This is a genomic window from Streptomyces fructofermentans (assembly GCF_014651055.1).
GTDB lineage: Bacteria > Actinomycetota > Actinomycetes > Streptomycetales > Streptomycetaceae > Streptomyces > Streptomyces fructofermentans.
On the sequence record NZ_BMWD01000007.1, the window covers coordinates 115344 to 228469 of the forward strand.

General features: G+C 72.9%; 104 protein-coding genes and 4 pseudogenes (1 of these 108 only partly in view). 45 read left to right on the plus strand and 63 right to left on the minus strand.

Annotated features, from left to right (window positions below):
• Positions 1 to 226, plus strand: partial view of a ribonuclease H family protein gene (locus tag IE265_RS12320; RefSeq protein WP_190035692.1) — the final stretch only. It extends 506 nt beyond the left edge of the window; 226 of the gene's 732 nt are visible here — the last part of the coding sequence; its start codon lies off the left edge, out of view; the stop codon is at positions 224 to 226.
• A gap of 182 nt (positions 227 to 408) precedes the next feature.
• Complete coding sequence (locus IE265_RS12325) at positions 409 to 603, plus strand: antitoxin (protein WP_190035517.1); 195 nt, start codon at positions 409 to 411, stop codon at positions 601 to 603.
• A gap of 124 nt (positions 604 to 727) precedes the next feature.
• Here the strand turns inward: IE265_RS12325 and IE265_RS12330 are convergent, their stop codons facing one another.
• The 4 genes from IE265_RS12330 to IE265_RS12345 all read right to left on the minus strand — a co-directional run bounded on the left by IE265_RS12330 (position 728) and on the right by IE265_RS12345 (position 4216).
• Positions 728 to 1663 carry an alpha/beta hydrolase gene (locus tag IE265_RS12330; protein ID WP_190035518.1) on the minus strand — a complete coding sequence of 312 codons (936 nt, stop codon included), beginning with the start codon at positions 1661 to 1663 and terminating at the stop codon, positions 728 to 730.
• A 136-nt stretch (positions 1664 to 1799) separates the two neighbouring features.
• On the minus strand, positions 1800 to 2900 hold the full coding sequence (locus tag IE265_RS12335) for a winged helix DNA-binding domain-containing protein (protein WP_190035519.1): 1101 nt from the start codon (positions 2898 to 2900) through the stop codon (positions 1800 to 1802).
• Positions 2901 to 2973: 73 nt separating this feature from the next.
• Complete coding sequence (locus IE265_RS12340; protein WP_190035520.1) at positions 2974 to 3582, minus strand: DinB family protein; 609 nt, start codon at positions 3580 to 3582, stop codon at positions 2974 to 2976.
• A 259-nt stretch (positions 3583 to 3841) separates the two neighbouring features.
• Positions 3842 to 4216 carry a hypothetical protein gene (locus tag IE265_RS12345; RefSeq protein ID WP_190035521.1) on the minus strand — a complete coding sequence of 125 codons (375 nt, stop codon included), beginning with the start codon at positions 4214 to 4216 and terminating at the stop codon, positions 3842 to 3844.
• A gap of 480 nt (positions 4217 to 4696) precedes the next feature.
• On the opposite strand from IE265_RS12345, the gene IE265_RS38320 reads away from it, so the two are divergent.
• The 3 genes from IE265_RS38320 to IE265_RS12360 are packed head-to-tail and all read left to right on the plus strand — an operon-like array spanning position 4697 to position 6487.
• On the plus strand, positions 4697 to 5128 hold the full coding sequence (locus tag IE265_RS38320) for an ATP-binding protein (RefSeq protein WP_229916141.1): 432 nt from the start codon (positions 4697 to 4699) through the stop codon (positions 5126 to 5128).
• Positions 5129 to 5174: 46 nt separating this feature from the next.
• Positions 5175 to 5741 (plus strand): ECF RNA polymerase sigma factor SigK, encoded by a 567-nt coding sequence (gene sigK, locus IE265_RS12355; RefSeq protein ID WP_190035523.1) that lies wholly within the window; start codon positions 5175 to 5177, stop codon positions 5739 to 5741.
• Entirely contained in the window at positions 5738 to 6487 is a 750-nt protein-coding gene (locus IE265_RS12360) for an anti-sigma factor (protein WP_190035524.1), read from the plus strand. Before sigK ends, IE265_RS12360 begins: the two co-directional genes overlap by 4 nt.
• 233 nt (positions 6488 to 6720) lie before the next feature.
• Here the strand turns inward: IE265_RS12360 and IE265_RS12365 are convergent, their stop codons facing one another.
• The 5 genes from IE265_RS12365 to IE265_RS12385 all read right to left on the minus strand — a co-directional run bounded on the left by IE265_RS12365 (position 6721) and on the right by IE265_RS12385 (position 11016).
• Positions 6721 to 7170 (minus strand): spore-associated protein, encoded by a 450-nt coding sequence (locus tag IE265_RS12365; RefSeq protein WP_190035525.1) that lies wholly within the window; start codon positions 7168 to 7170, stop codon positions 6721 to 6723.
• Positions 7171 to 7304: 134 nt separating this feature from the next.
• A complete protein-coding gene (locus IE265_RS12370; protein WP_190035526.1) occupies positions 7305 to 8363 on the minus strand; it encodes an ABC-2 membrane transporter-related protein in 1059 nt (352 codons plus the stop codon).
• Positions 8360 to 9286 (minus strand): ABC transporter ATP-binding protein, encoded by a 927-nt coding sequence (locus IE265_RS12375; protein ID WP_229916161.1) that lies wholly within the window; start codon positions 9284 to 9286, stop codon positions 8360 to 8362. Before IE265_RS12375 ends, IE265_RS12370 begins: the two co-directional genes overlap by 4 nt.
• A gap of 47 nt (positions 9287 to 9333) precedes the next feature.
• A complete protein-coding gene (locus tag IE265_RS12380) occupies positions 9334 to 9822 on the minus strand; it encodes a GntR family transcriptional regulator (RefSeq protein ID WP_190035527.1) in 489 nt (162 codons plus the stop codon).
• A 378-nt stretch (positions 9823 to 10200) separates the two neighbouring features.
• Positions 10201 to 11016: a YwqG family protein gene (locus tag IE265_RS12385; RefSeq protein WP_229916142.1), complete on the minus strand. Its 816-nt coding sequence runs from the start codon at positions 11014 to 11016 to the stop codon at positions 10201 to 10203.
• A 378-nt stretch (positions 11017 to 11394) separates the two neighbouring features.
• Here IE265_RS12385 and IE265_RS12390 point away from each other — a divergent pair, with 378 nt between their 5' ends.
• Complete coding sequence (locus IE265_RS12390) at positions 11395 to 11919, plus strand: serine hydrolase family protein (RefSeq protein WP_190035528.1); 525 nt, start codon at positions 11395 to 11397, stop codon at positions 11917 to 11919.
• Between the two features lie 110 nt (positions 11920 to 12029).
• On the opposite strand, the gene IE265_RS12395 is transcribed toward IE265_RS12390, so the two are convergent.
• Both IE265_RS12395 and IE265_RS12400 read right to left on the minus strand, forming a co-directional pair.
• Complete coding sequence (locus IE265_RS12395; protein WP_190035529.1) at positions 12030 to 13892, minus strand: HEAT repeat domain-containing protein; 1863 nt, start codon at positions 13890 to 13892, stop codon at positions 12030 to 12032.
• A gap of 13 nt (positions 13893 to 13905) precedes the next feature.
• Positions 13906 to 14572: pseudogene (locus IE265_RS12400) on the minus strand (hypothetical protein).
• Between the two features lie 191 nt (positions 14573 to 14763).
• Between IE265_RS12400 and IE265_RS12405 the strand changes: the two are divergent.
• Together IE265_RS12405 and IE265_RS12410 are read left to right on the plus strand one after the other, a co-directional pair.
• Complete coding sequence (locus IE265_RS12405; RefSeq protein ID WP_229916143.1) at positions 14764 to 15297, plus strand: GNAT family N-acetyltransferase; 534 nt, start codon at positions 14764 to 14766, stop codon at positions 15295 to 15297.
• Between the two features lie 175 nt (positions 15298 to 15472).
• Positions 15473 to 16594 carry a helix-turn-helix transcriptional regulator gene (locus IE265_RS12410; RefSeq protein WP_190035531.1) on the plus strand — a complete coding sequence of 374 codons (1122 nt, stop codon included), beginning with the start codon at positions 15473 to 15475 and terminating at the stop codon, positions 16592 to 16594.
• A 231-nt stretch (positions 16595 to 16825) separates the two neighbouring features.
• Here the strand turns inward: IE265_RS12410 and IE265_RS12415 are convergent, their stop codons facing one another.
• Together IE265_RS12415 and IE265_RS12420 are read right to left on the minus strand one after the other, a co-directional pair.
• On the minus strand, positions 16826 to 17239 hold the full coding sequence (locus tag IE265_RS12415) for a GntR family transcriptional regulator (protein ID WP_190035532.1): 414 nt from the start codon (positions 17237 to 17239) through the stop codon (positions 16826 to 16828).
• Complete coding sequence (locus IE265_RS12420) at positions 17232 to 18023, minus strand: hypothetical protein (protein ID WP_190035533.1); 792 nt, start codon at positions 18021 to 18023, stop codon at positions 17232 to 17234. Before IE265_RS12420 ends, IE265_RS12415 begins: the two co-directional genes overlap by 8 nt.
• A 173-nt stretch (positions 18024 to 18196) precedes the next feature.
• On the opposite strand from IE265_RS12420, the gene IE265_RS12425 reads away from it, so the two are divergent.
• Entirely contained in the window at positions 18197 to 18775 is a 579-nt protein-coding gene (locus tag IE265_RS12425; protein ID WP_190035534.1) for a TetR/AcrR family transcriptional regulator, read from the plus strand.
• Entirely contained in the window at positions 18772 to 20208 is a 1437-nt protein-coding gene (locus IE265_RS12430; protein ID WP_190035535.1) for an MFS transporter, read from the plus strand. Before IE265_RS12425 ends, IE265_RS12430 begins: the two co-directional genes overlap by 4 nt.
• Positions 20209 to 20265: 57 nt before the next feature.
• On the opposite strand, the gene IE265_RS12435 is transcribed toward IE265_RS12430, so the two are convergent.
• On the minus strand, positions 20266 to 21570 hold the full coding sequence (locus tag IE265_RS12435) for a damage-control phosphatase ARMT1 family protein (protein WP_190035536.1): 1305 nt from the start codon (positions 21568 to 21570) through the stop codon (positions 20266 to 20268).
• Between the two features lie 240 nt (positions 21571 to 21810).
• Between IE265_RS12435 and IE265_RS12440 the strand changes: the two genes are divergently transcribed.
• A complete protein-coding gene (locus tag IE265_RS12440; protein WP_190035695.1) occupies positions 21811 to 22788 on the plus strand; it encodes a hydroxyacid dehydrogenase in 978 nt (325 codons plus the stop codon).
• Between the two features lie 135 nt (positions 22789 to 22923).
• On the opposite strand, the gene IE265_RS12445 is transcribed toward IE265_RS12440, so the two are convergent.
• Positions 22924 to 24345, minus strand: coding sequence for a S1 family peptidase (locus IE265_RS12445; protein ID WP_190035537.1), 1422 nt, complete (start codon positions 24343 to 24345; stop codon positions 22924 to 22926).
• 458 nt (positions 24346 to 24803) lie between these two features.
• Here IE265_RS12445 and IE265_RS12450 point away from each other — a divergent pair, with 458 nt between their 5' ends.
• On the plus strand, positions 24804 to 25781 hold the full coding sequence (locus IE265_RS12450; protein ID WP_190035696.1) for an alpha/beta fold hydrolase: 978 nt from the start codon (positions 24804 to 24806) through the stop codon (positions 25779 to 25781).
• A 31-nt stretch (positions 25782 to 25812) separates the two neighbouring features.
• Here IE265_RS12450 and IE265_RS12455 read toward each other — a convergent pair whose 3' ends face one another.
• From IE265_RS12455 to IE265_RS12465, 3 genes are all read right to left on the minus strand, one after another.
• On the minus strand, positions 25813 to 26343 hold the full coding sequence (locus tag IE265_RS12455) for a hypothetical protein (RefSeq protein ID WP_190035538.1): 531 nt from the start codon (positions 26341 to 26343) through the stop codon (positions 25813 to 25815).
• A 287-nt stretch (positions 26344 to 26630) separates the two neighbouring features.
• Positions 26631 to 27368, minus strand: a complete 738-nt coding sequence (locus IE265_RS12460; protein ID WP_229916144.1) for a class F sortase — start codon at positions 27366 to 27368, stop codon at positions 26631 to 26633.
• Complete coding sequence (locus IE265_RS12465) at positions 27358 to 28026, minus strand: hypothetical protein (RefSeq protein WP_229916145.1); 669 nt, start codon at positions 28024 to 28026, stop codon at positions 27358 to 27360. Before IE265_RS12465 ends, IE265_RS12460 begins: the two co-directional genes overlap by 11 nt.
• Before the next feature lie 162 nt (positions 28027 to 28188).
• On the opposite strand from IE265_RS12465, the gene IE265_RS12470 reads away from it, so the two are divergent.
• Complete coding sequence (locus IE265_RS12470; protein WP_190035540.1) at positions 28189 to 28596, plus strand: PPOX class F420-dependent oxidoreductase; 408 nt, start codon at positions 28189 to 28191, stop codon at positions 28594 to 28596.
• Between the two features lie 30 nt (positions 28597 to 28626).
• Here the strand turns inward: IE265_RS12470 and IE265_RS12475 are convergent, their stop codons facing one another.
• The gene (locus tag IE265_RS12475; RefSeq protein WP_190035541.1) at positions 28627 to 29121 is read right to left on the minus strand and encodes a GNAT family N-acetyltransferase; all 495 of its coding nucleotides are present in this window, start codon (positions 29119 to 29121) and stop codon (positions 28627 to 28629) included.
• A gap of 292 nt (positions 29122 to 29413) precedes the next feature.
• Between IE265_RS12475 and IE265_RS12480 the strand changes: the two genes are divergently transcribed.
• The 3 genes from IE265_RS12480 to IE265_RS12490 all read left to right on the plus strand — a co-directional run bounded on the left by IE265_RS12480 (position 29414) and on the right by IE265_RS12490 (position 31856).
• Positions 29414 to 29908: a VOC family protein gene (locus IE265_RS12480; RefSeq protein ID WP_190035542.1), complete on the plus strand. Its 495-nt coding sequence runs from the start codon at positions 29414 to 29416 to the stop codon at positions 29906 to 29908.
• Between the two features lie 425 nt (positions 29909 to 30333).
• Positions 30334 to 30606 carry a hypothetical protein gene (locus IE265_RS12485; RefSeq protein WP_190035543.1) on the plus strand — a complete coding sequence of 91 codons (273 nt, stop codon included), beginning with the start codon at positions 30334 to 30336 and terminating at the stop codon, positions 30604 to 30606.
• Positions 30607 to 30671: 65 nt separating this feature from the next.
• Positions 30672 to 31856 carry a N(5)-(carboxyethyl)ornithine synthase gene (locus IE265_RS12490; RefSeq protein ID WP_190035544.1) on the plus strand — a complete coding sequence of 395 codons (1185 nt, stop codon included), beginning with the start codon at positions 30672 to 30674 and terminating at the stop codon, positions 31854 to 31856.
• Positions 31857 to 31961: 105 nt separating this feature from the next.
• On the opposite strand, the gene IE265_RS12495 is transcribed toward IE265_RS12490, so the two are convergent.
• From IE265_RS12495 to modA, 3 genes are read right to left on the minus strand one after another with little or no spacing between them, the layout of a single operon-like run.
• Positions 31962 to 33050, minus strand: a complete 1089-nt coding sequence (locus IE265_RS12495) for an ABC transporter ATP-binding protein (protein WP_190035545.1) — start codon at positions 33048 to 33050, stop codon at positions 31962 to 31964.
• Positions 33047 to 33907, minus strand: coding sequence for a molybdate ABC transporter permease subunit (modB, locus tag IE265_RS12500; RefSeq protein WP_190035546.1), 861 nt, complete (start codon positions 33905 to 33907; stop codon positions 33047 to 33049). The genes IE265_RS12495 and modB overlap by 4 nt, the downstream gene beginning before the upstream one ends.
• Positions 33904 to 34734, minus strand: coding sequence for a molybdate ABC transporter substrate-binding protein (modA, locus tag IE265_RS12505; RefSeq protein WP_190035547.1), 831 nt, complete (start codon positions 34732 to 34734; stop codon positions 33904 to 33906). The genes modB and modA overlap by 4 nt, the downstream gene beginning before the upstream one ends.
• A 182-nt stretch (positions 34735 to 34916) precedes the next feature.
• Between modA and IE265_RS12510 the strand changes: the two genes are divergently transcribed.
• On the plus strand, positions 34917 to 35417 hold the full coding sequence (locus IE265_RS12510; protein ID WP_190035548.1) for a molybdopterin-binding protein: 501 nt from the start codon (positions 34917 to 34919) through the stop codon (positions 35415 to 35417).
• A 54-nt stretch (positions 35418 to 35471) separates the two neighbouring features.
• Here IE265_RS12510 and IE265_RS12515 read toward each other — a convergent pair whose 3' ends face one another.
• From IE265_RS12515 to IE265_RS12565, 11 genes are all read right to left on the minus strand, one after another.
• A complete protein-coding gene (locus tag IE265_RS12515; RefSeq protein ID WP_190035549.1) occupies positions 35472 to 35867 on the minus strand; it encodes a TOBE domain-containing protein in 396 nt (131 codons plus the stop codon).
• Between the two features lie 149 nt (positions 35868 to 36016).
• Positions 36017 to 37711: an ABC transporter ATP-binding protein gene (locus tag IE265_RS12520; protein WP_190035550.1), complete on the minus strand. Its 1695-nt coding sequence runs from the start codon at positions 37709 to 37711 to the stop codon at positions 36017 to 36019.
• Complete coding sequence (locus IE265_RS12525) at positions 37708 to 38565, minus strand: ABC transporter permease (protein ID WP_229916146.1); 858 nt, start codon at positions 38563 to 38565, stop codon at positions 37708 to 37710. Before IE265_RS12525 ends, IE265_RS12520 begins: the two co-directional genes overlap by 4 nt.
• On the minus strand, positions 38562 to 39515 hold the full coding sequence (locus IE265_RS12530) for an ABC transporter permease (RefSeq protein ID WP_190035551.1): 954 nt from the start codon (positions 39513 to 39515) through the stop codon (positions 38562 to 38564). The genes IE265_RS12525 and IE265_RS12530 overlap by 4 nt, the downstream gene beginning before the upstream one ends.
• A complete protein-coding gene (locus tag IE265_RS12535; RefSeq protein WP_190035552.1) occupies positions 39512 to 41086 on the minus strand; it encodes an ABC transporter substrate-binding protein in 1575 nt (524 codons plus the stop codon). Before IE265_RS12535 ends, IE265_RS12530 begins: the two co-directional genes overlap by 4 nt.
• 179 nt (positions 41087 to 41265) lie before the next feature.
• On the minus strand, positions 41266 to 42051 hold the full coding sequence (locus IE265_RS12540) for a class I SAM-dependent DNA methyltransferase (protein ID WP_190035553.1): 786 nt from the start codon (positions 42049 to 42051) through the stop codon (positions 41266 to 41268).
• Entirely contained in the window at positions 42048 to 43280 is a 1233-nt protein-coding gene (locus tag IE265_RS12545) for an MFS transporter (RefSeq protein WP_190035554.1), read from the minus strand. Before IE265_RS12545 ends, IE265_RS12540 begins: the two co-directional genes overlap by 4 nt.
• Entirely contained in the window at positions 43264 to 44310 is a 1047-nt protein-coding gene (locus tag IE265_RS12550; protein WP_190035555.1) for a mandelate racemase/muconate lactonizing enzyme family protein, read from the minus strand. Before IE265_RS12550 ends, IE265_RS12545 begins: the two co-directional genes overlap by 17 nt.
• Complete coding sequence (locus IE265_RS12555) at positions 44307 to 45392, minus strand: PLP-dependent cysteine synthase family protein (RefSeq protein WP_190035556.1); 1086 nt, start codon at positions 45390 to 45392, stop codon at positions 44307 to 44309. The genes IE265_RS12550 and IE265_RS12555 overlap by 4 nt, the downstream gene beginning before the upstream one ends.
• A complete protein-coding gene (locus IE265_RS12560; protein WP_190035557.1) occupies positions 45389 to 46258 on the minus strand; it encodes a Rossmann-like domain-containing protein in 870 nt (289 codons plus the stop codon). The genes IE265_RS12555 and IE265_RS12560 overlap by 4 nt, the downstream gene beginning before the upstream one ends.
• Positions 46255 to 47511: an ATP-grasp domain-containing protein gene (locus IE265_RS12565; RefSeq protein ID WP_190035558.1), complete on the minus strand. Its 1257-nt coding sequence runs from the start codon at positions 47509 to 47511 to the stop codon at positions 46255 to 46257. The genes IE265_RS12560 and IE265_RS12565 overlap by 4 nt, the downstream gene beginning before the upstream one ends.
• 309 nt (positions 47512 to 47820) lie before the next feature.
• On the opposite strand from IE265_RS12565, the gene IE265_RS12570 reads away from it, so the two are divergent.
• Together IE265_RS12570 and IE265_RS12575 are read left to right on the plus strand one after the other, a co-directional pair.
• On the plus strand, positions 47821 to 48567 hold the full coding sequence (locus tag IE265_RS12570; RefSeq protein WP_190035559.1) for an SAM-dependent methyltransferase: 747 nt from the start codon (positions 47821 to 47823) through the stop codon (positions 48565 to 48567).
• Between the two features lie 420 nt (positions 48568 to 48987).
• Positions 48988 to 49800 carry a peptidoglycan-binding domain-containing protein gene (locus IE265_RS12575; RefSeq protein WP_190035560.1) on the plus strand — a complete coding sequence of 271 codons (813 nt, stop codon included), beginning with the start codon at positions 48988 to 48990 and terminating at the stop codon, positions 49798 to 49800.
• A 3-nt stretch (positions 49801 to 49803) separates the two neighbouring features.
• Here the strand turns inward: IE265_RS12575 and IE265_RS12580 are convergent, their stop codons facing one another.
• From IE265_RS12580 to IE265_RS12595, 4 genes are all read right to left on the minus strand, one after another.
• Complete coding sequence (locus tag IE265_RS12580) at positions 49804 to 50673, minus strand: dienelactone hydrolase family protein (RefSeq protein WP_229916147.1); 870 nt, start codon at positions 50671 to 50673, stop codon at positions 49804 to 49806.
• Positions 50670 to 52814 carry a trypsin-like peptidase domain-containing protein gene (locus IE265_RS12585; protein WP_190035561.1) on the minus strand — a complete coding sequence of 715 codons (2145 nt, stop codon included), beginning with the start codon at positions 52812 to 52814 and terminating at the stop codon, positions 50670 to 50672. Before IE265_RS12585 ends, IE265_RS12580 begins: the two co-directional genes overlap by 4 nt.
• Before the next feature lie 446 nt (positions 52815 to 53260).
• Entirely contained in the window at positions 53261 to 53956 is a 696-nt protein-coding gene (locus IE265_RS12590; protein WP_190035562.1) for an alpha/beta fold hydrolase, read from the minus strand.
• Positions 53957 to 54182: 226 nt separating this feature from the next.
• Positions 54183 to 54782, minus strand: a complete 600-nt coding sequence (locus IE265_RS12595; RefSeq protein ID WP_190035563.1) for a DinB family protein — start codon at positions 54780 to 54782, stop codon at positions 54183 to 54185.
• Positions 54783 to 55431: 649 nt separating this feature from the next.
• On the opposite strand from IE265_RS12595, the gene IE265_RS12600 reads away from it, so the two are divergent.
• The 4 genes and pseudogenes from IE265_RS12600 to IE265_RS39485 all read left to right on the plus strand — a co-directional run.
• Positions 55432 to 55875, plus strand: coding sequence for a hypothetical protein (locus IE265_RS12600; RefSeq protein WP_190035564.1), 444 nt, complete (start codon positions 55432 to 55434; stop codon positions 55873 to 55875).
• Positions 55876 to 56463: 588 nt separating this feature from the next.
• Positions 56464 to 56826, plus strand: a complete 363-nt coding sequence (locus IE265_RS12605; protein ID WP_190035565.1) for a hypothetical protein — start codon at positions 56464 to 56466, stop codon at positions 56824 to 56826.
• Between the two features lie 76 nt (positions 56827 to 56902).
• Positions 56903 to 57370, plus strand: a pseudogene (locus tag IE265_RS38965) (SMI1/KNR4 family protein); the annotation flags it as partial.
• Positions 57371 to 57496: 126 nt separating this feature from the next.
• Positions 57497 to 57601 (plus strand): annotated as a pseudogene (locus IE265_RS39485) (Lsr2 family DNA-binding protein); the annotation flags it as partial.
• A gap of 125 nt (positions 57602 to 57726) precedes the next feature.
• Here IE265_RS39485 and IE265_RS12615 read toward each other — a convergent pair.
• The 4 genes and pseudogenes from IE265_RS12615 to IE265_RS12630 all read right to left on the minus strand — a co-directional run bounded on the left by IE265_RS12615 (position 57727) and on the right by IE265_RS12630 (position 64490).
• Positions 57727 to 59643 carry an FHA domain-containing protein gene (locus IE265_RS12615; protein WP_190035566.1) on the minus strand — a complete coding sequence of 639 codons (1917 nt, stop codon included), beginning with the start codon at positions 59641 to 59643 and terminating at the stop codon, positions 57727 to 57729.
• 1334 nt (positions 59644 to 60977) lie between these two features.
• Positions 60978 to 61880 (minus strand): annotated as a pseudogene (locus IE265_RS39490) (serine/threonine-protein kinase); the annotation flags it as partial.
• Positions 61881 to 62656: 776 nt separating this feature from the next.
• A complete protein-coding gene (locus IE265_RS12625; protein ID WP_229916149.1) occupies positions 62657 to 63067 on the minus strand; it encodes a PPOX class F420-dependent oxidoreductase in 411 nt (136 codons plus the stop codon).
• Between the two features lie 406 nt (positions 63068 to 63473).
• Positions 63474 to 64490 carry a LacI family DNA-binding transcriptional regulator gene (locus tag IE265_RS12630; RefSeq protein WP_190035567.1) on the minus strand — a complete coding sequence of 339 codons (1017 nt, stop codon included), beginning with the start codon at positions 64488 to 64490 and terminating at the stop codon, positions 63474 to 63476.
• Between the two features lie 283 nt (positions 64491 to 64773).
• On the opposite strand from IE265_RS12630, the gene IE265_RS12635 reads away from it, so the two are divergent.
• The 4 genes from IE265_RS12635 (at position 64774) to IE265_RS12650 (ending at position 69705) form a co-directional block, all read left to right on the plus strand.
• On the plus strand, positions 64774 to 66084 hold the full coding sequence (locus IE265_RS12635; protein WP_190035568.1) for an extracellular solute-binding protein: 1311 nt from the start codon (positions 64774 to 64776) through the stop codon (positions 66082 to 66084).
• A 110-nt stretch (positions 66085 to 66194) separates the two neighbouring features.
• A complete protein-coding gene (locus IE265_RS12640) occupies positions 66195 to 67190 on the plus strand; it encodes a carbohydrate ABC transporter permease (protein ID WP_190035569.1) in 996 nt (331 codons plus the stop codon).
• A gap of 13 nt (positions 67191 to 67203) precedes the next feature.
• Complete coding sequence (locus IE265_RS12645; protein ID WP_190035570.1) at positions 67204 to 68145, plus strand: carbohydrate ABC transporter permease; 942 nt, start codon at positions 67204 to 67206, stop codon at positions 68143 to 68145.
• A gap of 99 nt (positions 68146 to 68244) precedes the next feature.
• Positions 68245 to 69705 (plus strand): GH1 family beta-glucosidase, encoded by a 1461-nt coding sequence (locus IE265_RS12650; RefSeq protein WP_190035571.1) that lies wholly within the window; start codon positions 68245 to 68247, stop codon positions 69703 to 69705.
• A gap of 154 nt (positions 69706 to 69859) precedes the next feature.
• On the opposite strand, the gene IE265_RS12655 is transcribed toward IE265_RS12650, so the two are convergent.
• Entirely contained in the window at positions 69860 to 71101 is a 1242-nt protein-coding gene (locus IE265_RS12655; protein ID WP_190035572.1) for a serine hydrolase domain-containing protein, read from the minus strand.
• Positions 71102 to 71560: 459 nt separating this feature from the next.
• On the opposite strand from IE265_RS12655, the gene IE265_RS12660 reads away from it, so the two are divergent.
• Both IE265_RS12660 and IE265_RS12665 read left to right on the plus strand, forming a co-directional pair.
• Positions 71561 to 72172: a GOLPH3/VPS74 family protein gene (locus IE265_RS12660; RefSeq protein WP_190035573.1), complete on the plus strand. Its 612-nt coding sequence runs from the start codon at positions 71561 to 71563 to the stop codon at positions 72170 to 72172.
• A 241-nt stretch (positions 72173 to 72413) separates the two neighbouring features.
• The gene (locus IE265_RS12665) at positions 72414 to 72815 is read left to right on the plus strand and encodes a DUF6281 family protein (protein WP_190035574.1); all 402 of its coding nucleotides are present in this window, start codon (positions 72414 to 72416) and stop codon (positions 72813 to 72815) included.
• Positions 72816 to 72884: 69 nt separating this feature from the next.
• Here IE265_RS12665 and IE265_RS12670 read toward each other — a convergent pair whose 3' ends face one another.
• Complete coding sequence (locus IE265_RS12670) at positions 72885 to 73040, minus strand: hypothetical protein (RefSeq protein WP_190035575.1); 156 nt, start codon at positions 73038 to 73040, stop codon at positions 72885 to 72887.
• A 331-nt stretch (positions 73041 to 73371) separates the two neighbouring features.
• Between IE265_RS12670 and IE265_RS39115 the strand changes: the two genes are divergently transcribed.
• Positions 73372 to 74190: a DUF6624 domain-containing protein gene (locus IE265_RS39115; protein WP_308434784.1), complete on the plus strand. Its 819-nt coding sequence runs from the start codon at positions 73372 to 73374 to the stop codon at positions 74188 to 74190.
• A 57-nt stretch (positions 74191 to 74247) separates the two neighbouring features.
• Here IE265_RS39115 and IE265_RS12680 read toward each other — a convergent pair whose 3' ends face one another.
• From IE265_RS12680 to IE265_RS12700, 5 genes are all read right to left on the minus strand, one after another.
• Positions 74248 to 74598, minus strand: a complete 351-nt coding sequence (locus IE265_RS12680; RefSeq protein ID WP_190035576.1) for a hypothetical protein — start codon at positions 74596 to 74598, stop codon at positions 74248 to 74250.
• 276 nt (positions 74599 to 74874) lie between these two features.
• Complete coding sequence (locus IE265_RS12685; RefSeq protein WP_190035577.1) at positions 74875 to 77877, minus strand: helix-turn-helix transcriptional regulator; 3003 nt, start codon at positions 77875 to 77877, stop codon at positions 74875 to 74877.
• Positions 77878 to 77932: 55 nt separating this feature from the next.
• The gene (locus IE265_RS12690) at positions 77933 to 78283 is read right to left on the minus strand and encodes a UBP-type zinc finger domain-containing protein (protein WP_190035578.1); all 351 of its coding nucleotides are present in this window, start codon (positions 78281 to 78283) and stop codon (positions 77933 to 77935) included.
• Complete coding sequence (locus IE265_RS12695; protein ID WP_190035579.1) at positions 78280 to 79734, minus strand: ATP-binding protein; 1455 nt, start codon at positions 79732 to 79734, stop codon at positions 78280 to 78282. The genes IE265_RS12690 and IE265_RS12695 overlap by 4 nt, the downstream gene beginning before the upstream one ends.
• A complete protein-coding gene (locus IE265_RS12700) occupies positions 79731 to 81407 on the minus strand; it encodes an NAD(P)/FAD-dependent oxidoreductase (protein WP_190035580.1) in 1677 nt (558 codons plus the stop codon). The genes IE265_RS12695 and IE265_RS12700 overlap by 4 nt, the downstream gene beginning before the upstream one ends.
• A 180-nt stretch (positions 81408 to 81587) precedes the next feature.
• On the opposite strand from IE265_RS12700, the gene IE265_RS12705 reads away from it, so the two are divergent.
• Positions 81588 to 82409 (plus strand): DUF1206 domain-containing protein, encoded by an 822-nt coding sequence (locus IE265_RS12705; RefSeq protein WP_190035703.1) that lies wholly within the window; start codon positions 81588 to 81590, stop codon positions 82407 to 82409.
• Between the two features lie 619 nt (positions 82410 to 83028).
• On the opposite strand, the gene IE265_RS12710 is transcribed toward IE265_RS12705, so the two are convergent.
• From IE265_RS12710 to IE265_RS12720, 3 genes are all read right to left on the minus strand, one after another.
• Positions 83029 to 84177: a S1 family peptidase gene (locus IE265_RS12710; protein ID WP_190035704.1), complete on the minus strand. Its 1149-nt coding sequence runs from the start codon at positions 84175 to 84177 to the stop codon at positions 83029 to 83031.
• A gap of 245 nt (positions 84178 to 84422) precedes the next feature.
• Entirely contained in the window at positions 84423 to 87128 is a 2706-nt protein-coding gene (locus IE265_RS12715) for an NACHT domain-containing protein (protein WP_190035581.1), read from the minus strand.
• Between the two features lie 199 nt (positions 87129 to 87327).
• Entirely contained in the window at positions 87328 to 88707 is a 1380-nt protein-coding gene (locus IE265_RS12720) for a glycoside hydrolase family 10 protein (protein ID WP_190035582.1), read from the minus strand.
• A gap of 297 nt (positions 88708 to 89004) precedes the next feature.
• Between IE265_RS12720 and IE265_RS12725 the strand changes: the two genes are divergently transcribed.
• The 3 genes from IE265_RS12725 (at position 89005) to IE265_RS12735 (ending at position 92473) form a co-directional block, all read left to right on the plus strand.
• On the plus strand, positions 89005 to 89775 hold the full coding sequence (locus IE265_RS12725; RefSeq protein WP_190035583.1) for a L,D-transpeptidase family protein: 771 nt from the start codon (positions 89005 to 89007) through the stop codon (positions 89773 to 89775).
• A 119-nt stretch (positions 89776 to 89894) separates the two neighbouring features.
• Positions 89895 to 90593 carry a response regulator gene (locus IE265_RS12730; RefSeq protein WP_308434785.1) on the plus strand — a complete coding sequence of 233 codons (699 nt, stop codon included), beginning with the start codon at positions 89895 to 89897 and terminating at the stop codon, positions 90591 to 90593.
• Entirely contained in the window at positions 90590 to 92473 is a 1884-nt protein-coding gene (locus tag IE265_RS12735) for a sensor histidine kinase (RefSeq protein ID WP_190035584.1), read from the plus strand. The genes IE265_RS12730 and IE265_RS12735 overlap by 4 nt, the downstream gene beginning before the upstream one ends.
• 18 nt (positions 92474 to 92491) lie before the next feature.
• Here IE265_RS12735 and IE265_RS12740 read toward each other — a convergent pair whose 3' ends face one another.
• Entirely contained in the window at positions 92492 to 93637 is a 1146-nt protein-coding gene (locus IE265_RS12740; protein ID WP_190035585.1) for a hypothetical protein, read from the minus strand.
• A 248-nt stretch (positions 93638 to 93885) separates the two neighbouring features.
• Positions 93886 to 94107, minus strand: a complete 222-nt coding sequence (locus IE265_RS12745; protein WP_190035586.1) for a hypothetical protein — start codon at positions 94105 to 94107, stop codon at positions 93886 to 93888.
• A 115-nt stretch (positions 94108 to 94222) separates the two neighbouring features.
• Between IE265_RS12745 and IE265_RS12750 the strand changes: the two genes are divergently transcribed.
• From IE265_RS12750 to IE265_RS12760, 3 genes are all read left to right on the plus strand, one after another.
• Positions 94223 to 94627: a DUF3662 domain-containing protein gene (locus IE265_RS12750; RefSeq protein WP_190035587.1), complete on the plus strand. Its 405-nt coding sequence runs from the start codon at positions 94223 to 94225 to the stop codon at positions 94625 to 94627.
• 218 nt (positions 94628 to 94845) lie between these two features.
• Positions 94846 to 95703 carry an AAA family ATPase gene (locus tag IE265_RS12755; RefSeq protein ID WP_190035706.1) on the plus strand — a complete coding sequence of 286 codons (858 nt, stop codon included), beginning with the start codon at positions 94846 to 94848 and terminating at the stop codon, positions 95701 to 95703.
• Positions 95700 to 97070, plus strand: coding sequence for a vWA domain-containing protein (locus IE265_RS12760; RefSeq protein ID WP_190035588.1), 1371 nt, complete (start codon positions 95700 to 95702; stop codon positions 97068 to 97070). Before IE265_RS12755 ends, IE265_RS12760 begins: the two co-directional genes overlap by 4 nt.
• A gap of 20 nt (positions 97071 to 97090) precedes the next feature.
• Here the strand turns inward: IE265_RS12760 and IE265_RS12765 are convergent, their stop codons facing one another.
• Positions 97091 to 97318: a DUF4287 domain-containing protein gene (locus IE265_RS12765; RefSeq protein ID WP_190035589.1), complete on the minus strand. Its 228-nt coding sequence runs from the start codon at positions 97316 to 97318 to the stop codon at positions 97091 to 97093.
• A 181-nt stretch (positions 97319 to 97499) separates the two neighbouring features.
• Between IE265_RS12765 and IE265_RS12770 the strand changes: the two genes are divergently transcribed.
• Positions 97500 to 98297, plus strand: a complete 798-nt coding sequence (locus tag IE265_RS12770; RefSeq protein WP_190035590.1) for a VOC family protein — start codon at positions 97500 to 97502, stop codon at positions 98295 to 98297.
• A gap of 47 nt (positions 98298 to 98344) precedes the next feature.
• On the opposite strand, the gene IE265_RS12775 is transcribed toward IE265_RS12770, so the two are convergent.
• From IE265_RS12775 to IE265_RS12790, 4 genes are all read right to left on the minus strand, one after another.
• Positions 98345 to 99151, minus strand: coding sequence for an SAM-dependent methyltransferase (locus tag IE265_RS12775; RefSeq protein ID WP_190035591.1), 807 nt, complete (start codon positions 99149 to 99151; stop codon positions 98345 to 98347).
• 193 nt (positions 99152 to 99344) lie between these two features.
• Positions 99345 to 100388 (minus strand): LLM class flavin-dependent oxidoreductase, encoded by a 1044-nt coding sequence (locus IE265_RS12780; protein ID WP_190035592.1) that lies wholly within the window; start codon positions 100386 to 100388, stop codon positions 99345 to 99347.
• A gap of 133 nt (positions 100389 to 100521) precedes the next feature.
• The gene (locus IE265_RS12785) at positions 100522 to 101229 is read right to left on the minus strand and encodes an AAA family ATPase (protein WP_190035593.1); all 708 of its coding nucleotides are present in this window, start codon (positions 101227 to 101229) and stop codon (positions 100522 to 100524) included.
• A gap of 63 nt (positions 101230 to 101292) precedes the next feature.
• Positions 101293 to 101700: a DUF5997 family protein gene (locus IE265_RS12790; RefSeq protein WP_190035594.1), complete on the minus strand. Its 408-nt coding sequence runs from the start codon at positions 101698 to 101700 to the stop codon at positions 101293 to 101295.
• Positions 101701 to 101758: 58 nt separating this feature from the next.
• Here IE265_RS12790 and IE265_RS12795 point away from each other — a divergent pair, with 58 nt between their 5' ends.
• A complete protein-coding gene (locus IE265_RS12795; RefSeq protein ID WP_190035595.1) occupies positions 101759 to 102550 on the plus strand; it encodes a LysR family transcriptional regulator substrate-binding protein in 792 nt (263 codons plus the stop codon).
• A gap of 500 nt (positions 102551 to 103050) precedes the next feature.
• A complete protein-coding gene (locus IE265_RS12800; protein WP_190035596.1) occupies positions 103051 to 103614 on the plus strand; it encodes an HAD domain-containing protein in 564 nt (187 codons plus the stop codon).
• Positions 103615 to 103666: 52 nt separating this feature from the next.
• Here the strand turns inward: IE265_RS12800 and IE265_RS12805 are convergent, their stop codons facing one another.
• Complete coding sequence (locus IE265_RS12805) at positions 103667 to 103876, minus strand: heavy-metal-associated domain-containing protein (protein ID WP_190035597.1); 210 nt, start codon at positions 103874 to 103876, stop codon at positions 103667 to 103669.
• 374 nt (positions 103877 to 104250) lie between these two features.
• On the opposite strand from IE265_RS12805, the gene IE265_RS12810 reads away from it, so the two are divergent.
• From IE265_RS12810 to IE265_RS12820, 3 genes are all read left to right on the plus strand, one after another.
• Complete coding sequence (locus tag IE265_RS12810) at positions 104251 to 104862, plus strand: hypothetical protein (RefSeq protein ID WP_229916150.1); 612 nt, start codon at positions 104251 to 104253, stop codon at positions 104860 to 104862.
• A 10-nt stretch (positions 104863 to 104872) separates the two neighbouring features.
• Positions 104873 to 105703, plus strand: coding sequence for a fibronectin type III domain-containing protein (locus IE265_RS12815; protein ID WP_190035598.1), 831 nt, complete (start codon positions 104873 to 104875; stop codon positions 105701 to 105703).
• Between the two features lie 153 nt (positions 105704 to 105856).
• On the plus strand, positions 105857 to 106564 hold the full coding sequence (locus IE265_RS12820; RefSeq protein ID WP_190035599.1) for an NUDIX domain-containing protein: 708 nt from the start codon (positions 105857 to 105859) through the stop codon (positions 106562 to 106564).
• A 75-nt stretch (positions 106565 to 106639) separates the two neighbouring features.
• On the opposite strand, the gene IE265_RS12825 is transcribed toward IE265_RS12820, so the two are convergent.
• Complete coding sequence (locus IE265_RS12825) at positions 106640 to 107260, minus strand: L-threonylcarbamoyladenylate synthase (protein ID WP_190035600.1); 621 nt, start codon at positions 107258 to 107260, stop codon at positions 106640 to 106642.
• A 193-nt stretch (positions 107261 to 107453) separates the two neighbouring features.
• Positions 107454 to 108857: a Si-specific NAD(P)(+) transhydrogenase gene (sthA, locus tag IE265_RS12830; RefSeq protein ID WP_229916151.1), complete on the minus strand. Its 1404-nt coding sequence runs from the start codon at positions 108855 to 108857 to the stop codon at positions 107454 to 107456.
• Positions 108858 to 109139: 282 nt separating this feature from the next.
• On the opposite strand from sthA, the gene IE265_RS12835 reads away from it, so the two are divergent.
• Entirely contained in the window at positions 109140 to 109883 is a 744-nt protein-coding gene (locus IE265_RS12835; RefSeq protein WP_190035601.1) for a VOC family protein, read from the plus strand.
• 89 nt (positions 109884 to 109972) lie between these two features.
• Here IE265_RS12835 and IE265_RS12840 read toward each other — a convergent pair whose 3' ends face one another.
• A complete protein-coding gene (locus IE265_RS12840) occupies positions 109973 to 111127 on the minus strand; it encodes a Gfo/Idh/MocA family protein (RefSeq protein ID WP_190035602.1) in 1155 nt (384 codons plus the stop codon).
• A gap of 111 nt (positions 111128 to 111238) precedes the next feature.
• Here IE265_RS12840 and IE265_RS12845 point away from each other — a divergent pair, with 111 nt between their 5' ends.
• Complete coding sequence (locus tag IE265_RS12845; RefSeq protein WP_190035603.1) at positions 111239 to 112240, plus strand: LacI family DNA-binding transcriptional regulator; 1002 nt, start codon at positions 111239 to 111241, stop codon at positions 112238 to 112240.
• Between the two features lie 100 nt (positions 112241 to 112340).
• Here the strand turns inward: IE265_RS12845 and IE265_RS12850 are convergent, their stop codons facing one another.
• Positions 112341 to 113123 carry a serine/threonine kinase C-terminal domain-containing protein gene (locus tag IE265_RS12850; protein ID WP_190035604.1) on the minus strand — a complete coding sequence of 261 codons (783 nt, stop codon included), beginning with the start codon at positions 113121 to 113123 and terminating at the stop codon, positions 112341 to 112343.
• Between the last annotated feature and the right edge of the window lie 3 nt (positions 113124 to 113126).

Here is a 113126-nt window from a genome sequence, read left to right on the forward strand (position 1 = left end):
TGCCAAGAAGGCGGCCCCCTCGCGCGGGCGCGCCCCGTTCTCCGGCACCTCGTCCCCGGGTGCGAAGGCGTCACCGTCCGGGCCGTCCGCGAAAGCGGGCTCCTCGCGCACCCTCAAGGCCAAGTTCCCCGGCCGCTGCCGGTGCGGACGCTCGTACGCGGCGGGCGAGACCATCGCGAAGAACCCCGACGGCTGGGGTCACCCGGAGTGCCGTACGGAAGCGTAGGAACGGTACGGGAACCCGTCCCGAGCGGTCCGGAGGGGTCTCCCGACCGCCTGTGTGCGCCACGGGACCGCCGGTCGGGGTTCCCGTACCGCCCGTCGGAGCGCCGGTCCTGCCCGGATGCGAAACCCGCCACCTGCGGTGACCCTGGATACGTGGGGGTGAACCAGTCAGGAGGACGAGCCATGTCCGTCATGGACAAGATCAAGGGCATGCTGAAGGGCCACCCGGACCAGACCAGCAAGGGTGTCGACAAGGCCGGCGACTACGCCGACGGCAAGACCCAGGGCAAGTACAGCGGTCAGGTCGACACTGCTCAGGACCGGCTCAAGGACCAGTTCGGGGCGAACCCGAACCAGGACCGGCCGCCCCAGTCCTGACACCGAGGTCGCGGGCGGACGGCGGGAACCACCGGGCCTCCGCCACGGGCCGGTCCCTTCGGGGCCGGCCCGCTTCCGTGTGCGCGATCCCTTGCCGCCCCCGGCTGACGAGCCGCGGCCGGTGTCAGGCGGGTGCGGAGAGGCGGTCCGCGAGCCAGCACTCGATGTCGTGCCGTGCCGCCGCGGCCATGCCCGTCGAACGGGACGTGAATCCGTGCCGGGCCTCCGGGTAGATCCGCAGGTCGACCTCCCCGCCGGCCGCCGACAGACGCGCGGCCATGGCCATGTTGTCCTCCAGCAGGACGTCCGAGGTCCCGACGACCATCAGGACCGGAGGCAGGCCGCGCAGGTCGGCGTAGACGGGGGAGATGTCCGGCTCGGTGCGGTCGGCCGCATGGCCCGCGTACGCCTCGATGAAGAACTCGTCGGCGATGAGCCGGCCCGCGGGGGTCAGACCGCTCATGTCGTAGGTGCCGAACTGGAGCGCGGCCCCGGCGAACGCGCCGCTCACCCCGCGCTCGCGCAGCCGCAGCAGTGTCGTCACGGCCAGCGTCGCCCCCGCCGAGAACCCGCCGATCGTCAGCCGGGCCGTGCCGAAGCGGGCCGCGGCGTGCTCGACGAGCCACAGGGCCGCCGTCTCGCTGTCGTCGGGCGCGGCAGGCCAGGGATGCTCCGGGGCGAGCCGGTAGTCCACGCTCACGACGGTGACTCCGAGGGCGTCCGCGAGACGCCGGTTGCGGGCGTCGTCCCGCGCGGCCGACCCCATGTAGAAGCCGCCGCCGTGGATCTCCAGATGGACGCCGCGCGGCTCGCCGCCACCGGGAGTGAGAACGCGTACGGGTACGCGCCGGCCGGCTGCCTCGACGACCTCCTCCGAGACCGGCGGTCCGGCGGCGCCGGAGGAGGCCGGCGGGACCGCGTCCTGCTGGGCGCGTGCCTCCCTCAGCTCCTCCGGGGTGCTCGGTCCCCTCCGGCCGGCCGCCGCGGCGTTGGCCGCCCGGGTCTCCCCGACGTGCGCCGCGAGCCCCGATTCGACAAGGCCCTTCAACCCCCACTGCATGAGCGTCCCTCGATGTACGTGCCACGGACCTGCCCGGACGCGGCGCCTCGCCAACCAACGGTCGACGAGATTATCCACCCCTCCTCCGTCGTGAGCGGCGGCCGTCCGGGCGGCGCCGTCCGCGGCGCGGCTGGGTTCATGGCGCGGACGTGCCCACCCGTACCCCTCGGCTCTCGCCGTCCGAGAGGAACGCGGCGAGAGCCCGGGCCTCCTCGGCGACCGCGGCGCGCTCGGGCCGGGAGAAGGCGCGCAGCGGGGTGACGGTCACCGTGCCCGCTTCGACGTTCCAGGTCGCCGCGACCCTGCCGTCGAGCAGCACGACCCGCTCACCGGCGACCGAGAGCCCCTTGTGCTCGTCGTCGACGATCCGGCCGCGGTCCTGGTAGCCGAGGAGCGCGTTGTCGAACGCGGGCAGGAACCGCACCGGCGCGGGAGTGCCGGGGTCCGGGCGGGGAGCGTCCGGCAGGTCCAGCAGCTCCCGGCCGCGCTCGTCGCGGAAGGCGACCAGTTCCTCGCGCAGACCCGCCACCGCGGCGGGCAGTCCGGCCAGGCCCGACCACGCCCGCAGGTCGGCGGTCGCCGCCGGACCGAAGGCCCCCAGGTAGCGCCGCACCAGCGCCCGGCCGGCCGGGTCGGAGCCGTCAGCGGCGGGCGGGTCGATCTCCCGGCCGAGCCAGGAGGAGAGCAGGACGTTGCGCACGCCCGCCCGGGTGCGCCACAGACCGCGCGGCGGGACCTGGGCCATCGGGACGAGGGCCGCGACGACCATCTCGCCCAGGGGCCGGCGGCCCGGCGCGGGCCAGCGTTCGGCCAGCACCTCCACGAGTTCGGCCGCCGAGCGGGGTTCGCCGTCGGCCATCAACGCCCGTCCTGCCGCGGCGAGTTCGTCGAGGTCGACACCTTCGAGTTCTCGGCGGTCGGTCCCGAGGACCCGTTGGCGCAGCATGGCGTCGTGGCGGGACCGCCAGGCGACGACGTCGTCCGCCGTGACGAGGTGGACGGTGCGGCGCATCAGGTGCGTACGCACCAGGCTCCGCCCGCTCACCAGGTCGGAGAGGACAGCGGGGTCGAAGGCGCGCAGCCGGGACCAGAGCCCGACGAACGGCTCCTGCGGCTCCTGCGCCTGCAGCCCGCCGAGGTGCGCCACGGCGTCGGGGACCGGGAGATCGGCCCGGTCCAGGAGCAGTTGGCGGGCGAGCGTCGCGCGGTTGAGTGCTCTGTTGTCGAGGACGGTCACGCTGGTGCTGTTCCTTTCGAGCCGTGCACGGCTTGCGGGGTCTCCCCGCCCCGGGCGGGTCGGGCGGCCGACGTCAGCTCGACTTCTGCCCGTCGAGCGTCTCGCGCAGGATGTCGGCGTGTCCGGCGTGCTGCGCCGTCTCGGCGACGAGGTGCGCCAGCACCCGGCGCACACTCCGTACGGCTCCCGGCTCGTTCCAGGGCGCTTCGGGCAGCGGGTGGGTCGCCGACAGGTCGGCCAGGGCCGCGACGATCCGATCCGTCCGCGAGGCGATGTCCTCGTAGTGGCGCAGGACCCCGGCCAGGGTGTCGCCCGGCCGCATGCTGAAGGCGGCCCGGTGCTCCACGGCCCACCGGGGGAGCTCGCGGGCGGTGCCGGCCGCGAGGTCTCCCCAGGTGACGCCCTCGGGGAGGTCGTAGCGCATCGCCGAAGGGCCGTCGACGACGAAGCGCATCCAGCTCTCCTCCATGGACGCGACGTGCTTGATCAGGCCGCCGAGGCAGAGTTCGCTCGCGGTGGGGCGTACGGCCGCCTGCGCGTCGTCGAGCCCGCGTACCGTCCGGGTCAGGGCGGCACGGGCGTCCGCCAGGGCGGCGAGCAGGTCGGTCCGCTCGTCGTCGAGCACCGGGGAGGCGGCGGTCGCGGGGGAGGCCTCGGAGGAGGGGGAGTTCGTGGCGGTCACAGGGTTCGGCCCTTCGGGTCGCTCTCGTCGTGCGGAACGGGACCACCGTCGCACGGGTGGAGGACAGGGAGTGTCCGCTACTCCGGTCCTCCGGTCCTCCGCTACTCCGGTCCTCCGGTCCTCCCGCGCTCTCCGGAGGACACCGGGGTCTTCCGGCTCTTCCGCGGCGACGGCCGGAATCCCGCGGAACGGAGTCGTGACGCCTCCGTCCCGCGGGATTCCGGCCGCCTGCCCGGCGGTCACCTCTCACGGAGCCAGGTCAGTGGTGCCTGCAGTCCCAGTGGCCCTTGACCCACTTCTTCTCCCAGTGGGCGGGCTCGTAGACCCACTTGTAGGAGAAGTGGTGCTTCCAGTGACCCTGGTGCCAGTGGCCGTGCTTGTCGTGGTGGCCCTTGACCCAGGTCTTGTGGTGGACCTGCTTCTTCTCCCAGTGGCCCTTGACCCACTTCTTCTCCCAGTGGCCCTTCTGCCACTCGCACTTGCCGTGGTGGTCGCCGGTCACCACGGTCGCGGCGGTCGTCGGCGCGGGGGCCGCCGTCGCCGTGCCGGACATGCCGAACGCGGCTCCTCCGGCCAGCAGTCCCGTCGCCGCGGCTCCGGCCACCAGACGACGTATTCGCAGGGATGCGGTCATCGGACATCTCCCTCGGAAATGTTGAGCGATGAGCACGGTCGAGGCGGTGCGGGCTTCCTTCCCCGGTGGAACCGGGGCGGGTGCGATGCGCAAGGAGCACTGTTCTGTGCCTCGCCGTGCCGGTCGTGGGGGATTCGGAGCCGCGGGCCGGGCGGATGAGCGGTACGCCGAAAAAGGTGCGGACGGGGCGAAAAGCCGCGTCGTGTTCCTCGTCAGGCCGAACGGCGGGTGGGCCGGGCTCCGATGGCGGAGGGTCGGCAGTCCCCGGAGGGCGTCGCGCCGAGGCACCTTGAGCCACCGCAGGCAGCCCGCCGCTGCGCCGACTGCGGCAACTGGCGGCACTCCCAGGTGGCGCCTCGGCGGTCCGGTCGGGTGAAGTCCGCGCCTGGCCGAACGCGCCCCGCGGCATCCGGGCGCCCAGCGGCTACGAATTCCCAGCGACAGGAGAACCTCACGATTGAGCCGTTCAAGGGAGCGCTCATGTCCATCACCGCATCACCACCGAGGACAGCGCGGTACTCCGTCGCCCTGCCGCACACCCCGCACGCCCCCTCCCTCGCCCGCCGCGCCAGCGAGGAGTGGCTGCGCGACGCCGACCCGTTCGACCGCGTGACCGACGCGGTCCTGGTCGTGTCCGAACTGGTGACCAACGCGGTCCGCCACACCGGTGACGACTGCCGGCTGACCCTGACCGTCCGGGACGGCGAACTGGACATAGCCGTCGCCGACCACAGCGAGGAGTTCCCGGACATGCACCGGAACGGGGGCGGCGACGAGCACGGAGGCTTCGGCATGGACGTCATACGGAGGCTGGGAGGACGTATCAGACTGGTCCCCGCCCTCGGCGGCAAGACCGTCCACGTCCTGCTCGATCTGCACGGCGAGAACGACGGGCCGTCACCGGAGCGATGACACCGATGACCCCGTACCAGGACGGAAGGCGCGAGGGGAGCAGGGCGTGCTGCACGGTTCCGAGCCGAAGGCCGGGGTGGAGGAACTGCTCGCCCGCGTGGCCCACGGCGACCACGAGGCCTTCACCGGCGTCTATGACGCGTTGTCCGGCACGGTGATGGGTCTGGCCTGCCGGATCCTGCGGGACGCCGCGCAGGCGGAGGAGGTGACGCAGGACGTGATGACCGAGGTCTGGCGCACCGCGGGCCGCTACGACCCGAGGCGCGGAGCGGCGAAGTCCTGGGTGCTCACCCTCGCCCACCGGCGGGCCGTGGACCGGGTACGCGCCGCCCAGGCCGGCACCGAACGCGAGCACCGGGCCGGACTCCTCGGCCCGGAGCGGGAGTTCGACGAAGTGTTCGAAGCCGTCCAGGACCGCGACGAGCAGCGCCGCGTCTACCGCTGCCTCGCCTCCCTCGGCCGGCAGCACCGCGTACCCCTGATGCTCGCCTACTACCAGGGCCTGACGTACGTGGAGGTCGCGGACGCACTGTCCACCCCCGAAGGAACGGTGAAGTCGCGCATGCGCGCGGGGCTGCGGCAGTTGCGGGACTGTCTGGAGGTGGGCACATGACTCCCGAGGAGGACCCCCACCTGGCCGTCGGCGCGTACGTCCTGCACGCGCTCCCTCCCGCCGAACGGGCCGCGTTCGAGAACCACCTCGCCGGCTGCGGCCGGTGCCGCGACGAGGTCGCCGAACTCCGGGAGGTCGCCGACCGGTTGGCCTCCGCCGAGAGCGTCCCCGTGTCCGCGGAGGCGCGCGCCCGCACTCTCCGGGCCGTCGCCGGCACAGGGCAGGAACCGTCCCCGCGGCGGGCCCCGGGGCGCGCCCGCCGCGCGCTGGGCCTCGCACTCGCCGCGAGCGTCGCGGCCGCCGCAGCGCTCGGCGGAGTCGCCGTCCGGCAGCACGAGCGGGCCGACGAGGCGCACGACCGAGCTGTGCGGGCCGAACAGCGGGCCCTCACCGCCGACTCCGCGATCAGCGACGTCCTCACCGCCGCCGACGCCACCCTGCACACCGGCACGCTGACCGGAGGAGCCACGGCCGCCGTCGTGGTCTCCCGCAGCGAGGCACGCGCGGTCTTCGCCGCGCACGACCTTCCCGCCCTCCCCGAGGGGAAGGTCTACGAACTCTGGTACGCGGCCGAAGCGGGTGATCTGAGCCCGGCGGGCCTGCTGCCCGGCACCGGTGAGAGCGAAGCACGCGTCCTCGACGGATCTCCCGGCCGGGCGGTCGCCGTGGGCATCACCGTCGAACCCGCCGGCGGCTCGAAGCAGCCGACCACCGACCCCCTCGGCATCATCCCCATCTCCGCCTAGGCGGACACGGGCGCCCCAGGGTCCTCGTGGAAGGAGCATGGGGCGGTCCGCACGGACCCCGTCCGGACACGCGGGAGCCCTGGCAGGACAGGGTGCGCCTGCCAGGGCGGTACCGGGCCAGTGCGGGTTCCCGCGCGGCCGTCGGCACGCGGTGCCGGTCCGACGGCCGTTACCTCCCCGCGCCGGGCGCGGGGAGCGTGACACGGGACGGGGGTGGCCCGGGGAGAGGTGGATCAGCGGGTGTAGGTGACCCGCTGCTCCTTGAGAGCCGCGCAGTTGGAGCCGGACACCTGCACGTACACGTTGCTGATGTGGCCGCCCCAGTTCACGCAGTGACCCTTGCCGTACACGTACGCGGGTCCCGCGTACGACGTGAACCGGCCGTAGTCCTCGGCGGCCTCGTCGGTGTCGGGGACGTGGATCCAGGTGGACATGTCCACCGCGGTGCCCGGGTTCTTGCGGATGGTCACGACGCAGTTCTCGCCGTTCGACGAGTTGTACGTCAGGTAGACGGTGCCCAGCGAGCCGACGGGAACCGAGTTCACGGTCTTGTAGGCGCTTCCACAGACCTTCTGCGGCGTGGTGTTGGGCGCCGCGGAGGCCGTCGTCGCCAGAGCGGTGGTGCCTCCCACGGCCAGGGCGGTGAGGACGGCACCCGTCAGGACGGAACGGTTGAATCTCATATTTCCCCTTTGTGATCTTTGGAGATGTTTGCTCCTGCCCGGTGTGACCCACGAGACATCGGAAGGGTTGTGCGCTGCTGTCGAAAGTCGTACCAAGTCCGTTTCGCGGTACGGGTGTTCACCTGTATGCGCGGTCAGGCGCGGTGGCGTGCCCACCAGACGGCGAATGCGGTCACGGCCGCCGTGACGGCCAGGAGCAGCCCGGCCATGACCCACTGCATCGGCCAGAAATGGGAGGCGGGGTGGTACTGCGCCCACGCGCCCACGACGTCGTGCGCCTTGAGGCACTTCGCCGAGGCGGCGGTGAAGTCCCCGCAGGCGCCGGAGGTGAAGTGGTCGCCCGAGGAGGTGAGGTAGCCCGAGTCCAGATTCCAGGCGCTGTACGACTTGTTGGGCAGGTCCGTGGGCCACGCGTTCGGGATGAGATGGCCCAGCGGGATCGGCGAACCGAAGTAGTCGGCGGTGATCCGGTCGACGGTCACCTCCCGGACGGGCCACAGGAGGGGCCGCAGCACGTTGACCCCGACCCAGCCGACGACGGCGACCGCGCAGGTGACGGCCATCGCGGCCACCGGGCGGCGCAGCACCATCCCGATCGCCGCACCGGTGACCAGGGCGAGCAGCGACAGCGCGACGGGGACGACACCGACGTTGTTGAACGGTGACTCGTACCAGTACATGCCCTTCATCAGGGTGTCCGCCGGCTGCCACCACCATGTGTACAGCGCCGCCACGGCACTGGTACCGATGAGTGTGACGAGCGCGGGAACGCCGAGCTTGAACGCGATCCAGCGGGTGCGGCTGACCGACTGCGTGCACGACAGGGCGTAGGTGCCGTTCTCCAGTTCGCGGGAGAGCAGCGGGCCGCCGAGGAAGACGCCGATCACCAGGGGGACGAAGGAGACCAGCAGGCCGGTGTAGTGCATCACGTCGTAGAAGCGGCCGCGGAAGGCGTTCACCTCCTCGCACCGGGCCTCGGGGGACTCGTAGACGCAGCCGGCGAGGTTGTGCGCGTCGATGTCGGCGACCATCCCGGAGCGCCGCGTGACGACGAAGGCGGCGAACACGGCGAGCAGCACCAACCCGGTCCAGAAGGCGGACCGGTGCTGACGCCAGATCAGCCAGGTGAGCCCGGAGAGGTGGGGGCCGCGCCGGGTCCGTACGGTGGCGGGCAGTGGGCTGGTGGCACTCACGCGGCTTCCTCACTCGCTTCGACGCGTGCGCTGGCCGTCAGCAGGGGTGTGCTGTCGGGGGCGCGCAGGTAGGCGATCAGCAGTTCTTCCAGACCGGGCTCGTGGCGGGCCCACCGGCCCGTCACGGGGCCCTGGGGGCGGATCAGGGCGGAGAAGTGCTCGCCCACCGTCTTCGTCGACACGACGATGTGGGACGCGAGATCCGGCGGACCGTCCGTCTCCCGGTGGCGGCTCGACAGCAGGGTGTGGGCCGCGAGGATCGTGTCCACCTCGCCGGCAAGCCGCACCCGGCCCCCTGTGATCATGAGGAGGTAGTCGCACACCTGGTCCATCTCGGAGACCATGTGCGTCGACATCAGCACCGTGGTGCCGTGTTCGGCCACCTCGCTCATCAGGGCGGCGGTGATCTCGTGGCGTACCAGGGGGTCGAGGTCCGACATCGGCTCGTCCAGCAGCAGGAGCCGCGGCCTCTTGCCGAAGGCGAGAGCCAGCGCGACGCGGGTGCGCTGTCCGCCGGACAGGGTGCCGACCTTGGCCGTGAACGATATGTCGCCCTGGCGGACCAGCCGTTCCGCCGTGGCGTGGTCCCAGTCCGGGTTGAGTTCCCGGCCGGCCCGCAGCATCTCCGCCACGGTGAAACCGGGGTACAGCGGCTTGCGCTGCCCCATGAACGCGACGCGGCCGCGGCTGGCCGGCGTGCTCGGCGCGTCCCCGAACACACGGAGTCGGCCGCGGGTCGGTTCCAGCAGGTCGGCGGCGAGGGAGAGCAGGGTCGTCTTGCCCGCGCCGTTCGGCCCCACGAGGGCGCAGATCCGACCGGCGGGGAGCCGGAAGTCGCAGTCCCGCAACGCCCAGTGCTTGCGGAACCTGTGCCCCAGCCCTCGGGCTTCGAGCGCCGGCGCCCCGTCGTCCGCCGCGGCGATTCGTCCGGGTCCGTCGTCCGGACCAAATGGTCGGTGTGCCGGTTCGTTCACCCTGCGTCCTCCGTACTCGTGCGCTGTGTGTCGTTCGTCTCCCGGGGTGCCGCGACGCCCCGGACCGGTGCAGGAGCCCCGCGTTCCGGGCGGGGCGCCGGGGTTGGGCCGCCGTACCGCTCCTCCGTGAGAGCCGTGAACAGGGCGCTCACGTCGTCCTGGTCGAGTCCGGCCGCGTGCGCCCCGCGCAGCCACTCGCGCAGTTCCTCGCCCAGCGCGGAACCCGCGGCCGCCTCCGGCCGCGAGAGCGAGCGGACCACGAAGGTCCCCGCTCCCCGTCGCGACTCGACGAGCCCCTCCTGCTCCAGCTCCCGGTAGGCCTTGTGCACGGTGTTGGGATTGATCGCGGTGGCGGCCACGACCTCCCGTGCCGTGGGCAGCCGGCTCCCCACGGACAGCACGCCCATCCGCATCGCCTGCTTGGTCTGCCGGACGATCTGCATGTGAGCGGTCACGCCACTGCGACGGTCGATGCGGAACTGCATCCCGGGACACCTTCTACTAGTGAACTAGTGGAAGCAGTCTGGAGACTGATTCACACGATGTCAAACCACACCGTGTGATGACGTCCCGGTCGCCCGCCCCGGCGGGGTCGCGGGCGGCGCCGCCGCCTCGTCACGCGTGCCGTGCCGCGTGAAGTCGCGAAGATTCACCCATTTCATGCCGTATGGGCGCCTGTTCGTGGGCGCGATGGGAGCAGGGGCTGACGAGGGCGGCGGTTGGCGGGTGAGGCAGGCGGCGTGTAGGCGGGGTGACGGCGGGGCGGGCGAGGGTGAAGAGTGGAGGGGCGTGAAATCACACTGTTGTGATGTGCTCGGGGTCCGGTACGACCCCGCCAGGTCCGCCCGCCCCGGCGAGAGGGTTCAGCACTGCTGCTCGAAGCGCAGGGCGGCGTACTTCCGGGCGGCGATGTCCGTCCTGGTGCCCACGATCAGGTTCATGGTGAACACGTCGTGGTCGATCGCCTGCCCGGCCATCTGCGCGAGGAGTACGAGATCGCCCTCGTCCGGTGCCATGTCCCACGGGTCGGAGAACCCGCCGAGCTGCACGCCGACCCCAGGGCGGGTGCCACCGCAGAGCGCGTCCAGGACGGCTCTCTCGAAGTTGTCCAGCACGTCCTCCGCCGTGGTCCCTCCCGCGCCTTCCTGGCCGGCGACGCCCGCGTCGCCGGCCAGGAAGGCGCGGGTCGCAGGGGCCTCCCGCCAGTCGCTGCGGCAAGTCTGTCCCGTCAGGGGGTAGAGGCTGCGCGGCTCGTAGACGGTGGCCCGCACGGTGTCGCCGTCGAGCTCGTACGTCGCGGAGTGCTCGGTGGTGGGTACTCCCGCGGGGACGTGCAGCACGACGGACGAGTCCGGCTCGTACTCGATCTCGGTGAAGAACAACAGGTGTCCGTCGGCGGGCAGTTCGATGTCCAGGACCTCGCGGGGCAGCATGGCGCAGTCGACGCTCAGGACGAGCGGCCCGCCGTGCCGGGGCCGGTCCGTCCCGTCCGGCAGCGCGGGGAGCCCGCCGGTCCGTGCCGCCGGGCGGGCGTTCTCCCGTCGGGACAGGGGGACTTCGTCGTACGGCACGAGGTGGACGCACGGCCGGGACCGGGCGATGAACTCCTGGGCCACGGGACCGGGAACGCCGTGCTCGGCGGCCGTCGCGCGGACGAGCTGCTCGTCGATCGGTGTCATGGCCGCGATCGTGCCATCCGTCACTGACAGAGTCCTCCCCGCGTCCCGGGACGGCATCCCAGGCACCCGCGTCCTTCGCAGGTCAACAGGGGTGGGACGGTCCCACCGTTGCAGGTGCGGCGGCAACGCTGGCCCCGGGTCACGGGCGTCCCCGAAGCTCTGGGTGTCGCCCCGAACGAGGCGCGACGACCGCCCCGGAGGCACCACGCCACCGCGACAACTCGGCACGGCAGCAGGCTTTTTGCCCGATCGGGCACTCGGGCCCGCATGCCGTGGCATCGGACCGCGACCGGGGTGGCGACCACCACGGCAGGCGCACCCGGCCCGGAGCCGGACCTGCCGGAAGCAACCACACGGACCCAGAAGAGGGAAACCCACATGAGCAGCAAGTCCTCCACACCCCGTCGCCCGGGCCGCCGCGCGATGGTCGCCGCCGGCCTCGTACTGGCGGTCGGACTCGGGGTGTCGACCCAGGTGTCGGCGCAGGCGTCCGTCCAGGCCCCCGCGAAGGCGTCCGCCGCCGCGCAGCGGACGGTCAGCGGCACCACGGGACAGGCGGAGACCCGGGTCGCCGACTTCTACGGCGCGTACATCGACGCCAAGGGCGACTACGAGGCCCCGGACGCCACGCTGGCCAAGGCGCTCCGCAAGCACTACCTGACGACCGACTTCGCCGAGCGGCTGGCGCTCTGGGAGGAGCAGAACGGGGTGGACGGCGTCCTGCGCGCGCAGAACGTCCCGGCGAAGTGGACCGTGAGCGACAACGGCGCCGCGGGCAACGGCCGCGAGGTCGTCGTCACCCTCACCTACGGCAGCGGGGGGACGACGCAGAAGATCAAGCTCTTCGTGCTGGTGGAGCGGTACAACCGCATCGCGGACATCGCGACGACGACCGGCCGCTGACGGCGGAACCCCCTCCATGTCCGGCCCGCCTCGCTCGGGGCTGGCCGGACACGCCTTCAAGTCGTCGCGACTACAATGAATGTGACGAGCCCTCAGCAGCCACGATCGGCTCACGGACCGCTTCGGCACGTCCCGACCGGGCCGTGATCCGCACACGCGAGGGCCTGCTCGACCAGGCCGCGCAGCTCTTCGTCCTGGAGGACCATCGGGTATCCGCCGTCCGCGGACAGACGGCGTTCCGAATCGCGCACGACCGTCAGCGCGGCCCGGATCGCGGGGCTGATCCCGTCCATCCGGACCAGGGCCGGCAGGGCTTCCCGGAAGAAGCCGAAGCCGTCACCGCCGTCGGCGATCGGGAGGACGAACTCCTCCAGGACCCGCATGCTCGGTTCGGCCCGACCGGTGATCTCCCAGAGTGCGATCGCCGAGGTGAGCCGCGGCCAGTGCGTGGTCCGCTCCATCACGTCCCGGACGGAGTCCGCGTACGGTGCCGCGTCGCGGCCGAACCCGGCGAGGGACCCGATCGGCCCGTACCCCGGTGGCTCCGCCGTCCTGACCGCCTCGCCCACGGTCCTCAGAGCCGCCTCGCGGTCTCCGCTCCCGCACGGGGCCGTCCGGGGGAGACCGGGCGGGGCGGGCGGCGGAGCCTCCACGCCCCAGGCATCCAGTACCTCCAGGAAGACGCGGGCGGCGCGCCCCTGGACGCCGCCCCGCCCGATCGCCTCGCGCATCGCGGGCAGCAGGACGTCCGCACGCGCGCGCAGCGGGATCAGCACGTCCCTTGCCTCCGGCCGTCGCGGTTCACCGATGACATAGCCCCGGCCCTGCTCCTCCTCCTGTGCGTGGAGCTGCTCGATCAGCCCCGGCAGCGCGCGCGGGTCGTCGATCCGGGCCAGCGCCCATCGCGCGTACTCCCGGACCGTTCCGTCGAGGTACTCGTCCGCCGCGTCGTCGTCGAGCAGTTCGGCGAGCCGGTCCGCGTACGGGGCGGAGGCCCGGCCCAGCGCGGCCAGGATGTTCGCCGCCCGCAGCCGCACGGCACCGTCCGGGTCGGTCAACAGGCTTCCCGCGAGCGGCAGTAGGGCGGCCTCCGCCGAGCGCCGCTCGGTGAGGACGTGCCACGCCGCGTCCAGTGCCTCCCGGCACAGCGGCGCGTCGCCGGACACCTGGGCGCCCGAGGCCAGCCGCACGGCGAAGGCGAGTTCGGCGCCGGGCTCGTGCCGGAGCAGCCAGGACGTCGACCGGACCACGTCCTCGCGGGTCCAGTGTCCCTCGACGGCCGGGTCGTACCAGACCTCTTCGAAGCGTGGTCGCAGCGCGAGGTCGGAGAACACCTCGATCAGCCGGTCCAACCGCCGTACCGGCAGCCCCGGGTCGAGTCCCGCCGATGCGTGCACGGCCGCGACCCACAGCACCGGGTCGTCGCTTTCCGGCACCTCGGCGAGCACCGCTCGCGCCCGGTCCACCGCTCGTGTGCCGCCGGTCCCGGACGCGGCCGCCGCGCCGATGGCCAGCAGCAGGGGCACTCGTACCGCCGGGTCCGTCTCGGTCCGCCACCTGGCAAGCAGCCGCACCAGGCCGACCGGCATCGCGGTCGCCGCCCTCCGCACCGCCGGATCGGGGTCCCCGAGCAGCGCCCACGCCCCCGACCAGTCCTCGCCGGCCAGGGCGGGCGCCCACATCGAGGCCAGGACGTCGACGAGTTCGGTCCGCGCGCCCATGGCGGAGTCGGCTGCGAGGGCGATCACGAACGGCAGGGCGGCGGCCGCCGCGGGCGGTGTGTCGTCCCCGTCCCGGGTGACGAGCGAGTGGAGCGGGTGGCAGTGCTCCTCCTTCGCCTCCGGGCCCGCCGAGACGAGCCGGCGAAGCGCACGCGGCACGTCCTGGACCGGATCGGCCGGGCCGCCGGCCCCGAGCCGGTCCCACGCCACGGCGTTCAGCGCCTCCAGCAACTTTCCCGCTTCCACAACCACGTTCACCACCCGGTCAGATCCAGTGCAGACAGTGTGGGGTGCGCTCGGTGCGCTCGGTGCGCTCGGTGCGCTCGGTGCGGAAGAGGGCGTCGGCGAGAGCAGCCGCCCCGGGATGGTGGGCCCGTATGTGTCCGGCACGCACGAGGGTGCTCGGAGGTGGTGCCGCCGACGTGGACGGAGCCCAGGTCGTGTCCGAGCAGGAAACGGGCAGGCGCCGTCGAGACGGTGTCGCCGGCGGCCACGGTCTCGTCGACGGTCAAGGTCCCGCCGTCGCCGAGCGAGTGGCCGGCGTACCCGTCCGGGACGCAGTCGGCGTCCCGGTGGACGGCGACGTGGTGCGGTGCCCGTGAGACCGGGGGCTGCCCCGCGCGCAGGGCCCACCAGCGGTGCGGCCGGGCGAGCGCGCCGGGGCGCGCACGGCGGTACCCGTTGTGGACCTCCTTGCCGCAGTCGGCACGGCGCAGTACCTCGATCGAGCCCTTGCCCGGTCCGCCGTACGGGTCGGCCGTGCCGACGGGCCGTCCGTCCTCGGTCGGTGCGAGCAGACGGCGGTCGATCTCGAGCGCCGACCACCGGAGCCCGCCGACGTCGACCGGAGTCTCGGGGAAGGGCCCGAACGCCGAATGGACCGCGTCGACGAAGACATCAAGATCCTCATCGGTCGTGGAACGAATCTCCATCGCGGCCCTCGACTCCTCGGCCTACGGCACCACACGCGTGGTGTCCGGCCACAGTGCAGCCCCGACTCGTGCCGAGGGCAAGCGAATTACGGCTTCGCGACCTGCACGGGCCCCACTGGCCGCGCGGACCCAACCGACCCTGGCCCCACAGGTCCGGCCGATGGCACGATCACCACGTGGTCGGACACCCGGTGACCTTGCGCAGAATCGAGCTCGCGGACTGGCGGGCCGTCCATTCCTGGGCCTCCCTCGGCGAGGTCTGCCGCTTCCAGACCTGGGGGCCGAACACCGAGGAGCAGACGCGTGCGTTCGTGGAGACCGCCGTCGAGGCCTGGGCGCACTCGCCCAGGCAGCGGTTCGCCTACGCGGCTCGTGTCGAGGGACGTGTGGTCGGCATGGGGGAGCTGCGCGTCCGCGACCGGGGGCAGCGTCAGGGCGAGATCGTCTATGCCGTGCATCCCCGGGTCTGGGGACGGGGCGTCGGTACGGCCATCGGCGAGGAACTCCTCGTGCGAGGGTTCGAGGACCTCGGACTCCACCGCGTCCATGCCACCTGCGACCCGCGGAACCTCGGGTCGGCCCGGGTGCTCCGCAGACTCGGCATGACCTGGGAAGGGCGTCACCGGCACACCGCGCTGCTCCGGGACGGCTGGCGGGACTCCGAGGTGTTCAGCATCCTGGAGGACGAGTGGCGGGCGAGGAACGGCCCGGACGCCGACGGGTAGCCGGGCGGGCCCTGCCGGTCGAGCGGGGATGTCAGGCCGCGGGCCGGCGTGACCGGAGGGACGGCCTCCGGGGTGGTGCCCTCCACCTGCCGACTGGTCGGACGTGACCTTCGCGCGGGCGCTCCGGGCGGACCCCGGCGAGGCGCGGCGGCCGGCCGCCGGACACCATGGACCCATGCCCAAGACCTCGGCGCGCCTGCTGTCGCTGCTCTCCCTGCTCCAGTCGCGCCGGGACTGGTCGGGACACGCGCTGGCCGAACGGCTGGAGGTCAGCGCGCGTACCGTCCGCCGTGACGTCGACCGCCTGCGCGAACTCGGCTACCCGATCCACGCCGTGAAGGGGCCGGACGGCGGCTACCGCCTCGGCGCCGGTACGGAGTTGCCGCCCCTGCTGTTCGACGACGAGCAGGCCGTGGCCGTCACCGTCGCCCTCCGCACGGCGGCACTGACCGGGGCCGGCATCGGAGAAGCTGCCGAGCGCGCGCTGAGCACGGTCCGGCAGGTCATGCCCGCGAGGCTGCGCCACCGCGTGGACACTCTGCGGGTCACCGCCGTGGAGCGCCCGGGCCCCCGGCCGGACCCGCAGGTCGACCCGCGGCTCCTGCTGACGCTCGGCGCGGCCGTCCGCGCCCGCGAAGTACTGCGCTTCGACCATGCCTCCGTGCCTCGGCCTGCGGCAGACGGCACCTCCCCACGTCAGGAAGCCCCCGGCGCCCGGGACGTCCTTGGCACGCCCGGCACCCGGGAGGCCCCCGAACCCGCGAAGGCCCCGGAGGAGCCCCCCGTGCTGCCCGCGACCGGACCGCGCCGCGTCGAACCGCACCACCTGGTGACGCTGGGCGGCCGCTGGTACCTCGTCGCCTGGGACCTCGACCGCGACGACTGGCGCGTCTTCCGTGTGGACCGGATCACCCCGCGTACGCCGAACGGCCCGCGGTTCACCCCGCGCGAGGTGCCCGGCGGTGATGTCGCGGCCTTCGTCACCAGCCGGTTCCGGGGGTCGGACGGCACCGGCGGCTGGCCCTGCCGGGGCGAGGTGGTGCTCGATCTGCCGGCGGCCGTCGTCGCCGGCCACACCCGCGACGGGGTCGTGGAGGAACTCGGCCCCCACCGCTGCCGGCTCGCCCTGGGCGCCTGGTCGTGGCCCGCGCTCGCCGCCGCCATCGGCGCGTTCGACGCCGACATCCACGTCATCGGGCCACCCGAACTCAGGGCCGCTTTCGGGCAGTTGGCCCGTCGTTACGCCGGGGCCGCCGCGGAGGAACCCACGTCGCCGCCCCGCGCCTTCGACGCCTGAGCACGGCATGTCCCGGTCCGGCATGCCCGGTTGGCCTTCCCGGGCCCGCCGTGTGCGCCGCTCGGGTCGGCCCCAGGGCCTCCGGCTCACCCGTGACCCTTGCGCACGTCATCCCGGAGCGCCGGCCGGACGGATGAGCCGGAGCGGAAGGATGAGCCGGACCGGACGGATGAGCCCGGTCGGCCCGGTCGGTCCCACCTGCCCGGTCGGCCTCATCGGCCCCAGTGCGTCCTACCGGCCGTCCGCAGTGGTGCCGGGGGAGGCGGGCCCCGGGTCCAGGGCGTCGCGGACGGCGGTCAGGATGTCCTCCGTGTCCGCGCCGAGGGCCCGCGCGGCCGAGGTGAAGTCACGTGCGAGCGTGGCGAGTTGGTCCGTGTCGAGCGCGTGGGGCTCGGACGGGAGCGCTGCGACCCGGGTGCCCGCACCCCGCCGGGTGCGGATGAGCTCGGCGGCCTCCAACTCGCGGTAGGCGCGCGCCACCGTGCCGGGCGCCAGGTTGAGGTCGGCGGCGAGCTGGCGCACGGTCGGCAGGCGTTCGCCCTCCGTGAGCCAGCCGGTGAGGATCAGCGCGGCCAGTTGGGCGCGGATCTGCTCGTACGGCGGTACCTGGCTCGTGGTGTCGACGCGGACGGCGGGGTCACTCATCGTCGAACGACCCGTCGTCGGCGTGGTCGTCGACGGCCCGGGGCGCCGCGACGGTGACCAGGGACCAGCCGAAGGTGAACAGGCTCAGCAGCCCCAAGGGGCAGATCGCCACGATGGTGACCACTCCGGGCGGGCCCGCGCAGGCGCCGTCCGTCAGCGCGACGAAGATCATCAGTACGACGAGCAGGAGTTGGCTCGACACCAGGAGTCCCCAGGCTCCGGTAATCGCCCAGGCGCGGGTGTGGCGCTGCTGGTCGTCGCCCGGGCCGTGGGCGATACGGCGAAGGGCCCAGACGCAGACGGGGGTCGCGACCGCGAGGGCGGCGAACATCGGGCCGCTGTAGTAGAGGCCGGGCCACGGGCCGAGGGGTGTGGGCATCCCTCCGCAGGTGACGGTGAGGACGCGGCCCGCGCCGCCCGCCCGCCCCGGGCCGGAGGAGGCCGTGGTGGCGCCGATCACCAGCAGGGCGACCAGGGAGGTCGCCTGCAGGACGAGCAGGGGCGCCATGCGGGGCGGCACCTGGTCCCGCACCAGGCGCGGGGCCAGACTCGCGGTCCGTACCGCCTCCTGCGGGCGCAGGGTCAGTGCGTCGCCGAGCAGGACACCGCCCACCGCGCACAGGCCGAACGCGGTGATGGCGAACACGAGGGGCGTCGTGATGTCCCCGCTGCGCATCGTGACCAACTGCTGGGCGGCCACCATGCCGATACCCAGTCCGGACCAGCGCGCGTAGTGGTCGGCGTGCTCGAGGAACCGGGACTGGAGCGGAACGGTGTCGAGCATGTGGAGATCCCCCCAGATCATCTTGTATCAAGTGGTGGGTACAAGGTGCCCTGGCCGGGATCTTGTGTCAAGCCGTCGATACAAGGTTGCGCGCGAGGGATGCCCTCCGTTGCCGAGAGGGCCTTCGCATGCGCTGGTAGACACTGTCTACTACTGCCTGGTAGACAGTGTCCATGGATGAACAGGAGCAGGGGCTCAGAGCTCGACTGGTGTCCGTCGGCGTGGAGTTGGTGCACCAGGAGGGCGCGCAGGCCCTGACGCTGCGGGAGATCGCCCGCAGGGCGGGGGTCTCCCACGGCGCCCCGCGCCGATACTTCCCGACCCATCTGGAACTGCTCTCGGCGATCGCCCGGGAGGGCTTCGGCGAGCTGGGGGCCGAGGTCGAGGAGGCGGTGCGCGACGACACGGGCAGCCCACGCGACCGGATCGCCGCGCTGGCGGGGGTCTACGTCCGCTTCGCGCTCTCCCGCCGGGGCATGTACGAGCTGATGTTCCGCCACGACCTCCTGGAGAGCAACGGCCTGGGCCTGCGCGGGACCAGCCTGCCGCTCTTCGAGGGCCTCGTGGCGCTGGTGCGCGCGGCGCGCCCCGACGCCCGGGCACCCGAGGTGGCGGGCGCCCTCTGGGCCAACCTGCACGGCATCGCCCAGCTGTGGGGTTGGGGCAGCCTCCAGCTCGCGACGGGAGCCGGAGACGTGGACCCGCTCGTACGGGCCGCCCTGGACGCACACCTCGGTCCGGAGCCCCGGTGAACCCGGTTCGCGCCCGGCGGGTCACGCTCGCCGCCGGCATCGTCGGAGCCGTCCTGGTGGCCCTCGACGGGACCGTCCTGACGGTCGCCCAACCCGCCCTGCGCAGGGACTTCGACGCCTCGTTCGTCCAGGTGCAGTGGACCACCACCGGCTACCTCATCGCCGTGGCGAGCCTGCTCGTCCTCTCCGGGCGCCTCGGCGACCGCTACGGCCACAGCCGCGTGTTCGCGCTCGGCGTCCTCGGCTTCGGCCTCACCTCGGCGGCGGTCGGACTCGCCCCGGACATCGGCTGGGCCGTCGCGCTGCGCGTCGTCCAGGGAGTCTTCGGCGCACTGATGCAGCCGGCCACCCTGGGCATGCTGCGCGCCGCCTATCCGCCCGACAGGCTCGGCATGCCGATCGCCCTGCGCACCAGCGCCATCGGCGCCGCGGCCGCACTCGGCCCGCTCCTCGGCGGCGTGCTCGTCGCGGAGTTCGGCTGGCGGTCGGTCTTCTACGTGAACGTCGTCCCCGCCCTCGCGGCGGGTGCGTTCGTCCTCTCGGCGCGCCTGCCGTCCCGGACCACTGACGTGCGCCTCGACCTGCCGGGCGCCGGCCTGCTGGCCGTGACCCTGGTGTGCCTGGTCCACACGCTCGTCGCGCTCCCGGAATACGGCGTCACGGCGGCCTCCGTACTCGGACTCCTCGCCGCGACCGGCGCCTGCTGGGCCTTCGTCCGCCATGAGCGCCGTACGGCCGAACCGCTCGTCCCGCCGGGCGTGTTCCGCTCGACCGTGCTCACCTCCGCCCTCGGCACGCTGGTGGCGGTGTCGGCCGCGCTGTTCGGGACGCTGTTCCTCATCACGTACTACCTCCAGGACGTCCTGGGCCTGAACCCGCTGCACGGCAGCCTGCACGCGCTGCCGCTCGCCGTGGCGATGGTGGCCGGCGCGCCCGTGTGCGCCGTACTGCTCCGCCGGTACGGCCCGCGCGGGACCGTCACGACCGGGGCGCTCCTCGTCGCGCTCGCCGTGCTGCTGATGTCCCGCCTCGGCCCGGCGTCCGGCCCGGTGGGGATCGGAGGCTGCTTCCTCCTGCTGGGCGCCGGATTCGTCGCCGTCATGGTCACCGCGACGGCCGTCCTCGTACGGGAGGCGCCCGTGGAGTCGGCGGGAGTCACCGGAGGGCTCCAGCAGACCGCCATGAACGTGGGCCCGATGCTCGGGGTGGCCGTCGCGACGACCCTGGCCTCGTCCGACGGTTCGCGGAGGGCCGCCGCGCTGGTGGTCCTGGCCGTCGCGGCCCTGCTCGGGGCGCTGCTGGGCCGCCGGCTTCCCGCGAGGGGAAGCAGCGGGGGAGGAAGCGCCGGCGGCGGTGCCGGACGGGACCCGAGGCGGGGGAGCGCGGCCGGGGACCCCCACCGCGGTTCCGGTGCGCCCGCAGGACGCGGCTGACGCCCGGCCCGCGGCGTGCCGCGCCCCGGGTGCGGGGCCCGGCGGAACCCGGAACGGTCAGGCCCTGACCTGGATCAACGCGTGCGTCCCGCTCGTCCGCCACGCCGCCCCCGAACCCGCCGGGTCCTCGGCCGCCTCGGCGTGCAGGCGCTCCAGGGTCCCGGCCGGGAGTCCGGTCACGACGTCGCACTTCAGGGTCCGCAGCGCTGCGACCGGACCCGGGAAGTACGCGGTCACCTCGTCGAACGCGATCGTGGCGGGCCAGTGCCGATCGCCCACCAGACGACGGTAGTTGAGGTCACCCTTCATGATCGTCAGGGTGGCCGACGCGAAGTCGTCGCGGAGGTCGGCCGGCATCAGCCCGTAGCCGTGCGGCGCGCAGGAGAAGGGGTGCGCCCGCAGGACGAGCCGTCCCGCGCGCAGGGCCTGCCGCAGCCGCGCGCCCACCCGCGCCGCGGGCTCCGCCGCCCCGCTCAGCCGGTCGAGGCAGGCGAGGACGTCGGCGGTGGTCGCGTCGGAGACGTAGTAGGGGTACGGCTTGAGGTGCAGGACGACCGTGTCCGCCCGGCCCGAGCCCAGGAGGTGGTCGGCGAGCACGAGGTCGGGCAGCAGCTCGGGGCCCGCGTTGTCGGCGACGAGGCAGACCGTGCCGGGCGGTCCCGCGTCCAGGACGCCCCACAGCGCGGCCGAGTCGTCGACGACGAGCCCCGGAACCCGCTCGGCGAGTCCGCCCGACCCCGTGGACATCCGGAAACCGAGGTCCGCGCGGTTGCCCCAGAGCGAGGACAGGAGCAGGGTCCGGTCCCGCTCCGCGGCGGGCAGCCCGGGGAGCCGGTCGAGGGCCGACAGCTCGTCGTCGACCTTCGTACTCGTGAGTTCGGCCTCCTTGAACGGGGCGAAGGGGTCGATGCCCTGCCACGGCCCGGGCCCGAAGTGGCCGAGGGCGGCCAGCAGCCGCCGGTAGAAGTAGCTCTCGGCCCACAGGAACGGCACGTCCGCCCAGGGCCGCCCGTAGTGGGGCTCGTCCCGCCAGCGCTCGGCGCCCGGCTCGTCGTCGGCCAACCGCTCGACGACGCCCTCGGTGATCTCCTCCAGGAGCGCGTCCAGCGCGCGCTGAAGAGCCGGAGGATACGGAACGGCCCGCCGTACGCGCTCGATGAGGGCCGGGTGCCGTTCGTCCAGCACGCTCCGGGCGAACGAGCCCGGGGTACCTACCACGACGGGCGCGGACCCGTGCGCGGAGTCGGTGCCGTCCGCGCTCTCTGCGCTGCCGGCGCTTTCGGCGGAATCGGCACGCGCCGTACGGGCGGCGGCGGTGCCGGTGCTGTCGGAATGACCGGAGCGGGAGCTGGGGCGCGTCATGCCCTCAGTAAACCGCCCGCCCCGGCCGTACCGTGACCGTGTCGCACACCAGCCGCCCCGCTTCGCCCCGACGACCCGGGACCGCGCCCCGTACGCCGGTCGCGCTCCGCCCCGCAGCCCGCCCGCCGACCCGCCGGGGCGCTCCCGCTCCTCGGCGCCGCACGGTCCCCTCGTCAACCGCCGGAAGGAACAGCCGTGAACCACCCGACCGCCCCGCCGCTCCCGCGCACACTCCTCGCGATGTCCGCGCAGATCCACGGCATGCTCCGGACCGACCCCGCGTTCGACCGGCTGACGGAGGTCGCCACGGTCGACCCGGACCTGCTGGTCACCGACTTCGACTCGGCCGAGGCGGCCGTGCTCGCCGGAACGGAGGTCCTCTTCACCCACTGGGGCGCGCCGCGCCTGACCGAGGACGCCCTGCGGCGCATGCCCGGGCTGCGCGCGGTCGTGCACGCGGCCGGCTCCGTCAAGGCCCATGTCACCGACGCCGTGTGGCAGCGCGGCATCACCGTGTCCTCGGCCGCCGCGGCGAACGCCCTGCCCGTGGCGGAGTTCACCCTCGCCGCGATCCTCTTCGCCAACAAGCGGGTCCTCGACGTCGCGCACACCTACCGCACCGAGCGCGCGCCGATCGACCTCCTCACGTTCTACGGCGGATACGGCAACCACCGCCGCACCGTGGGCGTCGTGGGCGCCTCGCGCGTGGGCCGCCGGGTGATCGAGCTGCTCCGCCCGTTCGACCTGGACGTCCTGGTCCACGACCCGTTCCTGGCACCGAAGGACGCGGAGGCGCTCGGTGCGGAGCCCGCGGGGCTCGACGACCTGGCGCGGCGCAGTCACGTCGTGTCCGTCCACGCACCCGAACTGCCGGAGACCCGGCACATGTTCGACGACCGCCGGCTCGCGCTCATGCGGGACGGCGCGACGCTCGTCAACACCGCGCGCGGCTCTCTCGTCGACACCGGCGCGCTCACCCGTGAACTGGTGTCCGGTCGCCTCCACGCGGTCCTCGACGTCACGGACCCCGACGTCCTGCCCCCGGACTCACCGCTCCACGACCTGCCCAACGTGCTGCTCACCCCGCACATCGCCGGCTCGCTCGGCAACGAACTGGGCCGTATGACCGCGTGGGCGATCGACGAGGTCGACCGCTACGCGCGCGGACTGCCCTTCGCCCACCCGGTCGGACCGGACGAACTCTCCCGACTGGCCTGAGGGCGGGTACCGGGTTGCCGCGGACGGACGGCAGGGGCGTCCAGGTCCTGATCGCGGCCGTCCCGGACGGATCTCGACCCCGGCGGCCCGGGAGGCCGTGCCGGTCCCGGCACGTGGTCGGGCGGGGCGGGGGGATCAGCCCCAACTCTGCGAGTACTGGCTGCGATAGCGCTTGCGCCCGCGCTCCGAGCGGATGCGCAGGGCCACCAGCGCCAGCATGCTTCCCGCGATCAGGAACAGTCCCGGGCCGAGGTTCTTGTACTCGGCGACCTTGTCCAACGCGATGGTGACAGCGTCGGCGCGCTCCTCGGGAACGGTCTCCACCGAGCCCATCGCGCCGGGCAGGACGGCGCCACCGGGCTCCGCCGAGGACGAACCGGGCGGCACGGCACCGCCGTTGTCGGTGCTGCCCGCGCCGCCGCCACCGGCCGCCGGGGCGGAGGGCGTCGACCGGCCGGCCGAGGCGGGGTCAGCCGCCAGTTTCACTCCGAGCGTGTCCAGCGCCCGGGTCACCGGCTGGAAGAACGTCGTACCGCCCTTGGCGCAGTCGCCGCTGCCGCCCGAGGTGACGCCCAGGGCCAGTCCGTCGGCGAACATCGGGCCGCCGCTGTCGCCGGGCTCCGCGCACACCGTCGTCTCGATGAGCCCGGTGACGGTGCCCTGCGGGTAGTTCACCGTGGCGTTGAGTCCGGTCACGTCACCCGACTGCAGACCGGTCGTGCTGCCGCTGCGGAAGACCCGCTGGCCGACGGCGGGGTCCGCCGCGCCGGTGATCCGTACGCCCTGGCCGTTGCCGACGGCCACGATGTCGGCTCCCTTGAGCGCGGTCCCCGCGTCGTAGCGCACGAGCGAGAAGTCGCCGCCCGGGAACGAGCCCGAGACGGTGGCCCCCACCTGCCGTTCGCCCTGCTGGTCCGAGAACCACGTCGTGCCCACGGGGCCGCAGTGGCCCGCCGTCAGAATGAAGTCGGCCTGTCCGTTCGTCACGTTGAACCCGGCGGAGCACCGGCCGGAGCCCGCGAACATCGCGTCGGCCCCGTTCAGCCGGGGGGTGAACGTGCCGTCGACGCGCTCCATGCGCACCGTGGCGCCGATGCTCTTTGCCACCTCCGCCATCCGGTTCCACTCGGTGGCGGAGACAGTGCTGTCGGCGCGGACCACCACCTGGTTGGAGGTGTAGTCCATGGCCCACGAGGTGCCCGCCACACGGGGGGCGTCCTTGAGCGACTCGGTGGCCGAACGGAGGTCCCGCATCGTGTACTTCACGACCTTGGCGACCGCTCCGGCGTCGCGGACCTCGGCCGCGGCCTTCTCGTCGGTGACCGCGACCACGGGACGCCCCTCGGCGTCGATCCAGCTGCCCGCCGTGCGTGACGTGCCCAGCTCGGTGACCAGTTCCTGGCCCGTCGCGGCGGCCCGGGTCTCGGCGTTCGGGGCACTCGGTCCGCCCGGCGTCTCGCTCGCCACGGCGTGCGAGACCATCAGCCCCCCGCACACCAGTCCGCCGAGGGCGGCGAACCGCGCGATCCGCTGAACGTTCCGTCGTGCGTGCTTCATCCACGGCTCCCGTGCGACTGTCCTGACCCAGCGTCACCTCTGCGAGCGGCCCCGCGTGGGTGACGCCCTCCTTCAGTACGTGCGGTCCCACGGTCCGGTTCACCGGCCCGCCCGGCACTTCGGAGTCGGCCGGAACCCGCCGCCGGGTTCCGGCCGACATCGCCTGCCGCCGCCCGCCACCGGGCCCGCCCCCGCCCGCCCCGCCCGCCGCCGTCCGCGGCCCCATGCCCCGGCCCGTGCGGCCCCGGGTTGCCGGAACGGCAACAGCGCTCGCGCCGCGGCCACCCGGTCACGAGGATCGGAGGCAGCTTCCCGTACCAGCCCGGGCACCGGCCCGAGCACCGGTCCGGGCACCGCCCCGAAGAGCAGACCGAGTACCGGCCCGAAGGCCGGCCCGAGGAGGACACGTGACACAGGCAGCCGCCGGCCCGCGGACCCCGGAGAACGCACGGCACCGGATGGTGGACGTTCCCGGCGGCCGCGTCCACCTGGTCGAGCAGGGCACCGGACCGCTGGTCCTTCTCGTCCACGGATTCCCCGAACTGTGGCACTCCTGGCGTCACCAGCTCCCCGCGATCGCGGCGGCGGGCCACCGGGCCGTCGCCGTGGACGTCCGCGGATACGGGCGGTCCTCGGCGCCCGCCTCCGCCGAGGAGTACCGGATCGGCGCCCTCGTCGAGGACAACGTGGCGGTCGTGCGCGCGCTCGGCGAGGAGACCGCCGTGATCGTCGGGCACGACTGGGGCTCGACCATCGCGGCGGACTCGGCCCTGCTCAGGCCCGACGTGTTCACGGCGGTCGGTCTGTTCGGCGTGCCCTACGCGCCGCGGGGCGCGATCCGGCCGACCGACGCCTTCGCCCTGATGGGCGGCGACGAGGAGTTCTACGCCGCCTACTTCCAGGAGCCCGGCCGGGCGGAGGCGGAGATCGAGAAGGACGTACGGGGCTGGTTGGCGGGCTTCTACGCGACGCTCTCCGGGGACACCCGGCCGGTGTCGGGCGAGGGCGCGGCGTTCTTCGTCCCGGCGGGCGGCAGGATGGGCGACCGTTTCGTCCGGGCGCGTCCGACCTGGCTCGACGACGCGGAACTCGACTTCCTGGCAGCCGAGTTCGAACGGACCGGCCTCACCGGAGCGCTCAACCGCTACCGCAGCATGGACCGTGACTGGGAAGACCTCGCGGCATGGGAAGGAGCGCCGATCACCCAGCCGTCCCTGTTCGTGGCGGGCGCGCTCGACGCCTCCGTCGCCTGGCTGGCCGACGCCGTCGAGGCGTTCCCCGTCACCCTGCCGGGTCTGGTCGCCTCCCGTCTGATCGAGGGGAGCGGCCACTGGGTCCAGCAGGAGCGCCCCGACGAGGTGAACCGCGTACTGGTCTCATGGCTGCGCGCCCTGGAGGGGCGGACGCCGTCGACACCGCCCCGCTCCCCGCGCTGACCGATGGCACGGCAGCCGTCCCGGCGGGCCCTCAGAGCCGCGCCGAGTGCAGCGCCGTACGGGCCACGTCGACGAAGGACACGACCGACTCCCAGAAGGGGGCGAAGCAGTCGGCGAAGCGCTGACCCGCGTCCGTGTCGCCCGTGATCATCGCGTCGAGCGCCCGGTAGTGCTCGCTGGTCGAGCGGCGCAGCCGGTCGGCCGCCGCGGCGACCGCGGGCGGCCCCTCCAGGTCCGCCACCCAGACCCGCTGGCGCAGCACGGCGTACTCCCCGCGGAGCCGTACCCGCAGGTCCAGCAGGGCGGCGAGCCGCTCGTCGGCGTCGTCGATGCCGTGCGCGTCGGTGACCTTCCAGTAGAGGTCACCCATGCGCTGGGCCTGTTCGATGACGTCGACGTACGCGGAGCGGCGGGCCGCCCTGAGCCGGTCCGCCTGCACGGTGGCCGCGGCGGCGTCCGCCTGGATACGGGCGGCCCGCGCGGTGCCGTGGCTGGTCACCCAGCTCGCGAGCACCGCGGTCGCGGCGGTGAGAGCGGCCACCCACAGTGTGGCGTCACCCATTCGGTCTCGTGCCACCGAGTCCGGGCGGGCCGACCGTCAGGCCCCCAAACCGCCAAGTCCCCGTCGCTCCGGGGCCGTTCGTGTCCGTGGTCATCGTCGGAGTCTGGCACGGGAGGTGCCTGTGGCGGGCGCGTACGCCGGTGGACGATCTCCGCCGGACCGGGTCTGCGGGCCACCCCAGCAGCCCCACCGGCCTCACCCGGCCGACCGGCCTCACCCGGCCCGCCACCGCGCACGGCGGGCGCCGTGGGGCGGACGGACGGGGCGGGGGAGCCGGAGGCCTGGGCCTACGGGCGGCGCGGTGCCTCCCGGGTCGCCGTCAGATGGGCGAAGACGACGACGTTGCTGTGGTACCCGGTCCTGCGGTCGTACGCGCCGCCGCAGGTGATGAGCCGGAGCTCAGGCCGCGTCCGGATGCCGTACACCTCCGAATCGGGGAAGCGCGCCTTGTCGTAGGTGCGTACGGCGTCCACGGTGTAGACGGCGGTGCGGCCGTCCGCGCGCCGGGCCTCCACGAGCCGGCCCGGGGTCAGTGTGCGCAGTCCGGCGAAGACGGCCGGCCCGGTGCGGGTGTCCAGGTGGCCGACGACGACGGCGGTGCCCCGTTCGCCCGGCGTGGGGCCGCCCTCGTACCAGCCCACGAGTTTGGGATTGTCCACCGGTGGTGTGGTGAGCCGCCGGTCGCGGTCCAGCCGCACTCCGACGACCGGCGCCTCCAGGCCGAGCCGGGGGATGCGCAGGACCACGGCCCTGGAACGCGTGAGGGGCACGGGCGGGGTGGCCCGGGGGCGCGCGGGCGGCCGTTCGCGGACCTCGCGGCGGGGCCCGGGTTCGGTGGAGGCCGGGGGACCCGGGGACGCCTTGGCGTCCCCGGGCTCCCTCGTGGCGGCGGCGGGCCCGGGAGGCACGTCGTCGCCCGCCCACCAGACGGCGCCCCACACGAGCGAGGACGCCACCACGACGGTCCTCGTCAGGCGGTAGGCGCGCGTCCTGTACCAGGGCCTGGGCGCGCGCCTACGCGGCACCGTCGGGCCGGCGACGCAGCATCCGTACGTAGGCGAAGCCCGAGACCCCGATCAGTCCGATCGCCGCGGTGGCGCCGATCGCGGACACGCCCGGGGTCTCGGCGAGACCGCCACCGCCCGCGGGCGGGCCTCCGTTGGGCCCTCCGCCGTTCGGTCCTCCGCCGTTGGGCCCTCCGCCGTTGGGTCCGCCGGCGGGCGGCGCCTTGCAGTCGACCTTGAACACCTTCTGCTTGCCCGCCCCCAGGCCGCCCTCGATCTTCCAGGTCAGCTTGTACTGGCCGTCGGGCAGCGTCAGCAGCTCCGAGTTGCCCGCCCCGGTCGTGAGCGTCAGGTTGCCGTTGAGCGTCGCGCCGCCCCTCCTCGCGGGCTGCGGCTCGATGAGCCAGGTGACTCCCTGAACCGTGTCGAAGTTGAACGCGGCGAGATGGAACTTGCAGACCTTCGGGTCGTTGCGCTGGTCGGTGGGGGCCGTCGTCTCGGCGTGGATCTTCACGTCGCCGTTGTCCCCGGGGGCCGCGAAGGCGGTCGGCGCGGCGACCAGCGCGGTTCCCGCGAGGGCCAGTGCGGCGACGGCCGTCGCGCCGATGCGGGTCCGCGTGCCGGGGCGTACGGCCCCCGAGCCGGTGGGTGCGGGGCGGGAGTGAGGTGAGGCGGGCATACGTAGGTCCTCCGTGCGAAATGATTGTCGTACTAATGGGTTCTCGTGTGACTCTCTTTCACGATCAAGGACCGGACGCGCGGCGCATCGCTGACGAGCCGTCGGAAGATCGCCCGTACGGGCCAAGGGGCCCCTCGGCCGGCGGGGGCCTAGACTCACGGCGTGGACACAGCTTTGGAGCGGCTCGCGGCAGGCAAGTACCTACTGGTCACCAGCTACCGGAAGAACGGGACGCCCGTCGCCACGCCGGTATGGGTGGTGCGTGACGGCGAGGCGCTGGGCGTGTGGACCGTCACGGACTCCTGGAAGGTCAAGCGGATCCGCAACCGCGCCGATGTGCTCGTCGGGCCCTGCGACGTGCGCGGCAGGCCCACCGGGGACCAGGTCCCGGGCACCGCCGAGATCTGCGACGCGGACGCCACCGCGCGGTACCGGAAGCTGCTCGCCCGCAAGTACGGCGTCCTCGGCAGGATGACCCTGCTCGGCAGCCGGGTGCGGCGCGGGAGGACGGGGACGGTCGGCATCAGGGTGTCGCTGACTCCGCCGCCCGCGGGCGGGACCGACGCCTGAGGGGCCCGGGCCGCCGGAGGCGGTCGGCCGTCAGCGGCCGTCCCCCTCGGGGTCGCGCCCCGGCCGCAGCCATGCGTAGTCGACGGGCTGGCCGACATTCCAGAGCGCGGCCGACTCCCGGTCCACCGGGACGAACCCGGCGGCACGGTAGCAGGCCAGGGCCCGTTCGTTCGCGGGGTGCACCCGCATGAAGACGTCGGTGTGCCCGGCCGCGCGCGCCTCCTTCAGCAGTCCCGCGACGAGCAACCGCCCAAGTCCCGTGCCGCGGGCCCAGGGTGCCACGATGATCCGCGCGAGCTCGACCTCGTCCTCCTCGGCGTCGAACCACAACTCCCCGTAGGCGACGATCCGTTCGCCCTCCAGGAGCATCCGGGCCGTGACGTCCTCGGCCTGCGCCCACCCCGCGACGGTCCTCTCGTCCACGGGGAACTCCTTCGCCCCGCACCACATCACGGCCTCCTCCGCCGAGGCCGGCCAGCCCGCCACGGTCGCCGCGTGGACGGTGGTGAAGGGGAGAAGCTGCATGGTTCCGTCCCGTGGGGTCCAGGTGGAGGGCGGCCGGGGCGGGGCTCCCCGGCCGGGCTTCGGCAGGACCCCGGTCGGCCCCGCGACACCCGGCCGTGCGGGCCGTCCTCCCGTGCCGTCCCGCGCATTCTAGGTGCGGGGCCGCGCCGCACGCCCGCGCCGGGGCAGCCCGCCGTCCGGCCCGCTCGGCCGGGCGCGGCGGGCCTTGACCGCGGCAGGGCGGTGCCTAGAGTGGCAAGTCATTGAATGTCGAACCGCTTTCCCTTCCGTGCCACCCCACGAGGAGCCCGCGATGAGCGAGGACCTGAACGCGATCGAAGCCGAACGGGCGCGCATCCGGGACGCCTACCTGGCCCCCGGCCCGGACAGGGCGCCCAGCTCGGCCCGCGGAGTGCACCATGTGGCCCTCCTGTCCGCCGACGTCGAGCGCACCGTCCGCTTCTACCAGGAGCTCCTGGAGTTCCCGCTCACGGAGATGATCGAGAACCGCGACTACAAGGGCTCCACCCACTTCTTCTTCGACCTCGGGCACGGGAACCTGCTCGCCTTCTTCGACTTCCCCGGGCTCGACGTCGGCCCGTACGCGGAGGTCCTGGGCGGACTGCACCACCTCGCGATCTCCGTGGAGCCGTCGACCTGGCGGCGGCTGCGCGACAAGCTCACCGCCGCCGGAATCCCGTTCCAGGAGGAGAGCGGCGCCTCGATCTACCTCCGCGACCCCGACGGCACCCGCGTCGAACTGCTCGCGGACCCGCTCGGCGAGATGTACGGCTCCCACGTGCTCTGAGCGGGCAGGCAGGGCGACCGACGCCGCAGCGGCGGGGAACCAGCGGTGTCCGGTATCTGGCGCGTGGCGGACCCGGAGGGGAGTACGGTTGCCTCATCGAGCGCACCTCGCACGCCGTCATCCGTTTCGGCGTCGCCCTCGCGCAACGGCAGGCCGGCACACACCGGATCCGGCCGGGAATGAGCCGCATCATGCCGACTGGCTCGACCTCTCCCACCGTCCTTCGCGTCCCGTCCCGCGCGGCGCGTTAGCGGACGTCGTGGCGTCCGGGACGCACCCGGGAGCACTCCCGCGTCCCGCGCGCGTCCCCGGACCGATCACGGGGGCTCGGCACAGCACCGAACAGCTCGGCACGGCCCCGAACCGCCCGGCGATGCTCCGACCCGACCAGCACGGCACCGACCGACACAGAGGATGTGGGACGCATGTATTCGCAGGACTCGATCTCCGGTCGGCGCCGCGGGCGTCCCGAACCGACCCCGGAGGTGCTCTCGGGGCTGGCCTGCCTCATCTGCGGCACCGACTACCGCACCGGGCCCGACCCGGAGCCGGTGGTGGCGTCCCACAAGGACGACAAGCAGCTCCTCGCGTGCCGCGGCACGTGCGCACGCATGGCGAGCGGTTCCGTCGACGGCCTGGACGAGACACCCCTCCCGCTCGCCGAGCGCGTCCGCAGGCACGGGTCCGGCGGCTCCTGACGGGCCCCGGACAAGGCGCCACCAGCACGCCTGGTACCAACTGAACGAAATGATGAGGACGCGAAATGAGCCTTATGAGTCTCGGAGTGCTCGCTTCCTCCCGCAAGGAGAACGAGTTCCGTCTGCCCTTGCACCCCGCCCATATCGAGCGGATCGCCCCGGACGTACGCCAGAAGATGTTCCTCGAAGAGGGATACGGCCGACGGTTCGGCGTCAGCGACGACACGCTCGGCCCCCTTGTGGCGGGACTGCGCACTCGCGAGCAGCTCGTCGCCGAGTGCGATGTGCTGCTGCTGCCCAAGCCCATGTACGACGACGTCGCCGCGCTGCGGGAGGGCCAGGTGCTGTGGGGGTGGCCCCACTGCGTGCAGGACGCGGAGCTGACGCAGCTCGCCATCGACAAGCGGTTGACCCTCATCGCCTGGGAGGCCATGAACCACTGGACGTCCACGGGCGCCTTCAGTGTCCACGTCTTCCACAAGAACAACGAACTCGCCGGCTACTGCTCGGTGCTGCACGCCCTCCAACTCGGCGGACTGACCGGCAGCTACGGGCGGCGGCTGCGCGCCGTGGTCATCAGCTTCGGTGCCACGGGGCGCGGTGCGGTCACGGGGCTCGGCGCCATGGGGGTCTCGGACGTCACCGTGCTCACCCAGCGCGCCGCGGCGGCGGTGGCCTCGCCGATGCCGTCCGTCGTCATGAACCACTTCGAGGAGGACGAGGAGGACCCGTCGCGCCTGCGGGCCCTCACGCCGGCCGGACCCGTACCCCTCGCCGAGTACCTCGCCGGCTTCGACATCGTCGTCAACTGCGTACGGCAGGACACCGACGCGCCGCTCACGTTCGTCACCGACGAGGAACTCGCCCTGTTCCGGCCGGGCTCCTTCTTCATCGACGTCGCCTGCGACGAGGGCATGGGCTTCACCTGGGCCCGTCCGACCACCTTCGAGGAGCCGATGCCCACCGTGGGACCCGGCTGCCACTACTACGCGGTGGACCACAGCCCGTCCCACCTGTGGAACTCGGCGACGTGGGAGATCGGTGAGGCGCTCCTCCCTTATCTGCGCAAGGTGATGAGCGGCCCCGCGGCCTGGGACGCCGATCCCACGGTCGGCAAGGCCATCGAGATCCGCGACGGTGTCGTCCAGAACCCGAAGATCCTCTCCTTCCAGCACCGGACGGCCGCGTACCCCCATTCTCCTGAGATCCCGGCCCCCGTCCGCACCCCGGAGGTGCACGCGATCGCGTGAGCCCCGTGGAGACGCGGACCGCGCCCCCCCGTACGGGAAGGGGCCGGGCCGTGCCCTCTCGCACGGGACCGGCGTGCCCTCATCGGACGGGACGGACGTGTCCTGTCACACCGGATAGGCGTGCGTCTGCGCCGCCTTCACCGTCGCCCAGACCTCCGCGCCCGGGTGCAGGCCGAGTTCGGCGGCGGCGACGGTGGTCAGGTCGGCGGCGAGCGGCAGTTCCCCGCCGATGTCGGCGCGGATCTGGTCGCCGTGGGTCTCCAGCCCCGCCACCTCGCCGTGCCAGAGGTTGCGGGCGCTGGAGCCGTGGGGGCGGTCGCGGTGCAGGGTGACCGCGCTCGGCGGGAACGCCACGAACACCGGTCCGGTCAGCGTCTCCGTGATGGTGACGCCCGGGCCGGCGCCGAGGCGGACGGTGTGGCCGTCGGCCTCGCCCCGGTAGAGGTTCAGGCCCACCAGCCGCGCGATGTAGTCCGTTCGGGGGTGGCGGGCGATGTCGGACGGAGTGCCCTCCTGGACGACCCGGCCGTCCTCCACGACGACCAGGCGGTCGGCCAGCACCATCGCGTCCAGCGGATCGTGTGTCACCAGGACGGCGACGGCCTCGAACTCGGCCAGATGACGGCGGAGTTGGGAGCGGACCTCCAGGCGGGTACGGGCGTCCAGCGCCGCCAGCGGCTCGTCCAGGAGCAGCAGGCGAGGACGGGTGGCCAGCGCGCGGGCCAGGGCGACCCGCTGGGCCTGGCCGCCGGACAGCCTGCGCGGCCTGCTGCCCGCGTGCTCGGCGAGACCCAGCCGGTCGAGCCACTCGGCGGCCCGTGTCCGTGCCTCCGCCTTGCTCGCGCCCTGGCAGCGCGGCCCGAACGCCACGTTGTCGAGCGCGGTCAGGTGCGGGAAGAGGAGGTAGTCCTGGAAGACCACGCCGACGGGCCGCGACTCCGGGGGCGTGTCCTCCAGGGCCGTGCCGTCCAGCAGCAGGCGACCGCCGTCGAGAGGCGCCAGACCGGCCAGTGCGCGCAGGGCGGTGGTCTTGCCGGCGCCGTTGGGGCCCAGCAGGGCGACCACCTCGCCAGGGGCGACGCGCAGGGACACGTCGAGGCGGAAGGTGCCGCGGTCGACGAGGAGACGGGCGTCGAGGCCCTCCTCATTACTAATGGCACGGAGGGCGTGGGCGGTGCCGTGCGTGTCGGTCATGCCGTCGCCATCCAGCGGTCGCGCAGGCCGGCCAGTACGGCGACGGACACGGCCAGCAGGACCAGGCTCAGGGCGATCGCGGCCTCCGGGTCGCTCTGCAGGGCCAGGTACACGGCCAGCGGCATCGTCTGGGTCCGGCCGGGGAAGTTGCCCGCGAAGGTGATCGTCGCGCCGAACTCCCCGAGGGCCCGCGCCCAGGCCAGTACGGCGCCGGCCGCGATGCCCGGCGCGATCAGCGGCAGGGTGACACGGCGGAACGCGGTGAAGCGTGAGGCGCCCAGGGTGGCGGCGGCCTCCTCGTAGCGCGGATCGGCGGCCCGCAGGGTGCCCTCGACACTGATGACCAGGAACGGCATCGCCACGAACGCCTCCGCGACCACGACCCCCGCCGTCGTGAACGGCAGGGTGATGCCGAACCAGGAGTCCAGCGACCTCCCGACGATGCCGTTGCGGCCGAGCGCCATCAGCAGCGCCACGCCGCCCACCACCGGCGGCAGCACGAGCGGCAGGGTCACCAGGGCCCGTACGAACCCGCGGCCGGGGAACTCGACCCGGGCCAGCAGCCAGGCCAGAGGCACCCCGATCACCAGGCACACCGCGGTCGCGAGCGTGGCGCAGACCAGCGACAGCCGGAGGGCCTGCCACACCTCGGCACTGGTCAGCAGCTCGGGCATGCTCCGCCACGGAGCGCGTACGAGCAGCGCGACCAACGGCACGGCCAGGAAGGCCAGACCGATCAGCGCGGGCACCAGGAGCGGCAGCGGCGCGCCCCGCCCGGCGGCCCGGCCGCGCCGCCGCCGCGGCGCGCCCCCAAGGGTTTCGGCCGCGGCGGCGGACTTGTCTCGCGGGACGGTCACGGCTCGAGGAACCCGGCCCCGGTCAGCACCTGCCGGCCCTCGGCGGACCGTACGAGCGCGATGAACGCCTCGGCGGCCTCGGCGTTCTTCGCGTCCTCGAGGCGGACGATCGGGTAGTCGTTGATGGCGTCGGCGGACTCGGGGAACCTCACGCCCTCCACCTTGTCACCCGCAGCGTGCACATCGGTCTTGTACACGACAGCGGCGTCCGCCTCCTTGAGTTCGACCTTCGTCAGCGCCCCCTTGACGTCCTGCTCGTAGGAGACGGGGGTGAGCTTCAGGCCGGCGGCGTCGAGGGCCTTCTGCGCCGCGGCGCCGCAGGGCACCTCCTTGTCGCACAGCACGACCTTCAGGTCGGGGTTCGTCAGGTCCTTCAGCGAGGCGACCTTGTCGGGGTTGCCCGGCAGGGTGGCGATCTCCAGCTCGTTGCGTACGAAGGTGGCGGGCGTTCCCGACGCGTCGCCGGCGTCCGTCACGATCTTCATCGTCTTGGGGCTGGCCGAGGCGAACACGTCAGCCGGAGCGCCGCCGGTGATGCTCGCGGCGAGGGAGTCGCTGCCGCCGAAGCTGAAGGTCACCTTCGTGCCCGGGTGTTCCTTCTCGAAGTTCTTGCCCAGGGTCTCGAAGCCCTCCTTCAGTGAGGCGGCCGCGAACACGGTGACCGTGCCGGACAGCTTCTCCTGTGACGAGGCTGAGGCGGACCCGTCCGACGTGCCGGACGAGGAGTCGTCCGGCGACGAACAGGCGCTCAGGGCCAACAGAGCGGCGGCGCCCGCGCCGGCCACCCGCAGGGTCCGACGGGTCCGGTGCGCGGTACGGGTTGTCACGGGTCCACTCCCTCTGGTCCTTGCGGACACGACTGCGGCCTTCTGTGACCACAATACTTCCGCAGATGCAAGGGCAAAGTCTCTTGTTGCTTTGCATGAGCCGGGACTGTGGAAGGAGAGGGTGGCATGTGCGTTTGCACCGGACGTGACTGCGGGTACGGTCGTGCGGGAGGTGGTGGCCCGTGCGCCAGTCCCATTCGGCCGCCGGCACGGCGGCCCGTCCGATCGCGGAACCCGCACTCACCGGCGATCTGACCCGTCCGGCCCGGCTGACGCTGCCCGATCTGCGCGCCCGGCCGCAGCACCGCGCCGACGTCGGCTTCGAGTGCGCGACCAGCGGTCCGCGGCGCCACCGGTTCACCGGACCGCTGCCGCACGACGTGCTCGCGGACGCGGGCCTCGAGTCCGACCGCGCCCGCCGCAAGGACCGGCTGCGGATCCTGATCACTGTGTCCGGCGCGGACGGGCACCACGCGCTGCTGTCCCGGGCCGAGACCGACCCCGACTTCGGCCGCGTACCCGTTCTGCCCGCCGTGTCCATCGACGCCGTCCCGCTCGCCCGCTCCGGGCCGCAGTTCGTGCTGCCCCGGGACCGCTGCGGAGCACGGCACATCAGCGGTAGCAACGCGGTGCGCGTGGACGGGGGTACAGGCCGTAGCCGGGTCGGCCGGGTCAGGCGGTGACCCGGTCGCTGGGGGGCCGGGGCGCTGAGTGGCCGGAGCGGTGGCGTCCCGCCGTCAGGCCCGGTCGATGTGCACGTTCGTCGACTTGACCCGGGCGGTGGCCTCCACCCCCACCTCCAGCCCGAGTTCCTCGACGGCCTCCCGTGTCAGCAGCGACACCAGCCGGTGCGGCCCGGCCTGGATCTCCACCTGTGCGGCGACGTCACCGAGCTTCACGGCGGTGACGATGCCGGGGAAGGCGTTGCGCACGGAGGTGTACGAGGAGTCCTCCTCCGCGCCTCCGGACCTGGCCAGTTCCACGGAGAACGCGGCCAGGTCCCGGCCGTCGACGAGGCGCCGGCCGCCCTCGTCCCGGTGCGTGGGCACCCGTCCGGCGTCCGCCCAGCGCCGCGCGGTGTCGGGGCTCACGCCGAGGAGCCGTGCGGCCTGGCCGATCGTGTAGGACTGCATGAGATCACGATAGGCGCCCGCGCGGCCGCGCGACCCGGGGAAGGCGCGGCCCGCCCGGGCGTGTGCCGGTCGCCCCCACCGGGGCGGGCCGTGAGCCCACCGCCGACGGCACCCGCCACCGCTCCCGGGGGTCCCGATCCCGCGACGCATCACGCAGACCCGGCCTCCGACGCCCGGCACGACGATCCGGCGGGTCCCGGAATGGCATCCGGGACGGGCACAGCCTTCGAGGCCGCCACCAGTGCCGCGGTGAGCGGATGCCGCGGCGCCGTCAGGACCTCGGCCGACGACCCCTGCTCGACCACCTCTCCCGCGTCCAGCACCGCGACCCGGGACGCGAACCGGGCCGCGACCAGGTCGTGCGTGACGAGGACCAACGACATGTCGCCGCGAGTGCGGAGCAGCCCGTCGAGCAGGTCGAGGGTGTCCCGACGGGTGTCCGTGTCGAGGCCGGCGGTGACCTCGTCGCACACCAGCACGCGCGGGCGGGCCAGCAACGCCCGTGCCAGCGCCGCCCGCTGGAGTTCACCGCCGGACAGTCCGCCCGGGCAGCGGTCCGCCGACACGGTGCTGAGCCCCAGGGCGCCGAGCATCGCCGAGGCCTCGGCGCGGGCGTCCCGCGCCGGCACCCCGCGCAGCCGTACCGCCGTGCGGGCCACCTGGTCCCGTAGCGGCCGACGCTCGTCGAAGGAGGCCCGCGCGTCCTGGAACACGTACTGAACCGCGGCGAGTTGGCGCCGGTCGCGATCCCTCAGGCTGCGCGGCAGCACGACCGGGCCGAGCAGCACCTGTCCGTCGTACGTGCGATGGAGCCCGGCCAGACAGCGCGCCAGGGTCGTCTTGCCGCTGCCCGAACGGCCGAGGACCGCCAGGCACTCCCCGCCGCGCAGCGCGAGGTCCGGGACGTGCAGCACCTCGGAGCCGTCGGGGTGGCGCGCGTGCAGGTCGCGGACCCGGAGCACGACGTCCGGACGGGGCGCGCCGAACGCCGTGTCCCGAGTCAACGCAAGCTTCACAGGCGGAAGTTCACGCGTGCCCGAAGTTGCGGGCGACCGCAGGACGCGCTGCGCGGGACCGCGCTCGACGACGCGGCCGTCCCGCAGGACCAGCACCTCGTCGGCGAGCGCCCGTACGGCTGCCAGGTCGTGGCTGAGCAGCACGACGCCGATGCCGCGCGCGGCGACCGCCGCCAGTTCCTCCACCACGCGCCGCCTGGTGAGCGCGTCCTGCCCCGTGGTGGGCTCGTCGGCGACCACGACCCTGGCCCCGAGCAGCAGGGCCTGTGCGAGGACGATCCGCTGCTGCTGTCCGCCCGAGAGCTGATGCGGGAACCGCCCGACCAGTGCGGCCCCGTCCGGGAGTTGGGCCGCGGCCATCGCCTCCAGGACCCGTGCGCGTGCCGCTTGCCGCCGGGCCCGGCGCGGCAGCCCGCGCACCTGTCCCAACGCGATGTCGTGCAGCAGGGCGCCCACCCGCCGCACAGGATTGAGCACCGCCGCCGGGTCCTGCGGCACATGGCCGACCGGTGCGCCACGGGCCGCCGTACCCCTGGCGGGACCACCGCGGACCGGGGCGGGGCCGACCGGGACGGGGCCCGACGGCACATGACCCACGCGCTCCCCGCCCACCCGGACGGTGCCGCTCACGAGAGCCCCGGCCGGGAACTCGCCGAGCAGCGCCCGGCCCGTCGTCGTCTTCCCGCTGCCGGACGGCCCGACCAGCGCGGTCACCCTGCCCGGCCGCACCCGCAGGCTCACCCCGTCCAGGATGCGCCGGCCGCCCACGGAGACGGTCAGCCCTTCGATCTCCGCCACCGCTCCCGGCGCCGTCTCCGACCCGCTCACAGCCGTCGCTCCTTCACTTGGTCACTCGCGAGGACATCGCGGGCGGCACCCGGCCGGGACGTGCCCCGGCGGGCCCCGAGCGCGGCGTCGACCAGCAGGTTGCACCCCGTCGTCAGTGCGACGACCAGCAGCGCGGGCACCACCACGGCCCACGGCTGCACGAACAGGCCCGTACGGTTCCGGTCGACCATCACGGCCCAGTCGGCGGCGTCCGGCGCCACCCCGATGCCGAGGAAGGCGGCCGTGGCGACCAGGTAGAGCGCCCCGGTCAGGCGCACCCCCGCGTCGGCGCAGAGCGGGCGCGCGACCGACCGGCCGACATGGCCCACCGCTGTCCGCCACCACGACTCGCCCTGCATCCGCAGTGCCTCCACGGCCGGACGGGAAGCGGCCTCGGCCGCGGACGCCCGTACGACGCGTGCCGCGTCCGGGATGTTGACGAGGGCCACCAGCAGGGCGAGCCCCGTCGCGCCCGGCGGGAAGGCGGCGGCCGCCAGCAGGATCATCAGGAGCGACGGCACGGCCAGCAGGACGTCCAGCGGCCGCATCAGCACCTCCTCCAACCAGTGCCGCCGGGTCAGCGCGCAGACCAGCCCCAGTGGCACCGCCACCAGGTACGCCAGCGCCGTCGCGGACAGCGCGACCAGCACCACGGACCGCCCACCGAGCAGCACTTGGCGCACCACGTCCCGTCCCACGAAGTCCGTGCCCAGCCAATGCCCGCCGCCCGCGGTGAAGGAGGCGGCCCGGGGTCCGGGCTCCCCGGCGAACAAGGGCCCCGCCAGTGCGATTACGAGCGGGACGCACACCAGCGCGGCCCCGAGCGCGAAGCGCGCCGACGGCAGCCCTCTCACGCGGCCACCTCCGTCCTCGGGGCGAACCGGTGGGCGACGAGGTCCGCCCCCAGGTTCAGCACCACCGTGACCACGCCGAACACCACGGCGAGCCCCTGGACCACCGGAACATCCCGCTCGGCCACCGCGTCCATGAGCACGGTGCCCAGGCCCGGTATCACGAACAACGCCTCGACGACGATCACCCCGCACAGCAACCAGTCGACGGTGCGCGCCAGTTGCTGTGCGGCGGGCGCCACCGCGTTCGGCAGTGCGTGCGCGTACCGCACCCGGGCGTCGGGAATCCCGTAGCGGCGGGCCTGGGCGACGTACGGCGAGGCGAGCGCGTCGATCATCCCGGCCCGCACGAGCCGGGACAGCGAGCACACGGGACGGGCCAGCAGGACCAGCACCGGCAGGACGAGCGCCGCCGGATGCCCGAGCAGGTCGGTGCCGTACCCGACCGCCGTCGGCGGCAGCCAGTCCAGCCGCAGCGCGAACACCGTCACCAGCAGCACGCCGAGGGCGAACTCCGGTACCGCGTACACCCCGAGCGTCACGGCGCTGACGAGCCGGTCCACCCACCGGTCCTCGAACCGGGCGGCCAGCACCCCGAGCCCGACCCCCAGCGGCACCAGGGGCACCACCGTGAGCGCGGCGAGCAGCAGGCTGGGCCCGAAGGCGCCGGAGAGGTACGAGCTGACGGGCCGCCCCGACGCCAGGGAGTGGCCGAGGTCCCCCCGCGGCAGTCCGGCGGCCCAGTCGGCGAACCGCTCGTGGGCGGGCCGGTCCAGCTCCATCGCCTCACGCAGGGCGGCGATCCGCGCCGGATCCGGCTGATCACCGGCGAGTGCCACCGCCGCGTCCCCCGGCAGCGCCTCGGTGAGCCCGAAGACCAGCAGCACCACGGCCACGGTCTGGACGCAGCCGAGGAGCAGTCGGCGGGCAACCCACGACCCGAGTCCGCTCACGCCAGCCAGACCTTGTCGAACCGGACCCAGTCGAGGGTGTTCGCGGGCGCCTTCCGGTCGACTCCCCGCACCGAAGGGGCCGTTCCGATGATCCAGTCGGCGAACCCCCACACCAGGAAGCCCCCTTCGGCGTACAGCCGGCGCTGCATCCGCCCGAACAGGGCCGCGCGCTCCTCGTCGTCCTTCGTGGCCTGCGCCTGCCGGTAGAGCGCGTCGAAGTCCTTGTGGGCCCACTTGGTGGCGTTGGTGGTGGAGTCGGTGAGCAGCCGCTGCGAGATGTGCGACTCGATCGGCATCGCGCCCGAGCGATAGCAGCAGAGGGTCCCGGAGTCGAGCACGTCCGCCCAGTAGGAGTCCTTGCCGCCCGTCCTGACCTCGACGGTGACGCCCGCCCCGGCCGCCTGGTCGCGGAAGATCCCGGCGGCCTCGGTGAAGCCCGCCGCGACCGAGGACGTGTCCAGGGTGACCCTGAGATCCGAGGCCCCGGCCTCTTCGAGGAGGGAGCGCGCGCGGTCGAGGTCCTGCGTTCGCTGCGGCAGGTCGTCGGCGTAGAACTCGCAGCCCTTGCCGAACAGGTCGTTGCCGACCACTCCCGCCCCCGACAGCGCCCCGTCGACCAGCTCCTGCCGGTCGGCGATCAGGAAGAACGCCCGGCGCACCCGCGGGTCGTCGAAGGGAGCCCGGTCCGTCTTCATGGCGAAGGCCTGCATGGCGCTGTTGCGCAGCCGTACGATCTCGATCCTGCCCCGGCCCTCGTGGGCGCGGGCCGTCGCCGGGTTCAGTTCATGGGCGTACTCGACCTGCCCGCCGAGCAGCGCGTTGACCCGTGCCGACTCCTCGTCGGCGACCAGGAACTCCAGCTCGTCCAGGTACGGAGCGCCGTCCCAGTAGTCGTCGTTGCGCCGCAGGACGGCGGTGCGGCCCGGTGCGAACGACACGAGGCGGAAGGGTCCCGATCCGACCGGCGCACGGTCGAGGTCCCGCGCTCCCTCGGGAACGATGTACGCGCCGAACGAGGCGAGCACGTTGGGGAATTCGGCGGTGGGACGCTTGAGCACGAACTCGACGGTCCGCGCGTCCACGGCGCGGCTCGCGTCCAGGTCGACGGGCTCCAGGGACGCCTTGGCGCGGAAGGCCCCGGCGGGGTCGGCGATCCGGCGGTAGCTGTACAGGACGTCCCTGGCGGTGACCGGCCTGCCGTCGTGGAACTCGGCCCGGCGAAGGGACACCTTCCAGCGGTCCAGGCCCGGTCGTGCCTCCCAGGACGAGGCCAGCCTCGGCCGCGCGGAGAGGTCGTCGCCGTAGTCGGCGAGCTTGTCGTAGAGGGCCTTGGCGCGCGCGACGTCGGCGAACAGGCTGGCGCGGTGGGGGTCGAGGGTCTCGCCGGCGCCTCCGCCCGCGAACGCGGCGCGCAGCCGTCCGCCGCGTCGGGGGGTGCCTCCGCCCGAGGCCCCGCCGGAGTCGCCCCGGGAGCCGCCGCAGCCCGCGAGGGCGAGGGCGCCGAGGCCGGAGGCGGCGGTGAGGAAGCCTCTGCGCCGGAGGCCGGTGTGGTTGTGGTCGTGGTCGTTCATGACGGTGTCCTTGCTGTGAGACGGCGAGGTGTCGGGGTGCCGCGATGTCGGGGTGCCGCGGTGTCGGGGTGCGGGGGTGCCGAGGTCTTCGTGAGGGCGCGGGAGCCGTGGGACCGCGGCCCGTGTACAGGAGCCGCGGCTCCCGGCCCGTGCCGGGTGCCGGGTGCCGTGGAAGCGGGTCAGGCGTCGAGCCGGGCCACCACATGCAGCCTGTCCGCGTCGGCCGCGGTACCGGGCAGGTCGCCCTCGCGCCACGGCGGCTCGGTGCGGGGCCCCGGGCCGTCGTGCAGGGCGAGTACGGAGAAGCCGTGGACGGTCAGGAAGTACCGGAGTTCCTGGGGCAGGAGCAGCCGCCAGGCCGAGTGCTGCTCGACGGGTCGGCGGCCGTCGTCGGCGCTCCAGACGCGGGTGCGGCGCAGGAGCTGCGCGGCGCGGTCCACGTACAGGGTGGTCGTCGACCGGTACGAAGTGCCCTGCCAGGCGAACCGGTTGACCACGGGTCTCGCCAACAGGGCTTCGCGGCCCAGGAAGTAGGCACCGTTGCGCATCTCCGCGACGAGGACTCCGCCCGGCGCCAGCGCCCGGCGGCAGGACGCGAGGCAGCCGTCGAGGTCGTCGTTGCCGTGGCAGTTGAGCAGTGCGCTGTCCAGGCACACCACCGCGTCGAACACCCCTTCTCCCAGGGCGAACCCGCGCAGGTCGCCGCGGACGTACCGGGGCCCGGGATGGTGGACCCGCGCGTGCGCCAGCATGGCTTCGGACAGGTCGGCCCCGACGACCCGCCGTCCGGCGGCGTGCAGGTGGGCCGCGTCCCGTCCGGTCCCGCATCCCAGGTCGAGGACCCGCGACCCGGCCCCGTGCCGGCGCAGGCAGTCCTCCGCCCAGCGTCCTGCCAGGCGCTCCGGATCGGGGAACCGGGCCTCGTACAGTCGCGGGTCGTCCGTGAGCAGGTTGCCGCTCGTCATGACGCCACCGGGACGGGCGCGGCGCTTTCGGGCAGGGCCCCGAGGCGGCGCAGCCTCGCCACGGCGCCCGCCGACGCCAGGCCGACGGCCAGGCAGCAGGCCCAGGGCAGCCAGGCGGCACCCCGTCCGGCCCCGGTGTCCATGGCCCAGCCGACGGCGGCGTTGCCCACGGCCGCCGCGATTCCGGACACCATGTAGAAGATCCCGAAGCAGGTGCCGGTGAGCTCCGGCCGCCCGAAGCGCGGGACCAGCTCCATGACGAACGGCTGGGCGGCCATGGTGCCGAGCGACAGGAGCAGGGCACCGGCGAGGACGAGTACGGCGTGCCAGGCCCGGGGCAGGTCTCCCGCCACCAGCAGGGGCGGCAGGAAGGCGAGCCCCATGAGCGCGAGTCCGGCCGTGACGGCCTGTGCCCGGTGTCTCCCCAGGGCGCGGGTGATCCGCATCTGCAGGGTGAAGGTGGCGACCGTCCCGACGACGAGGACCAGTCCGGGCGCGCCGTCCCAGCCCGTGGCCCGGCGGGCGCCCTCCGGCAGCAGCAGGTACAGCTGGTTCTCCAGGGTGAACATGCCGACCATGGCGAGTGAGAAGGCACGGAACGCGCGGTTGCCGACCACTTCGCGCCAGTCCGCGAGCACTCCGCCCCGGGTGGGTGGCACCGGCCGCGCGGGCAGCAGCAGTGCCTGCGCGACCGTCAGCAGGGCGAAGATCCCTGCGGCCGTGAGCGCCGACGTCCGGAAGCCGACGAGCAGCAGCACGCTGCCCAGCAGCGGTCCGATCAGCGCGCCGGCCGTGGCGAACACCTGGAACAGGGCGAATGCCTCGGCCCTGCGCACACCGGCCTCCTGCGCGAGCAGGGCGCGTACGGCCGGATTGAACAGTGCCCCGGCCAGGCCGCTGAGCACGGACGCGCCGAGGAGCACCGCGAGTCCGTCGCCCAGCGCGAACAGGGCGAATCCGACGGTACGCAGCGCGCAGCCCGCGATGATCACCCCGCGTGCCCCGAGCCGGTCGGCGGCCGATCCGCCGATGAGGAACAGGCCCTGCTGGCTGAGGTTGCGTACCCCGAGCACGATTCCGACGACGGCCGCCGACAGGCCCAGGTCCTCGGTCAAGTGCGTGGCCAGATAGGGGATGAGGAGGTAGAAGCCGGTGTTCACGCCGAGCTGGTTGACCAGCAGGAGCCGGATCGCGGGCGGGAAGGCGCGTATCTCACGCAGTGTCCGCACGGGCCGCACCCCTCTCCCGCACGCCGAGTCCGGGCAGCTCGCCCGCCCGGACCACGCCGTCGGTGCCTCCGATGCCGGTCCACGGGTCGTCGGCGAGCAGCAGATGGCCGTCGAGGTCCGCCCAGTGGGCCCGGTCGGCGAGGTGTACGGCGGGTGCGAGGCCGAGGGTGCTCGCGGTGAGGCAGCCGAGCATCAGGGCGGTGCCGCTGCCGGCGACGAGTTCGGCGATGCCCAGGGCCGCGCGGGGGCCGCCGCACTTGGCGAGTTTGACGTTCACGCCGTGCACCCGGCCGGCCAGGCGCCGTACGTCCTCCGCCGAGACGGCGTCCTCGTCGGCGATGACGGGCAGCGGGGCCCGCTCCGCGAGACGGGCCAGGGATTCCGGATCGCCCGGCGCGACCGGCTGTTCGACGGCCTCGACGCCGAGTTCGGCGAAGCGGGGCAGCAGCCGGCGCGCCTCGGAGGAGGTCCAGGCGCCGTTGGGGTCGAGCAGCAGCCGGACCCCGGGCGCCGCCGCCCGCACGGCACGCACGCGCTCCAGGTCGTCGCGCGGGTCGGGCGTACCCGCCTTGATCTTCAGCAGGGTGAATCCGCGGTCCGCGAGGCCGCGGGCCACGGCGGCGGCGTGGGCGGGCGCGACGATGCCGATGGTGCGGGCGGTCGCCGCCGCGGGCGCGGTACGCGCGCCGAGGAGCCGGTGCACGGGGACGTCGGCCCGTCGGCCGCACAGGTCGAGCAGCGCGCTCTCCACCGCCGCGCCCACCCCGGCGGGCCGGTGTTCGGCGGGCCGCTCGCGCAACGCGGTCTCGGGGTCGGGGAAGCGGCCGAGATCCCGGCCGGCCTCGGACAACTGCCGTTGCAGCAGCGCGGTGTCGAGTCCGTAGTAGGCACTGGTGACGGCCTCGCCGTGGCCGCGCAGTCCCTCGTGCTCGACCGTCAGCCAGACGGCGTCACGAGCGCTCGTGGTGGAGCGGGAGATGCGCAGCGGTTCGGCGAGTGCCAGCCGCACGGTGCGCAGGGTCGCCTTCACGGGGTTCCTTCCGACGGGAGGCGCAGGGGGTCGGTCACGGTGGCGCAGCGGACCCAGCCGGTGGCTTCGGCATGGCGCGGGTGCGGGATCTCGACGGGCCGGGTCGCGGCATTGGCCGGATCGATGCCGTGCGCGGCGGTGAACGCGTCGTCGTACACGCTGTCCAGGTAGCGGTGCGGACCGTCCGGGAAGACCGTGGCGACCACGGAGCCGGGGTGGAGCCGGGCCGCCCAGGCCGAGACGACCGCGACCGCGCCGGTGGACCAGCCGCCGCTCACGAAGTTGCCCAGGGCGAGGCGCCGGCAGGCGTCCGCGGCTTCGGCGGGTCCCACCCAGTGCACCTCGTCGAACGCGTCGTAGGCCACGTTGCGCGGATGGATGCTGCTGCCGAGCCCCCGCATCAGCCGGGGCCTGGCGGGCTGGCCGAAGATGGTGGACCCGGTGGCGTCCACGCCGATCAGCCGCAGTCCGGGCCAGTGCCTTCGCAGCGGTCCCGCGACACCGGCGCTGTGGCCGCCGGTGCCCACGCTGCACACCAGGACGTCCACCCGGTCGAGCTGGGAGGCGAGTTCGGCGGCGAGCGAGGCGTATCCGGCGATGTTGTCGGGGTTGTTGTACTGGTCGGGCCAGTACGCGTCCGGGAGCAGGGTGAGCAGGCTCCGCAGCCGGGAGAGCCGGGCCGCCTGCCAGCCTCCTACGGCCGCAGGACGGCTCACCAGGTCGAGCCGGGCTCCGTAGGCGCGCAGCAACTGCCGCATCGACGGTTCCAGCTCGGTGTCGCCGACCAGCACGATCGGGTGGCCCAGTGCCTGGCCGGCGAAGGCGAGTCCGATCCCCAGCGTTCCCGAGGTCGACTCCACCACCGGGGCGCCGGGGCGCAGTTCGCCCCGCTCGCGGGCGCCGAGGAGCATCGACACCGCGGCCCGTGCCTTCATGCCGCCGGCGGCGAGGCCTTCGAGCTTGGCCCAGAAGCCGGGCTGCGGACAGGGCAGGTCCGCGGTGACCCTGGCCAGCGGTGTGCGGCCGAGCAGCGTGAGCAGCTCGGGGTTGGCGGTGCGCGGAGGCAATGCGGTCGTCGTCACTGTGCGGCCTCCGCGGAGCCGTAGCGGTGGATGACACCGGGGCCGCCGTCCAGCCAGAAGAACGGGTACGGCTCCGCGCACACGGCGCTCACCCCGGCGCCGAGGAAGCGCGGCAGGACGGCGCTTCCGGTCTGCGCGAACATCACGAGCCGCTTCCCGGTGCGCAGGGCGTGCGCCCTCAGTGGTTCGAACGTGCCGTTGCCGAGTGTCATCCCGGACGCCAGTACGGCGTCGCAGCGGTCGAGTTCGGCGAGCGCGTCGGTGACCACCGGCTCACCCCACTCCGTGGTCCCGCCCTTGAGGTCGCACGCCACATACCGGAGGCCGCGCGAACGCAGCTGCTCCAGGAGGGAGTTCACGACACCGACCACCAGGACGGTCCGTCCGGGCGGCAGAGCCAGCAGGTCGGTCACGGCCACCGCGCGGGCCCGCGACCGCTCCAGCGAACTCCCGGCGGGCAGCGCGTGGGGGACGGCTCCGTTCTCCGGCGTGTGGGGCGTCGTATGCATCAGATACGCGTCCAGCGCCGCCACCGCGACGGGGCGCAGCGGATGCCTCAGCAGACCCGCCACGTCGGCGCCCACGCAGTCGTCCGCAGTGCCGTCAGGCAACTCGCCCGGCTCGACCGCGCACGAGCCGACCGCGCTGCCGAGGCGCAGTCCGAGCACCTCGTTGCGGTAGCCGCCGCGCCGGCCGTCGTGCCGTACGGCCTGGCGGGTCGTGAACGCCATGGTGATGCGGAGCGTGCGGGGATCGGGGCCGAGTTCCCCCGCGAGCACCCGGGCCACCAGGGCGTCCGGGCAGTCCCGTTCGGGGGCCTCCTCCCGTGCGGCCGGCGCGGTGGCCGTGCCGGTCGGCGCGCTCATCGGGCGGCCACCTTGGTGTGCAGCCCCGACAGGAGGGCTTCCGCACGGGCCCGCGCGCCGAGCCCGTCGGCGTCGCCCGCCATCACGTGCCCGAGGTACTCGTTGTTGCTGTCGGCGGCCCTGACCGCGTCTCCAGGTGAGGCGAACGCCGCCTCCAGGACGTCGGGCGCGCTCCGGACGTTCTCGGCTCCGACGACCGCCTCCAGTGTGCCGCTCCTGTCCGGCACGAGGAAGGCGACGGCCGCGCTGCGCAGTCCTGTGGCGCGTCGGCGCAGGTCGGGGGCGCGGCCGAGTGCCACGTCCACACTCGCGGCGGCGAGGTCGACGCCGGTGACGTGTCGGACCAGTTCGGTGATGCGGTTGCCCGCCGGGCGCGGGTTGACCTCGACCACGCGCGGTCCGGCGGCGGTGAGTTTGATCTCGGTGTGGGCCACGACGGAGTCCAGACCGAGTGCCCGGACCGCCCGGAGGGCGGTGTCCTCGGCGGCCTTCGTCTCGCCGGGGGCGAGGGAGGCGGGGAACATGTGCCCGGTCTCGATGAAGGCGGGTGCCCCGCCGGTGCTCTTGTCCGTGACGCCCACCACGTGTGTCGTCCCGCCGTACGTCACCGTCTCCACGCTGACCTCGGGGCCGTCGAGGAGTTCCTCCAGCAGCAGGACGGGGGAGCGCAGTTGGCCGCGGGCGTTCACGGGGAACTCCGCGACGGCCCGGCAGACGTCCGCCAGGGCGCGCTCGTCGTCCACGCGCCGTACGTACATGCCGGCGCACAGGTCCACGGGTTTGACCACCAGCGGGAAGCCCAGTTCGCGTGCGGCCCGCGGTACCGCCGCGTGGTCGGCGCAGACGGCGAACCGCGGTCCGGGGACGCCGGCCCCGTGCAGGACACGGCGGGTCGCGTCCTTGCGGCAGGCGTCCGCCACCGACTCGGGGGCCGGACCGGGAAGCCCGAGGCGCCCGGCGATGCGGGCGGCGGTCGGGAGGTAGTAGTCGCAGGACGTGACCACGCCGTGGAAGCCGAGGGCCCGGTGCAGGCGGTCCACGAAGGGGAGGAGGGAGCTCTCGTCGTTCGTGTCGGCGCCCACGGTGTTGCGGGCGGCGAGCAGCGGGTGTGCCGTGCCCTCGGGGGCCGAGCGCAGATAGTGGTGCAGGTCGCGGGTGAGAAAGGTGAATGTGTGCCCGCCTTCAAGGATCGCCCGGGGGAGCAGTCTGCTCATCGATCCGACCCAGCTCTCGACCACCAGTAGATGAGCCACAACTCCCCTTTCACGCACTGCGGTTGGGTTCCGGACATGCCGAAGCGCCCCGGATCGGGGCAGCGGCGGCGTGACCGACGCACACGTTATCGATAATCGTTTTCATTGTCATCACGCGGCGGCGCTTCTTGCCGCGACGGCAAGAAATCGGTGGACGGAGCCCGATCGGCGGCTCTACCCTCGGCCGGTCCGAGTGGTGACACCTGATGAACGGGGTGCGGCAGATGACGGTCCAGACACACGCGGCCAGGCACGACGGGCCGCGGCCCCGGGCGACCACCACCTCATCGGACCGAAGGAACCCCAGCAGTGGATCTGCCACGTAGCTTCACCATCCGCGAGAGCGGACACCGCATCCACAACCCGTTCACCAGCGAGAAGTTGGCCCTCCTGGGCCGGGCCCTGTCCCCGGCACCCGGCACCCGCCTGCTCGATCTCGCCTGCGGCAGCGGGGAGATGCTCTGCACCTGGGCCCGCGACCACGGGGTGACGGGCACCGGCGTGGACATCAGCACCGTGTTCCTCGCCAACGCGCGCGCACGGGCCGAGGAACTCGGCGTCGGCGACCGCGTCGGCTTCGTGCACGCGGACGCCTCGGGACACGTCGCCGACGAACCCGTGGGCCTCGCCGCCTGCGTCGGCGCCACCTGGATCGGCGGCGGAGTCGCCGGCACCGTCGAACTGCTGCGCCGCAGCCTCGCCCCCGGCGGGATCATGCTGGTCGGCGAGCCGTTCTGGCGCCGCGAACCCCTCGACCGCGCCACGGTCGAGGGCTGCCACGCCACCGACAAGGACGACTTCCTGCCGCTGCCGGAGCTGGTCGAGGAGTTCGGCCGACTCGGCTGCGACGTCGTGGAGATGGTCCTCGCGGACCAGGACAGCTGGGACCGGTACGCGGCCGCCCAGTGGCTCGCCACCCGGCGCTGGCTCGACGCCCATCCCGACGACGAGTTGGCCGAGGAGATGCGCGCGGACCTCGCCGCCGCGCCCGCGCGACACGTCCGCCATCAGCGCGAGTACCTGGGCTGGGGCGTCTTCGCGCTCATGAACCGGTGACACCCGCCCTCGGGCGCCGCCACGGGTGACCGTCCCGGGTGCGTTCCGCGGTGAGTACGTCACGTACGCGTGCTCGTCCGCCGCGGGACGCACCCGGTGCCGGAGGCCGCCGCGCCGAGAACGCCGCGCCGAAGTCCGGGCGTGCCGACGCCCGCCGGGTGCCGTCGTCCGCCGAGTGCCGGAGCCCGACAAGCCGATGTCTGCCGACCGGGGACTGCTGAGGCGACGTCTGCCGAAGACCGGAGCCTGCCGTGCCGAAGATCGCCAAGTCGACGTCCGCCGGGCGCCGGGGGCTGCCGGGTCGGCGTCCGCAGGTGGCCGGAGCCGATCGACTCGCGAAGACTGCCGGGCGGGCAGTTGAACCTCCGGACGGGGGTACCCGTATCTCCACTCAGTACCACCGCCCGGGAGGAGACCAGGTTGTCGACACCGCCCGACCCCGAACAGGCGCCGCGGCGTTCGGCGTTGGAACCGACCCATGTCCTGCGCAGACGCCGCCCGGGCGCCCTGTCGGAACTGGTGCGACAGGTGCAGGAGCGCGAGCGTGAACGCGACCTGCAGGACGGCTACGAGGTCGTCACCGTCGCATCCCCCGGCACTGCCGTGCCGCCCCGCGCCGAGGACGACACACAGGAACTGCCACCCGTCGTCGACGACACCACCGGGACGCGCGAGCGCCCGGCCACCGGGTCCCCGGCACACGGCAGCCCCAGCCCCGTCCTGCGCCGGGCGGCACTCGCCGTCGCCGCCGTGGCCGCCGCGCTCGCGGGGTTCACCGCGGCCCTGCTGCTGACCTGGGGCGGGGACGAGGGCGAGCGCCAGGACCGCACCCCCGCCGCTCCCACGGCTGCGGCACCCGAACGGCCGGCCGATCCCGACGGCCCCGGAACCCTCCGAGAGGGCGACAGCGGGCCCGCTGTCAGCGACCTCCAGGAACGACTGCTGCGCATCCCGAACGTCTACGAGGGCGGCACCCCGAGCGGCGTGTACGACGCGACACTCACCGCCGCCGTGGCACGGTTCCAACTCTGGTACGGCATACGGGGGGACGAGACGGGCGTCTACGGGAACGACACCCGCAGCGACCTCGAAGCCCGCACCGGCAGCCCCGAACCGTCGTCGCCGCCCGTGGCCGCCGAGGCCGCCCCGGGTCCCGGCGCCCCCGGTGCCGGTCCGAAGGCCGGGCCCGCCGGGCGGCACGAGGCCAAGTCACCTGCTGAGAACGGTCCCTGACGGTCAGTCGGTCGGAGTCGCGTGCGTCGGCCGGCCGTCGCCGCCCTTGAGCCGTTCGTCGAGGAACGCGACGACATCGGCCCGTGCTCGGCGTGCCGGGTGACCCGGGGTCTCCCGGACCTCCCGGGTCAGCACGGAGTGGGCGAACCGGCCGAACCCGCCGGGATTGTCCCGCTCGGACGACAGTGGGATCACCCGGAAGCCGTCCCCGAGCCGGGCACCGAGCGTCGCGAAACGCTGCTCGGGGGAGAGCATGTCCCTGCTGAACCGCAGGCCGAGCACGCAGAGTTCGTCCTTCCGGGTCCGCTCGTGGACGCTCCGCAACTCCGTCTCGGAGACGCCCGCGTCGGCCCGCCGCGCCGGGGACACGGACAGCGGGACGGAGGGCTGGCTGAGCACGGCGGCCAGTACCGCGGGTTCGACCGCCGCCGCGAGCGCGAAGCCGCCCGTGAAGCACAGCCCGACGACGCCGACCCCGTGGCCCGGCCTGCGCGCCGCGACGTCGCGGGCCAGGGCGCGGAGGAAGCCGGCGACCGGCCGGTCGGCGTTCAGTGCGAAGGCGCGGAACTCCGCGGACACGCAGACCCGGGCAGCGACGGCCGCAGCCCGCAGCGCGGTGCCCTCCCTGCCCGGCTCACCGAACAGCGAGGGGATCGTGACGGTGTAGCCCTCGGCCACCAAGTGGTCGCCGAGACCGAGGACTTCTGGCGTGATGCCGGGCAGCTCCGGAAGGAGCACCACCCCCGGCCCACGCGTACCCCGCTCGTAGCAGTCGTACGTGGACACCCGGGACGAGCCCTCGTCCCCGCCGGTGAAGGAGCGCCGGCGCCACTCAGGGGTCAGCGGCGACACGGGAGGCCCCGGGCGCGTCACGGCTCCTGCCCGGTCGGGCGGAGCGCCCTGCCGATCCGGCCGGCGACCTCGGGATGGGCGAGGTACTCCTCGATCTTGTGGGCGCGGCCGCGGGCATTGAGCACTCGCAGGTCGGTCACCGGGCCCCAGACCGCGGACGGCAGCGGACACCCCGTCGCCACCGAGTCCGCGGGGGACCAGGTGTTGGCCCAGTCGGTGACGGGACCGCGGCGGTCGGGCCCGGTCACCACGAGGTTGTCGTACACGGCGTCCATGCCCAGCGGGCTGCCGGCCGTGACGAGCAGACTCAGATTCGTGTCGTTCGGAAGCCGGTGGACCAGATCCATGCCGACGACAGTACCGAGACTGTGCGCGACCAGGACGATGTTCTCGCCCTCGGGCACCTCGCCGAGCACCTTCAGGACACCGTCCAGAACCGTGTCGCGGACCCCGGGTGCGGTGAGATAGGCGTCGACGTCCCGGAAGACGCCGGCGATGACCAGCGCGTCCAGGTCCGTCACGTCGGCCAGGAAGCCGAGCGCGCGCTTCACACCCCCTGACAACAGGTCGCGCGCCCCCTCGGTGGCGGCGCGGTCCTCCGGCGGCAGGCCCCGTGCCTCGGCCGCCGCCATGACCAGCCTGCCGTACGACGTGTCCTCCGGGCCCGCGTCGAGCTCCTCGGCGGCGGCCGGGTCCGAGGGATCGCCGAAGTGCCGCCGCCCGGCGGCGCTCTCCTGCCCGAGAGCGGACATGAGCAGGCGCGCGTAGTACGGGAACCACACCGTCGCCGGTTCGACGGTGCCGAGTCCGGCGAGGGTGAGCCCGTGGTTGAGCCCGGCGGTCCAGTGGACGCGCAGGTCCTCAGGAGCGTCGTCGTGCTGGCGACGGCCGTGGAGGAAGACCAGGTGCGAGCGCGTGCCGATCGCCCTGCCCCTGAGCCCCGGGAACGCTCCGGCCGTCTCCCGCCGGCCGTCCACGGCCGTCGATGGCCGTGACAGCAACCCGTCGGGAGAGGCCCCCACGACTCCCGCGGCGCCCGGGCCGACCACCGGAGCCGGGGTCCCCGACGCACTCGCCGTGCCGACCGTACTCAGGGCCCCCGACGCACCGGGAGGGAACGACGAACCCACCGCGAGACCGGACTCCGGGCCCATCTCCGCCAACAGGGCGCGCCGTCCCTCGTCGAACTCCCCTGCGCCCAGACGCCTCAGTACGGAGCTGATCCGGGCACCCTCGTTGGAGACGTAGTCGACGAGGTGGTCGGGGTCGTCGGGCCGCGCGATCCGGCCGTCCTTGCGGAGCGCGTTCCCGTGCTCGTCCTCCTTCGCCACGCCGCAGTGGTGCAGTGCCACCACTTCCCACTGGTCGTTGAAGACGGGCGAGCCCGAGCTGCCCGGCGCGGTGTCGGTCCTGTAGTGGAGGAAGTCGTCGAGCCGCAGTTCGAGGGCGTTGTCCCGGACGACGACCTCCTTGAAGCGTCCGTCGGGATGGCCGATCACGTTCACCGGCTCGCCGACCACCGCCTTGCCGGTCTGCGCGCTGAGGCGCTGCCAGCCGAACATGTCACCCGCCGCCCGCCCGTCCACCGCGGGCGCCACAGCCACCACCGCGAAGTCGAGTTCGCCGTCCGCCGCGAAGAACACGGCGGGTTCGAGAGCGAACCTGATGGCCGCGTCGGGCGTGTTGTCGACGGTGTTCTGCACATTGAACTCGACGAAGCAGCGACGGGCGAACGCCTCGTCCTCCAGGACGTGCTGGTTCGTCATCAACAGGCGCGGCGAGACCATGAATCCCGTACCCAGCGGCATGTCGACACCGTTGTGGCGGACGGAGATCCGCGCGATCGAGGACGCCGCGCGGGCACCTCGTGGCAGGAACGCCCACGGCTGGGACTCGTTGCCGATCCCGATGATCCGCTCGTTCGCCCTGCGCTTGGTCAGGGCCTCGGAGTAGACGCCCGCGACGATCGCCTCGGACACCCCGCCCCGCGCCATGAGCCGGCTGGCACGCGTGTCAACAGCCTCCGGCGAGTCCGGGAACCGCATCCCCGCGGCTCGCCGCTCCCGTACGGCGCTCCGCTCGTCGCCCGCCTGCCGGTAGCGCCGCCCGGCGGCCGCCCGCTGCTCCTCCCACGCCCGACGCACCCGTCCGCTCCCGGTCATCGCACCCTGCCTCGCTGGTCTTCACTGGTTCATTTCCAGGAGGTGGATATGCAGACCCCACATGCAAGCGGAGAGCGGCCGGCCGAGTCCCCGCCGGCCGCGCACGGCTCCTCGGTGCAGGCGGGGGCACACCGGGGCACCCCGCGGCACGCGGGTGCCGGTGGAGTGGCCGGTGGCGGGGTGGCCGGCTGGCCGGGTGCCGGGGCGACGGGGGGAGCGGGTCAGCCCAGCGCGTCGGCCGTGCTCCGGGCTCCGTTGCCCACCACGAGCAAGGCCGTGCGCCGCCCCACCATCATGTGCTCACCCCCGGCGGCTGTCCTACGCACCGTGCACCCGGACATCACCTGACCCGGATGCACCCGCACGAACGCAACCGGGTCCTGCTCCCACCCGGGTCATGCCCCAGCGCGGGCTCCTGCCCGCGCTGGAGGGCGTCCGGGAGACCGTCAGATCCAGCCTTCGAGCGAGCGCATGAACCCGTCGAAGTCGTCGCGGTGAATGGTGTGTCCGGCCTTGGCGACCGTACGGACCTCGAAGTGGTTCCGGCGCAGATGCGCGGCGTCCTCGGCCCCGATGAGGAAGCTCGGATCGGCGAGCTGCACCAGCGAGGGGACGACGGGCTGGGTGGGGAGGAACCCGAACAGCGGCCGCCCGCCGAGGAAATGGGCGCTCTCGGCGTCCCAGTCCGCGAGGGTGGCGAGTTCGATGTCGACGTCGGCCTCCTCCCAACGAGGGTTCAGCGCGACGATGTCCTCCCGGACGGCGTGCTTGCCCGCGACGAACGCCGCCGCGTCCACGGTGCCGCCAGGGGCCGAGGTCGCCCACACCGGATCGCAGTACACGGCCCGGCGCGGCCGCAGCCGGTCGACCGCGAGCGACAGGGCGAGCCCGCCCAGCGAGTGCCCGATGGCCACGTCGGCACGCCCCGGCAGGGTGTCGACGAGGTCGCGGGCGAAGTGGGCGGGGCTGTACTCGCCCCGCGGCGAGGCCCCGTGCCCGCGCAGGTCCACGGCGACCACCCGGTAGCCGCGGTCGGCCAGGGCCGGTCCCACGCGGCGCCAGGTACGGGAGTCCGACATGATGCCGTGGACGAGCACGGCCGTCCGGTCGCCGGATCCCCATGTGCGGGTGTTCAACTGCACGTTGATGCCTCTCCTCGACTCCGGGCCGGTTCCGGACGCCGGGGTCGCTCCCGCCGATCGCGCCGTGCCCGCCCTCCCCTCGCGGGTGCGGTACGTCGGCCCGGGCCGCGAACCGCCGTCCCCCGTGCGCCACTTCTTACACCACGAGCCGGACGGGCGCTCCCGCGAACGCTGCTGCGGGACGCCGCCCCCGGTCAGCCGGCAGGCGCCCCGCCCCGATGCGGTGTCAGCGCTCCACGTCCTGGCCGGCCTCCCTGGCGGCCTGTTCGAGCCGGTTCCGATGCCTCTCCCACGACGCCGAATCGCCGGGAGCCACCGCGGTGTTGCCCTCGTTCATGCCCACGGCCCCGTCGATGAGCTCCCGGACGATGTCGGCGTGCCCCGCGTGCCGGTGGGTATCGGCGATCACGCGCACGACGGCGTGGTGCAGCGTCACCTCGTCCTTGCCGCTCCGCCACCACGGGACCCTGCCGACCGTGTCCAGCGCCAGGGCGTCGATCGTCGCGTCCGAGTGCGCCCAGGCGCGGCGGTACAGCCCCACGATCCGCTCGCGCGACTCCTCGGCGGTCGCCCACATGTCGGCGTTCTCCTCGGCGCCGTCCGAGAGCCACGGCTGTGCTTCGCCGGACGGCCGCCCGAAGGTGTCGCCGAGGTAGCCGAGCTCCACACCGGCCACGTGCTTCACCAGTCCGAGCAGGTTGGTGCCCGTCGGTGTCAGGGGCCGGCGGATGTCGTACTCCGAGAGCCCGTCGAGCTTCCACAGCAGGGCGTCGCGGGCGGACTGGAGGTAGAAGCGGAGGTCGTCCTTGGGGTCAGGTGCGGTCATGGGGTCAGTCTGCCGCCCGCACGACCACTGTCCACCGGCTTTCGCCCCTGGCGCGGGGGACGGCCCGGCGTCCGCGCGCCGCCCCCGTCCGCCGCGGCCGCTCGGCGACCGGGCCGGGAGGGCGCCCACGGGTGGCGTCACGCAGGCAGCCGCCCGCTACCGGACAAGACCTGCCCCAGGCATGAAGCCCTCTGAGAACACCTCCTGACGCCGTGCACCTGCCCCCAGCGTCGACTCCCCGCCCTGGGCTGGGAGATCAGCCGACCCATGGCCCCGGACAGTGATCAACTCACTCGGCTGGGCCTGCGTGGCGCTCCCGACCCCTGGAGCTGTGATCGCCGCTCGAGACATCTGACGCTGTCCTTGGTGGATATGTCCTCGGTGGTGCGTCGGGTCACGCAGTTGTGCGTCCGCTGGTCGAGGACGAGCGTGCAGACGGCGCTGTTGGCGTGTCGCGCGCGGTTGATGCGATGGCGGTTGGAGCGCCCGACAAACAGACCAGCGACAGCCGGAGTGGCCAAGACGTGCGAGGCGAGGCCGATCAGGCGCGACCGGAGTCGGTCCCCGCGCGCCCCTTCGAGGCGAACGACGGGCACGATGGTCGCTGTACCTCGCTGCTGTACTCTCCGGCGTCACGCAAGGAGGGGCAGTGCCGCAAGATCAGAGTGCCGATACGGGGGTCACGTCCGGGGGAGCGCCCCTTCGTACTTGGCTGACAAGAGGGAAGTACCTGCTCATCGAGGTGGTGGCGCTGACTCCGCTGCTCGGTATCGGCGGGGTCTTCCTGGGAGCGTTGTCCGCTTTTCCGTGCATGTCACCCGGCAGTGAACCTGAGGCGTCGGACCACCTTGTCCGTCCTGCGGCCTTCGACCCTGTCCCGCCCATTGCCGGCATGGTGCTTGTGGCACTGGCTGTCGTCGCTGTATGGGGTGCTTATCACGCGAAACAGATGGTGGTGAAGACGCAGGCGGTGCTCGCGTTGGTCGCCGTTGTCGCGGCATTGGTCCTTCATGATCCTCATCCGACCTGCGTGCGCGGCACCAACGCCAGTGTTCCAGCCGGCTTGGTTCCTCCTCCGCCCATCCGGTCTTGAAGACCGACGTTGGGCGAGTCACCGTGGGTTCGAATCCAGGCCGCGCTTGATGCCCGCCGGGTGGGGACCGATGTGGCGGGCGCCATGGCATACGCCGTTCTGGTGGTTCCGGTGCACCCCTCGCGGTCCAAGGGCGGCGCACCCGCCAACCGCCGCGCAGGGTAAGCCCGTTGCCATCGGTGGTGTACCGCAAGGCATGCGGCACACCACCGAGGAGCGGGACGTCCTCCGGAATCGGTGGCGGCGGACGGCCGCGACCTGCTCGTACGGTACGCGGGCCGGCCGGCGTCCGCCCTGGCGCTGGACACACTGCTCGACGCTGCCGTACGCCTGGCGGTGAACCCGCAGGACATGTGACCGCCCCCCCGGGGCACCCGCCCGCACTAGCGACCCGGGCCCCGCCCCCGCCCGCCCGCCCGGACCAGCGACCCGGGCCCCGGCCCCCCGTCCGCGACAGTGACCCGGGCCCGGCCCCCCGTACGGACGCCGGGCGGACCGGGAACCGGACGGGCCGGGACCCGGGTCGTGCGTGGCCCCCATCTCTCCCGACACGGGGCGAGCGGCGCCTTCTCGCGGCACAATGACTCCATGAAGCAGCTACCGTCCCGCGCAGCCGATGGTTCCTCGCTCTCCCTGTGGTCGCAGGACTCACTCCTGTCGGTCGGCTCCGTCGGCTCCGTCCTGTCCATCGGTTCGGTGGGCAGCGCCCTGTCGATCGGCTCCATCGGCTCCTCGCTGTCCATCGGCTCGATCGGGTCCGGCATGTCGCTGCTGTCGGCCGGGTCCATCCAGAGCATCGGAAGCGTGTTCTCCGCCCAGGGGCGCTGGTCCCTGATGACCGCGGGCCCGTACCGCCTACTCGGCTCGCCCGGCGCGCTGACGGCCCTGAGCGTCGGCGGCCTCGCCCTGGTCGGTGCCCTCGCCCTGCGCACGCGCGGCGCCCGGCGCTGACGGCACGGCACCGGACGCCCGCGAGCAGCGGTCCGGTGCCGACGGCACCATCAGGCAGAGGCGCGAAGAGAGGCTCATGGACACGGGAAAGCCGCCGTACGGGAACGAAGACATACGCGAGGTCTGGGGCCGCATCACCAGCCGTCTCGAACGGCGCGATCCGGGTGCCCTCGCCCGTCTCGGCGGCGGGGGCGACCCGACGGCCATCCGCGCCGCCGAGGAGCGCATGGGCCTGACACTTCCACCGGAGCTGCGGCAGTGGCTCCTGGTGAACGACATCGGCGCGGGGGGACAACACGCGCCCGGACCGTGCCTGGTGGCGACGGGGTGCGCGGGAGTCGTCCCCGGCGGCGGACTCCTTCTCGGGCTCACCGACATCGAGCGCGTCCACCGCCACATGACAGGCGTGGAGGAGAGCCTTTCGCCAGGGGATCCCGACGATCCGTTCTGGCGCCGGGAATGGGTACCGATCGTCGCCGAGCGCGACGGCTTCCACGGGATGTTCCTGGACACCCGTACCGGCCGCGTCGGGTCGTGGAGCGAGGGTTCCGGACCCCAAGAGGGCCGATTCACCTCGCTGTTCGCCTACTTCAAGCATGTGGCGGACCAGTTGGAGGGGATCACCCCGGACGGCGCGGGCCCGACCGGGCGGGGGTCCGCATACGATCGGGACACGGACGCGATACGCCGCTGGGCCCGCGCGAACGGCCACGTGGTCAATGACAGGGGACGTGTCCCCGCCGACATCCGCAAGGCGTACGAATCACCGCGGTAGGCGTCCCCGCCGGTCGGCGCGTACGGCTCCCCGATGGAACGCCGATGGCCCGGCGACCCACGCTACTTGCCGTGGACCGCCGGGCCCGGGGCGACGGGTGTGCGCCCCGGGCAGAGCGCGGTCGCCTACGGGGCGAGACCCGAGGGGATGTCGCGAGGGTCGGCGGGACGAGGGACGTACACGGGGGAGTCGGACTGGTAGAACAGGTCGATGTCGGCCTCCTCGCCACCGACGATCAGCGTGTCCCACGCGCCGCTCTCCCAGAGCGTGCGGAGCGTGGAGGCGTCCAACGCCGAGAGATGCGCGCGCAGTTCGTCGTCGGTGGGCATGCCCGGCAGGCGCGAGGCGAGCCGTTCACGTATCGAGCCCATGCGCTGCAGCAGGGCGTCGAGGTGCGTCTGCCCCGGGGCGGGCGCGGGGGCGTTGCCGGGAGCGGACTCCATGCTGAGGGCGATGATGTCCTTGATCGCGCGGGTGGCGCCCTGCTCGTCGGTGGTGACCATGGCGTTCCAGGCCCGGCTCTTGTGCCGGTACTGGAGCATGGACATCGCCGCCTCGTGCCGGATGAAGTCGGCGTCCCGCAGCGGCCTGCCCTGCCAGGCGCGGCTGAGCGAGCGGGCCAGGGAAGTGGCCGACGCGAGACCGCTGTTGAGGCCGCGGCCCGGCCAGAAGTGGATGGCGTTGGCCGCGTCGCCCAGCAGGAATCCGTACGTGCCGGGGTTCGTCGCGGTCGGCCGGCTGAGCTGCGCCGTGAACCGCGGCCGCTGCACCATGTCCAGCCGGAACGACGTGACGGCCGTCAGTTCGTCCTCGGCCATGCCGAACAGCTTCAGGCCCTCCCTGATCCGCTTCCACAGGGGCGAGTTGCGCAGCAGGGCGGGCAGGAAGAGGGTCCCGTGCGTGGGGCAGCGGAACTCGTTGTCCTCCTCGCGGGTCATGACGCAGGGACGCGCGGCGATGCACTCCTCGAAGACCTGGCGGACCGGGTCGATGCCGACGACGTTCTTGGCCTCCTCGCGGGTGAGGCGCATGTTCAGGAAGCCCTCGCCCCGCAGCGAGTTGAGGAGGAACCTGTTCTGCGACACGGTCAGCAGGACGCTCATCGGGTCGGAGAGCGGGGACTTGACCCGCAGCCCCAGCACCACGTCCTGCAAGTGGTCGCCGTCGAGGGAGTAGATCGAGGCGTCCGCCGCGCCGAAGCGGTCTGCGTAGTGCTCCCGGGTGCGGGACCTGCCGCCCTCGCAGACCACCAGGACGTGCTCCTGGGCGAGCCGGCCCTGGTGTCCCGACGGGTCGAACCGATCCGGTATCAGCCGGATCGCCGCGCTCTTGTTCGCCAGGTCCAGGAGGCGGTCCTCGACGTAGGCGATCCGGATGTTGCGCGGAGGCCGGCCCTCCACGGAGTCCGGTCCGACGGGCCACATCTCCGAGTAGTTGTGGCCCGCGTCGAAGAGCGCCGTCTGCAACTCCTCGGGCAGGGCGAGGTACTGGCGGCTCTGGATGGTCACGACCTGCTGGCGGCGGGTGTTCCCGTGGGTCTCGTCCTTCCAGACCACGGTCGAGCCGTTCTTGATCCACCGGTTCTCGTAGATCTTGATGGCGACCCGTCCGCGCAGCATGTTCTCCAGCGTCAGCGCGAAGGCGAGGCCGACGGGGCCGCCGCCGGTGATCGTGACGCGCAGCAGCCCCGGGTCGTCGGACGCCTTCGTCCGGGGCATGTCCAGCAGGGAGAGGTCCATGACCGTCTCCATGGCGTCCTGCGACTCGAAGAGGAAGGTCTCGTCACCGATCCGGATGCGGTCGTTGGCGCGCAGGGCGCGCCGTGTGATCCGCTCGTCGTTGACGAACGTGCCGTTCCGGCTGCGGTCGTAAAGGACGAACCCGGCGTCCTCCTTGAGGATTTCGGCATGCAGACGGGAAGCACTGGCACTGACGATCACAACACCGTTGTCGCTCTTGCGGCCGAACGTCAGCGGCTCGGCGCCCAGAACGACGCTCTGACCCGTGAAGGGACCCGTTTGACCCACGATGACCGATGGCACTCGTACTCCTTGAGACGACACTCAGCAGAAAATTGAGGCCGCGTGGTGCGGCCGGCCCCGGCGTGCGGGCGGGGCTGTCGGACACATGCGCGCGAGGCCCGGACGGGGCCGTCGGACACATGCGCGCGGGGCGCGGACGGAATGCCCGCACCGACCCGTCGGTCGTGTGCGCGGCCGCGTCCGCGCGGTCACATCCGTCACTGGCCCGACGAGGTACCGTCGGCGGCTCCCGGATCGCATGTCAACGACAGGGGAACGGTGTTGGACCGCCCCTTGAGCGGAGCATTCAGCTCCACACCGATCCCGCTCTTGAAGGTTCCGGCCTTCGCCCACGTGGTCAGGCTGATGGTGACCTGCTTGGTGAGGCTGCCGCCGTTCGGGAACGACAGCGTCCGCCACTCCTCGTCGGTGACCGAGCCGTCCGTGGACACCCACCGGTAGGAGAACTGCGCCGGGAGCCGCTCCACGGTGAAGGTCGCCGTGAAGGTGGGCGCCTGCCCGTTCGGGGGCGGGCACTGACCGGAGTACGTCGTGTGCGAGCCGGTCACCTTCATGCGCACCCCCTCGGAGACGGCGGCGTCCTGCCCGTCGTCGCCCGTGCCGGGAGCCGCGGCTTCCTCGGCGTCACCCGCACCCGGCGAGGCGGAAGCGGCACCCGTGGTGGGCGCGGCCGCGTTCCCCTTCTTCGCGTCGTCGTCCCCGCCGCCCATGAGGGCGTAGCCGGTCCCGGCGAGTGCCAGCGCGCACAGGGCCGCACCCGCTGCCACGAGGACCGTGGTGCGCCGGTTGCGCCGAGTGGGCGCGACGGCGGGTGTTCCCGTGACCGTGGGTTCCTGCGCGGCGGGACGCGCGGGTACGGGCTGCGCCGGCGGGGTCTGCGCGGGTACGGGCCGCGTGCCCGCGGGCTGTGCCGGGACGTGGGTGACGGTCGGCTGCGCCTCCGGCCCCGAGGCCGCCGGCCGTGCCGGGGCGGCCGCCCCGGTGGGGCCGGTCGGGGAGGATCCGGCCGCGGCCTGCGCCCCGGCCTGTGCGGGAGACACCTGCGCGGTCCGCTGGGTCCCGGTCGGGGCTGCGGACGCCAGGGTCGCGTCCCGCGTCTCGTCCCCACCGGGGGAGAGCTGCGTGGCGATGTGCGTCTCGGCGTCGTCGTACGCCGGTTGTGCGGCCGGCTGCGTCCCGTCCTCGGCGGAGGCCGACTCTGCGGAGACGTGGGTGTCGGCGCGGTCGGGAGCCGGCTGTGCGGCCAGGTGCGTCTCGGCCCGGGTGGCCGGAGCCTGGATCGTGAGCCGGGGATCGACCCGGGTGGGGGGCTCCTCGGCCGCGGGCTGCCTCTCCGGCTCGGCCACCACGGTCGGCGAGTCCGCCTGCGGTCCGGTTGCGGAGTCCAGCGTGCCGCCCTCGCTGACCAACCGCAGCTCCCGCACGGCCTGTTCGGCTCCGAGGCGCTCGTCCGGGTCCTTGCGCAGAAGTCCTTCGATGACCGGGGTGAGCGCTCCGGCCCGGCGGACCGGCGGCAACTCCGTGTCCACGATGGCCCGCAGGGTGCTGAGCGGCGTGTTCTGCCGGAAGGGCGAACTCCCCTCGACAGCGGCATAGAGCAGGACGCCGAGGGACCACAGGTCCGAGGCGAGTCCGGGCCGCTTGCCCAACGCGCGCTCCGGGGCCAGGAATTCGGGTGACCCGACGACCTCACCCGTCATGGTCAGGGCCGTGCTGCCCTCGACGACGGCGATGCCGAAGTCGGTGAGCACCACGCGGCCGTCCTTGGCCATCAGTACGTTGGCCGGCTTGACGTCACGGTGCAGCACACCGGCCTCGTGGGCGGCGAGCAGCGCGGCGAGCACCTCGCCGCCGATGGAGGCGGCCCGCCGGGCGGTCAGGGTGCCCTCGGCCTTGAGCAGGTCGGCCAGCGACTGGCCGCGTACCAGCTCCATGACGATCCACGGGCGGCCCTCCTCCATGGCCACGTCGTAGATCGTCACGACATTGCGGTGCGACACCCGTGCCGCGGCCCACGCCTCGCGCTCCAGCCGCGTGTACATCCGCTCGATCGCGGACGTGGCGAGCCCGACCGGCGGCCTGACCTCCTTGATGGCCACCTCGCGGTGCAGCACCTCGTCGTGGGCGCGCCACACGGTTCCCATGCCGCCTTCGCCGAGCTGCGACTGCAGTGCGTAGCGGCCGGCGATCACACGGGTGCGGCCCGACTCTTCGGACACGGCGTCCTCACTGGTCATCGGGGCGAATCTTCCTTTCCTGGTACAAGCCGTTCGACAGAGCGTGGACGTCACCCACGGACCCTCGGTTCCGGAGCGCGGCCGCGGTCGGCGGGACCGCAGGCCGTCCGCGTGATCGCAACGCTGTGTCTCTGTCTCGAGGTGTACGGGGCGAGGAGCCTGCACCGGGTCTGTCCGGGGAGCGGGACACGGACGATCGAGCTCGCGGCGGAGGAGTCCGACGCGAGCCCACAGGTGCATCCGGGGATGATCGTACTGCTGCGAGAGAGGACGAGTGTTCAAGTCTGCACGGTTCCGCCCGCGTCTGATCGCCCGGCAACTGCATGTGTGGACCGCCCCGTTGATCGCCCTGCCGTGTCGGCGTGCCGACGGCGACGGCCCTTTGCCGCGAGTGCGGTGATCGCACCGCGGGGACCGGCAAGGAACGCGCCGCCACTGGGTGCACGTACGGGCCCCGGTCCCGGGTTCACCTCCGCGCGAACGGCCTCGATGGATTTCAACCGCGAGGTGGTCAAATATGGTGATATTAGTGTCGTACGGGGGTCATACGTGCACGCATGCTGCACATGCGAAGGTGACCCTTCCGCGACGTCGGCTGCGAGGTCAGGCGAGTGGGCGGCGATCGGTGACGGCTGCCGTGACGGCGATCGGGAGCGGGCGGCGGCAGCGCAACCCGTCGCCCCGGACACCGGAAGGTTGGCGCCGACCCACCTGTGCACCCCTGCGGTCGACATCTCGGGCGAGGGGCGGCGGGCTCGCCGCCGCGTGACGAGCGGTCAGTCGGCGAAGGTGCCGACCAGCCGCCGGGGAGTGATCCGCAGGACCACCCGCACGACCTCGGGTGGCAGGTCCAGGTACTCCTGACCCGCGCCGGGCCCTTCGTACTGCTCGGCCAGGGCGGCGGCGAGCTCCCGGCCCCGATCCTCGGCCACCGTCGCGGTGCCGCGCACTTCCAGGTATCGCCGCGGGTCGGCCCGGTCGTAGACGGTCAGGCTGACCCGCGCGTCGCGTTCCACGTTGCGGACCTTGCGGCGGCCGGCCGTCGAGGAGACCAGCAGGTCGTCGCCGTCCCGGGCGACCCAGACCACCGAGGTCTGCGGACCGCCGTCGGGGTTCACCGTGGCCAGCACCGCAGGATTCACATCGTCCAGAAGGCCGCGGGCGGCATCGTTCAACTTGGTCGTCACGCCCGCGACCCTATGCGGCGGACCGGCAGGCGTCGACCGCGTTCAACCCGCCGCCCACAGCCTCACCGGCCACCGGCCGCCCTCCGCACTTGCGGCTCCGGCCGTACGCGATCGAAGGCCGCGATTCTGGCGCCCTCTTCCGGGGGAACCGGCAACGGGCTCTCGCAGACTGCCCGTTCGACGGCCGGCACCAATGGCGCAGGCGGAGGCGCGGGCCAGGCTGTGTCGGCGGCAGGCGTCGCAGTCGGCCGACGAGACCCTCGCGTCGCAGGATCGGACGAATCCCTCGCGCCGCGGGATCGCTCGGCGGAACGGCGACCGGGTCCGCCGGTCGAACCGTCGTCGGGCCCGCCGGAACGTGCGGCCCCGCCCGCCCGCGCGGGGTCGGCCGAAACGCGTGGCGACACTACGACGATTCGCGCACCACGAGTTCGGTGGGCAGTACGACGTGCTGCCGCTCCTCCTCGGGACTGGCGATCTCCTCCAGGAGTATGCGGGCGATCAGGCTGCCTATCTCCTCGACGGGCTGGCGCACACTGGTGAGCGGCGGGTTGCTGTGCCGGGCGATGATGGAGTCGTCGAACCCGACCACCGCGACGTCGCCGGGAACGCTGCGCCCCTGCCTGCGCAACTCCGCCATCGCTCCGACCGCCATCACGTCCGAGGCGATGAACACGGCGTCGAGGGAAGGCACTTGTTCAAGGAGTGAACGCATCGCGGCCTCACCGCCCTCCTCGGTGAAGTCGGCCGCGGCCACGAGTTCCCCGGCGGCCTCGTGACCCGCCTTCTCAAGGGTCTCGCGCCACCCCTGGAGGCGGCTGCGGGCCACGTCCATGTCGAGCGGGCCGCTGATCGTGCCGATGGTCCGGCGCCCCCGCGCGAGGAGATGGCCGACGGCGGTGGCGGCTCCGCCGGCGTTGTCGGAGAGGACGTGGCTGAGCGACTCGGTGGGGGACCGGCGTCCGGCGAGCACGGTCGGCAGCCCCATGTCCTCCAGCAGGCCGGGCAGCGGATCGTGCTCGTGCACCGAGACCAGGAGCACTCCGTCCACCCGCCGCTCCGCCACGGACTCGGTGAGCTGGTCACGCTCCGCCTGGTCGCGTACGAGGACGAGTTGGAGCTGTGTCCGGGTCTCCGCGAGGGCGGTGCTCACGCCGCGGATGACCGCCGAGAAGTAGGGCTCGTTGCCCAGCCTGCTGGCGGACTCGGGGATCACCAGGGCCACGGAGTTGGTCCGGCTGGTGACGAGCCCGCGCGCGACCGAGTTCGGTACGTAGTTCAGCTCGGCGATGGCGGCGAGCACGGCGGTCCTGGCCTTCTCGCTGACGAGCTCCGAGTTGTTGATGACTCGTGAAACCGTCGTACGTCCGACGCCGGCCCGCGCGGCCACGGTCTTGATGGTCGGGCGCTGCCTGGCCCCCATGACGCCTCCTCGCCTGAGCGGTGCCCGAACGGCCGCCACCTGCGCATTGTGCCAGACCCGTGCGGCGCGCCGGAGGGCGTCAGGTGTACCGGCGCGACATGTTCCGGAAACTAAGTGGATTCAACTTCTTGACAGCGACCTTTTGTGGCGGCCAGGCTTCGGGCTTCCGGGTGGGCACGTTCCCATCGCAGTTTGGGAACGTACCCACCGGACAAATCGGGCTTGCGGAGCGGACCGTACGGCTCGAGCTCCGGTGCGTCAGCGCCGCCGCTAGGAGGACGAAATGGGCAAGGTCCCAATGAAGTTGCGTACAAGAGTCGTGGCCGCCGTGTCGGTGGTGTCGGCTCTCGGCCTGGTCGTGGGCTGCGGAGGCAGTGACGGCGGGACCGGTGGGGGCAAGAAGGACGGCAAGGTCACCATCACCATGGGCCTCTTCGGCGTCATGGGCTTCAAGGAGACCGGCCTGCTCGACAAGTACATGAAGGAGCACCCGAACGTCGTCATCAAGGCGGACGTCGCGGGCGACGAGCAGACCTACTACACCGCCCTGCAGACCCACCTGGCCGCCGGCAGCGGGCTGAAGGACATCCAGGGCATAGAGATCGGTCGGGCCAAGGAGCTGTCCGACACGCAGAAGGACAAGTTCGTCGACCTGTCCGGGGTCTCCGGCACGGACCACTTCCTGCCGTGGAAGCAGAGCCAGGTCACCACCTCGGACAAGAAGGTCATCGGCCTCGGCACCGACATCGGCCCGATGGCGGTCTGCTACCGCAAGGACCTGTTCGAGCAGGCCGGTCTGCCCACCGACCGTGAAGAGGTCGCCAAGCTGTGGGAGGGCGACTGGTCCAAGTTCGTCGACGCGGGCAAGCGCTTCAAGCAGAAGTCCAAGGCGGACAAGGTCGCCTTCATGGACAGCTCCAGCGGTCTCTTCAACGCCATGATCTACGGCAACTCCCAGCAGTTCTACGACAAGAAGGGTGAGCTGATCTACGCCACCAATCCCGTCGTGAAGGACGCCTGGAAGCTCGCCTCCGAGGCCGCCACGTCCGACCTGACCGCCAAGCTCCGCCAGTTCCAGCCCGGTTGGGACCCCGGCCTGGCCAACAGCACCTTCGCCACCACCGTCTGTCCGGCGTGGATGCTCGCGCACATCAGCGAGAAGGCGGGCCCGAAGAACAAGGGCAAGTGGGACGTCGCCAAGGCGCCCCAGGGCGCCAACTGGGGCGGATCGTTCCTCGGCGTGATGGAGCAGAGCCCCGTGAAGAAGGAGGCGCAGGAGCTGGTCGCCTGGCTCACCGCCCCGGAGCAGCAGGCCTACCTCTTCAAGGAGATCGGCAACTTCCCGTCCTCGCAGGCCGCGCTGGAGATGCCTGAAGTCGTCGACGCCAAGTCCGACTACTTCAGCGGTGCGCCCATCGGCAAGATCTTCGGAGCCGCCGCCCAGGAGATCCCCGACGAGCAGGTGCTCGGCCGCAAGGACGGCACCATCAAGGACATCTTCTCCCAGGGCCTGACCTTGATCGAGGCGCAGAACAAGAGCCCGAACGAGGCGTGGAAGACCACCGAGAAGCGCATCGAGAAGGCCGCCGGCTGACCCAGGGCCCGTTCGCCCACCTCCGCAGCAGCCCGGCGCCCCACACGCGGTCCGTGTGGGCCGCCGGGCCCCTGCCCGCCATCCCCACCCTCCAGGAAGGACGCCTTCCGGTGGCCACCTCCACCTCGACACCCCCAGACGGTGCGCCCGGCACCGCTCCGTCGGACGGGACCGGCACCGGCGCGGAGCAGCAGCGCCGCCGTACGCTGCTGCACCGCCTCGACGTGCGCGGCGCCCCGTACGCCTTCGTCGCCCCGTTCTTCATCGTCTTCGCGGCCTTCAGCTTCTACCCGCTGATCTACACCTCGTGGATCTCCCTGCACCGCGTCGAACTGTCCACCCTGAACGTCATGGAATGGGTCGGCTTCGACAACTACACGGCCCTGTGGGACGACGACCGCTTCTGGAACGCGCTGCTCAACACGTTCACGATCGGCGTCCTGTCGACCGTGCCGCAGCTGCTGATGGCGCTCGGACTCGCGCACCTGCTCAACTACCGGCTCCGCGGTTCGACGTTCTTCCGCGTCGCCGCCCTCACGCCCTACGCCACGTCGGTGGGCGCCGCGGCCCTCGTGTTCACCATGCTCTTCGAACGCGACTTCGGCATGATCAACTGGATGCTGAGCCTGTTCGGCGTGGACAACGTCGACTGGGAGAACAACAAGTGGGCCGCGCAGACGGCCATCTCCACGATCGTCATCTGGCGCTGGACCGGCTACAACGCGCTGCTCTACCTCGCCGCGATGCAGGCGATCCCGCGCGACCGCTACGAAGCCGCGGCCCTCGACGGCGCCTCGCGGTGGCAGCAGTTCCTGCAGGTCACCGTCCCCGGCATCCGCTCCACCATCGTCTTCACGATCGTCCTGTCCACGATCGGCGCCACCCAGCTCTTCGGCGAGCCCCTGATCTTCGGCCAGGGCCCCAACGGCATCACCGGGGGAGCGGACAACCAGTACCAGACGCTGGGACTGCTGCTGTACGAGGAGGGCTGGAAGAACTACCAGATGGGCCGCGCCGCCACGGTCGCCTGGGCGATGTTCCTGCTGCTCATCGTCATGTTCGTCGTCCAACGACTTGTCGGGCGCGTCAAAGCGCGCAGGGCCTGACCGGGAGAATTCCATGACCACAGACAGCATCCCGGTCCGGACGGCGGACGCACGGCCCGGGACCACGGACAAGGCACCCAAGGGCACCCCGTCCGGCGCGCGGCGCCGCCGGCTGTTCCGGAACCCGGGTGCCGGACGCCAGCACCACGCCGGTCCCGTCGCCTACATCCTGCTCGGCATCGCGGCCCTGTTCTCGCTCTTCCCGCTCTACTGGACGATGGTCGCGGCGTCGACCGACAACACCCGTGTCACCCAGACGCCGCCGCCGTTCCTGCCCGGACCCCACCTCCTGGAGAACCTCGGCAAGGCCTGGCAGGACGCCGCGCTCGGCAAGGCCATGCTCAACAGCCTGATCGTGGCCGGCCTGATCGCCCTGTCCACCGTGCTGTTCGCCACCCTCGCCGGTTTCGCCTTCGCGAAACTGCGCTTCAAGGGCCGCAACATCCTGCTCATGCTGGTGATCGGCACCATGATGGTGCCGCCCCAACTCGGCGTCGTGCCCCTGTTCATGATGATGACGGAACTGGGCTGGGGGCAGAAGCTGCCCGCCGTCATCTTCCCCACGCTCGTCAGCGCCGTCGGCGTGTTCTTCATGCGGCAGTACCTGACCGAGGCACTGCCCGACGAACTCGTCGAAGCCGGCCGGGTGGACGGTGCGCACTCCCTGCGCATCTTCTGGAGCATCGTGCTGCCCATCGCCCGCCCGCCGATGGCCGTGCTCTTCATGATCACGTTCGTGCACGCCTGGAACGACTTCTTCTGGCCGTTCATCGTGCTCGACATGACCAATCCGACGGTGCCCGTCGCCCTGACCCAGCTCAGCGCGGGATACGTCCGCGACCAGTCGCTGATCATGGCGGGCGCACTGCTCGGCACACTGCCCCTGCTCGCCCTCTTCATCGTCTTCGGCCGTCAGATCGTCGGCGGAATCATGCAGGGAGCGGTCAAGGGATGAGCACGCGGCCGTCCCCCCGCTGCCACGGCCCCCCTGCGCCCGCCACCCCACTGCTCCACTACGCCCCTCCCGTCCCGCAGTACATCTGGAAGGACTCCCGTGACCACCGCTACCCGACGTGTCGCGCCCGCCCCGGAGAACACCACCGGCCTCCGATTCCCGCAGGGGTTCACCTGGGGCACGGCGACCGCCGCCTACCAGATCGAAGGTGCGGCCGCCGAGGACGGCCGTACCCCTTCGATCTGGGACACCTACTCGCGCACGCCCGGCAAGGTGCGCAACGGCGACACCGGTGACGTGGCCACCGACCACTACCACCGCTGGCGCGAGGACGTCGCGATCATGGCCGACCTCGGCGTGAGCGCCTACCGGTTCTCCCTGTCGTGGCCCCGGGTGCAGCCGACCGGCCGGGGCCCCGCCGTCGAGAAGGGACTCGACTTCTACCGCGCCCTGACCGACGCCCTGCTGGAGAAGGGCATCGAACCGGTCGTCACGCTCTACCACTGGGACCTGCCGCAGGAGTTGGAGGACGCGGGCGGCTGGCCGGAGCGCGTCACCACCGACCGCTTCGCCGACTACGCGACCCTCGCGGCCCGTGCGCTGGGGGACCGGGTGAAGACCTGGACCACCCTCAACGAGCCCTGGTGCAGCGCGTTCCTCGGCTACGGCTCGGGCGTCCACGCCCCCGGGCGCACGGACCCGGTCGCGGCCCTGCGCGCCGCGCACCACCTCAACCTCGCGCACGGCAAGGCGGTTCAGGCCCTGCGCGCCGAACTGCCCTCCCGCGCCCGGGCGTCCATCACGCTCAACATCCACCACGTGCGGGCGCTGACCGAGGCCGCCGAGGACGTGGACGCGGCCCGCCGCATCGACGCGCTGGCCAACCGCGTCTTCACCGGCCCCCTGCTGGAAGGCCGGTACCCGCAGGACCTCCTGGACGACACGGCCGGCCTGACCGACTGGTCGTTCGTACGCGACGGCGACACCGCGACGATCCACCAGCCGCTGGACTTCCTCGGAGTCAACTATTACACGCCCACCCTCGTGTCGGCCGCGACCGACGAGGCGAGCCACGGCTCCGACGGCCACGGGAACAGCGAGCACAGCCCCTGGCCGGGCGCGGACAAGGTCGCCTTCCACCGGCCCGAGGGCAGCACCACCGCGATGGGCTGGGCGGTCGACCCGAGCGGCCTGTACGACCTGCTCATCCGCCTCAAGGCGGACTTCCCCGCCATGCCCCTGATGATCACCGAGAACGGCGCCGCGTTCGACGACTACGTCAACCCCGCGGGCGAGGTGGCCGACCCCGAGCGCATCGCCTACCTGCGCGGCCATCTCGAAGCCGTACAGCGTGCGATCGTGGCCGGCGTCGACGTGCGGGGCTACTTCCTGTGGTCGCTGCTGGACAACTTCGAGTGGGGCTACGGCTACAGCAAGCGCTTCGGTGCCGTCTACGTCGACTACCCGACCGGCAAGCGCATCCCCAAGGCCAGCGCCCGCTGGTACGCCGACGTGGCCCGCACCGGCACGCTGCCCGCCGGGGGCGCCGACAACGGGTGACGCCCGCCGGACGGTCGCTCGCGGCCCCGATCTCGACCCGGCGGCCCGGTCAGCGGAACGCCGCTCGGTCACCGGAACGCCACCCGGTCAGCGGAAGGCCGCCCGGGGCGGGGACTTTCCCCGCCCCGGGCGGCCTGCGCGCGGGACGCCCCGGTCAGCCGACCGTCATCGGGTCGTCCGGGGAGAGCCGGGCCGCGATGCGCTCGGCGATCTGCTGGGCCATGTTGCCGTCGGGCGTCTTCGCGGTCTTCGTGGCGGAGACCGCGATGGCGAGACGCTTGGACGGGAGGTACGCCTTGATCGCCGCGTAGCCCGAGAACGACGGGTTCTGGATCACCCAGTCGTTGACCACGATGACGCCGAGGCCGAAATGCCGGTCCTCGGTCTGCTTCACGCAGACCGTCGCGGGGCACTTCTTGGTCGCGCCGCCGAGTCCGACCGTGCCCGGATCGAGGAGCGTGCGGTAGGAGCTGGGCGAGAGGAGTTCGCCGCTGCCGATGCCCTGCGCCGATCGGGCCAGGTCGCAGATGTGGGTCGTGATGACCGCGCCGGGAGCCGTCGTCCACGACGGGTTCCAGAACGTCGACTCCTCGTACAGGCCGCGATCGGACGTGAAGGAGTGCAGGACCGGCCCCGGAATGGCGGGGGTGAAGTTGTTCCTGGTGTTCCGCAGGCCCAGCGGACCCGTCACCCGCTCACGCAGGAACTGGTCGATCGGGGTGCCGGTGATCTTCTCCAGTGCTGCGACGAGGAGTACGAAGTTGGCGTGGGAGTAGCTCCAGTTGGTGCCCGGCTTGTACCAGAGCGGGTGGCTGAGCGAGTACCCGACCAGTTCCTCGGGGGTCCACTGGCGGAACGGGTGAGTCTCCAGCACGGCCCCGAACTTCGGGTCGGTGACGTAGTCGTGGAGACCGCTGGTCGCGTTGCCCAGCATCCGCAGCGTGATCCTGTCCGCGTGGGGCAGGTCGGGCAGCCAGCGTTCCACGGTGTCGTCGAGGCCGACCTTGCCCTCCTCGACGAGTTGGAGGAGGGCCGTGCCGAGGTACGAGAAGACCACGGAACCGGCGCGGAAGTGCATGCCCGGCTCGGCCGGTACGCCGGTCATGGACTCGCCGAGGGCGTCGGTGACGACATCGCGCCCGTCGACGGTGACCCGTACCTGCACCGCGTTGAGGCGGAACTCGGCCTTGGCCCTGCGGGTGATGTCCAGGACCTGCCGGCCCTGGCCGCCGAGGGGCCGCTCGGTGCGCACGCAGTCGGGGCCGCCGGGCGCCGTGGCGGACGCCGGCGCGGCACCGGCGGTCTGGAGGGCGGCGGCGAGGAGGGCGGCACTCAGAAGGGCCCCGCAGGCGCGCACGGAAGCGCGCGACCGCGTAGTGGAGGAGGCAAGTGTCATGCCCGCACTATGAAGGGAGCAACAGCGCAATCACGTGCAAAACGCCCTCCGGTTGCGGTTGCCCGCCCCGTGTGGGCGAGGTGAGCGGCCCGGTTGGGTGTGTGCGGGGCGACGCGGTCGGCGGGCGATTCCCTGGTGACCGCCGGACGGTACGCGGCCCGCGGCGGACACAGTGTGTGTGCCCCCGCTCGCTGGTGGTCATGGTGGTCATGTCACCCGGCTCACGCCGCCGTTCGACGTGCCTCCGTCCGTCGGCGGCGGTGTCGGGGCATCGAGTCGCGGGCCCGGCGGGTATGCGGATGCAGGCGGTGCGCACGCTCCGTAAGCTCGTACAGGTGGCACTTGTTCGAGGAACGCGGGCCACCCGGGTTCCGGGGCCGCCCGATGTCAGGCCGGGCCGGCCGCCCGGAGCCTACGCATGACGACGTGTCGATGACGACGCATGGGACGTGAACCCTCATGACCACAGCCCGGAACCTGCTGATCGTCGCCATGGACACGGCGCCCGACAACCCGGTGAAGTCGGGTGAACTGTCTCTCGCGCTCGCGGGGGCCGAGCTGATCGACCTGCTCGGGGCGGAGGCCATCGAGCTCGACGAGGACCGCGTCGTGCCCACGGGCGGGGCCGCGCCGACCGATCGCGTGCTCGCGGAGGCCGCGGCCGCGCTTCGCCGCGAGAAGCCGTACGAGCAGCTCGGCGACTGGCTCTGGCGCCGGGGGGACTCGCTGGCGGGGGCGTACGCGGCGGGTCTGGAGGCCGAGGGCCTGCTCGTCCATCGCGGCGGGCGCCGGAACCCGTTCCGCGGCGACGAGTTGATACTCATCGACTCACCCGCCCGCCGCGAGGCGACGGAGAGCTGGAACTCCCTCGATCCGGCCCTGGTGACCCTGGGGGAGGCTGTCGGCGTCCAGGGCGAGCGGGACACGGACCTGCCGCAGATCGCCGACGACCGCGTGGCGGCCGTGCTGGCGGCCGTCAGCGACGCGCTGGTGGAACTGGAGGCCGTACGCCAGCGCCGGAGCATCGAGCAGGCGGGCTTCGACAATGTCTGGCGCGGGCTCGACGAGTGAGGGCCGGGCGCCACACGTGGCATCCCCGTTCCGCCGACATCGGTACCGGTACAGGCATCGGCGTGGAATCGGCATCGTCGGGTGTCGGCCTTCGGCACGGATTCGCGTGCCCTTACCGGGACTCGACCCGCGCAACGCCCAAGAAACACGCGTGAAGCGAGTGCTGAACGCGTGAACGACACGGATCTCCGCGGCGTCGTACTACCGAACGGGAGCGAGCGCTCCCGGAGGAGGCGCGCTGATGCAAGTTCTGTGTCGTGCACGTGCGTTCGGCCCGGTACGGATGCTCCTGCCGACGGTCGTGGTCGCCGTGCTCACCGGCTGCGGCGCGGGGAGCGGGGGCGGTGACACCGCCGCGTCCTGTGCGGCGCTGGTCGACTACCGCGACCACCAGTACATGGGCACCGAGGCCCTCGGCCTCACGCGCGGTGAGCCGCTCGGGACGGCCACCCTGCCGCCGCCGTGCCAGGACACCGGTGAGGGCGGGGACCCGGGCGGACCGACGCCCGTGACCGCCCTGGCCGTCCGGGGAGTGGACCCCGACATCGCCATCACACTGGAGACCGCCGAGGACGACGTCCTCTACATCAACCGGGACTCGGACGTGACGCTGCCCGAGATCAAGCGGATGATCCGCGACTGACGCCGTGCCGCCCGCATCCGCGGGACCGTCCCGGCCGCGACGGGTGAGCGGGGCGGCTCCGCGCACGGTTCATCGCTCGTGGGCGACTGCGCCGTGCACGTCCGCCGGCTCCGGAGCCGTGCCGGGGCGCCAGGGCGGGCAGGAGACGGCGCCGGGACCGAGCAGCTTCGGGCCGTCGCAGTACGCGGGGATCCGCCGCGGGCCGCGCAGCACGTGGATGCCCATCAGCCTGATGCGTCAACGACCGTTCGAAGTCCGGTTGTTGCGGCACGAGTGGGTACGCCGCCATAGTGAGTGATCGAGCGACCTGCCGAGCCGGCGGGCATCGTCGGCGCGTCGAGTGCGACTGGAATCCCGCGCAACGCAACTGACGCCCCGGCAGGCGGAGTCGCCCCGCAGCGGCACCGCGACGCGAGACCTGGATGGCCACCGTGACCGACGGAGAACCGAGGAGCCCGGGCAAGGGGCGGCGCACCGGTGCCGACGCCGCAGCGGCTGCCGACCGGACGCGGAAGCGGGTGCGGTGCGCCTCGAAGCGCCGAGGGCGGGGCACGCCATGAGCGGCCCCTGGGGCCCCGGCCGTCCGCCGCACGCCACGCCGCACGGGAGCCGGGCGCCGCGCCGTGAGGAGAGCCCCGCGCCGCGTCCGGACGAGGACCACGGGCCGCACCCCGACGAGAGCCGCCCGCCTTCCCCGTACGGGAGCCGGGGCGCGCACCACGGCGAGGACCAGGGGTCGCAGCCGTGTCAGGACCACGGTCCCCATCCGCATGAGGACCACGGACCGTACCCGTACGAGAACGGCGGGCCGCGTCCGGGCGGGGACCACTCGCCGCATCCGTACGAGGAGGCGCCGGAAGCCGCTCCGCGTGTGCTGCCCGCGCTCGCCTCCGCCCTCGCCCGGGAACTCGTCCGCCGGGTCGACGAGGAGCGGCAGGCCGTGTGCGAGGCACGCCGCGACCCCACCCGGAGCGCCGGTCTGCGCGTCGACGAGTGCCGCAGGAACAACACCGAGGCCCTCAGGGCGATCGTCCGGCGCCATGCCTGGCCCACCGCCGACCTTGTCGGCGCGCCCGCCTCCACTGCGGCCCTGATGATCCTGCTGCACGCCCGGGACCTGGACTTCCAGCTCGCCTGCCGCGACCTGATCGCTCGCGCAGTGGCGGACGGGCGGTGCCCCGCGCCGCACCACGCGTACATCGCCGACCACTGTGCCGTCGAGCAGGGGCAGCCGCAGTTCTACGGGACCAGGATCGACCCGGCGTCCTTCCGGCCGTACCCGGTGAGGCTGCCGCGGACCCTGGACGAACGCCGCCGCGACATGGGGCTGGCACCGCTCGACGAGCAGATGCGCACCCTGCGCCACGTCGGATGAGCACGTGCCCGCCCGGCCGGACGAGGGGCCGAGCGGGCGACCTGCCGGGTCACGGGGCTACGGCACGAGGAGCAGTTGCCGCTCCTGCTCCTGGTCGCCCGACGCCATCCCCTGCTCGCGGACCGTGTAGACCGAGGTCAGCGTGGCGTCGGCCCGCCGTACGGCTTCCGGGCTGCCCTGGAGGGTGACGGTGACCGGGGCGGACAGCGGCTCCGGGTTCGCCGGTGCGGTCCCGCCGGTCGGCAGGTCGTTGTCGAAGGCCGCGGTGTGGACCGTGGCGCTTCCGTCACCGGGCATGTCGGTCGCCGTCCCGAAGACCGGTTCGAGCGTGTGGACGACCGCCCGGGCGTCGGCGGCCGTGCCGCCGCTCAGTGTGAGTGTCAGAGCGAGATGCGTGCCGGACGTCATGGCCAGTCACCTTTCCCAGTGCGGGAGCGCGCCGCGCCCGTCGTATCCGGATGACCGGCCGCGCGTGGCGCGAACGGCGGCTCGGCCCTGCAGGGGCCTGTATCCATCACACCGCCGTCGGGCGGACCTCGCAGCCCCAGCACGCCACGGCCGCTCCCGGTCCGCCGGCCCCGGGGTCGTCCGACGCCCGCGCGGTCCCCGCCCGGCGTTCCGGGACCCCGGGCGTCGATGCCTGGAGCGCATGCCGGTCCGCGGCGGCCCGGCCGGGGCGGCCGGTCAGCCGGAGGCGGGCCGCTGCTCCGGGGCGATCAGCCCCTCGCGGTACGCGATCGCCACGGCCTCCGTGCGACCGGCGGCGCCCAGCTTGGCGAGGATGTTGGACACGTGCACGCTCGCCGTCTTGCCGCTGATGAACAGCTCCTCGCCGATCTGGCGGTTCGTGCGCCCTCGGGCGAGGAGGAGCAGCACGTCGTTCTCGCGGGCCGTCAGCGCGGGGACCGCGTCCGCGGCGGGCGGCGCCTCCCCGAGCCGGCCCCGGCGGATCAGCCCGTCCACATCGTCGCGCAGGGGCACGGCACCCAGGCGGTCCGCCGTGTCGCGCACGGCACGCGCCTGCTCGGCGGCCTCCGACCGCCGCCCCGCCGCCAGCAGGGCCTGCGCCAGCCGGAGGCGGCAGCGCGCCTGCTCGTACACGTTGCCGTAGCCGAACGCGGTGACGGCCTTCTCCCAGGCCCCGGTGCCCGGCGCCGCCGTGACCCGCGTCCACTCGGCCTCGACGCGGGCCAGCCACGCCAGCCCCTCGGGCCCCTGGCGGGAACCGTCCTCCCCCCTGGCGGCGACCGACCGGGCCAGTTCCACCAGCTCGGCGCCGGTGTCCGTCCAGCGCCGGACCCCGCCCTCGTCGCCCGTGGCACGGGCCTCCGCCGCCGTGTCGGCGACGGCGGCCAGCGCGAGCGCGGCCAGGCGTACGGCCACGTCCGGAGCAGTCTCGCCCTCGTCGACGAGCGCCTGCGCGGTCGCACGGACCTGCGCGACGGCCGTCACGGCGTCGCCCCGCAGCACCGCCGCGTCGGTGAGCAGGACACCGGCCACCAGCGTCGCCATCCAGTCGAAGGGTCCCTCCAGCAGTGTCCTGGCCCGCTCCTCGGCGCCCAGGTCACCCCGTGCCAGAGCCACGGACAGCGCCGGTGCGAGCGCGTACCCGCCGGCCGCGGGCAGCCGCCGTGCGTCGGCCTCGGCCGCCTCGACGCACTCGTCCCACCGGCCCAGGGTGAACAGCACCAGGGACCGCAGATAGCGCATCTCCAACGGGTACGGCGAGGAGAGGAGCCCCGCGTGGCCGGCGCGCTCCAGCCCCTCCGAGATCGAGGTGAGGCACTCGTCCAGGTCGCCCGACTCGTACGCGCCGATCGCCACGTTGAACAGCGCGCGCATCTCGATGGCCGAGTTCCCGGCGCGGCGGGCCAGGTCACGGGCCTCGCGCAGCCGCGCCCGCCCCTGGGCCGTGCGCCTGCCGTCCCCCTCCAGGCCGACGAGGGAGACCAGCAGGTCGGCCCTGGCGTCGGACAGGTCCAGCACCTCGGCGACCCCGAGCGCCTCGCGGGCCACACGCCGGGCGGTCGCGGTGTCGCCCACGTAGTTGGCGGCCATGACATGGGTCGCGGCGGCCCACACCCACGTACGCGACGGCGGTTCGGCCGGGATCATCGCGAGCGCCTCGCTGCTGTACTCGAAGGCGGCCGCGAGACTGTCGACGCGCATCAGATTGCCCGCGAGCGTGTACCGCACGCGCGCGGCGAGTTCGGTGTCGTCCTCCGTGCCGACCCGGGCCAGCGCGGACCGGGTGAGAGAGACGGCCCGGTGTGCCTCGCCGGCGCGCGCGGCAGCGGCCGAGGCGCGCAGGGTCAGGGTGACCGTGTCGGCGCCGTCCGGCCGCGCGTCCGCGGGCACCGCCGACCACAGGTCGAGGACCGCCTCGAGGTGGCGCAGCTCCTCGGCGGGCGCGCGCAGCCGCCCGGCGTGGTCCGCCGCCTCCAGCGAGGCCGCGAGGGCATCCGGCAGGTCGTGGCTCTCGCGCGAGTGGTGGGCGCGCTCCGCCGCGCTCTCGCCGGGACGGCCGCGGCGGCCCAGCACCGAGGCGAACACCCGGTGCAGGCGCACCCGTTCGCCGGGCAGGAGGTCGGCGTAGACGGCCTCCCGGATCAGCGCGTGCCGGAACGAGTAGGTGTTGTCCCCGTCCGGAACCAGGAGTTGCCGCCCGACCGCCTCGCGCAGCGCCGACTCCAGTTCCCCGTCCGGAAGTTCGACGGCTTCGCTCAGCACCTCGTGCCCCACGCGGCGGCCGGCGACAGCCGCGGTGCGCAGCACCTGCTGCGCGGTGTCGGTCAGTTGCTCGAAGCGGATGAGCAGTACGTCGGCCAGACCGCTGGGCACGGCGGACTCCGTGCCGCCGGCCGACCCGGACGTGGCGGCGAGCAGTTCCTCGGCGTAGAACGCGTTGCCCTCGGCGCGTTCGACGATGCGGCGGACGGTGACCTCGGGCAGCGGGTCGGCCCGCTGGGCCCGGACGAGGCTGGCCACTTCGCCGTCCGGCATGGGCCGCAGTTCGAGCCGCTCGACGGCGGGCAGCCGCACCAGTTCGGCGAGCAGGGGGCGCAGTGGATGCCGGCGGTGCAGGTCGTCGGCGCGGTAGGAGGCGAACACCGCCAGGCGGCCGGCCGGGCCCTCGGCGGACGAGGCGTCGGCGCCGGAGCGGAGCGGGGACCGGGCGAGGCGCGGGATGCCCCGGCTGAGCAGGAAGCGCAGCAGGTCGCGGGAGGACTGGTCCGCCCAGTGCAGGTCCTCCAGGACCAGCAGCAGCGGCGCTGTCGCGGCGAGATCGGCGAGCAGCGAGGCCATGCCCTCGAAGAGCTGGAGCCGTCCGTCCGCGTCCTTCCCGCCCTCGCCGCCCGCGCCGAGCAGGCGGTCCACCACGGGGTGCGCGGCCAGCGTGCCGGAGAACCGCTCGTCGCCCGCGAGCGCGCCCAGGACCTCGGTGAACGGCAGATACGGCAGCCCGACGTCACCGAGGTCGACGCAGTGACCCGTGACGACCGTCGCCCCCGCGTCCCTGGCGTGCGCCGCGGCCTCCGCGAGCACCCGGGTCTTGCCGACCCCCGCGTCGCCCGCGACCAGCACGGCGCGTGCCTCACCGGCACGTGACCGGTCCAGGACGCGGGTCAGCCGGGCGAGTTCGTCCGTACGCCCGATGAACGGCGTGGTGAATGCGGTGGTCGGCACGGCCCCATCCTGGCACGTGCCGCGGACACGGCCCCCGCGCGCTGCGGGAGCCGGGTCAGCGCAGCGTCTGCGCCCAGTTCTCCGGCACCCGTCCCGCGGGTCCCGGCGTTGGCTGGTCGGCCGGGTGGCTCAGCGGGGGAGCGAGGCCGGGGCCGGACTCGTACATCTCGGAGTTCGCGAAGTTGTAGAACCAGGACTCTCCCGGTTCGAAGCTTCGGATGATGGGATGCCCCGTGTCGTGGTGGTGGGCGGTGGCGTGCTTGGCCGGCGAGTCGTCGCAGCAGCCGACGTGACCGCACTGGGCGCAGCGCCGCAGATGGAACCACCAGCCGCCGGAGGCCTCGCACTCGACGCAGCCGCTGCCGCTCGGCGGGACGGTGGGATCGATGCCGTCCGGGATGGTCATGACGCCTCCTGAGGGGTGTCGGTCTCCGTGGCGGTGAGCGGGAGGAAGACCCTGAACCGGGTGTCTCCGGGCACGGACTGCACCTCGATGTGGCCGTGGTGCTTGTTCACCACGATGCGCCAGGAGATGTCGAGGCCGAGACCGGTGCCCTCGCCCACGGGTTTGGTGGTGAAGAACGGGTCGAAGATCCGGTCGAGGATCTCCTCGGGCACGCCGGGCCCCGTGTCGCGGAACTCCACGAGCAGTTGCTCCCGTTCGAGCGCGGTGCGCACGGTGAGCACGCCCTCCCCGCCCATCGCGGAGACGGCGTTGTCGATGACGTTCGTCCAGACCTGGTTCAACTCGCCCGGATAGCCGGGAATCCGGGGCGCGGACCGCTCGTACTCCTTGACGACCCTGACACCGTCGCCGATCTTCCCGGAGAGCATCAGCAGTGTGCTGTCCAGCAGTTCGTGCACATCGGTGACCTGGTAGGGCGCCCGGTCGAGCTGCGAGTACTGCTTGGCGGCGTCGACCAGGTGCGAGATACGGGTCGTGGAGTCCTCGATCTCGTTCATCAGGAGCTCTGTCTCGACCGTGTAGTTGAGCCACCGCACGGCTCCTTCGAGCGTCTGCTCCTCGACGGCCGCGGCCACCTGGTCCAGCCACGCTGTGTCCAACCCGGCTTGCACGAAGGTCGGCGCGAGCTGCCAGCCGCCCGCGATGCCGTGGTCGTCGAACCAGTCGCCGAGCGCGTCCTCCCGGTCCGAGGCCTCCAGCGGGCTCAGGGGTGTCGCCTTGGCGACCTGCTCGGCCGTGCGCTCCTGGATCTCGACGAGCGTCTGCAGGGCGTCACGGGCGTACGGGCCCGTCGCGATCAGACCGAGCTTGTGCCGCATCCCCGCCACTCGGTCCCGCAGCGAGGACGTCGCCCGCACCGCCGCGGCCGCGGGGTTGTTGAGCTCGTGGGTCAGCCCGGCGGACAGCGAGCCGAGGGCGAGCAGCCGCTCGCGCTGTCCGACCGTCCGCTGTGTGTTCTGCGTACCGAAGAAGAGTCCTTCCAGCAGGTGCACCGCCATCGGGAACCACTCGCGCAGGACCGCCGCGAAGGCCTCGGCGGGCAGGATGAAGAACCGCGAGGGCTCGGTCACCCGCAAGGAGCCCTTGTACCGGGCGTCCTGCAGTTCCGCATCGGTCAGATACGCCTGCATGGCGCCCGCGTACACCCCGCGCTGCGAGCTGCGGTTGGTCTCCACGTCGTCGTCGCCGACCCGGCGCGACAGTACGAGCGCGCCCTCCAGAAGCACGAAGAAGCAGGTGGCGGGCTCGCCCTCCTGGTACACGAAGCCGGGTTCGAAGCGCTCCACCCTGCCCTCGCGGCACAGCCGCGCGAGTTGGTCGCCGTCCAGCTTCTCGAAGAGGAACAGCGTGCTGAGTTCCGCCGCGTCGCACGGCATCGACTGCCCGCTCACGACTGCTCCAGGTAGCGGTGGACGAGCATCACGGCCATGGCTCCCTCGCCGACGGCGGAGGCGACCCGTTTCGCGGACTCGGCCCGGGCGTCCCCCGCCACGAACACCCCGGGCACGTTGGTCTCCAGGTGGTACGGCGGCCGGTCCAGCTCCCAGTCCGCCGGCGGCTGCCCGTCGGGCGTCATGTCCGGGCCGGCCACGATGAACCCGCGCGGGTCCCGCAGGACCGTGCCCTCCAGCCAGTCGGTCAGCGGAGCGGCCCCGATGAACACGAACATCCACTGCGCGTCGACCAGTTCGGTGTGCCCGCTCTCCACGTCCCGCAGAGTCAGCTGCTCCAGGTGGTCCGAACCGTGCGCGGCCTCCACGACCGTGCCGGTGCGCACCGTGATGTTCGGTGCCTCCTCGATCTGCTGGATCAGGTAGTGCGACATGGAGGCGGCCAGCGACGGGCCGCGGACGAGGATGGTCACCGACTTGGCGCCCCGGGCCAGGTACATGGCCGCCTGTCCCGCCGAGTTGGCGCCACCGACGATGTACACGTCCTGGCCCTGGCAGGACGACGCCTCGGTCAGCGACGAACCGTAGAAGACACCGCAGCCCGTCAGGCCCTCCAGCCCCGGCGCCCGCAACTCCCGGTACGACACGCCCGTCGCCAGGATCACGGCGTGCGACGAGATCGCCGAACCGTCGGAGAAGCGGATGGTGCGGGACGCCCCGGCGACCTCCAGGCCCGTCACCTCGCGCGTCGTGAGGATCTCGGCCCCGAACTTCGCCGCCTGCCGGCGCGCCCGCTCGGTGAGCTGTCCGCCGGACACGCCGTCCGGGAAGCCGAGGTAGTTCTCGATCCGGGAGCTCTGCCCCGCCTGACCTCCCGTCGCCGACCGCTCCACCAGCACCGTCCGCAGGCCCTCGGACGCCCCGTACACGGCGGCGCCGAGCCCGGCGGGGCCGCCGCCGATGACGACGAGGTCGTAGAACTCGGCCGTCGGCGTCGTGGCCAGCCCCACATGGGCCGCCAGGTCGGGGTCGTCGGGCTCGACGAGCGGGGTGCCGTCGGGCGTGATCACGAGCGGCAGCCGCTGTCCGTCCTGCCCCGCCGCCGACAGCAGCCGCTGCCCCTCCGGCGTGTCCGACGAGTACCAGCGGTACGGCACCTGGTTGCGGGCCAGGAACTCCCGTACGTCCGAGGAGCGCGCCGACCACCGGTGGCCGACCACCTTGCAGGCCGGCACGGGCCGGTAGTCGCTGGTCCGCCAGGCCTCCAGCAGATCGTCCACGACCGGGTAGAGCTTCTCCTCCGGCGGGTCCCACGGCTTGAGCAGATAGTGGTCGAGGTCGATGACGTTGATCGCGTCGATCGCCGCGTTGGTGTCCGCGTACGCGGTCAGCAGCACCCGCCTGGCCCCCGGATACACGTCCAGGGCCTGCTCCAGGAACTCGATCCCGTTCATCTGGGGCATGCGGTAGTCGGCGAGGATCACCGCGACCAGGTCGCCGCGCAGCTTCAGCTCCCGGAGTGCTTCGAGAGCGCTTTCGCCGGACTCGGCGCGCACGATGCGGTACGTCTCGCCGTAGCGGCGCCGCAGGTCCCGGGCGACAGCGCGCGACACCCCCGGATCGTCGTCCACGGTCAGGATGACGGTCCGTGCTGCGTCGGTGCCCTGTGCCATTCGTCTCCCACCCCGAGCGGTCGGCGGGCCGGCGCGGCGGCCGAACGTGCCGCTCCGGCGCATGCCCATCGTATGTTCGATCGCGCCGCTTCGCTCCGAAACCGGGAGGTACCGCCCTTCGGAGCCTGCCACGTGTCGACCGGAGGAGCCGGGGCACCTGGACGGGGGGAGGCACGAATGATGAGTACGTTGACGCAAGGCAGCCGGGCCGGAAGAGGCCGGGCGCGCCCCGTGATCGAAGGCGCCGCCAGGGCGGGGCTCACGGCACGTGGTGTCATTTATGTGCTGGTCGGCCTGCTGGCCCTGCAGATCGCCTTCGGCGACGGCGGGGAGCAGGCGGACCAGGGGGGAGCGCTCCAGGAGGTCGCCGAGCAGCCGTTCGGCGCCGTCCTGCTCTGGATCCTGGGCGCCGGACTGGTCGGCATGGCGCTGTGGCGCCTGTCCGAGGTGGTCTTCGGCGCGGCGGGACCCGACGGCGGGACCTGGAAGAAGCGTGGCGCCTCGGCGGTACGGGCCGTCTTCTACGGCTTCGTCGCGTACTCGGCCCTGTCCTTCGCGGCGGGCGCGGGCGGCAGCGGTTCCAGCGACGGCAGGTCGCGTGACGTCACCGCCAAGGCTCTGGAGATGCCCGGCGGCCAGTGGATCGTGGGCATCGGCGGCGCCGCGGTGGCGGTCGCGGGCCTCGTGATCGGCGTGCAGGCCGCGCGGCGCAAGTTCCACAAGCACCTCCGGCTGGCTGAGATGTCGCGGCGGATGCGGCGGACCGTCGACTTCACCGGAGTGGCGGGCGGAGTGGCCCGGGGCCTGGTGTTCGCCGCGGCGGGCGCGTTCGCGGTCCGCGCGGCGGTCGACTTCGAACCGGACAAGGCCAAGGGCATGGACGACACGCTGCGCTCGTTCACGGAGACGCCGGCCGGGCCGTGGCTGCTGGTCGCCGTCGCGGTCGGACTGGTCCTCTTCGGGGTGTTCTCGTTCGGCATGGCCAGGTGGCGCAAGGTCTGACATGCACCGTCGGTGCCCCGGGTCCCCCGCGGACCCGGGGCACCGTTGTGCGCAAACCCGCGAGCCCGCGCACGCGGCGCCCGGTGGGTGCTGATCTGCGGGCGGGCCGACCCGGGGCGGTCGCCCGCGTGGTGTCCGGCTCCGTCCAGGTCGGTCCGGGCCGGTGGGCCGACGCGCCGCCGTCACGCGGCAGACACGCCTTGGTCCAGGAACGGTCCTACGGGCGCCCGTCGAACCGTACTCAGGAGGGGTACGGACGGTCGGGACGGGCGCCGGGCGCCTTGAGGACGCCGTCCCGGGCAGCGGAGACGGCCCGGGGAGCTGAGGCGCGGGGACCTGAGGCGCCGGGACCTGAGGCGGCCGTGCCCTGAGCCCCGGAGGCCGTCACCCGCCGGGAGATTGGAGGCGCGCCCGGATCGGGCCGTCACCAACCGGGAGGTTGGAGGCGCGCCCGGACCGCGAGTGGTTCCCCGCGCCCGGAGCGCGCGCGGGAAGTGGTCTCGGTGCCCGGCGCCGGCCGAACGGGCACGGGCCCGCCACCCCGCCGGAACGGGCCCGCACGCTCGCTGGTGTGCGGACCCGCAGGGGTGGCGGAGCCCGTGACCCCCGTGCGGACCGGTCAGGCCGTGTGGAGCCGCAGGCCGTACCGGTTGAGGATCTCGTTCACCGGCTGGTGCCAGGTCTGGCCGCCGCTGGAGCAGTTGCCCCAGCCGCCGGAGGTCACGCCCTGCGCCTGGTCGCCGCTGATGAAGGAGCCGCCGGAGTCGCCCGGCTCCGCGCAGACGCTGGTCTTCGTCATCTGGTGCACCGCGCCCTGGCTGTAGTTGACCGTCTCGTTCTTGGCGAGCACGGTGCCGCAGTGCCAGTGCGTCGTGGAGCCCGACCGGCAGATGGACGCGCCGACGGGCGCCTCGGCGGACCCGCGGACGAGCTGGTCCGAGACCGTTCCCCAGCCGAGTACGACCGGTACGGTCCACCAGCCGCTGCCGACGTTGACCCAGGCGTAGTCGTTGTCGGGGAACGAGGAGCCCTGGAAGTTGCCTATGTAGGACCGGTCCCAGCCGCTGACCCCGGCGCCCGCCCGGCCGCAGTGCCCGGCGGTCACGAACCCGCCGTGCACGGAGAAGCCGATGGAGCAGCGGACGTTGCCGGTGTAGAACGGGTCGCCGCCGACAGTGCCTGCCGCGAAGGTCTGCGGTGCCTCGACGGCCTCCTGGACCGTCACGGGACCTGCCGCTCGGGCCCGGGCGAGGAACGCGCGGACATCGTTGTCAGCCCGCTGGGCGCCGACGACGGAGACGACGACCGATCCGGCCTTCGCGTCGACGTGCCAGCTGCTGACGCCCTCGGGCGCGGACAGCTTGTCGATGCGGGCCTTGGCCGCGTCCAGGTGGCGGGCGCTGTACTTGGCCGTACGGACGGTCGCGCCGGTCGCGCGCACCGCGTCGAGGGTGCCGGGGGAGGCGGCCGCGGTGACGGCGACGGTCAGCGCGCCGCTGTCGGAGTCGAACCAGGAGCCTCCGTACGCGGCGCCCGCCGCACGCCGGGCCTTCGACTCGACGGCTGTCGCCCGCTTCTCCGCCGAGAGGCGCTCTTCGGCCTGGGCCCTTGTCAGGCCGAAGTCGCGTCGCATGGCGTCGAGGAGGGCGTCCGAGGCCGGGGCGTCGGAGGTACCGGTGGGTGCGGGGGCGCCGACGGCCGAGGCGGGTACGGCGACGGAGGTCGCCCAGGCGCCGAGGAGGAGGAGTGCGGACAGGCCGGTGCGCATGGCTGTAGTGCGTCTCAAGGGAGTGGCCCTTCGTTGTTCCAGGAAACGTGGGGGTGGAACAGCTGAACGGTGAGAGCGCTCTCAATGCCTGCCGAGCCTAGCGGCTGATCATGGTCAGGTACATACCAAAAACAGCGCCGTGTTGCGCGGGTTCCGGACGGGTCGGCGCGGGATGCCGTGGGCGCGGTCGGTTTCGGGGCGAAGGACCGTACGTCGAACGCGCCGCCGTGCGCGGACGGGCCGGCTCACACGCCGGGGACGATTCCCGGGTCCTGCTCGTAGGGGGTGACCACCACGGTGTCGGCGAGCGACTCCAGCCCCACGGTCGACTGCGCCTTGGCGATGCGGAGATGGAGAAGACCGGGGTGTGCTCCGAGCGAGGAGACGTCGAGGGTCTCCGCGCCGAGGTCGAGGGTGAGTGTTTCCAGGCGCGGGAAGGCGGCCAGCCAGTACCAGGTGACGGACTGCCCGGCCGGGAGCCACAGGTGGGTGACTCCGGCCGGGTGCAGGGACTGGATCAGCTGGTTGGTGTCGAACGCGGAGGACACCCGCACGTGGGAGCGGCCGCCCAACGGCGTGAAGGCGGCCAGTTCTGCCGGTGTCGTGACCTCGAAGTAGACGTCGCTCCCCAGCAGACCGGCGAGAACGCCTTCCGCGTAGGCGGCCGTGTCGAACCGGTGCCACGCGTTGCACAGGAGCTGCCGTACCCGCGGATCCGGGTGGCGGTTGTAGCGGCCCAGCAGGGCGATGGCGGCGTCCCCGCCGATGAGGATCGCCGTGTGGGCGGTCAGAAGGGCTTCCTCGTCCGACAGCCGGTCAGGCCCGGGGAGCAGTTCCAGGGCGACGGATCCGATGCCGACGAGGTCCCGCACCTCTCTTCGGCTGCGCGGCGGGATGAGGGCACCGGCCCGTTCGCTGATCATGTCCCGGACGCGGGGCTCCAGTTCGGTGGCGTGCTCGACGGCGGCGGTTGCCAGCAGGTGCAGTTGGTTCCTGCGGTACGTCGACGTCGAGCTGTCCCCGCGCCTGATCAGGTCCAGGAGCAGTTCGGCGCCCTCCCGGGGACGGGCGTGCGCCACCGCCATGCGTACGACGTCCTCCCACTGGGAGTCGACCGCGCGCAGGACCAGCAGGGCCATGTCGCCCTCCTCGACCGCGGCCTTCGCGCCCAGGTAGTCCTGGAAGGTGCGGTGGATGAAGTCGATGCTGCCCACCGCCGGCTCACGCAGCAGACCGCTGCGCAGCAGCAGGTGCTGGAAGATCGCCGCGGCGTCGCCCTGTTCGGCCGCGACCGGGACGCTGGGCAGGGTGTCGGCGATGATGCGCTCGGCGTGGCTGCGGTCCAGCTCGGACTTGCCGTTGAGGATGAACTTGTAGGCCAGGCGCTGCAGCAGCCGGATCTTGGGGTCCTCGGTGAGGTCGATCCCGTCCGGTGCGTCCATGTCCCGTTCGCGGTCGCGCCGGGCCAGCAGCATCGACAGCGCGGCCTCGTACAGTTCCTTGCGTCCCCGGGGCAGGTAGCCGTGCCGGTCGCAGTGCAGTGCGCAGATCAGTCCGCACATCAGGGGATTGGTGGCGAGACGTGCGAGGTCCTTCTTCGTGCGGACCGCCGTCACCAAGGACGCCTCGTAGCCGTCGAGAAGCTCCTGCTGCTCGGGAGTGCTCACGCTGCGGGCCGCGTTGTGCCATCGGTGAATGAACGAGGCGACGTCCTGCCGGCTCATCGGGGCCAGTGACAGTTCGCTGAACTTCTCGGCGGCCAGCCACTTGTCGCGTACGGCCGAGGGGCGTGAGGTCACCAGCCAGACATTGCCGGGGTACGTGACGAGAAGGTCCTGCAGCCACCGACGGGTGCGCTCACGCGTCTGCTTGGACACCTCGTCGATTCCGTCGATGAGCAGGAGACCGCGTCCCGAGGAGAGCACCCGGTCCACCCAACCGGCCGGTTGTGCCCCGGCCAGCGGACTCCGGGTGCGGTGCAGGAACTCGTCCGGGTTCGGCAGGTAGTCGTGCTGCCGGGTCAGAGTGCGCATCGGGAGGACGAACGGCACCCTTCCGATGAGCGCCGCCAGCGGGGCGTCGCTGTTGAGGAGGGACAGGTCCTGCTGTGCCGTGGTGACCGCCAGCCACTGCACCAGGGTCGTCTTGCCAGAACCCGCGACTCCGCGCAGCAGGACACGATCACGTCCGTTGAACGCGTACTCCGCCCGGATCATGGCGTGGTGCCTGTCCTGCCCGAGGTCCGCCTCAAGGCTCAAGTACGCGGTTCCGAGGGGCCATTGCTCGGGTGACCGGGTGAGGTCGATGCCGTAGATGGCGAGCATGCCGTGCTTCTGGGCGATGTGGGTGACGTACCGCTCCTCGAACAGGGTGTCCCTGGTGATCGGGGACGGATGCCGGGCCAGCAGCAGGTCGGTCTTCGCGATGGCTTCGGCGAGTTGGCCGCTGTGCTCGACCAGGGTGCGCGCCACGAAGGTCGAGCGCTGGGTGAAGAAGTGGAGGATGTGCAGGCAGGCGCTCAGCAGCAGCGCGTCGTGGAGGTGTGCCCCGTCGGCGGACAGGTCGCGTGTGCCGTCGCCGTCCGCGGCCTTGAGCGCCTTGGCCAGCGCCTGCGGTCCCAGGCGGACCGCCTGTACGTCGTCCATCTCCAGGTCGCCGAGGCGTGTCAGGGTGCGAGCCAGCGCCAGGGACACCGCCTCCTCCTCGGCCGGTTCGACCAGGCGTTCGCCGACGGGGGCCGACCCCACCGCGGTCCGCAGCAGTCCCGCGGTGAGTCTGCGCAGGTCAGCCTCCGTCAGCAGACGCTTCTCGCCCGTGAAGGACACCAGCGACGAGATCCTCACCGGCCGGCCGACCAGGCCCGCTCCCGGCCCTTCACGGACGAACAGCTTCTTCACGAGCGGGACCAGCGCGCCTGAGGCGATCCGCGCCGCGATCACTCCTGCATCCATGGTCCCCCCGGCAGCCGGACGCTCCTGTACCCGACTGATAACTGCCCACGCGACGTTGGTCCATCCGGCTCTCGGAGACACCGGGCGCGCAGGCCTGTCGGCGTGCCCCTCGCGCGAAGGGTGGCGCGGCGGTCCCGATCCGCCGCGCCACCGCTCGACGCCGCCGGCCGGTTGCCGTGCGCGTCCGGTCGGGGACGGGTCAGGACGCCGTGCAGGTGCCGAGCGTCGGAGCCGCGGAGCTGCCGTTCTTCGTCACGGTGAAGCCGAAGCTCGTGGACGCGCCGGCGGCGAGGTTCCCGTTGCCGTTGGGCCTCATGGTCATGACGTTGCCGCTGGAGTCCCAACTGGGCGTGCCGTTCCAGGTGGCGGAGATCTTCTGCGGGGAGGTCATCGTCACGGTCGTCGTCCAGCCGCTGACGGCCGCGCTGCCCGCGGTCACCGTCACCCGGCCGTTGTAGCCGGTGTTCCAGTCGTCCGTGCGGGTGTACGACACCGTGCAGGTCGCGCCACCTCCGCCGCCCCCGCCCGAGCCGCCGAGCGCGGTGAGGACGGCCGTGTACGCGGGCTTCTTGGCGTAGTTGCCGTCGAAGAGCAGGGGGGTGCCGCCGGACCGCCACGAGTACTTGTCGGTGACGCCCCAGACGGTGATGCCGGTGCAGCGCGAGACGTCGAGGCACGCGTTGACCACGGTGGTGTAACTGGCCGCCTGCGAGCTGCCGGAGCCCTCGATGTCCAGTTCGGTGATCTGTACGTCCACGCCGAGGTCCGCGAAGCGCTGGAGGTTGGCCCGGTAGTCGCCGGGCACGGGCGAGGCGCTGTTGAAGTGGGACTGGAAGCCCACGCAGTCGATGGGCACACCGCGCGCCTTGAAGTCCTTGACCATGGCGTAGACGGCGTTGCTCTTCGCGTTGGCCCCGTCGGTGTTGTAGTCGTTGTAGCAGAGCTTCGCCGCCGGGTCGGCGGCGCGGGCCGTGCGGAACGCCTCCTCGATGAAGCCGTTGCCGAGCTTGTCCTGGAACGGCGAACTGCGGCGGGCGCCGCTGCCGCCGTCCTGGAAGGCCTCGTTGACGACGTCCCAGGAGTGGATCTTCCCCTTGTAGTGCAGCATCACCTGCGTGATGTGGTTGTTCATGGCGGCCCTGAGGTCCGAGGCGCCCAACCCGCTTACCCAGCCAGGCAGTTGGGAGTGCCAGACGAGCGTGTGCCCGCGGACCTTCATGCCCTTGCCCTGCGCGTGGCCGACGATCTGGTCGGCGGCCCCGAAGGTGAAGGAGTTGCGGGTGCTCTCGACCGCGTCCCACTTCATCTCGTTCTCCGGCGTGGCCGAGTTGAACTCGGTGTCCAGGGTCGTGGCGTACGCGGCCTCGCCGAGGTGGTTGGCCGCCACCGCGGCGCCGAAGTAGCGGCCCTTCTCGGCGGCCGCCGCGCCGAGTGTGCCCGCGGCCCGGGCGGTTCCCGCCAGCGTGGTCACGCCGGCCGCGGCGAGCAGGCCCGCCATACCGAGCAGCAGGGCTCTTCGGGCTCGGGACGGGCGGGGCGGGGGAGTGCTCCGCTGAACTGTGGAGGTACGGGTGGCCATGTCGTCCCCTTCTGTCGAAGCGAAAGTTTCGAGCATGTTTCCGAATGGCAGCGCAGACCTTACGGTCGGCCTTCCGGAGCGTCAACGGGCGCCACCACGGGGATTTCTGGATGGCCGAAGTTGGTCGTTCCGGCGTGCCGGCGGGTCGCCACGCCTTGCTGCATGCCACCTCTTTGCCTACATTCCCCAAAACGATCGCCAAGAGCTACGAATGTTTCGAAGTGGAGGTTCCGACACACCCCGACGCCCGGCCGAGGACCTGACCGGTTCCTCATATGTGTCGGTCATGGTCGATGCATGATCACACCCAAGTCCGCCACGGCGTGCCGTCCGGCCGCCGTCCTGGTCGCCTCGATCCTGCTCACCGGCTGCACGGCCGGACCGGCGGTGACGACGGATTCCCAACCCGGACCCGTCGCGGCGCGAGCCGCCACCGGAGCGCCACCGCGCCCCGCACCCAGTGCCTCCCCGGACGCGGCACCCCGCGAGCTGCCCGGTCTGGGGCCCGGAACACGGGCCGAGATCCCGCAGAACACCCGTCAGGCCCTCGTGGTCACCGGCCGCGGCAGGAACTCGCCGCTGTCCTCCGCGGTGCTGTACGAGCGCACGGCGTCGGGCTGGCGGGCCGGCGCCGAATGGCCCGCCCACAACGCCCTGAAGGGCTGGACACGGCACCACCGGGCGGGCGACCTGCGCTCCCCGATCGGCGTCCACACACTCACGGACGCCGGCGGACTGCGCCCCGACCCGGGCACCCGCCTCCCGTACGACCGCTCGGACGGCTTCTCGATCAGCGGCACGGGCTTCGAGGGCGAGTCGCTGGCCGGCTCGTTCGACTACGTCGTCGCCATCGACTACAACCGCGATCCGGGCAACACCCCGCTGGACTGGACCCGACCCCTCGGGGCATCCCGCGGCGGTGGGATCTGGCTGCACGTCGACCACGGCGGCCCCACCCAGGGCTGCGTCAGCCTCCGCGAGGACCACATGAAGGCCCTCCTGCGCGCGCTGGATCCGGACCTCGACCCCGTCGTCGTCATGGGGGACGCGGCCGCGCTCGAACGCTGAACCGGACCGGGGGACCCGCCCCCGCGCTCTCCTACCAGCGAGGTGTCAGGAATCCGTCAGGACGTGGGAAGCCCCTCACCCGCGACCGGACCGCACCCGGGGCACCTAGCATCGGCCGCGTGTGCGCACATGTGATGGTTGCCGAGGACGACGAGAAGCAGGCCGAGCTGATCCGCCGCTCACTGCTGGGCGAGGGACACACCGCCACCGTGGTCCACGACGGCGGAGCCGCGCTCGCGGCGGTCCGGGAGCGGCGCCCCGACCTCGTGGTCCTGGACCTGATGCTCCCGGTGGTCGACGGCTTCGAGGTGTGCCGGGCACTCCGCCGGGACGGCGACATCCCCGTCCTGATGCTCACCGCCCGGTCCACGGAGGAGGACGTGCTGCTCGGCCTCGAACTCGGCGCCGACGACTACATGACCAAGCCGTACAGCCCGCGCGAGCTGATGGCCCGCATCCGTACGGTCCTGCGCCGCAGCGGGCGTCCGGCCGACGGCACGCGCGGCGACCCGCTCGTCCGCGCGGCCGGGATCACCCTGGACCCGGTACGCCACACCGTGGTGTGCGACGGCGCCGCCGTGGACTGCACCCCGGCCGAGTACGAGATCCTGCTCGCCATGGCCGCCGAGCCGGAACGGGTCTTCACCCGGCAGCAGTTGCTCCGGTGCACCCGGGGCATCGACCGCGCCTCGACCGAACGGGCCGTGGACGTGCACATCATGAACCTGCGCAGGAAGATCGAGAGCGATCCGCGCAGACCGGTGAGGCTGGTGACCGTCTTCGGCGTCGGCTACAAGTTCAGCGGGGACCGAGGGTGAAGCACGCGATCCCCCTGCGCAGACGGCTCCTGGTCCGCCTGCTGTTCACCTCCGTGCTGATCGCCGTGTGCTCCGTCGCCGCGACGGCCTGGCTCGCCGTCGAGACCACCACGCGGGCGATCCGCGAGGAGCAGGGACAGGTGCTGGCCGACGACACGGACATCCTGAGGCGGCTCAGCGGATACGCGGCCACCCACCCCGACTGGTCCGGCGTCCAGGAGACCGTGCGCTCCCTGTCCCGGAGCACGGGCCGACGCATCGCCCTGACCGCGCCCGACCGCACGCCCGTCGCCGACTCCGCCCCGCCCGGCACGGACCTGCCGCCCCGCGCCGCCGCCGCCGTCGACCCGCTGCGCACCGACACGTTCACCGAGCCGGGGGCGCAGCTCAGCGGCATCGACCCGCGGGCGGTCGGCCCGTACGAGCTGCCGCCCGCGGAGCGCGACCGGGTGCGCCTGCTGGCCGAGAAGCGCCGGGGCTGCTTCGCCGCCAACGGCGTCGGGACGACCATCACCCGCCTGCCCAGCGGCCGTTCGATCCTCGTCGACGAGAACGGCACCGTCGACGGGGGCGAGGTGCCGACGCCCTGCGCCGACGGCGTCCTCAACACCCTGACGGCCACCGAGGAGAAGGCACTCGACGAACTGACGGCGCTCGCCCGGGAATGCGCGGACCTGGGGCAGCTGAAGCTCTACGGGCCGCTGGGTGTGGGGCTCGATCTCACGCGCCCTCCGCCGCGCACCCGGTACCTCGACCCCGAGGACCGGGCCGACGGGCGAACGGCGGACCGTGTCGCCGAGGAGGCCCGGGAGTGCGTCGACGGTGCCCGCCGGAAGCAGTTGGACCCGTACGTCGCCCCCGCCGCCGAACTGTTCCTGGGCGGCGGCGACAGCCCGCTCCCCACCTTCGACATGTCGGCCGCCAACAAGGCGAAGGTCTTCGGCGTCACCGGGCTCGTCCTCGCGCTCACGGTGGCCGTGACCGCGGTGCTCGCCACCCGGCTCGTACGGCCGCTGCGCGCGCTGACCCACGCAGCCCAGCAGCCGCCGGACCTGCACACCCGTGTCCCCGTGACGACCCAGGACGAGACGGGCATCCTGGCGGTCGCCTTCAACGAACTGACGGAGCGCCGCGAACGATTGGAGGCGCAGCGCAAGGCGATGGTGGCCGACATCGCCCACGAGCTGCGCACCCCCCTGACCAACATCCGGGGCTGGCTGGAGGTGACCCGTGACGGACTCGTCGAACCCGACCCCGAGCTGCTCGCGTCGCTGCACGAGGAGGCCGTCGTGCTCCAGCGCGTCATCGACGACCTCCAGGACCTCGCGGCCGCCGACGCGGGCACGCTGGCGCTCCACCCCGAACCGGTGCGCGCGGGCGACCTGTTGGACCAGGTCGTCGCGGCGCACCGCGTCGCGGCCGAGGCGGCGGGCGTCCGCCTGAGCACGCGGGTCGACGGCTCCCCGTGGCTCGACGCGGACCCGGTCCGCATGCGGCAGGCCCTCGGCAACCTGGTGTCCAACGCGCTACGCCACACCCCCGGAGGTGGGACGGTCACGCTGTCCGCCCGGCACCACGACGGGCACGTCCTCTTCGACGTGGCCGACACCGGCCGGGGCATCGCCGCGGAGGACCTGCCCAGTGTGTTCGACCGGTTCTGGCGCGCGGAGAAGTCCCGCAACCGGCGCACCGGGGGCAGCGGTCTCGGCCTGTCTATCGTGCGTCAGCTGGTCACGGCCCACGGCGGGACCGTGTCGGCCGCCAGCGAGGTCGGCACGGGATCGGTCTTCACCCTGCGGCTGCCCGCTTCCGCCCCCGGCGACGACCGCGGCGGCACGCGCCCCCTCCCGCCGGGCGGCGAGGGGGCGCGTGACGCGTGACGCGTGACGCCGGCCCGGTCAGCCCTCGTTCCGCCGGGAGCCGGCCGGCGACCGGACCTCGTCGGACCCGCTCGCGGCTCCGCGTGCCGTCACGAGTACGAGCAGGGCGGTCAGCGCCGACAGGGCGGCCAGGGCGGCTGCGGCACCGGCGAGCCAGGGCGGGGCGAGGGTGAGGCCGAGCGCTCGGCTCAGCCCCGCCGAGCCGAGCCGCGCCTCCAGCAGCCGGCCTGCCGCGGGTGCCGCCGACACCACGACACCCAGGACCAGAAGCACGAAGGACAGCCGGGCGGCGCGGCCCGTACGGAGGAGCGCCACGCCCAGCAGCAGGCACAGCACGGCCGTGCCGATCGCCAGGCCGTAGGCGGCGACCGGGGCGCCGTCCCGTCCGGACGGGAACTGGGCCACCCCGCACGCCACGAGCGCCAACGCCGCGACCTGCCGCGACCGTTCGGGCAGGAGGCCGGCCCCGGCGGCCCGCGTGCGAACCGGCGCTCCCGGCACGGAACCCGGGTCCACGCCGTTCGCGCCTGCGGTCATGGCGCCAGTGGTGCCTCGGGTGTCCTCCGACCGTCCGGTGCCCCCGGACCCGTCGGCCTGCGACCCGTCCGCGGGCCGGTTCGCCCGGTCGTCGGCCGTCGACTCCTCGGCCGCCTGCTGTTCGGTCATGCGGCCGATCAGCCGCGCGAGATCCTCGACGGGGCGGGTGGTGGCGGCCGCCCGTACGGCGGCCTCCCCGCAGTGCGGCTCCACGGAGGGCTGGTGGAGCAGCGCCATGAGCCGGGTGACGTCCTCGACGGTCCGGCCGCCGGCCGCCGCCCGGATCGCCTCGTCCGCGCTGTCCGCGTTCCGCGGCGGCCTGGTCAGCAGCGTCACGAGCCGTGTCACGTCCTCCACCGACCGGTCGGTGCCGACGGCCCGCAGCGCGTCGACCGTGGCGCGTGCGTACCGGGGTGAGCGCTCCAGCGCCTCGATGAGCTGGACGACCTCGTCGAGCGGCCGGTCCGCGACGGCGGCGTGCACCAGTCCGTCGATGGGGTCCTCGTACCTGTCCGCGGAGCGATCGACTCCCGGTCGGGGTGCCGCCGGTGGCGACGGGGGCGGGTCGATCACGCTCTCGGGGGATATGCCAGGTCTGTCGGACGCGAACGGCGGATGGGTTGTCATACTGAACTCCATACGAAGGGTGCTGCCGCGGTCCTGGGCCGGGGGTACGGCACACAGGACGCGGTCTGAGTCCTTTCTAGGCGCCTTCGACGGAGCCCGCACGCGGGGCGGGGCACTCGTGTGACGGGACGGGCGCGGCAGCGGGCAGCGGTCGTCGCGCCCACCGGAGGACATCCGCCCTGCGGCGCGCGCTCGCCGACGGCATCCTCAACTCGCCCCGCCGGGAGACGGGTTGACCCCGATGCGGCTCAACTGTCCGGCCCGTGCGCGCCGGGTGTCACGATCTCGTCCAGCACGGTGCGTACCGCCTCGTAGGCGCGGGCCCGCACCTCGGCCTCCCGGCAGCCCTCCGGATCGGAGGCCCGGAGATCGACGCTCCGTGTCTTCCAGGCCTGCTCCTCCCGCCTCGCCACCGACAGGGCTCGCTGGATGCGGCGCAGGATCTCATCGGACGCAACGACATCGCTCATGCGGTACGGGTACCCAGCGCGGCGCGTTCCGACGAGTCGCGCGCCGCATGAGTCGGAAGCCGAACTCCGGGCACCCGCACTCATGACAGGGACGCGGCGGACGAGAGGCGGGGACGTGGGCACACTGACGCGATGGGAACGAGCGGTGGAGCGTTTCGAGGACGCGCTGTTCGCGCACCTGAGGGGAAAGGGGCCGGTCGAACTCGTCGACGCGCTGCACGGGGAGTGCGACAGCAACGTCGTGCTGTGCAGCGAACGCCGCGTGGTCGTTCCGAACGCGTACGACATCGAACTGTCCGAGACCGTCCACGACGAACTCGCCCGGCGCGGCAGCCGGGTGGGACAGGTACTCACCGACAGCCTGGCACGGCACGGCGCGCGCAAGGGGTACGAGTGGGCCGGGCCCCTCGTGGTCCGGGTGACGAAGTCCACCGCCGCACTGCCCAACGGCCGCTACCGCGTCGCGAGTTGCGTCATGCGCCATGTGCGCGCCGACGCCTTCCAGGTCTCCACGGGCTGACAACGGTCGGCCCTTCCGGGCGCCCGCGTCCGGCCCACGCGGGGTGCGGTCGGTGCGGCAGGCCATCGGCGGCGGGGCGCGCGGGTGCCGGGCGGCGCCGCGTCCCGCAGGCAGGCGGGCGGGCGCGGCGCGTGGGCGCCGTCACACGTGACAGAGTCGGTGAACAAGCGCTTAGATAGTTGTTCTCACGCTGTCGCGCCGAGCCGGAGGCCCCGTTGCTGTTCACATCCGTCGACGACGTCTCCGCCCGCCTCGCCGAGACCGGCTACCTCGCCTCCCCGGCCGTCGCCACCACCGTGTTCCTGGCCGACCGCCTCGGCAAACCCCTGCTGGTCGAGGGCCCCGCGGGGGTCGGCAAGACGGAACTCGCCAAGGCCGTCGCGCAGGTCGCCGACGCCCGACTGGTCCGCCTCCAGTGCTACGAGGGCGTCGACGAGTCACGGGCCCTGTACGAGTGGAACCACGCCAAACAGCTGCTGCGCATCAGCGCGGGCCGCGACGAGACGTGGGACGAGGCCCGCACGGACATCTTCAGCGAGGAGTTCCTGCTCGCCAGGCCGCTGCTGACCGCGATCCGCGGCGACGAACCCACCGTCCTGCTCGTCGACGAGACCGACAAGGCGGACGTCGAGGTCGAGGGCCTGCTGCTCGAAGTGCTCAGCGACTTCCAGGTCACCGTCCCCGAACTCGGCACGATCAGCGCCACCCGCCGCCCCTTCGTGGTGCTCACGTCGAACGCGAGCCGCGAGCTGTCCGAGGCGCTGCGCCGCCGCTGCCTCTTCCTCCACATCGGCTTCCCCGACGAGGAGTTGGAGCGCCGGATCGTCCGGCTGAAGGTACCCGGCCTCGACGAGGCGCTCACCACGTCCGTGGTACGGGTCGTCGGCGCGCTGCGCGAGATGGACCTGCGCAAGGTGCCGTCCGTCGCCGAGACCATCGACTGGGCGCGCACGCTGCTCGCGCTGGGCGCCGACACCCTCGACGAGAACGTCGTACGCGACAGCCTCGGCGTGATCCTCAAGCACCAGGACGACATCCTCAAGGCCGCGGCCAAGCTGGACCTGGAAGCCCTGTGAGCGCTCCGGCACCTGTCACCGGGGTCGCCGACCGGCTGACCGGCCTGGTCGGCGCGCTGCGCTCGCACGGCGTACGCATCGGGACCGGCGAGACCGTGGACGCCGCCGAGGCACTGGAGGCACTCGGCCTCGCCGACCGCGAACTGCTGCGGGAGGGACTGGCCGCCACCCTGCTGCACAGCACCGGACAGCGACGGGTCTTCGACCCGGTCTTCGACGTGTACTTCCCGCGCCGGGTCGGAGCGCCGGGCACCGGGGCGCCGGCGGACCGCGACGACCTGCGGAACCGGCTCGCGGAGGCGCTCGCCGCCGACGACCGGGCGGCGCTGGACCGGCTGGCCGCCGAGGCGGTGGACGGCTTCGGCGGGTACGGCGCCTCGCCCGGCTCGGACGGCTGGTCGTCGTACCAGACCCTCGACCGGATCCGCCCGCAGACGCTGCTGGCCCGCGTACGCGACACGGTCCGGAACCGGGGCGGCGCGACGGGGTTCACCGACCGTCTGCTGGAGGACGAGATCCGGCGGCGCATCGAGGACTTCCGGCGCCGGGTCGCCACCGAGGCCAGGCGCCGGGTCGCCGAACGGCGCGGTCGCGACGAGATCGCCCGCCGCGCCGTCGCGCCCACCGCCGACCGGGTCGACTTCCTGTTCGCCGGACGCGACCGGCTCGCCGAGCTGCGCCGGGCCGTGCAGCCGCTCGCGCGCAAGCTGGCCACCCGGCTGGCGGCCCGCCGCCGCCGTGCCTCACGCGGCAGCATCGACCTGCGCAGGACCCTGCGCGGATCGCTGTCGACCGGCGGCGTACCGATGCGCCCGGTGCTGCGCCGCCGCCGGCCCGTACGGCCGGAACTGGTGCTCCTGTGCGACGTGTCGGGGTCGGTGTCCGGCTTCTCCGACTTCACGATGCTGCTGGTGCAGGCCCTGCACGAGCAGTTCAGCAAGGTCAGGGTGTTCGCCTTCGTCAACCGGATCGACGAGGTGACCGGACTGCTGGTGCCCGGAGCGGCCGACCCGGACGGGCTGGGCGCGCGTATCCGGGCGGAGGCGACCCTCACGGGCTGGCACGGGAGCAGCGACTACGGTGTCGCCTTCGGCGAGTTCGCCGAGCGGTACACCGACGCGGTGGGCTCCCGTACGACCGTGTTCGTCCTCGGCGACGCCCGCACCAACATGAGCGACCCGAACCTGCCGGCGGTCCGCGGTGTCCGCGAACGCGCCCGCCGCGTCTACTGGTTGAACCCCGAACCGCGCTCGCAGTGGGGCACGGGCGACTCGGCCGCCCCCGAATACGCGGAAGTCGTCGAGATGCACGAGTGCCGCAACGTCCACCAGCTCAGCACGCTGATCGCCCGGCTGCTCCCGATCTGACCCGCCCGCAGGGTCCCGCGTCAGCCCGCCGCGGGCCGCGGGGTGCTGTCCTCGGCCAGGGTGTGGGCGACCAGGGCGTTGGCGTGGCCGTGCCCGATGCCGTGCTCGGACTTGAGCCAGGACACGAGCTCCATGTGCCGGGTCAGGGGCGAGGACCGGATCAGGCTCTTCCACTCGGCGACGGGCCGGCCGTACTTCTTCTCGATCGAGGGGAAGTAGCTCGCGGGGCCCTTCACGGTCTCACTCATGTCCGCATCCTGTTCCGTCGTTCCGGTCCTGCTCGTGTCGCTGTGTTGGACCGGCGGGACCACCCGACATCATCGGTGTACGGATGTGACCCCGGTCACGTTCTCCACGGTCCTCGGCGCGCGCGGCGGGCGACGGCTGGACGGCGTGACAGCGGGGTCCTGAGACGAGGGAGTCACTTCCATGGCCGTACAACCCGAGGGAACGCCGTGCTGGGCCGACGCGATGTTCAGCGATGTCGAGGGTGCGAAGAGCTTCTACGGGGACGTGCTCGGCTGGACGTTCAGCGAGGCGTCGTCGGAGTTCGGGAACTACACGCAGGCCCTCGTGAACGGCAAGGCCGTGGCCGCGGTGGTGCCGCCGATGCCCGGCGCCGAGGGGCAGTCGGCCTGGTGTCTGTACTTCGCGTCCCCGGACGCCGCCGCCACCGCCCGCAAGATCCGCGACAAGGGCGGTGAGGTCCTGATGGAGCCGATGGCCGTCGGCGACTTCGGCACCATGCTCCTGGCCCGCGAGCCCAGCGGCGCCGTCTTCGGCGTGTGGCAGGCGGGCGTCCACGAGGGCTTCGAGCTGACGGCCGAACCCGGCGCGTACTGCTGGGCCGAGCTGTTCACCAGGGAGCCGGACCGGTCGGACCCCTTCCTGACGGGCGTCTTCCCCTACACCGCGCAGCAACTGCTCGACGACGAGATGGACTTCAGGCTGTTCAACGTCGGCGACGAGACCGTGCTCGGCCGGATGCTGATGACGGACGAGTTCCCGCCCGAGGTGCCGTCGTACGTCAACGTCTACTTCACGGTCGAGGACTGCGACGCGGCGGTGGCGAAGGCGACCGAACGCGGTGCGATCCTCCGCTTCGGCCCCATGAGCAGCCCCTTCGGCCGCTTCGCCGCACTCACCGACCCGCAGGGCGCGTCCTTCTCGGTGATCGACATCACCACCACCGAGGGCGACATGCCGAAGCTGTCCGACGTCACCTGAGGGACGGTCCCCGGACGCGGTGCCCGGGGACGCCGGACTCCGGACGGTCAGGGCTTGCGGCCGACGCCGCAGTAGGCGTCGACCACCGAACCGGCGGAGTCCGGACGCCACTGGGTGACCTGGACGACGCCGGGTTCGACCGGATCGAGCCCGTCGAAGAAGGCGGCGATCTCGGCCACTTCCCGTACGTGGTACGGGACGGCCCCACTGGCGTTGTACGCCTTCGAAGCGGCGATCATGCCCTCGCTGGTGGCGGTGCTGTCACTGATCACCAGGTAGCTGCCGGACGGCAGGCCTGACATGAGACGGCCGACGAGGTCCAGGGCACGGCCGTGGTCTGCCACGTGCCCGAGCGTGTTGAGGATCATCAGGGCCACGGGCCGCGACAGGTCCAGTGTCCGGGCCGCCGCCTCCAGGATCGCCTCGGGCTCGTACAGATCGGCGTCGATGTACGCCGTGTCGCCCTCCGGCGTGCTGGTCAGCAGCGCCCTGGCGTGGGCGAGCACCAGGGGGTCGTTGTCGACGTACACGACGCGGGCGTCCGGCGCCGTGCGCTGGGCCACCTCGTGGGTGTTGTCCGCGGTCGGCAGGCCGGTGCCGATGTCCAGGAACTGCCGTACGCCCTCCTCGCCCGCCAGGTGCCGCACCGCCCGCCCCAGGAACTGCCGGCTCGTGCGCGCCACGTCGACCAGGCCGGGGAAGATCGTCTTGATGTGGTCCCCGATCTCGCGGTCCACCTCGTAGTGGTCCTTGCCACCCACGAAGTAGTTCCAGAAGCGGGCGGAGTGCGGCTTCTCCGTGTCGATCCGGGCCCGTATCCCGGCGGCGACGAGCTGCGGTTCCTGGTCTGTCACGAGAGCGCCTCCTGCGGATCGCGGTCCGGCCGTGGACCGTCAACCTAACCGAACGGCCGGGCCGCGCGACGCGTCCTTCGAGGTCAACAGGGCCGCCAGGGTCGGGTTTTGGCCACCCGGGGGCAGCCGCGCGGTGTCCGCCTGCCGGGCGCGCGGCGGGCCCGGCGGCCGATCGGGCACGGTGGCCGACGGCTCAACGGGGTCGGTCACCGGCATTCGCGGCGGGTGCGGGCCGTCCCAGGGCCGGCCCGAGCCGGGTCGCGATGTCGGTCAGGATCTGCACGTAGTCGTCGTGCTCGAAGGTGAAGGGCAGCGCGAAGGCGACCTCGTCGATCTCCCGGAACGCGGCCTGGGAGTAAAGGCGTTCGGCGATCTCGTTCGACGTGCCGACCAGGTCCGGCGCGAACATCAGCCGCGCGGGTCCCTGCGGCTCGGCGGTGCGCGGCCTCCGCTGCCGCGCGTACGCCTCGTACTTGGCGCGCTGGTCGGCGGTGGCGCTGTCCGTGGGGATCACGACGAGGCCCTGGGAGACCCGGGCCCGTGCGCCGTCGGGGTGGTGGGCGCGGAAGGCCCGAACGTGCGAGAGCTGGATCTCGGCGAAGTCCTCCGACTCCTCGGCCTTCACGACGCTGCTGGTCAGGAAGTTCATCCCGTGCTCGCCGGCCCAGCGGGCAGAACGCAGGCTTCCGCCGCCGTACCACATGCGGCCTCCCAGACCGGGGGAGTGCGGCTGCACCCGGTCCGAGAAGACCTCGAAGCCCTCGGTGCCGCTGAACGCGGTGGCCGGCTCGCCGCGTACGAGGTCCAGCAGCCGGGCCACGCGGTCGTGGCCGAAGTCCTCCGCGTCCGCCGTGTCCGGATACAGCGCGTGCTTGACCTGCTCGTAGTGCATCGGCGGGCCGACGCTGACGCCGGGGTTCAGCCGGCCGCCGGACAGGATGTCGACCGTCGCCAGGTCCTCGGCCAGCCGAAGGGGGTTCTCCCAGCCCAGCGGGATGACCGCGGTGCCCAGCTCGATGCGGCTGGTGCGCTGGGAGGCCGCCGCGAGGACGGCCACGGGGGAGGAGATCCCGTACTGGAGGTGGCGGTGGCGCACCCACGCGCTGTCGAAGCCGAGCCGTTCGCCCAGCTCGATGATCTCCAGCGTGGACTCGTGCCCGGAGCGCGGGTCCGCCCCGTCGAACAGCCCGATGGTCAGGAAGCCCAGCTTCCGCAACGGTTCCGAGGGCAGTGGCACGAGGCTCCTCCATCGTCCGGGCGGGGTCCGCCGACGCCGGGAACGGTCCCGGGCGCGGTCGGCGGAACACCGGCACTGATCGTTCCGGCGGATTCTCGCAGGAGACCCGGGCCCCCGCGCCCGCGGGTACCGCTCAGTCGACGATGTGCCGGAGGTAGGCCCGGGGATCGGCGAGGTAGCGGCGCCAGTGGTCGACCAGGGCGAGGTCCTGCCACGCCACCCGGCGCATCCCGTGGTCGCCGACCTCGACGATGTCCGCACCGGGCAGCGCGGTCAGCAGCGGAGAGTGCGTCGCACAGATCACCTGGCCGCCCTGCTTCACCAACTGGTCGATGTGGCCCAGCAGTTCAAGACAGGACGAGAACGAGAGCGCGGCCTCCGGCTCGTCCAGTACGTACAGGCCCGGCTGCAGGAACTTCCCGCGGAACGCCGCGAGGAAGCCCTCGCCGTGACTGACCGAGTCCGGCGCGAACCCCTCCCGGTCCAGCGCGTCCATGGCGGTCTCCGCCCGCAGGAAGAACCCCTTCCGGGCGGACCAGCTGCCGAGCATCCGGCGTCCGCCGGCCGCCGCGTCGAAGCGGATCCGCTCGCCGAGGACGGACTTCGACCGGTGGCTCGCGTAGCGCCAGTCGTGCGACCCGCCCCACGAGTCCAGTCCGAAGCCCTCCGCGAGCGCCTCGACCAGGGTGGACTTGCCCGAGCCGTTCTCCCCCACGACGAAGGTCACCGGAGCGGTGAACCGCAGACCGTCGGCCAGCAGTCCCCGTACACAGGGCACGGACCAGGGCCAGGCGCCGGCGTCGTACGAAGCGGTGTGGGCGTACGCGCGTTCGATGATCACGCGTCGAGTCTTCCACAGGGCGTGCCGGGGGAGCGGCGGAGCGGGAGCCGTGTCCCCACGGCGTCAGGAGCGGGAGTCGCGCTCCTCGGCCTTGGCGCGCTCTGCCTGCTTCTCCTTGATGCGGACCGTCTCCTTGCGGACCTCGGCCTGGGTGGCGCGCTCCTTGCGCAGCCAGTCGGGCTGGTCCTCCTTCAGTGCCTCGATCTGCTCGGTGGTGAGGGCGTCGGTCACTCCGCCGCGGGCCAGCCCCGCGATGGACACGCCGAGCTTCGCGGCGACCACCGGGCGGGGGTGCGGGCCGGTGCGCCGCAGCTCCTGCAGCCACTCCGGCGGGTCGGTCTGGAGCGCGTTCAGCTCGGAGCGCGAGACGACACCCTCCTGGAACTCTGCGGGGGTGGCCTCGAGGTACACACCCAGCTTCTTCGCCGCGGTCGCGGGCTTCATCGTCTGAGTGTTCTGGTGCGACGTCATACCGTCCAGGGTATCGAGCATGTGAACCACCTCCGACCACGACCGGTAACCTGGCCAGGTGACAGGCTCGGAAGATTCCCCCTCGTTCCGGCTCGCGTACGTCCCGGGAGTGACGCCCAGCAAGTGGGTGCGGATCTGGAACGAGCGGCTGCCCGACGTTCCGCTGACGCTCCTCCCGGTGGCCCCGGACGAGGCGTTCGGCGTCCTGCGGTCCGGTGGCGCCGACGCGGCCTTCGTGCGGCTCCCGGTCGACGACGCCGATCTGAGCGCGATCCCGCTCTACACCGAGACCAGCGTCGTCGTGGCCCCGAAGGACCATGTCGTGGCGGCCGTGGACGAGGTCACGGCCGAGGACCTGGCCGACGAGATCGTGCTGCACCCCCTCGACGACGCGCTCCACTGGGAGCGCCTGCCGGGCCGGCCGGCCGTCGAGCGCCCCGCCACGACGGCCGACGCGATCGAGCTGGTGGCGGCGGGTGTGGGTGTCCTGATCGTTCCGCAGTCGCTCGCCCGGCTGCACCACCGCAAGGACCTCACGTACCGCCCGGTGACCGACGCCCCCGAGTCGAGGGTCGCCCTGTGCTGGCCCGAGGACAGGACGACCGACCGGGTCGAGGACTTCATCGGGATCGTCCGGGGGCGGACCGTCAACAGCTCGCGGGGCCGCTCCGCGTCGCAGTCCGAGGGCGCGGCGCAGTCCGACGCGAAGGGCAGGCGCCCCGAGAAGGCCCCGGCGCGGCGCAAGCCGGCCGCGGGCACGGGCCGGGCCACCGGCAGGAACCCGCGCGCGGCCGGTGCCCCCAAGGGGGCCAAGGGCGCGAAGCGCGGCAAGCCCCGCCGCCGCTCGTAGCCCCGCCGCGAAGGCGGCGCCTGGACAGCGCCGGGCGCCGGCACGGTTGCCCGCGCGCGCCCCGGGGCGGCGACGGACACCGGCTTGCGGCCCGGTGCAGGCCCGAACTGTTTGCGCCTCGGTGTGGCCCGGCCCGCTCGCGCCCCGGCGTCGTTCCAGCCTCCCTGTGCCCCGGCGTCGGCTTGATCCGTTCGTGCCGGGCGTCGGTACGGGCGCCCCTGCGCGCCGGTGCCGCTGTGACGCCCGCTCGTGCCTGACGCCGACACGGACACCCGTTCCGTGCTCGGCCGGCCACGGTTCCGGCCCGCCCGCCGCCGGGGCGCCCGCGCTACGGCTCAGGTCTCGCGGGGGCGCGCTTTCCGGGTCCGGGCGTGTGGAAGTGCCCCAGGGGTGCGGCCGCGTCCCGCGGCGGCACCCTGGCGTGCTGCCCGCGCTCGCTGGGGCGGGCCGCGTTCACTACAGTTCGGGGCGGTCAGGGCGCCAGGAACGTGGGGGAGGGCATGAACGGACCGCTGCTGTTCCTCGACGTGGACGGGCCCCTCAACCCCTACGCCGCCGGACCGGAGGCGTGCTCCGAGGGCTGGATCACCCTCGCGGTGCCGCGGGAGGCCACGGCGGCCGACGGACGGGGCGGCCGCTCGGCCGGGCGGCTGCCCTCGCGCATCCGGCTCAGCCCCGAGCACGGCCGACGTCTGCTCGGGCTCGGCTTCGAACTGTGCTGGGCCACCTCGTGGATGGACGACGCCAACCGGTGGATCGCTCCGGCGCTCGGCCTTCCCCGACTGCCCTTCGTGGACTTCGGCCCCGCCCTGTTCCAGGACCGCCCCGACGGCGTGCACTGGAAGACCGGCCCCCTGGTGGACCACGCCGACGGGCGCCCCTTCGTCTGGGTGGACGACGAGCAGAGTTCGCCGGACCAGGCTTACGTGACCGCCCGCCACCGCGGTCCGGCCCTGCTGCACCACGTCAATCCGCGCATCGGTCTGCGCGAGGACGACTTCCGTGCGCTCGTCGACTTCGCCGGGGACCTCGGGGACCCGGACGCGCAGCGCGTCCCCGGCTGAGCGCCCGGGCGGTGCGGCGGGCGCGGCGGAGCGTGGCCCCGGTGGACCCGTCTCAGCGCACCGCGGCCACCTCGTAGCCGGCGTCCTCGATGGCCGCCGCGACGCGGTTCTCGTCCACGGCCCCGCCCGTCACGGTGACCGTTCCGGCCACGATGTCGACCGCCACCGCCTCGACCCCGGTGAGCCGCCGCACCTCGCGCTCGACGGCTGCGGCACAGCGGACACAGATCAGGCCGATGACGTGGTATCGCTGCTCCGTCATGATGCGCGGACTCTCCTCGGGGTGTGCGGGCGCGGGGCGCCGGGTGGCTGCACGACGGCATACGCGGCCGGGGGCCGCGGTGTTCACCGGACGTACACATGGACGGGGGCCAGAGGACACCGGCGACGCGCCCCCGCCCCGGGTGCACCGGCGGAATCCCGCCGGACGGGCGGACCGAGTCCTTCCGGGACGTGGGCCGGAGCGAACCGCCTTTCCGGCAGGACCTCTTGACGGCCCGATGGTCCAGTCCTACCGTCACTCGGGAGTTCAAAGAGATAGTCATAGTTCACTCATGTGAACCAGTGCGATGTGGGCGACGACCTTCTCGCCGCCCCAGTGATCTCCCGCTGACCCCCCACACTCAAGGAGCGGACATGCTCACGCGCTTTCGCGCGCTCGCCGTGACCGGTGCGGTGTGCGCCTCCTTCGCCGCCACCCTGCCCGCCGCCCCCGGAGCCGCCGCCGAAGTGGAGCCCGGCGGCTGGACATCCGTGTCGCCGACCTTCACCGTGCAGGAGCGGGGCTGCGGCCAGGTCGACGACCTGACCTTCCGGCTGACCTGCTCCACGGCCGGCGGCGACCAGCGGGCCGAGCGACGGTACGCCACCTACACCGGAGGTACCCGGCAGTTCGAGGGCTACGTCCGGGTCAGCAGCCTCAGCGGCACCCGCGTCAGCCTCAAGCAGACCTTCAACGAGTCCGCCGCAGGGCCCTACTTCATGCTGGCGGTCGAACGGGGCGGGCGGCTGTACGCGGTGCACGGCGGCGACACGCTCTCGAACGCGGCCACGGTCGGCGCCACGGTACGGGTCAACACCGTCCACCAGGTCGGCAGTTCGCACCGCACCTACATCAACGGCTCGTTGCAGCACACCTATGCGAGCCCCGGTGGCAGCTTCTACGACAAGTTCGGCGCCTACCGCACCAACAGCGGCAACGGCCCCGCCACCGTGGTCTGGAGCAACGTCCGCTTCTGGCGCAAGTAGCCGCGAGCGGATGAGCCCTCTCACGCGCTCCGCCGCACCGACGGCGCTGGCCGCCCTCGTCCTCGCGCTGTCGGCCTGCTCGGGCCCGCCCCCGGCGGAGGACCCCCGGCCCAACCGGAGCCCAGCCGCCACCGACGCCCGTGCCCGTCCCCACGCGGGCACGGCCCCGGTGCTGCGGGCCGAGTTGGCCTCACCCACCGACATCGACCTGAGCTGGCGGGACGTCGATGGCGCGGAGGGGACGGAGGCGTCGGGTCACGTCCTGGAGTTCGCGACGGACGCCGCGGGGCCCTACACGGTCCTGCGGTATCTGCCGAGGGGCGTGACGGGCCACCGGCACCCCGACCTGATGCCCCGCACCACCTTCCACTACCGGCTGCGCGCCTTCCGGGGGCCCGCCTCAGGACCGGTGGACGTCGCCCTCCCGCCCGGCGCACCCGGGGCGCAGGACGAGAGCGACGAGAGCGACGAGACCGACGAGAACACAGACCACGGCTGGCTGCCCCCGCGCACGGACCCGGCCCGCACGGTCCGCGGTCGACCCCTGGGGCCCACCGGCGGGGGAGCCCCCACGGATCTGAAGGCCGCGGTGAAGCACGCCAACGGGATCCTGTTCCGCTGGACCGACAACTCCTCCGACGAGGAAGGCTTCCTGCTGGAGGTCCGGACCCGGGACGCCTCCGGATACGTACCCGTGGCGGTCCTCGACCGGGACGTGAACGCGGTCGGCCTGATCACGCTGCCCAGCGAGAAGCGGGCCTCGTACCGCGTCAGGGCCTTCACCTACGGCGCGCGCTCGAACGTGGTCCGACGGACCACGGGCCTGCCGACCGGGGGCTGACCGTCCGGCTTCCCCGGCCGTCCCGACGGGCCGCGCCGGCCGCCCGTGAAGTACGGACACATCTGACACGGGACGGATCCGGATGGTAGAAGCAGGCATGACCAACTGCACCACCAGCAACCCCGCCGGCCCCTCCTCCCCGGCGCGCGGCCGATGACCGCGGGCATCGACACCCCCGACCGCAGAGGCCGTACGGGTCTGCACCGGACCGGACTCGACCTGACGGGCAATCCCCGGGTGAAGGTCCGCGACGTGACCCTGCTGTCCTGCCACTGGTACGTGGAGCGCACCACGACCTTCGACTTCAGGAACGCCGACGGAACCTGGAGCACGCAGGAGCGCGAGACGCACGACCGCGGCAACGGCGCCACCATCCTGCTGTACGACACGGACCGTGGGACCGTCCTGCTGACCAGGCAGTTCCGCTACCCCGTCTATGTGAACGGACACCCGGACGGAATGCTCGTCGAGACGCCCGGCGGACTGCTCGACGAGGACGACGAGCACCCGGAGGTCGCGGTGCGCCGGGAGGTCGTCGAGGAGACGGGACACACCGTCGGCGAGGTCGAGCGGGTCTTCGAGGTCTACATGAGCCCGGGCTCGGTCACCGAACGCGTGACGTTCTACGCGGCCTCGTACGGCCCGGCCACCCGGACCCACGAGGGCGGGGGACTGGACGAGGAGGGCGAGGACATCGAGACCGTCGAACTGCCCTTCCGCAGGGCCCTGGAGATGATCCGCAGCGGCGAGATCGCCGACGCCAAGACCATCATGCTGCTCCAGTGGGCGGCACTGGAGGGCCCGTTCAGCGGAACCGGGACGAGCGCGGGACCAGGGCGCCGCCACCCGGAACCCTCGTGACGGCCGGGTCCGCCACCTGAACGGCGGGCCCGGACCCACTCGGCGTGCCCGGACCCGCGCACGCCGAGTGCGGCGTCACTCGAACCGCGAGATGTCGCCCGCTCCCTTGCGTACGATCTCGGCCTCGCCGCTCGAGAAGTCGATGACGGTCGTCGGCTCGGTGCCGCAGTCCCCGGAGTCGATCACCGCGTCCACGACATGGTCGAGCTGCTCCTTGATCTCCCAGCCCTGGGTCATCGGCTCCTCCTCGTCGGGCAGGAGCAGCGTGCTGGACAGCAGCGGCTCCCCGAGCTCGGCGAGCAGGGCCTGGGCGACGGCGTGGTCGGGAATGCGGACGCCCACCGTCTTCTTCTTGGGGTGGAGGAGCTTGCGAGGCACCTCCCTGGTCGCGGGCAGGATGAACGTGTAGCTGCCGGGCGTCGAGGCCTTGATGGCTCGGAACACGTCGTTGTCGATGTGCACGAACTGGCCGAGCTGCGCGAAGTTCTGGCACACGAGGGTGAAGTGGTGACGGTCGTCGAGACGGCGGATCGAGCGGATCCGGTCGATGCCGTCGCGGCTGCCCAGCTGGCACCCCAGAGCGAAGCAGGAGTCCGTGGGGTACACGACCAGCGCACCCGCCCGGATGGAGTCGGCGACCTGCGTGATGGTCCGCTGCTGAGGGTTCTCGGGATGAACATCGAAGTACTTGGCCACCCGACGAGCTTATGCGCTCGCCCGGCGCACGGCCGCCGGTCGGCGCCCGCCGCGGCCCACCGCCCGGCGGCCGGGGGCTGCTGCGTCACGCCCCGGACCGTCCCGGGGGCCGGTGCGGAGCCCTCCCCACCGGCCCCCGGGCCCCGACCGATCCACGGCGCGCCGCGTTCGGCCGGGCGGGTGGCCTGGGGTCTCAGCCCCTGAGCCGGTCGATCTGCCGGATCTTGTTGGTGGCGTCGAGGGCGGCGACCTTGTACGACTCCGCGAGGGTCGGGTAGTTGAACACGGCGTCGACGAGGTAGTCGACCGTTCCGCCGCAGCCCATCACCGACTGGCCGATGTGGATCAGCTCGGTGGCGCCGGTGCCGAAGCAGTGCACACCCAGCAGTTTCCGGTCGTCCGGGGATACCAGGAGCTTGAGCATGCCGTGCGAGTCGCCGATGATCTGCCCGCGGGCCAGTTCGCGGTAGCGGGAGATACCTACCTCGAACGGCACCCGGTCCTCCGTGAGTTGGTCCTCGGTCCGCCCGATGAAGCTGATCTCCGGGATGGTGTAGATGCCGATGGGCTGGAGGTCGTGCATCGGGTTCACCGGTTCGCCGCACGCGTGGTACGCCGCCGTGCGCCCCTGTTCCATCGAGGTCGCCGCGAGTGCGGGGAAGCCGATGACGTCGCCCACCGCGTAGATGTGCGGGACCTCGGTGCGGTAGTGCTCGTCGACCTTGATGCGCCCGCGCCGGTCGGCGGACAGGCCCGCCTTGTCCAGGTCGAGGGCATCGGTGAGCCCTTGGCGGCCCGCCGAGTACATCACGGCGTCGGCGGGTATCTTCTTGCCGCTCTCCAGGATCGTGAGGGTGCCCTTCGGGTGGCGTTCGACCGCGGCGACCGTCTCGCCGAAGCGGAACGTGACCGCCAGGTCCCGCAGGTGGTACTTGAGCGACTCGATCACCTCGACGTCGCAGAAGTCGAGCATCCCGGGCCGCTGTTCGACCACGGTGATCTTGCTTCCGAGGGCGGCGAACATGGAGGCGTACTCCATGCCGATGACGCCGGCCCCGACGATGACCATGGACCGGGGCACCCGCTCCAGGCTGAGAACGTTGTCGGAGTCCAGGATCGTCCGCTCGTCGAACTCGACGGTCTGCGGCCTGGCCGGCCGGGTGCCGGTAGCGATGACGATGTTCTCGGCGCTCAACAGCCTTTCATTGCCGTTGACTTCGCTGAGGACGATGGTGTGGTCGTCGACGAACCGGCCCGTTCCGGCGAAGAGCGACACATGGTTGCGGGACAGTTGGCTGCGGATGACGTCGACCTCACGGCTGACCACGTGCTCGGTGCGCGAGGTCAGGTCGGTGACGGTGATGTCCTCCTTGAGGCGGTAGCTCTGGCCGTACAGATCGCGTTGTGTGAGCCCGGTGAGATAGAGGACCGCCTCGCGCAATGTCTTCGAGGGGATGGTCCCGGTGTGGATGGAGACCCCGCCGACCATGTCGGGGCGGTCGACGACGGCGACCCGGCGGCCGAGCTTGGCTGCGGCGATGGCAGCCTTCTGGCCGCCCGGGCCGGATCCGATGACGAGCATGTCGAAGTCTGGCACCCTCCGGAGTCTGTCAGCCCGGACCTCCCGCCCGGAAGGGCGAACGGAGTTCGGTTGCCCGGAAGGCCACCTCCCCCTTCGTCCCGGCCCCTCCCCGCGACCGCCGGACACCGCCCGGCACCGCCGGGTTCGAATGCTGAACATCCTTGGCGGGCAGGGCGCGTGAGCGGGTGGGCCGCGCCCGAAACCCGGATGCGGGTGCCGCGCGGCCACCCTAAGGCTGCGCTCGCGGTGAGTGCCGGGTGCCGTGCCGGTGACGAGTGGATCGGAGGCGCGCGAGACATGGCCAGTCGACTGTTCGCGATCTGTATCAACACACCCCGGCCGCCGGACCTCGCGCGGTTCTGGGCAGGGGTACTCGGCCGGGAGCGGGCCGACGGTCCGCACGGCCACGCGGCGGTCCTGCCGGCCGACAGCACCGGGCTCCGAATCCGGTTCGTGCCGAGCCGGGAGCCGAGGGCGGGTCGGAACCGTGCGCACTTCGACCTGACGAGCACGTCCCCCGAGGATCAGCGGCGCACGGTGGCGAGGGCGCTGGAGCTCGGCGGGTGCCACATCGACGTGGGCCAACTCCCCGAAGAAGGGCACGTGGTGCTCGCCGACCCGGACGGCAACGAGTTCTGCGTCAGCGAGCCGGGGAACGAGTTCCTCGCGGGCACCGGCGCCGTGGGAGCGCTGGCGTGCGACGGCACGCGGGACGTCGGCCTCTTCTGGAGCGAGGCACTGCGATGGCCGCTCGTCTGGGACCAGGACCAGGAGACCGCGATCCAGGCGCCGGACGGGGGCACGAAGATCTCGTGGGGTGGTCCGCCGATTCCGCCGAAGACGGGTGCGAACAGGCTGTACCTCGAACTCGGTGTCCCCGGCCACCTCGACCCGGAGGCGGAGACCGACCGCCTCGTTTCGCTCGGCGCGACGCATGCCGGTGCCGCCACCGGTTCGGGCGGGGGCGACGGCGACCAGGTGTTCATGCTCGATCCCGACGGCAACGAGTTCTCGGTTCGGGGGATCCGCCGGCGGGGGTAGGGGCGGCGGAGGTGCCGACGCCGGTCAAGGTCCGCCCTGTGAGCGGCCGTTGTGATGGCCGGGCCCCGTCCCTCGCCGGCGGGTGCAGGTCACGCGGGGCTGACCCAGGTGCCCCGGTCGGCGGAGCGGGACATGGCGTCCAGGGCGGACGCGCTGTGCACCGCGTCGTCGAGGGTCGCGCCGTGCGGGGCGCCCTCGGCGACCGAGCGCAGGAACCGGTACGCCTCGATGACCTTGAGGTCGTCGTAGCCCATGCTGTTGGCGGCGCCCGGCTGGAACGCGGCGTACTCCCCGTCCCCCGGGCCGACGAACAGCGTGCTGACCGGCTGGTCCTGGTACGACGTGCCCGTGCTGACGCCGAGTTCGCCCATGCGGCGGAAGTCCCAGTGGGCCGCGCCCCGGGTGCCGTGGATCTCGAAGCCGTAGTTGTTCTGTTCGCCGACCGAGACGCGGCAGGCCTCCAGGACGCCCCGCGCACCGGAGGCGAAGCGCAGCAGGCAGGAGACGTAGTCCTCGTTCTCCACCGGGCCCGGCACGCCGCCCGTCGAGCGGGTGTGGCCGGCCGTGGCGCCGGTGGGCCTGGCCCGCTCGGGCACGAAGACGGCGGTGTCGGCGAAGAGGGAGGTGATGTCGCCGAGCAGGAAGCGGGCCAGGTCCACGCCGTGCGACGCGAGGTCCCCGAGCACTCCACTTCCGCCGCGCTCCCGCTCGAACCGCCAGGTCAGCGCACCCTCGGGATGGGCCGCGTAGTCGCTGAGGAGCCGGATCCGGGCGTGCGTCACCGTGCCGATCCCGCCGGAGAGGATCAGTTCGCGGGCGGCGGCGACGGCGGGCGCGTTGCGGTAGTTGAAGCCGACAGTGCCCTGGACACCCGCCTTCGTGACCGCCCGCGCGACGGCTCGCGCGTCGTCGGCGGTCAGGCCCACCGGCTTCTCGATCCAGATGTGCTTGCCGGCCTCCGCCATCGCGACGCCGATCTCGCGGTGCAGGAAGTTGGGGGCCGCGATGCTCACCGCCCCGATCCGGGGGTCGGCGGCGATCTCCCGCCAGTCCCGGGCGGCGGTGCTGAACCCGTACCGCGCGGCGGCCTCCTCGGCCCGCCCCGGTACGTCGTCGGCCACGGCGATCAGCTCCGGCCGGAGGTCCAGCTGCGGGAAATGGTGCCGCACACGGCTGTACGCCTGGGTGTGCACCCGCCCCATCCAGCCGAATCCCACGACGGCGACACCGAGCGCACTCACCATGACTGCCCTTCTTTGGACCGGTCCATATGCCTTCCGCCTCACATTGTCCGCGGTCACCATGGGTGTCAACCCCTTTGACAACGCGTCGGAGCCTGTGGAACGGTCCAGAACATGAGACCACCGACCATCCGTGACGTCGCCGAGCGCGCCGGCGTCTCCAAGTCGCTGGTCTCGCTCGTGCTGCGCGGCTCCGACCAGGTGCGCCCGGAGAAGCGCCAGGCCGTGCTGAGCGCCGTCGAGGAACTCGGCTACCGGCCCAACGCCGCCGCGCGCAGCCTCAGCGAGCGACGCACCCGCACGGTCGGAGTGCTCCTCAACGACATGCGCAACCCCTGGTTCGTCGAACTGCTCGACGGCCTGAACTCCCTGCTGCACGACCGCGGCCTGCACATGCTGCTGGCCGACGGGCACCTCAACCGCCGCATGGGCGAGGACCTCACGCGCACCTTCACGGACCTGCGCGTGGACGGGCTGGTCGCCGTCGGCACGCTCCCGGGCACGGAGGCGCTGCGCACGGCGGCCGGCCAGGTGCCGACCGTCCTCGCCGGGACCCGCGAGCCCGTACTGCCCCACGTCGACGTGGTCGCCAACGACGACGAGCACGGCGCCCGCCTCGCCACCGAGCACCTCATCGGGCTGGGACACCGGCACATCGCCCACATCGCCGGACTCGGCGTGGTCGGCGCACTGCGCCGGCGCGGCTTCGAGTCCGTCATGCACGAGCACGGGCTGTCCGGTACCGCCGTCGTGGAGCAGGGCGACCTGACCGAGGAGGGCGGCTACCGGGCCACCGTCCGGCTCCTCAGCGCCGCGCGGCGCCCCACCGCGGTCTTCGCCTTCAACGACATCGCCTGCGTCGGCGCGCTGTCGGCGGCCGAGGAACTGGGACTGCGGGTACCCCGCGACCTCTCCCTCGTCGGGTACGACAACACCTACCTCGCCCGCCTGCGCCACCTGTGGCTGACCACCGTGGACAACGCGGGCCACGAGGTCGGCCGCCGCGCCGCCCGATGCCTCCTCGACCGGATCGACGACCCCGTCCGGCCCGGCGAGGTCGTCCTCGCCACGCCCTCCCTGGAGGTGCGGGGCACGACGACGGCACCGGGCGGCTGACACCCTCGCGCATGCCGACCCAGCCCCCGCACCGGCCCGGACGCGCCCGGGGGCCGTACGCCACGACCTGACCGGCGGGCGCGCCGCCCGCTCGGCCCGCTCAGCCGGCCGGGGGGTCGCACTCCAGGCCCGGAGGGCAGAACCAGAGCAGGGCCGTGTCCACGAGTTCCCGCTCGTCCTCGGCGCCGTCCGCGTCGGAGCCGTACGCGACCAGGGCGTACCGCTCGCCGTCGGCGGCCTCGAAGCGGTGGTCGATGACGTGCCGCGTGCTGCCGCCGTCCTGCTCGCCCGCGATCTCGTCGGCCCGGTACTCGTGCTCCGCCGCCGACCCGGTGTCCGCCGGCACCTCCGCGAGGGAGACCGCCTCGTACCCGTCGAGCTTCTCCGCCTCCACCCGCGCGGCCTTCAAGGAGGCGTACGGGGAGGTCTCCAGCACCTGGAACACCTGGAGGCGCCGGGTGCCGTCGGGGCTGCGGTAGTCGACGACGTCGATGCCGTACTGCGAGGAGCGGGCCTCGCGCGTCCAGTCCTCGGGCAGCGCGATGCGGTATCCCTCGGCGTCCTGCTGGGACGCGTAACCGACCGGCAGGGCCGTGGACGCCGCGTCGTGGGTCCCGGACCCGGTGGGCGGTACGCCGTTCCCGGCGCCGTCCGTCCCGGCGGTCGACTCCTGTTCGGCGGCGGCGGGTTCACGGTACGGCTCCGGCTCGTCCTTCCAGGCCAGTGCCCACACGCCGAAGGCGAGGCCGACCACCGCGAGGACGATCCCCGTCCGCTGCCGGACGGCCTTCTGCCGGGGAACGTCCAGGTACTGGTCGGTGTGGAAGAGGCGTTCGCGCCGGGACCCGCCCCACTCCTGCCGCTCGGTGTCGTACACCCTCATCGC

Excerpts from the sequence above, each read along its gene's own strand:
- IE265_RS12670 (WP_190035575.1), bottom strand. The coding sequence starts at position 73,040 with ATGGGCATCCACGTGCTGCGCGGCCCGCGGCGGATCCCCGCGTACTGC.
- IE265_RS12710 (WP_190035704.1), bottom strand. The coding sequence starts at position 84,177 with ATGCGCACCGGCCTGTCCGCACTCCTCCTCCTCGGCGCCTGGGCGACC.
- IE265_RS12745 (WP_190035586.1), bottom strand. The coding sequence starts at position 94,107 with ATGAGCGATGTCGTTGCGTCCGATGAGATCCTGCGCCGCATCCAGCGA.
- IE265_RS12700 (WP_190035580.1), bottom strand. The coding sequence starts at position 81,407 with ATGGCACAGGGCACCGACGCAGCACGGACCGTCATCCTGACCGTGGAC.
- IE265_RS12365 (WP_190035525.1), bottom strand. The coding sequence starts at position 7,170 with ATGAGATTCAACCGTTCCGTCCTGACGGGTGCCGTCCTCACCGCCCTG.
- IE265_RS12485 (WP_190035543.1), top strand. The coding sequence starts at position 30,334 with ATGTATTCGCAGGACTCGATCTCCGGTCGGCGCCGCGGGCGTCCCGAA.
- IE265_RS12630 (WP_190035567.1), bottom strand. The coding sequence starts at position 64,490 with ATGGGGGCCAGGCAGCGCCCGACCATCAAGACCGTGGCCGCGCGGGCC.
- IE265_RS12605 (WP_190035565.1), top strand. The coding sequence starts at position 56,464 with ATGAAGCAGCTACCGTCCCGCGCAGCCGATGGTTCCTCGCTCTCCCTG.
- IE265_RS12770 (WP_190035590.1), top strand. The coding sequence starts at position 97,500 with ATGGCCGTACAACCCGAGGGAACGCCGTGCTGGGCCGACGCGATGTTC.
- IE265_RS12810 (WP_229916150.1), top strand. The coding sequence starts at position 104,251 with ATGCTCACGCGCTTTCGCGCGCTCGCCGTGACCGGTGCGGTGTGCGCC.
- IE265_RS12765 (WP_190035589.1), bottom strand. The coding sequence starts at position 97,318 with ATGAGTGAGACCGTGAAGGGCCCCGCGAGCTACTTCCCCTCGATCGAG.
- IE265_RS39115 (WP_308434784.1), top strand. The coding sequence starts at position 73,372 with ATGAGCGGCCCCTGGGGCCCCGGCCGTCCGCCGCACGCCACGCCGCAC.
- IE265_RS12690 (WP_190035578.1), bottom strand. The coding sequence starts at position 78,283 with ATGACCATCCCGGACGGCATCGATCCCACCGTCCCGCCGAGCGGCAGC.
- IE265_RS12385 (WP_229916142.1), bottom strand. The coding sequence starts at position 11,016 with ATGACACCGATCGACGAGCAGCTCGTCCGCGCGACGGCCGCCGAGCAC.
- IE265_RS12435 (WP_190035536.1), bottom strand. The coding sequence starts at position 21,570 with ATGACGCGCCCCAGCTCCCGCTCCGGTCATTCCGACAGCACCGGCACC.
- IE265_RS12635 (WP_190035568.1), top strand. The coding sequence starts at position 64,774 with ATGGGCAAGGTCCCAATGAAGTTGCGTACAAGAGTCGTGGCCGCCGTG.
- IE265_RS12740 (WP_190035585.1), bottom strand. The coding sequence starts at position 93,637 with ATGACAACCCATCCGCCGTTCGCGTCCGACAGACCTGGCATATCCCCC.
- IE265_RS12845 (WP_190035603.1), top strand. The coding sequence starts at position 111,239 with ATGAGACCACCGACCATCCGTGACGTCGCCGAGCGCGCCGGCGTCTCC.
- IE265_RS12330 (WP_190035518.1), bottom strand. The coding sequence starts at position 1,663 with ATGCAGTGGGGGTTGAAGGGCCTTGTCGAATCGGGGCTCGCGGCGCAC.
- IE265_RS12680 (WP_190035576.1), bottom strand. The coding sequence starts at position 74,598 with ATGACGTCCGGCACGCATCTCGCTCTGACACTCACACTGAGCGGCGGC.
- IE265_RS12325 (WP_190035517.1), top strand. The coding sequence starts at position 409 with ATGTCCGTCATGGACAAGATCAAGGGCATGCTGAAGGGCCACCCGGAC.
- IE265_RS12380 (WP_190035527.1), bottom strand. The coding sequence starts at position 9,822 with ATGCAGTTCCGCATCGACCGTCGCAGTGGCGTGACCGCTCACATGCAG.
- IE265_RS12725 (WP_190035583.1), top strand. The coding sequence starts at position 89,005 with ATGATCACACCCAAGTCCGCCACGGCGTGCCGTCCGGCCGCCGTCCTG.
- IE265_RS12840 (WP_190035602.1), bottom strand. The coding sequence starts at position 111,127 with ATGGTGAGTGCGCTCGGTGTCGCCGTCGTGGGATTCGGCTGGATGGGG.
- IE265_RS12475 (WP_190035541.1), bottom strand. The coding sequence starts at position 29,121 with ATGCAGCTTCTCCCCTTCACCACCGTCCACGCGGCGACCGTGGCGGGC.
- IE265_RS12540 (WP_190035553.1), bottom strand. The coding sequence starts at position 42,051 with ATGACGAGCGGCAACCTGCTCACGGACGACCCGCGACTGTACGAGGCC.
- IE265_RS12805 (WP_190035597.1), bottom strand. The coding sequence starts at position 103,876 with ATGACGGAGCAGCGATACCACGTCATCGGCCTGATCTGTGTCCGCTGT.
- IE265_RS12655 (WP_190035572.1), bottom strand. The coding sequence starts at position 71,101 with ATGACACTTGCCTCCTCCACTACGCGGTCGCGCGCTTCCGTGCGCGCC.
- IE265_RS12820 (WP_190035599.1), top strand. The coding sequence starts at position 105,857 with ATGACCGCGGGCATCGACACCCCCGACCGCAGAGGCCGTACGGGTCTG.
- IE265_RS12450 (WP_190035696.1), top strand. The coding sequence starts at position 24,804 with ATGGTGGACGTTCCCGGCGGCCGCGTCCACCTGGTCGAGCAGGGCACC.
- IE265_RS12705 (WP_190035703.1), top strand. The coding sequence starts at position 81,588 with ATGAGTACGTTGACGCAAGGCAGCCGGGCCGGAAGAGGCCGGGCGCGC.
- IE265_RS12445 (WP_190035537.1), bottom strand. The coding sequence starts at position 24,345 with ATGAAGCACGCACGACGGAACGTTCAGCGGATCGCGCGGTTCGCCGCC.
- IE265_RS12415 (WP_190035532.1), bottom strand. The coding sequence starts at position 17,239 with ATGAGTGACCCCGCCGTCCGCGTCGACACCACGAGCCAGGTACCGCCG.
- IE265_RS12595 (WP_190035563.1), bottom strand. The coding sequence starts at position 54,782 with ATGACCGCACCTGACCCCAAGGACGACCTCCGCTTCTACCTCCAGTCC.
- IE265_RS12410 (WP_190035531.1), top strand. The coding sequence starts at position 15,473 with ATGCCCAAGACCTCGGCGCGCCTGCTGTCGCTGCTCTCCCTGCTCCAG.
- IE265_RS12455 (WP_190035538.1), bottom strand. The coding sequence starts at position 26,343 with ATGGGTGACGCCACACTGTGGGTGGCCGCTCTCACCGCCGCGACCGCG.
- IE265_RS12560 (WP_190035557.1), bottom strand. The coding sequence starts at position 46,258 with ATGAGCGCGCCGACCGGCACGGCCACCGCGCCGGCCGCACGGGAGGAG.
- IE265_RS12425 (WP_190035534.1), top strand. The coding sequence starts at position 18,197 with ATGGATGAACAGGAGCAGGGGCTCAGAGCTCGACTGGTGTCCGTCGGC.
- IE265_RS12495 (WP_190035545.1), bottom strand. The coding sequence starts at position 33,050 with ATGACCGACACGCACGGCACCGCCCACGCCCTCCGTGCCATTAGTAAT.
- IE265_RS12345 (WP_190035521.1), bottom strand. The coding sequence starts at position 4,216 with ATGACCGCATCCCTGCGAATACGTCGTCTGGTGGCCGGAGCCGCGGCG.
- IE265_RS12850 (WP_190035604.1), bottom strand. The coding sequence starts at position 113,123 with ATGAGGGTGTACGACACCGAGCGGCAGGAGTGGGGCGGGTCCCGGCGC.
- IE265_RS12720 (WP_190035582.1), bottom strand. The coding sequence starts at position 88,707 with ATGGCCACCCGTACCTCCACAGTTCAGCGGAGCACTCCCCCGCCCCGC.
- IE265_RS12715 (WP_190035581.1), bottom strand. The coding sequence starts at position 87,128 with ATGGATGCAGGAGTGATCGCGGCGCGGATCGCCTCAGGCGCGCTGGTC.
- IE265_RS12440 (WP_190035695.1), top strand. The coding sequence starts at position 21,811 with ATGTCCGCGCAGATCCACGGCATGCTCCGGACCGACCCCGCGTTCGAC.
- IE265_RS12515 (WP_190035549.1), bottom strand. The coding sequence starts at position 35,867 with ATGCAGTCCTACACGATCGGCCAGGCCGCACGGCTCCTCGGCGTGAGC.
- IE265_RS12790 (WP_190035594.1), bottom strand. The coding sequence starts at position 101,700 with ATGACGTCGCACCAGAACACTCAGACGATGAAGCCCGCGACCGCGGCG.
- IE265_RS12390 (WP_190035528.1), top strand. The coding sequence starts at position 11,395 with ATGAGCAGCAAGTCCTCCACACCCCGTCGCCCGGGCCGCCGCGCGATG.
- IE265_RS12360 (WP_190035524.1), top strand. The coding sequence starts at position 5,738 with ATGACTCCCGAGGAGGACCCCCACCTGGCCGTCGGCGCGTACGTCCTG.
- IE265_RS12480 (WP_190035542.1), top strand. The coding sequence starts at position 29,414 with ATGAGCGAGGACCTGAACGCGATCGAAGCCGAACGGGCGCGCATCCGG.
- IE265_RS12835 (WP_190035601.1), top strand. The coding sequence starts at position 109,140 with ATGGCCAGTCGACTGTTCGCGATCTGTATCAACACACCCCGGCCGCCG.
- IE265_RS12420 (WP_190035533.1), bottom strand. The coding sequence starts at position 18,023 with ATGCTCGACACCGTTCCGCTCCAGTCCCGGTTCCTCGAGCACGCCGAC.
- IE265_RS12585 (WP_190035561.1), bottom strand. The coding sequence starts at position 52,814 with ATGACCGGGAGCGGACGGGTGCGTCGGGCGTGGGAGGAGCAGCGGGCG.
- IE265_RS12815 (WP_190035598.1), top strand. The coding sequence starts at position 104,873 with ATGAGCCCTCTCACGCGCTCCGCCGCACCGACGGCGCTGGCCGCCCTC.
- IE265_RS12490 (WP_190035544.1), top strand. The coding sequence starts at position 30,672 with ATGAGCCTTATGAGTCTCGGAGTGCTCGCTTCCTCCCGCAAGGAGAAC.
- IE265_RS12535 (WP_190035552.1), bottom strand. The coding sequence starts at position 41,086 with ATGAACGACCACGACCACAACCACACCGGCCTCCGGCGCAGAGGCTTC.
- IE265_RS12465 (WP_229916145.1), bottom strand. The coding sequence starts at position 28,026 with ATGCCCGCCTCACCTCACTCCCGCCCCGCACCCACCGGCTCGGGGGCC.
- IE265_RS12665 (WP_190035574.1), top strand. The coding sequence starts at position 72,414 with ATGCAAGTTCTGTGTCGTGCACGTGCGTTCGGCCCGGTACGGATGCTC.
- IE265_RS12645 (WP_190035570.1), top strand. The coding sequence starts at position 67,204 with ATGACCACAGACAGCATCCCGGTCCGGACGGCGGACGCACGGCCCGGG.
- IE265_RS12800 (WP_190035596.1), top strand. The coding sequence starts at position 103,051 with ATGAACGGACCGCTGCTGTTCCTCGACGTGGACGGGCCCCTCAACCCC.
- IE265_RS12660 (WP_190035573.1), top strand. The coding sequence starts at position 71,561 with ATGACCACAGCCCGGAACCTGCTGATCGTCGCCATGGACACGGCGCCC.
- IE265_RS38320 (WP_229916141.1), top strand. The coding sequence starts at position 4,697 with ATGTCCATCACCGCATCACCACCGAGGACAGCGCGGTACTCCGTCGCC.